Raw genomic sequence first — 115,343 nt, forward strand, 5'->3', positions numbered from 1 at the left:
CCTCCGTGCGGTGCAGTCCTAGACAGCTCCACCACACCGGAGGTCTTCGCCATGATCAAGCCCGGCAAGTGTCAACAACGCTCGTGATCAATACACCTAGGGGCTTGCTCACCCGTCTTGCTCCGGGCGGTCCGCCCGGTGTCCCACCGCTGGCCGTACGGGCGAACCGCCGCCCCTCATAGCCGCGACCCGCCGTCAAACAACTGGCTGACCTGCCCAACCCTGCCTAGGCTCGGGCACCATGAGCACTTCCCACTCCGCGCCCGACTCCGCCGCCACCCTCACCCTCGTCCAGGGCGATATCACCGAACAGGCGGTGGATGTGGTGGTCAACGCCGCCAACTCCTCGCTCCTGGGCGGCGGGGGAGTGGACGGCGCGATCCACCGGCGCGGCGGCCCGGAGATCCTCGCCGAGTGCCGCGACCTGCGCGCCGCGAAGTACGGCCGCGGCCTGTCCACCGGCGCGGCCGTCGCGACCACCGCCGGCCGGCTGCCGGCCCGCTGGGTCGTGCACACCGTCGGCCCCGTGTGGGCCGCACACGAGGACCGCACCCATCTGCTGGTCTCCTGCTACGAGCAATCGCTCCGGGTGGCCGCCGAGCTGGGCGCCCGTACCGTCGCCTTCCCGGCCATCTCCACCGGCGTCTACCGCTGGCCGATCGCCGACGGCGCCCGCACCGCCGTCGACACCGTCCGCGCGGTGATCGAGGCGACGCCCGACGCGTTCGACGAGATCCGCTTCGTCGTCTTTGACGACCACGCCCGCCAGGCGTACGAGGCGGCCCTCGCCGAAGACTGAGGCGAGTGAGACGCGTGACGGGGAGGCGAGTGAGAGTGAGGCGAGTGAGGGGGAGATGAATGAGGGTGCGTCGGCTGCCCCTTCAAGTGACGTCAGAACTTGTTGATATGGCGGGCCTCCTCGGCCTCCTTGACGACGGCGGACAGATCGGCGCCGCTCGCGGCCGCCAGGGTGGCCGCGACGGCTCCTTCGAGGAACGGGGAATCGGCCAGGACGGCATGGGTGTCCGGGTGGTCGTCCAGAACGAGGCGTGCGGTGAGGACCGAGCTTCCCAGGTCCGGCAGGACCAGCACGCCGGCGCCGGCATCCGCGGTGCGCACAGCGCTGAGGATGCGGGAGTAACTCGTTCCCAAACCACCGTCGTCGGTGCCGCCGGCCGTGGCGACGACGACGCGTCCTGAACTCAGCTGCTCGACCAGGGACTGCACGCCGAGGGCGATCTCCGCACTGTGCGACACAAGTACGATGCCAACCAACGGTGTCATGAACGAGGACTCTACGAGTCGGAACGCCGTTCATCAATACCGAACAAGGAGTTGTTTCATGGTCCAGGCGGTGCACAGGGCGATCCACGTTCTCCGGGAGCTCGCCACAGCCACGCCGCGCCTGGGTGTGACGGAACTCGCCGACCGCATCGGGGTCGCCAAGCCGACCGTGCACGCCCTGCTGCGCACCCTGGAGGCGGAGGGCATGGTCGTCCAGGACCGTGAGACGGGCAAGTACCAACTGGGCCCCGGCCTGGTGGTCCTGGGCAATGCCTACCTCGACTCGCACGAGCTGCGCACCCGCGCGGTGACCTGGGCCGATCTGCTCGCCACCCAGACCGGCGCCGCCGTGTGGGTGGGGGTCTTCACGGACCGCCGCATCCTCGTCATCCACCATGCGTTCCGCCCCGGAGGGGCGGTGCAGGTTCTGGAGACCGGCGCCAGTCTGCCCTGGAACACCTGCGCCCTGGGGAAGGCCGTCGCGGCCTTCCTGCCCGCCGAACGCCGTAAGGAACTGCTGGCGGGCGAACTGCTCCGGGTCACCGGCGCCAGCATCGACGACCCGGCACGCCTCGCGACGCAGCTGGAGAATGTGCGGGAGATCGGGTACGCGCTGGACGACCAGGAGTTGACCCTGGGCGACGGCGGTATCGCGGCCCCCGTGTTCGATCGCACTGGCGAGGTCGTGGGCGGCCTCGGCCTGGTGGGTCCTGTTGAGCGGCTGCTCGTCGACAGTGCACGTCAGGAGTGCGCCATCGCGGTCCGTGAAGTTGCCCGCAGCCTGTCACGAGATCTCGGCGCGCCGCGTAACGCGGGTCTGCGCGCCAGCGGCTGACGCCCTTCGGGGCCCTCTCGACTTCATTGAGGGTTCATCAACTTGCCATGTAACGATAGTCATTCCACCAAGATCGGCCGCCTGCGGAACCACTGTGTAACAAGCCCTTGACGGGGCCGGGGTCGGTGGGTTTTGCTTCCCGTGGTCATTCGGTAATGCCGAACAGCTTTCGGAACACGTGAGTGGTCCGACTCACCGCTCAAGGCTGCGATCACGGGGGAGCGAGGGAGCGCCTGCCATGCGGAAGACTGCGAAGAAGCCCGTCAACTTAGCCGAGTCCCGTACCGTCTTCGGGCGGCCGGTGTGCATACCCTCCGTCAACCTCCCTGGTGACACGGCCCTGTTGGGCTTCCCTGTCCTCGCCGAGGCCAACGCAGTCCTCGCGGAACACGGCGCGACCACTCCCGCAGCTCCGGGACTCGCCCCTGCGAAGTGCACGACGAACCGCATACCCGAAGGAGTACCGGTGGATGTTTCGCTCGCCCGTGAATGGGTGCAGAACATCACCTCGGCCATGAGCCGGAACCAGGAGCACCTCACCAGACTGGATGCGGCCATCGGGGACGGCGATCACGGGGCCAACATGGCCCGTGGCTTCGGCGCGGTGCGCGCGGTTCTCGACGACGGGACACCGACCGCCGCCTCGGCCAAAGAGATCCTCGTGACGACGGGCAAGACCCTGGTGTCCGTGGTCGGGGGCGCCTCCGGTCCGCTGTTCGGCAGCGCGTTCCTGGCCCTCGGCGAGGCCCTCGGCGCCGACTCCGAGGCCGACTCCGGCGCCGACGCTGTGCGGTTCGCGGCGGCGCTCGCCGCGGCGCTCGAAAAGCTTCAGCAACTGGGCGCTGCGGTTCCCGGAGACAAGACCATGGTCGACGCATACGCCCCCGCGTACCGCGCCTTCCATGAAGCGGCGCATTCCGGCGCCGACTTCTGTACGGCCGCCCACGCCGCGGCCGACGCGGCCGAGGCCGGTATGCGGGCCACCGTCCCGATGCAGGCCAGAAAGGGCCGGGCGTCGTATCTGGGGCTGCGCAGCATCGGCCACCAGGACCCGGGGGCCACCTCGACCGCCTATATCTTCCGCGCTCTCGCCGACGCAACGGAATCCGAGCCGACGGAAGCGGTGTAACGGCCGCGCCGGCGCCGGATGCCGGTCGCTCCGTAAGACGTCTCCACCCCCTCACACCCCCTCAACCGAGACGCGCCCTTGGCCAAGACGTCTCCTTGACCAAGACGTGCCTTTGACTTCCTGAAATTTCAGCAAACTTCCCCACATTTTCTGAACGAGTGATTGGATCACCGTGGCTGTCCATTCCGTCGACCATGTCGAGTTCTTCGTGGGGGATGTCAACCAGGCATCCCATTACTACTGCGGTACCTACGGGTTCCGGGTGGTGGCCGAGGCAGGGCCGCTCACCGGGCTGGCCGGCGCCCGCTCCCTGGTGCTGGCGCACGGCGGCGTCCGCCTGGTGCTGACCTCCGCCCTGCACGCCGACCACGCGGCCTCGCGGTTCGTGCGCAGGCACGGCGACGGGGTGCGCGATGTGGCTCTCCGGACGGACGATGCGGTCGGCGACTTCGAACGGGCGCTGGCCGCCGGCGCCGAGGCCGTCGCGGAACCGGAGACCTTCGAGGACGCCACCGGCCGGGTCACGCGGGCCACCATCGCCCAGACCAACGACCTGGTCCACTCCCTCGTGCAGCGTGATGACCCGTCAGGCCCCTTCCTGCCCACGAGATACCGGCCCGTTGACGACGTTGCCGCCCCCGGGCCCCAACTGCTGCGCTCGGTCGACCACCTCGCCCTGTGCCTGCGCGCCGGTTCGCTGGAGACCATGGTCGACTTCTACCAGCGGGCGCTGGGCCTGCGGCACACCTACGACGAGTACATAGTCGTCGGCGGTCAGGCGATGGCCTCGAAGGTCGTACAGGACGAGACCAGGGGCGTCACCTTCACCATGGTGGAGCCGGACCCCGTCGGCGCCCGTGGGCAGCTCAACGACTTCCTCGACGGCTTCGACGGCCCCGGCGTACAGCATGTCGCGTACGGCACCGACGACATCGTCCGGGCGGCCCGCGAACTGCGCGCATCCGGAGTGGAGTTGCTGTCGACCCCGGCCGGCTACTACGCCGCACTGGCCGAGCGGGGCATCGAGGTCGACATCGACACGACGGTGCTGCAGGAGCTGGGGCTGCTGGCCGACCGGGACGAGTGGGGCCAGCTGGTGCAGGTGTTCACCCGCTCTCCCTACGCCCGCCGGACGGTGTTCTTCGAGCTGATCCAGCGGCTTGAGGCACGCACCTTCGGCAGCGGCAACATCAAGGCCCTCTACGAGGCCGTGGAGCGCGAGCGCGCCGAGGACCCGAACGCCGCCGTACCGGCCGGTGCCGTGGCGAGGGCCGGCGCATGACCGCGCGGGCCGACCGGGCCGACTGCCTGGAGCCGGAGGTGCCGCCGTCCCCGCGGGACTACGCGGCGGCGGCCCAGGCCAAGCTGGACCGGTCCGTATGGGACTACATTGCCGGCGGCAGCGGCGACGAGGTCACCCTGCGCGAGGACCGCGCGGCATACGACCGCTACCGGCTGCGCCCTCGGGCCCTCGTCGACGTGTCGCACTGCGAGTTGAGCACCACACTGCTCGGCAGGCCCGTGTCGTTCCCCGTCGGTATCGCGCCCATGGCCTTTCACCGACTGGTCCACGCGGACGGCGAGACCGCCACCGTCCGTGCGGCCGGTGCGGCGGGCGCGCTCACCATCACCAGCACCTTCGCCAGCAAGACGCTGGAGGAGACCGCCCGCGCCGCGACCGGCCCGCTGTGGCTCCAGGTCTATGTGTTCCGCGAGCGGAAGGTCACCGAGTCCCTGGTACGCCGTGCCGAGGCCGCCGGCTACCGGGCCCTGGTGATCACCGTCGACACCCCACGGATGGCCCGCCGGGAGCGCGATCTGCGCAACGGCTTCAGCCTGCCGTCGTACGTCCGGCCGGCCAATCTCGACGAGGGGCAGCGGGCCGGACTGCACCACGGCCGTTCCGGCAGCTCGACCCTGGCCGAACACGCCGAGCGGCACCATGACGCCGCGTTCACCTGGGAGGACCTGGCCTGGTTGCGCTCGCTGACCAGCCTGCCTCTGGTGCTGAAGGGCGTACTCACCGCGCAGGACGCCCGGCGGGCGGCCGAACTCGGGGTGGAGGGGCTGATCGTGTCCACCCACGGCGGCCGCCAACTCGACGGCGCCATACCGGCACTGGACGCGCTGCCCGAAGTCGTCGAGGCCGTGCCGGACCAGTGCGAGGTCCTCGTTGACGGCGGTATCCGCCGCGGTACGGACGTCCTGAAGGCACTGGCGCTGGGCGCCCGCGCGGTGCTCGTCGGCCGCCCCGTCCTCTGGGGCCTCGCCGTCGACGGCGCCGACGGCGTCGAACGGGTCCTTGCCACGCTCCGCGCGGAGCTGGAAGAGGCGATGGCGCTGACCGGCCGGCCCGGCCTCGACACGATCACCCGGGAACTCCTCCACCGTTCCGCCGACTTCCCGTACCACCTCACTTCGAACGACAAGGAAATGGCATGACGACGAACGACGCACGCTTTGCGCTGACCGCTGCCGAGCGGGACCTCCTGCCGTCCGACGAAGAGGTGCAGTTCTACCAGGAGCACGGCTGGTATCTGTCGAAGAAGCTGCTGACCGACGAGGAGGTCGACCTTCTCAACTCCGCGGCCGACCGCTTCTACGCCGGCCACCGGGACCGCACCCTGCCGACGCGGCCGCCGCGCCTGGCGTACTGGGAGCCCTCGCAGGGCGATGTGCACCGGCACAACGACTACATCTTCTACGAGGACGACACCATCCGCAGCATCCTGGCCAAGCCGCTCATCGCGGCGGTCGCGGCCCGTATCGCGGAGACCAGCCAGATACGGCTGTGGAACAGCACGCTCATCCACAAGCCGCCGCGCGCGGACGACGACCGCAACATCGTGCCCTGGCACTTCGACCGCCACTACTGGCAGACCTGCTCCTCCGACGAGATGCTCACCGCCTTCATCCCATTCCACGACTGCGACGAGGAGATGGGGACGATCACGATGATCGACGGCAGCCACCGCTGGAAGGAGACCGGCGGCGACGACTCCACCAGCCGCCACTTCGCCGACCGCGACCGGTCCGAGCTGGAGGAGATGCTCTCGGAGAACGCCGCCTTCAACAACGCGGAGGTCCGCAAGGTCCCGGTGAACATCCCCAAGGGGCACATCAGCTTCCACCACTGCCGCACCTACCACGGCAGCGGATACAACGTCAGCGACCGCCCCCGCCGCGCCATTTCCCTGCACCTCCAGGACCGGACCAACCAGTGGCGGCCCTACGAGCTGTCCTCCGGCGACAACGTCGTCTACAACAACGACGTCCTCGTCGGCGCGGACGAGCTCGGCAACCCCGACTACACCGACGCGGACTTCTGCCCCGTCCTGTGGGAGGACCCCCGGTGAGCCACGGTTCCCCCACCACCGTGCTGTCGTCCGGTGAGCTGCACGACTCGCTCGGCGACCCGCTCATGGAGGTGATGAACTTCCTCAACGAAGTCACCTCCCGCTACCCGGAAGCGATCTCCTTCGGCCCCGGCCGCCCGTATGAGGGGCTGTTCGAGGTCGAGCGGATCGGCTCCTACCTCGACGCCTACAAGCGGCATCTCTCCGAGGAACTGGGCCGCACCCCCGACGAGGTCCGCACGCTGCTCTTCCAGTACGGGCGGACCAACGGCCAGATCCATGAACTGGTGGCCCGCGCCCTGCGCAACGACGAGGGCATCGAGGCGGACCCCGAGTCCCTCGTCGTCACCGTGGGCTGCCAGGAGGGCATGTTCATCACCCTCCGCGCGCTGTTCCGCAACCCCTCGGACGTCCTGCTGGTCTCCTCTCCCTGCTATGTCGGGATCACCGGAGCGGCCCGGCTGCTGGACATCGAGACCGTGCATGTGCCGGAGGGCGAGCACGGGATCGACCCCGAGGTGCTGCGGCGGACGGTCGCCGACCTGCGCGCGGCGGGCAAACGGCCGCGCGCGCTCTACCTGGTGCCGGACTTCTCCAACCCGACCGGCACCTGCCTGCCCCTCCCCGCGCGCCACCGTCTGCTCGAACTGGCCGAGGAGGAGGACCTGCTCCTCCTGGAGGACAACCCGTACGGCTTCTTCACGCGCACCGGCACCGGCCTGCCCACGCTCAAGGCGCTGGACAGCCGACGGCGAGTGATCTACCTCGGGTCCTTCGCCAAGACCTGCTTCCCCGGCGCCCGGGTCGGCTACGTCGTCGCCGACCAGCATGTTCAGGCGCCGGACGGCAGCCGCACACTCCTGGCGGACGAACTGTCCAAGATCAAGGGCATGGTGACGGTGAACACGCCGGCGCTCAGCCAGGCGGTCATCGGGGGCATGCTCCTCAGCCACGACTTCCGCCTGCGGGAGGCGAACAAGCCGGCCGCCGACTTCTACCAGGAGAACCTGACGGTCCTGCTCGACTGTCTCGACCGGCTGCTGCCTCCGGAACGGCGCGAGGCGGCGGGGATCCACTGGAACTCGCCCGAGGGCGGATTCTTCCTCACCCTGACCCTCCCCGTCCCGGCGGACAACGCACTGCTCGAAGAGTCCGCCCGCGAGCACGGAGTGATCTGGACGCCCATGAGTTACTTCTATCCGGATCCGGACAGCGGCGGCCGCTATCAGCTGAGGCTGTCCCTGAGCTATCTGACTCCCTCTCAAGTCGCCGAGGGCGCCAGCCGGTTGGTGGCTCTCCTGGAACGGAGCTGCCTGTGAACGCCGTCCTCTACGTGGTGACGGTGCTGATCTGGGGCTCCACCTGGCTGGCAATCAAGGGCCAGCTCGGGGATGTGCACCCCACGGCGTCGATCGCGTACCGGTTCGCCCTGGCGGCCGTGATCCTGCTGGCGTGGGCGCGGCTGCGCGGGCTGCCGCTGCGCTACCCGCTGCGGGTGCACGGGCAGTTCGTCCTCATGGGCGGGCTGATGTTCTCCACCAACTTCGTCTGCTTTTACTTCGCCGAACAGCATCTGACCACCGGCCTCGTCTCGATCATCTTCGCGATGTCGCTGGTGGTGAACATGGCCTTCGCCCGCGTCTTCTTCCGGCGTGCGATCACCGCGAAGATGCTGATCGGCGGGGGGATCGGGCTGCTGGGGATCGCCACGGTGTTCTGGCCGGAGTTCCAGAACTTCGGCCTCTCCTCCGGATCGGGGCAGGGCATCCTCCTCTCGGCCCTCGGCACGCTGGTGTTCTGCCTGGGCAACGTCGTCTCCGGCAAGACCCAGGCCGCGGGCATCCCGGTGATCCAGGGCACCGGGTACGCCATGGGGTACGGGGCGTTGCTGATGGCCCCGTTCGCCGCGTTCCTCGGAGACGGCGCCATGTTCACCCCCACGCTGCAGTACACCGGCTCGCTCGTCTACCTGGCCATTTTCGGCTCGGTGATCGGATTCGGCGCCTATCTCACGCTGCTCGGCCGGATCGGCGGCGAGCGCGCGGCCTACGCGATGGTGCTCTTCCCGATCGTGGCGCTGCTGCTGTCCACGGTGTTCGAGGAATTCCACTGGACGGCGCGGGACCTGGCCGGCGTCTTCCTGATCCTGGTCGGCAACGCCGTGATGCTGACCAACCCGGCGCTGATACGGCGCCTGACCGGCAACCGGTTCCCTGCGGAGCCGGCGGCACCAGCGGAGCCGGCGGCGCAGAGCGCGGCCGACCGGTAGCCCGTTCCCCGCTCCGTCCGGGCCCGTCCACCTCACGGATGGGCCGGGACGGGTGCGCCGTCCATCTCACCACGGTCGAGGAGCGAACCCTTGCACACCGCTGCAGTCGTCGGCACTGGACTCATCGGCACATCGATCGCCCTGGCACTGACCGGCCGGGGAGTGACCACCCACTTGATCGACCGCGACCCCCGTAGCGTGCGGATCGCCGTCGCGCGTGGCGCGGGGACGCCCGAACCACCGTCGGCACCCGTGGACATCGCGGTCATCTGTGTCCCGCCGTCGGATGTCGCCAGGACCATCGCGGACCACCAGAAGGCCGAACTGGCCAAGGTCTACACGGACGTGGCGAGCGTCAAAGCGCTGCCGCACGCCGAATGCCTGGCCCTCGGATGCGACACCACCGCCCTGGTGGGCGGGCATCCGTTGGCCGGACGGGAACGCTCCGGCCCGCTGTCGGCCCGCGCCGATCTGTTCGACGACCGCCACTGGGTGCTCACTCCGACCCCGGAAACCAGCGAGACCGCCCTCAACCGCGCTCTGGAGCTGGTCTCGCTGTGCGGCGCCGTTCCGGTCCTGCTCGACCCGACGGACCACGACCGGGCGGTGGCGCTGATCTCCCATCTGCCCCACCTGATGGCGAGCCTCACCGCGGCCCGGCTGCTGGAGGGGGAGGACTACGCGGTGCGGCTGGCCGGTCGCGGCATGCGGGACGTCACACGGATCGCGGCCGGCGACGCCAGGCTGTGGACCGACATCCTCGCCGCCAACGCCGCCGCCGTCAGTGTGCTGCTCGCGGAGCTCACCGCGGACCTGCAAAGAACGGCCGAGGCGCTGGACCGGCTGACCGACGGGGGACCGGGGCAGCAGGACGCGGCCCTCGCGGACCTGACCGACATACTGCGGCGCGGCAGCGAGGGCCGGGCCCGCATCGCGACGACCCTCGGCGGCGGAGGGGCAGGCCATCCCACCTCGCTCTCGGTCTCCCTCGGTGACCAGAACCGACGGCTGGAGCGGCTGCTCGACGATGTGAGCGAGGCACGGGTGGACCTGGAGGACATGCTGCTCCCGGATGTCGCGGCGTCGCCGTTCGGATCGGTCGAGCTCCTCGTCGCCCCCGACGCGGCGCGCCCACTTACCGAGGCTCTGCGCGACCGAGGCTGGGCGGTCCGCTAGGGCGTGCCCGCAAAGTCCCGTCGTACGCGTACATCCACCCAGCCATCACGGGGATTGGTGCTTTCTTGTCCACGAATTCCGACGAATCCATGAATTCCGACCCGGTCACGTACGCCGACTCCGGTCTCGGCACCCCCGCGCCGTACTTCCGGGCAGCGGGCCGAGAGACCCTCGGCATCCTGGCCGACCTGATCGAACAGGAGCATCCGATCTTCGCGATGCCGTCCTGGTTCGTCACCGAAGACTCCGCCCAAGTGGGCTTTCTGCTCAGCGAGTTGGTGCGCGAACTCGGCGGCACGCCGCCCGGCACGGCGTACCGGAGCTTCTTCGCGAACTCCCGTTACGAGGCGCTGCACGGCGCCGTCAAGCTGCTGCGCCACCGCGCCCTCGCCGCCGCCGGCACCCACGGTGGCCGGGTGCTCGTCCTCGACCCCGACGGCACTCTCGGCCGGCGCGCCGACCCGCTCGGCGAGGGACCCGAACGCGCCCTCGTACCCGGCCTCGCCACCTGTCCCACCCCCGACGAGCTGCGCACCGCCATGTCGGCAGGGGCGTACTGCGGCCTCGTCCTCCGCGACCCGGAGTCCGTCGACCCCGCGGAGCTCGCCGATCTCGTGAAGCTCGCACGCGCCCACGGTGCCCGCATCGCCCTCGATCTCACCGACGCCGACCCGCTGCAGCCGCGGTCCCCGGCGCTGTCGGCCGCCCGGCCCGACCTCGTCGTGGTCGGCGAATCGCTGACCGGCTACGAGATCCCGTTCGGCGCCTTCATCGGTACGCACGACATGTTCGCCCCGTGGAGCACGCCCGCGACCGGCTTTCTCCACTCCAACACCTACGGCGGCAACACGGTTGCCATGCGCGCCGTCAAGCGCTCGCTGCTCCGGAGGTGGGAGGGCGACGACACGGCGCCGGTGCACCGCGTGCTGGCCGCGACCGCACGGAACTGGCAGCGCACCCTCGACCTCTACGCACGCCATGTGAACCCGATGACGGTGCGGATGCACCGCAAGCTCCGGGGCGCACTGCACGTCGTACGCGCCAAGGGGTCCCGGCTCACCGTCCAGCTGGATTCCGGCCGCCGTCTGGACCTGGTCGACGGGCTGTGCGGCGCTGGCCTCGGCGTCAACGGCCACAACCCGACCGATGCCCTGACCGATGTCGTACGCCAACACGACCCGGACCGCGACTACGTGGCCGAGCTTCAACGGGTGCTGGCCGCGGAGACCGGGCTGCCGCACGCCTTTCCCGCGGTGAGCGGCGCCTCGGCGGTGGAGAACGCGCTGATCCTCGCCCGACTCGCCCGCCCCGAAAAGCGGCGGATCGTCGTCTTCAAGCACAACTACGGCGGGAAGACCCTGGTGTCGCTGCTGGCGACGGCCGCGACCAAGACCCGTGCCCCCTTTGCGCCGCTCTACGAGGACATCGTCTACATCGACCCGTACTCGGCGCGCGCCGCCGACGAATTCCGTGCGGAAATCGCCTCGGGGCACGTCGGCCTGGTCTGGATCGAGCTGGTCCACGGCAGCTCGGATTCCTACGGCCCGATCCCCGATGCGCTGCTCGACGTGGTGGCCCGCGGCCGGACGGACCAGGGCTACCTGGTCGGCGTCGACGAGGTGCTGACCTCCTTCTACCGGTGCGGACGGCGCTTCGCCCACCAGGGACGGCTGCCCGAGATCGACCTGATGAGCCTCTCCAAGGCGCTCAGTTACGGCTGCTTCCCCACCGGCGCGGCCCTGGTCTCCGACGCCGTGCACGAGGCGGCTGCGAAGACCAACCCCCAGCTGGTCGGCGAACTGCGCGAACATCACGCCAACCGCCTCGGCGCCCACTTCGCGCTCCAGGCCATCGCCCAGGTCGACGCCCTCCAGCTCGACCGGCGGGTCGCGGCGCTGTCCGAGGTGGTGCGTACCGGGATCGCCGGTATGCGGAGGCGTTCACCGAGCGTCGGGCGGCGGTTCGCCGAGGGGCTGCTCGGCCGGTTCGAGGTGCGACTGCCCCGCCTCCTGCGCCGGTTCATCGAGCCCGACGGGGAGCTGATGACCTTCTCGATGATGCTCTGGTGGGTCACCAGGGCCAGGGCCTTCGTCGTCTACGACGTCTTCCTGCTGCCGCTGATCGCGACGGACGACGAGATCCGTCAGGTGATGCGGAGCGCCCAGGAACTCTCGCGCACCAGCCCGTACCGGCTGCTCGCGCAAGTGGCCCGGTTCCATGCGGAAGAGACGCTCCGCGGCGCCCTGCCGTGGGGCCGGAGCGCCGCACCCAAGTCCGGCGGCAAGTCCAGTGCCATGTCCAGTGCCATGTCCGGTGTCGTGTCCGGCGCCAGGGGGAGCAACTCGTGAGCGAACAGAACGTCGATGTGATCCGCCGGTTCTTCCGGCTGTTCGACGAGGGCCGGCTCGACGACATCGAGGCGCTGCTCTCCGACGACTTCGAGTGGGTCTACCACGGCCCCAAGTCCCTTCCCTGGGCCGGGACTTACCACGGAGTCGCCGGATTCAGGGAATTCTTCGGCATCGTCCGGGGTCTGATCGAGGTCCAGGAATGCGAGGCGTACGACTACCTCGACGCGGGGGACCGGGTGGTGGTCCTCGGCTACAGCAGGACCCGGATCCTGGCCAACGACGCCCGGTACGAGGCGCAGTGGATGAATGTCTTCACCGTCCGGGACGGGCTGATCACGCGCTACCTCGACCTCTACGACACCGCCAGCGTCGTCGAGGCGCTGCACGCTCCCCGCGGGTGACGCGCCGATGACGGAAACAGCCGACACGTTGAGCGGCGCGTTCCGGGAGGTCGCGGCCGCCCACCCGGACCGCACCGCCCTGATCGCCGGCGACCTACGGCTCAGCTACCGCCGGCTGGCCGACTGGGCCGGGGCGGTCGCCGGACGGCTCGCGGGCACCCTGGAACCCGAGGAACTCGTCGGGATCTGTGCTTCGCGTTCACCGGGAACCATCGCCACGCTGCTGGGAGTTGTCCTGGCAGGGGGTGCCTGTCTGCCGCTGGATCCGCGCGCGCCCGATGCGCGGCTTCGGATGCTCGTCGAGGACAGCGGAGCCCGTACGGTGTTCGCGGCGGGGGAGGACGTACCGCGGCTGCGTGCTCTGCTTCCCGAGGACGTCGAGATCCGGACCATCGACTCCATCGACTCCATCGACTCCATCGACTCCATCGACTCCATCGACTCCATCGACTCCATCGACTCCATCGGCTCTATCGACCCCATCGGCTCTATCGGCTCCATCGACTTCGCCGACTTCACCCAGCTCGCCGAGTTCACCCAGCGCACCGACGGGTCGGTGCCCGGCGACGCGTCCCCGTGTGTCCCGGTGCCGCAACGCCCGGACGCGCTCGGCTACGTGATCTACACCTCGGGCAGCACCGGGCGGCCCAAAGGCGTGCTGGTGGAGCAGCGTTCCATGCTCGCGCTGGTGCACGGCACGACGGCCGGGCTCCGCCCCGACGATGTCTTTCTGCAACTGGCCCCGCTGCATGTCGACCCCTCGGTGTTCGAGATCTGGGGCGCCCTGTTGAACGGCGCGACGCTCGTCCTGCCCGAGCAGCCGGACCCGACCGTCCACGACATCGGCCGCGCCGTCACCCGGCACGGTGTGACCGTGCTGCGGCTGGCCGCCCCGCTCTTCCGGCTCGCGGTGGAGCACATCACGCCCGAGCTGCGCGGGCTGCGACTGCTCATATCGGGCGGTGACCGGGCTCATCCGCGGTCGGTACGGCAGGCGCTGCGGGCGCTGCCGGGCTGCCGGATCGTCAATGGCTACGGGCCGACGGAGACGACCGTCTACGCCTGCTGGCATGTGATGGGCGGAGTCGAGGAAAGCAGCGTGAGCCGGTCCGACGTGCCGATCGGCCGGCCGGTCGAGGGCGCGTCCGTGCAGATACTCGGCCCCGACCGCCGACCGGTGGCGCCGGGCGAAGAGGGCGAACTCTGCATCGCCGGCACCGGGGTGGCCCGGGGCTATCTCGGCCGGCCGGAGCTGACGGCCGAGCGGTTCATACCCGAGCCGGGCAGGCCCGGCCGCAGGGCGTATCTGACCGGGGACCGGGTGCGGCTGCTGCCGGACGGCAATCTGGCCTTCCTCGGCCGTCTCGACGACCAGGTCAAGATCCGTGGGCACCGGGTCGAACCGGGCGAGGTCGAGCGGGCGCTGCTCGGGCATCCGGCGGTACGCGAGGCGGTGGTCGTCGTGCACGGTGAGACGCCGCTCAGCAGACTCGTGGCGTTCGTCTGCCCGGCGGACGGACGGTCGGTGTCGGAGGCTGAACTGCTGTGCCATGCAGGCGAGTTGCTGCCCGCCCACATGGTTCCGGCTGCTGTGACGGTGCTGGCCGCGATCCCTGTGACGGCGAACGGGAAGGTCGACCGCCAACTGTTGGCGCAACAGGGGAAGTTCACGCCGACCGCACAGGGCGCGCAGATCGCACAGGCCGCGCAGGCCGATGGGGCCGGCTCCGGCGCCGGCACCGTCGGCACGGTGGCGGCCGTCTGGCGCGAGGTGCTCGGCGGACCGGCCGGCCCGGACACCGACTTCCTCGCCGCGGGCGGCGACTCGCTCTCCGCCATGGTCGTCCTGGCCCGTCTGGAGCGCGCCACGGGTATCGCGCTCTCCGTCGCCGAACTCCTCGAAGCCGCCACCGTCCGGGCGCTCGCCGCCCGCATCGACGCCGCGGAGCCCGCCCGCCAGGCGGCGCCCCGCACGGCAGCCACCGGCCGGGTGCCCCTCCTGCCGGGGCAGGAAGGCATCTGGTTCGAGCAGCAAGCGGCGCCCGGAGGCCGCTACAACATCTCCCGCACCTTCCTCGTCCGGGGGCCGATCGACGTATCCGCGCTGCGCACCGCCCTGACCCGGCTGGCGGACCGGCAGCGCGCACTGCGTACCGCCGTCGAGCAGGACGCGGACGGCTGGTGGCAGTCCCCGTCCGCCGACCCGGGCACCGCGCTGCGCCACCTGGACCTCGGGGACACACCGGCGGCCGGCCGGGAGACCCGGGCCCGGGAGCTGATCGCGCAGTCCGCCACCGCCGACCCGGCGGGCCCGCTGGTCCGCACGCTGGTGCTCAGCCTTGATCCCGTACGGACCGTGGTCCACTTCGACATCCACCATGTCATCGCGGACGACTGGTCGCTGGACCTCTTCTTCGATGAACTGTCCGCTCTCTACAGGGCGCTGTTGAACCCTGAGCCGGACGCGTCCGGTCTGCCGCCGCGTGATCTCCCGTCACTCGGGCTCCCGTCGCAGGATCTCCCGGCGCTTGATCTGTCCTTCGCCGACCATGTGCTGGACTCCCTCGACCGCCTTCCGGAACGGTCCGCCGCCGCACGCGAGTTCTGGCGGGCGGCCCTGGGCGACGGGGCCGCCGCGCTCGACCTGGTGACGGACACTCCGCGCCCCGCTGTCCTCAGTGGTGCCGGGGACCGCGTACGCCTCAGGATCGGGCCCGAACAGACCGCCCGGCTGGCCGAGGCGGCGCGGGGACACGGCGTCAGCCGGTTCATGTTCTGCCTGGCCGGGGTCTACACCGTGCTGTCCGCATACGCCGAGCGGGACGACCTCTGCCTCGGCGGCCTCGCCACCGGTCGCGGCCGGGCCGGCACCGAGCGGCTCATCGGCTACTTCGTCAACATGCTGCCGATACGGGTCGGTGCCTCCGGCGACACCTCCGTGGCGACCCTGCTGAAGCGGGTCCGGGAAGCCTGCGTCGAGGCCTATCGCCACCAGGACGTGCCCTTCCAGACGGCCTGCCGGGACCTGGGCGCCATGGGCCCGGCCCGCGGCTCGGTCCCCTTCCAGGCCGTCGTCAACTACCAGCAGCGGCCCCCTCGGCTGCCGGCCTTCGGCCCCGACACCGCGCCCTGGCCGACGGCGGCGCCGGACACCGCCAAATTCGAGCTCTCCTTCGCCTTCCAGGAAACCGGCGATGTGATGGGCGTCGAGTTGGAGTTCAGCACCGATCTCTATCGCGCGGACACCGTCCGGCAGCTCGGCGAACAGCTCATCGCGGTGCTCGACCGGCTCGCGGACGACGGGAACACCACCCTTCGCGAACTGCACCTGTCCGCGCCGGATGAGCGCCAACTCATAGTCCGTCTAGCGGAGTTGGACCAGGAGCAGTGGTGTCAGGCGCCGGAGGCCACGCTGCACGAGCTGTTCGCCCGGCAGGCCGCCGCCCGGCCCGACAAGCCGGCCGTCGTCAGCGACGACCTCACCCTCACCTACCGGGAACTCGACCGGCTCAGCGACGATGTCGCGGCCCGGCTCGCCGAGCACGGCGTCCGCGCGGGTGACCGGGTGGCGATCTGCCTGGACCGCTCGCCCCGCCTGATCATGGCGATCCTCGGCGCGCTCAAGGCCGGTGCGGCGTACGTTCCGCTCGATCCGACCTACCCGGCAGAGCGGCTGCGGTACACCGTCGACGACGTACAGGCGCGGGTCCTGGTGACCGCCAAGGAGTTCGCCGACGCGCTGTTCCGCCGGGTGCCCGAGGCGACCGCGGTGCTCGACATCGACCGGCTGACGGAACCCGCCGACGAGCCCAGGGCCGGTCTGCCCGCCCCGGGCGCGGCCCCGGACGACCCGGCGTACATCATCTACACCTCCGGCAGCACCGGCCGCCCGCGCGGTGTGGTGATCGGCCACCGCTCGGTCGTCAACACGCTGTATGCGAACCTGGCCCGGCACCCCTTCGACGCCACGGACAGCTGGCTCCAGCTCACCTCGCCGGGCTTCGACGTCGCGGTGTACGAGCAGTTCATGCCGCCGGTGTCCGGCGCCACCCTCGTCTTCTGCGACGACACCACACGCGGCGACGGAGCGGCCCTCACCCGCCTCCTGCGGGAGCGGGGCGTGACCGTCATGGTGACGGTCCCTTCGCTGCTACGGGCCCTGGGCCGCCCCGATCTCGCGGACGTACGCGTGCTGCTGGTGGCGGGTGAGCCCGCGGATGTGCACGACACCCGGCACTTCGCCCGCGACCGAGTGGTGATCAACGGGTACGGGCCGACCGAGGCCGCCATCCTCGCGACGACCTACCGGGCAGCGCCGGACGACGACCGGGCCCGGGTACCGATCGGCCGCCCGCTGCCCGGTACCCGCGCCCATGTGATCGACCGGTACGGCCGGTTCGCCGCCGCCGGTGTTCCCGGCGAGCTCTACCTCGGCGGCGCCGGTGTCGGCCACGGTTACTGGAACCGGCCCGAGCAGACCGCGAAGCTCTTCACCACCGTCCCGGCGGTCGGCCCCGGCGAACGGCTGTACCGCACCGGCGACCGGGTGCGCCGGCTGCCCGACGGGAACCTCGACTTCCTGGGCCGGCTGGACGGCCAGATCAAGCTGCGCGGCTACCGCATCGAACTGGGCGAGATCGAGGCCGCGTTGGCGACGCACCCCGGAGTGCAGGAGGCGGTGGCGGTCGTCCTGGGCAGCGGACCGGACGCCGAACTGGCGGCGGTCCACGTCGGACCCGCGGACGCCCGGCAGGCGCGCGAGCATCTCACCCGGCTGCTGCCCGCCCATATGGTTCCCCGGCACCTCGTCCCCGTCGACGCCATCCCGACCAGCACCCACGGCAAGGCCGACCGCAACGCGATCGCCGCCCGACTGGGCGACCGGCTCCCGGCCGCGGGGACCGCCCCCGTGGGCGCGGACCCCGCGGCCGGGGCGAGCGCGGACGAACGCCGGATGCTGAGGCTGTGGGAAGAGGTCCTCGGTGGCCGGGTCGGGTCGCTCGACGACGACTTCTTCGCGCTCGGCGGGCACTCGCTGCGCGTCATCAGGCTGCTCGGCCTCATCGAGCGGGAGTGCGGCACCCGCATCCCGGTCCGTGACTTCCTGGCGGTGCCGACCGTCCGCGCCACAGCCGCCCGGACCGCGGGCCGGGACGTCCGGGCCGCGGCCACGGTGGGCCCGGCCGACGCCGTACTCGATCCGGGCCTCCACTTCACCGGCCCGGCCGCAGCCCCCGCCGGACCCGCGCTGCTGACCGGCGCCACCGGCTTCGTCGGGGCGTACGTCCTCCAGGAACTGCTGGACCGCACCGACGACCCTGTGCTGTGCCTGATACGGGCCGACTCGCCCCGCGCCGCGCGCCGGCGCATCGAGGCCGCCGTCACCGCCTACGGACTGCGGATGGACCCGCACGACCCCCGCATCGTGCCGGTCCCGGGCGACCTGGCACGGCCCGGCCTCGGGCTGGCCGGTACCGGGTGGGAGCGGGCGGTACGGGAGGCGGGCGCCGTTTTCCACGTCGGCGCCCAGGTGCACCACCTCTCCGGCTTCCAGCATCTCGCCGCCGCCAACGTCCGGGGCACCGAGGAGCTGCTGAAGGCCGCGGCGGCGGGCCGGGCCGCCCGGTTCCACCACATCTCCACGCTCGGGGTGTTCACGGCCGACGGTCGTCCGCGGACGATCACCGAGGCCACCCCGGTCGACGGTGAACGGCACCCGCGCGGCCGGGGCTACGCGGCCACCAAATGGGCGGCCGAGCGGCTCGTCGCCCAGGCCGTGGCCCGCGGCGCGCACGCCCGCGTCTACCGGCTCGGCCGGGCGGGCGGCGCCACCGGCAACGGCGCGCTGAGCATCGACGACATGCTCACCCGGCTGCTGGTGAGCTCCGCGGCACTCGGCTGCTACCCGGCCGACCCACGGCTGACGTTCGATGTGCTGCCCGTCGACGTCATGGCGCGGGCCCTGGTGACGCTGGCCCTCGCCGACGACGAGACCGGCGCCGTCTACCACCTGCACCACCCCCAGGAGCTGGATCTCGGAGCCTTCCTGGCCCCGTACGACCGACGCGGCGGCGGCCCCACAGGCCCGGTGGACCTCGCCGAGTGGATCCAGCGGCTCGACGCGGCCGCGGCCGCCGGGTCCGAACTGCCCGCCCTCGCCTACCTGGAACACCTCAGGGAACTGCGCGACGCCCCGCACCCGAGCGGCGTCCGCCACCTCAACCGGGCCACCCTCGCCGCGCTGCGGACGCACGGCATCACCCCACCGGACCTCGATGACGCGCTCATCGGCCGGTGGTGGGACTTCCTGCGGCAGTCGCCCGCCGCGCTCGGTACGACGACCGGAGAGACCAACCGATGACCACCGCACCCGCCACCGGTGAACTGCTCTACCCCATGGCACGCCAGTGCCCCTACGCACCGCCCGAAGAGGTCACCAGGGTGCGCTCCGGAGGGACCGTCCCCCAGGTCACGATCTGGAACGGGGTCCGGCCCTGGCTGTTCACCCGCTACGAGGACGCCCGGGTCGTGCTCTCCGACCCGCGGTTCAGCGCCGACAAGAGCCGCCCCGGCTACCCGCTGTCCAGCGCCGTCGCCCTCGCCGAGACGGCCGTCACCCCGACGCTGCTCATCATGGACAACCCGGAACACGACCACTACCGGCGGCTGGTGCTCGGCGAGTTCACCGTGAAGCGCGCCGAGGCCCTGCGTCCTACCGTGCGCGCGGTGGTCGACGGCTGCCTGGACCGGATGCTGCAAGGCCCCGCCCCGGCCGACCTGGTCGGCGAGCTGGCCCTCCCCGTCGCCCTCTCGGTGATCTGCGAGTTCCTGGGAGTGCCGTTCGAGGACCGGGAGTTGTTCCGCTCCCTCACCCATACCATGAACGCGATCGGCGGGACGACGGAGACCGCGGCGGCGGCCCGCCAGGAACTGCAGGACTACCTGGAGTCCCTGGTCGCCGTCCGGGAGAAGGCCCCCCAGCAGGACTTCGTCAGCCGGATGGCGGTGAAGCACCTCCGCACCGGCGCCATGGACCATGAACAGCTCGCCGCCATGGCCCTGTTGCTGCTCACCGCGGGACACGACACCACCGCCAACATGATCTCGCTGGGTGTGCTCACCCTGCTGCGGCACCCCGGCCACTTCGCCGCCCTGCGCGAGGGCGACGCCCCCGGACGGCTCGCCGACACGGTCGAGGAAATGCTGCGCCATCTGACCATCGTGCAGCGCGGCATCCGCCGTATCGCCGTCGAGGACGTCGACGTCAACGGCCATCTCGTGCGCGCCGGGGAAGGCGTCATCGCCGCCATCAACGTGGCCAACCGCGACCCCGGACGGTTCCGCCCCGGAGAGGAATTCGACCCCACCGAGCGCGCCCACGGCCATCTGGCCTTCGGCTACGGGCCGCACCAGTGCCTGGGACAGTCCCTCGCCAGGGTTGAGCTCCAGGAGGTGTATGCGGGCGTCGCCCGACGGATCCCCACGCTGCGTACCGCCGTGCCCGACGAGGAGCTCCGGTTCAAGGAGGACATGGCGGTGTACGGCGTGCACGAGCTGCCGGTCACCTGGTGACCCCCGCCGCCCCCGCAACTCCCGCAATCCCCTCTCCCCCCGCAACAGCAATACCTGTAAGGAGCTTCCAGCGATGAGGGTCTCTGCCATGAGGGTCTCCCTCCTGCCCGAACAGTGCGTCGGCGCCGGACACTGCGTCCTGTCGGCCCCCGAGGTCTTCGACCAGAACGAGGAGGACGGCGTCGTCCTGCTGCTCGACGCGACCCCGGACGCGCACCTCGCGGACGCCGTCCACGAGGCCGCCGACCTCTGCCCCGCCCGGGCGATCCTGGTCGACGCACCGGACGAGCGCACCGCATGACGGCCGGCCTGCTCAACGCCCTGCGCGACGCCCTGGGGGAGGGGGCGGTGCTCACCGACCCCGACGTGACCGAGGGCTACGCGGGCGACATGATGCCGCTGGTGCCGCGGGGGCGGCCGCTCGCGGTCGTCCTCCCCGCCGACACCGCCCAGGTGCAGGCCTGTGTGCGTGCCTGCGCCGAAGCGGGCACCCCGCTCGTGCCACGCGGTGCGGGCAGCGGGCTGACCGGCGCGGCGAACGCCGTCGACGGCTGCGTCGTCCTCGTCACGACGCGGATGAACCGGATCCTGGAACTCGACGCGGACAACCGGCTCGCGGTCGTCCAGCCCGGCGTGGTCAATCTGGACCTGCGCAAGGCGGCGGCCCGCCACGGCCTCTTCTACCCGCCGGACCCTTCGAGCCTGGACTGGTGCACCCTCGGCGGCAACCTGGCGACCAACGCCGGCGGCCTCTGCTGCGGAAAGTACGGTGTGACCGCGGACGCCGTGCTCGGCCTCGAAGTCGTGCTCGCCGACGGCGCCCTGCTCAGGACGGGACGCAGAACCGTCAAGGGCGTCGCGGGATACGACCTCACCCGGCTCTTCGTGGGCAGCGAGGGCACCCTCGGCGTCATCACCGGGGCGACCCTCGCCCTCAAACCGCTGCCGGCCGCCCCCGGCACCCTGATCGCCTCGTTCGACGCGGTGGAGAAGGCGGGCGACGGCGTCATCCGCGTCGTACGGGAGGGCATCGTCCCCTCCCTCATGGAGATCATGGACGCCACCTCGCTGCGGGCGTCCGCGGCCTACCTCGACACCGATCTCGGTGGCGCGGGCCAACAGGCCCTGCTGCTCTGCCAGTCGGACTCCGGCGGTGCGGCCGCCGACCGTGAACTGGCGGCGATGGAACGCCTCTGCCAGGAGGCCGGGGCCACCTTCACCCACACCACCCGTGATCCGGCCGAGGGCGACCTGCTGCTGCGCGCCCGCCGGGTGTCGCTCACCGCCCTGGAGGCGCAAGGGGCCGTGATGACCGAGGACGTGGCCGTACCGCGCACCCGGATCGCCGAACTCATCGCCGGCTGCGAGAAGATCGGCGCGGCGGCCGGGCTGACCGTGGCGGTCGTCGGACACGCGGGGGACGGCAATATGCACCCCACCGTGCTGTACGACCGTGCGTCGCCGGACGAGTTCCGCCGGGCCGGTGAGGCGTTCGACGCGATTCTCGCCCTGGGACTCTCGCTCGGCGGCACGGTCACCGGCGAACACGGCATCGGCAAACTCAAACAGGAGTGGCTGGAGCGCGAGCTGGGGCCGGTCTCGATGCGGGTGCACCGGCAGCTCAAGGCGGCCCTCGACCCGGGAAATCTCTTCAATCCCGGAGCGGTGTTCAGCCCCGACGCGTCCACCCCGGCGGAAGCGGACCACGGCACCCCATGATCGTCAAGACCTTCCGGATCGTGGCCGGGCTCAACGACGCGCTGCGCACGCTCTTCTTCACCACGCTCATCTTCCGTACGGGAACGATGGCGTACCCGTTCCTCGCCGCGTACCTGTTGCTGTCCGGCGGTTTCGACAAGGCGCAAGTAGGCACCGCCGTCGCCTGCTTCGGGGTGGGCGCGCTCGCCGCCGACCTGGCGGCCAGTGTGCTGCTCGGCCGGATCGGCGCACGGACGGTGATGCTCGGCGGCCTCCTGCTCAACGCCGCCGTGCTGGCCGTCACGCCACTTCTCCATCAACTTCCCTGGATCATCACGGCAGTTGTGGTCTGGGGCTTCGCCTACGAGGTGGTCACCCCCGCCTCGTACTCCGCCACCATCGACGGCTCGGCACCCGCCGAACGCAAGGTCGCCTTCTCCTGCTACCGGTTGGCCATCAACGTCGGCATGGCCATCGGCCCCATCGCCGGCGGACTGATCTTCGCGGTGAGCCCCCGCGCGATGTTCTGGGCCAACGCGGCCTGTGTGCTGGCCGCGGCCGGATATCTCGCGCTCCGCACGAAGAGCAGCGGTACCGCGGCCCGGCCCGCACGGGCCACCGAGCGGGCGGCCGCCGGAGTCCGCCCCCTCCGGGACCACACCCGCTTCTGGACGATCTTCGGCCTGTCACTGCCCATCCAGCTCGCGTACTCACTCCCCTCGGTCTTCGCCAGTACGTACGTCATCGTCGGCCTGGGGATGCCCGGTTACTGGGCGGGAATCATCTTCACCGTCAATGCCCTGGGCATCGTCCTCTTCGAGGTCCCCCTCAACGCGGCGATGACGCGCTGGGCGAACCTGCCGACCCTGCTCCTCGGATACGGGCTGGCCGGCGCGGGATTCCTGCTGATGGGGCTCTCCGGCTCCGGCCCGGCCCTCGTCCTCGCCACCGTGGTGTGGACGGCCGGCGAAATCGTCGTCTTCCCCGGGCTGCTGCACTACGTCAGCGGCCTCGCGCCCTCCGGCGACGCGGCCGACCGGAACATGAGCCTGTACTCAACAGGCGTCAACGTCGCCTTCATCGTGGCGCCCCAGCTCGCCCTGCTGCTCTCCGGCCCCGGACACCCCGGCGCGCCCTGGGCGGTGGCCGGAGCCGCGGTGTGTGTGGCGTGGCTGCTGCTGATCGCGGCCCGCAGAAGTCCCTACACCTGGCACACGGCGGAACCCCGCACAACGCAGGAACCATCCACCGAGGAGGAACCGTGCAAAAGCGCGATCTGACCCCGTACATAGGCGTCGAGTTCACCGGCGTCACCATCGACGACCTGCGCCGCCCCGAGGTCTTCGACGACCTCGTCGACTCGCTCCACCAACGGGATCTGGTCGTCGTCCGCGGCATCGACCTGACACCGGAGCAGCAGATCGAACTGGCCGCACGGATCGGCAACCCGGTGCCCTTCGTGCTGAAGGACTGGCGGCACCCGGAGTTCGACGAGATCCTCGTCTCCTCCAACGAGCGGAAGAACGACAAACCGCTGGGCATCCCGCGGGTCGGCAACTTCTGGCACCAGGATTCGTCGTTCAACGAGCATCCCTCCGAGTACACGATGCTGCACGGCATCAACGTCCCGCAGGACTGCGGCCACACCCTGTTCGCGAGCGCCTGCGACGTCTACGACCGGCTGCCGGACGAGTGGCGGACCAAGCTCGAAGGCCGTATCGGACTGCACACCCTGACCAAGCAGCAGCGCATCGGCCCGGAGCACGTCGGGCTGTCGATCGCCGAGATGCGTGCGCTGGTCGCCTTCGAGTACCCGCCGGTGGAACACCCGGTGGTGCGGCGCGACGAGTTCACCGGCCGCAGCTACCTCTACGCGGCCCGCGAGTACATGGACTCCGTGGCGGGCTTCGACCCCAACGACAACGCGGCCTTCTTCGACCTGGTCGACGCGCTGGTGCAGGACCCCGCGCATGTCTACACACACCGCTGGACACCGCACGACCTGCTGGTATGGAAGACAGCGACGACCTACCACGTGGCGACCGAGCTGCCCCCGGGTGTCCCCCGGACGGTGCACCGTGTCAGCATCGCGGCCGCGTGACGGGGGGCGAACCATGCGCACCACGCACACCGTGAAGACACCCGACCGCGCGCCCGTCGGCGTGGTGGTCGACGGCTATTCGGCCGGCAAGTTCCTGCCTCCCGCGTTCCGGCGGCTCGGCGCTGACGTCCTGCATCTGCAGAGCACGCCCGAGTTCCTGTCCACCGTCGCGCCGCCGGACCTGGGCCCGTACCTCGCCAACGTCGTCCATGACGACCTGGAGCGGACCGCCAAACAGCTGGCCGAGTACGCCCCCGTCTGCGTACTGCCCGGCCAGGAGACCGGTGTGATGCCGGCGGACCTGATCGCCGAGCACATGGGGCTGCCCGGGAACGGCTCGGCGCTCTCCGTCGCACGACGCGACAAATACGAGATGATCGAGACCCTGCGCCGGGCCGGGATCCACTGCGCCCATCAGCTCAAGTCCTCCGATACGGAGGAGATCGTGGCGTGGGCGGCACGGGAGGCCGGCTATCCGGTGGTGCTGAAACCCCTCAGCTCCGCCTCCACCGACGGTGTCTTCATCTGCCGCGACGCGGACGACATCCGTACCGCCGCCGGTTCGGTCCTCGGCTCGTACGACATCTTCGAGCGCCGCAACACCGAGGTGCTCGCCCAGTCCTTGCTCCATGGCACCGAGTACATCGTGGACGTGGTGCGCGGCCCCGGCGGGGGACGGCATGTCTGCGGCGTCTGGGAGTACGAGAAGACCGACATCGGCACCAAGCGCGTCTACGACAAGGACCTGCTGCTGGCCCCGGACAGTGAGCCGGTGGCCGAGCTGGTCGGCTATCTCGACACCGTCCTGGAGGCACTGGAGATCCGGTTCGGCGCCGCCCACGCGGAAATCATCATGACCCCGCAAGGCCCCGCGCTGGTCGAGATCGGCGCCCGGGTGAACGGCAACATGGACCCCGGCTTCCATGACGCCTGCATGGACGGGAACCAGGTGGACCTCCTGGCGCTGGCCTGTGTCCGGCCCGACGAGTACGCCCGCCGGTTCACCGGGAACACCATGTACCGCAAGCGGCGCGAGGCCCTCGTCTACCACGGGCAGACCAGCCTCAGCGGCGTGGTCGCCGAGATCGACGAAGGGGTGCTCGCCGAGATCGGCGCGCTGGACACCGTGCATCTGGCGGTGCCCCGGGCGGCACCGGGGGACCGGCTGCGTCCCACCAGCGACCTGTTGTCCAGCCCGCTGCGGGTCTTCATGACCGGCGATGACCGCCGGCAGCTGACGGCCGACCACCAGCGGATCCTGGCCCTCAAGGACGCCGTCTTCCGGCTCGTCTGACCGGACCGCTGCGAGGAATCGTGCGATGGAAGGAATCCGATGACCGTTCCGATCCGGGCCGACCTGGCCGGAATGCCCGACTACATCATCCCGCGCCAGCCGCCCGGGGCGATCCTGCTGAACTCCAACGAAGGGCCGTCGGCGCCCCCGCCGTCCGTCGTCGAAGCCATCACCCGGGCGGCGACCGAAAGCCACCGCTACCCGACGTGGTTCTCGGAGGAGCTGGTGTCCCGGCTCGCGGACCGGCTCGGCGTGCCCGAGCAGTGGATCGCCGTCGGCTGCGGCTCGGTGAGCCTGTGCCAGCAGCTCATCCAGGCGTACTGCGCCCCGGGCGACGAAGTGGTGTGCGCCTGGCGCTCCTTCGAGGCGTACCCGGTCTTCGCCCAGGTCGCCGGGGTGGCGGTACGCACTGTTCCGCTGGATGCGGAACACCGGCACGACCTGGACGCCATGCTGGCCTCGATCACCCCCGCCACCCGGGTCGTCTTCGTCTGCAATCCGAACAACCCCACCGGCACCGTGGTGCGTTCGGAGGCCCTGCGGCGGTTCCTGGACAAGGTGCCCTCCGATGTCCTGGTCGTCTTGGACGAGGCGTACCGGGAATTCATCACGGACCCGGACGTGCCGGACGGCGTCCCGCTCGCCCTGGAGCGGGAGAACGTCGCGGTCCTGCGCACCTTCTCCAAGGCATACGCCCTGGCCGGCGTCCGGATCGGCTACTGCGTGGCACCGCCGCCGATCGCCGCCATCACGACCAAGGTCGGCGTCCCCTTCGCGGTGAGCCGCCTCGCCCAGGCGGCCGGACTCGCCGCACTGGAGCACGCCGACGAAGTACGCGCGCGGTGCGAGACGGTGATCCGGGAGCGGGAACGCCTCCGCGAGGCGCTGCTGGAAGCCGGTCACGAAGTGGCGTATTCACAGGCCAATTTCCTGTGGCTGCCGCTGGGCGAGAGTTCCGCGCGATTCGGCGAACACTGTGCGAACAACGGAGTCATGGTGCGTGCCTTCGGGAATGACGGTGTTCGTGTCACGGTGGGACTCCCCGAGGAGAATGCCGCCTTCCTGCGCGCGGCCGCAGGCTTTGGGCAATCCGCCGACGTGCCCACACACACCCCTTCGCGCAGCCCGTCAAAGAGTCCGTCGCTCCCTTCCACCGAGGAGAAGTAGAAGCAGATGCCGCACATCACCGTTGACTACGACAAGCCCCTGCACGACTCCTTCGACCGCCGCCGCTTCGCGCTCGAACTTCACTCGCTGGCAGCCGAGACGGTCGACGGCATCACCGTCGAAAGCTGCAAGACACGTTTCCGGTGCGTCGACGAGGTCGTCATCGCGGACGGCGAACCCGGCCAGGCCCTGGTCCACGTCGACTTCGCGATCCTGCCGGGCCGTACCACGGAGACCAAGACCGCACTGAGCCGTGCCGTCCTTGAGCTGGTACGCGCCCACACGGCAGATGTACCCGGCACGGTGGTACACGCATCCGTGGACGTGGTCGACCTCGGCGCGGCGTACACCAAGCATGTAGGGGGTGGAACCTCCGGCCACCAGTAGGTTCGGGGCGCTCCCACCGCCAATCGAGCGCCTTGTATCACTCATTTGACACAAGGTGCGGTGTCCGCCATCTTGTACTCGATACTTGATACAAGCGCCACGACGGGGGACCACCATGCTCGATACCACCCTGACCGACCCGCACCGCCGGGCCCGCGCCGACCTGCTCGCCCGGTGGGGCGGTCTCGCCCTCGGCGCCGCGCTGGCCTGGGGGATCGCCCAGAGCGACCGCCTGGGGCTCGGAATCCTCCACGCCATCCCGGTCTTCGGCATCTGCGCCGTGGCGGGCGTCCTGGCCGCAGACGCCCTGATGCCCAAGCAGCAGGGGACGGTACGCCGGGCGGGCCTCACCCCGCGCCGAATCCGCGACTTCCTCCCGACCCGCTTCGCCATGGTTCTGGCCACCCAGGCCGCCGCGCTCATCGCTCTGCTCACGGCCGCCGCGCTCACCGCGTCCGCGGACGACATGGGCCGGGCGGGTCGCTCACTCAGCGCGGCCTGCGACGGACTGACCGAGTCGCACGGCCCCTGGCCCGGCCTCTTCTACAGCATCCCGATCCTTGGCGCCCTCGGCGTCGGCAGCGCCGCCTGCGGCTACGCCCTGTACCGCATCACGCGGCGACCGGCACCCGACGGCGACTCGGCGCTGCTCGCCGCCGACGAGGAACAGCGCCGGGACCGGGCGCTCGCGGTGACGGCCGCATGGGGACTGTTGGTTTCCGCTCCGCTCGCCGGCGCCACGTTCTTCGCATCAGGTGCGCTGCGCTCGCTTTCCTGCCTCGGGCCCGCGCCCCACACCGTCGGCTGGATCCTGCTGCCGGTCGCGGTGACGGCCGGCTGCACGGCCGTGTGGTCCCTGTTCGTCCTTGCCGCCCCGCTCTCCGCCCCCCGGAGGCAGCCTTGACCGGCCCGACCGTACGTGTGGACACGACCAGCCCGGTCCCGCCGTACGAGCAGGTACGGACCCAACTCGCCGCGCTCATCGGCAGCGGCCGCCTCCCGGAGGGCGAACGGCTCCCCACCGTCCGCCAGCTCGCCGCCGACCTCGGGCTGGCCACCGGTACCGTGGCCCGCGCCTACAAGGAGCTGGAGGCCGCGGCCCTCATCCGCACCAAACGCGGAGCAGGCACCCGGGTCGCCGCCGTGCCCGGGGCCGCTGACGCCGACACCGGTCGGCTCACCCGGCTCGCTCACGGATACGTCGCCGCCGCCCGCGCGACCGGTGCCGACGAGGCAGCCATCCTCGCCGCAGTACAAGCCGCACTGGTCTGAACCGGCTCGCCCGAGAGCAACAACCCGAAGCCCGGGCAACGCCCATTGAAGGGCCGGCTTCGCCGGAGGCGGTCAGCGGGGCTCGGTTCCGTTCGTTGGCGCGTGTGTGGTCCTCATGCTCGGTTGCGACTGGGGTGTTGGGCCAGCGCGGTGTTGGCGGCGTCGAGGATGTTGCGGAACGTGCGGGTGATGATCGGCCTCGCGAGGCGCCGGGTGAGGAGGGCGCCGAGCAAAGGGACGGGGATCTCGGCGCGGGTGATCCAGCGGACCTGGGTGCCGCCGTCGACCTCGGTGAACGTCATGCGGCCGAGTTCGTGCCGGGACGGCGGCAGACTGCGCTCGACGACGTACTCGGTGGCGTACGGCGGGTCGTACCGGGTGATGCGTTCGCGGAACCAGCCGATCAGCCAGAGGTGACTGCGCACCGCACCGACGCCGTAGGGCGCGGTCGCGCCGCGCCGGGTCAGGCGGCAGCGCAGCACCAGGGGCGAGCTCGTGTAGTTGGTGGTCGTGGTGAGCCAGGCGAACACGTCCTCGATCGGGGCGTCGATGACACGTTCAACAGTCATGGTTTCCACAGCTATTGAACTCCTCTGTCGAGTGGGAGCACCGTTTCGGCGCGGTGCAGCTTGTCCGGGTTGCGCACGCCGTAGAGGCCGGTGATCCGTCCGTCGTGGATCTCGAACGCGACCAGCCAGTCGAGTTCACCACCGGTGACGAACCGTGCCGCGGGCATGCCGTTGTAGGTGGCGTGCTCGATACGGGTCGCCGCGGTGGTGGTGCGGAGTACGCCGAGGACGAACCGGGCGACGTCGTCGCGGCCGGTGATCGGGCGGCGGGCGGCGACGACTTTGCCGCCGCCGTCGGAGATCTGCACGACATCGGGCGCCAACAGGTCCATCAGCGCCTGGACTTCGCCCGTCGCCGCCGCGTGCAGGAACCGCTGGACGATTCCCCGGCCGGCGTCGGAGTCGGGCTCGAAGCGACGGCGCCGCGCATGGACGTGCCGGCGTGCGCGGTGGGCGATCTGCCGGACGGTGACCTCGCTCTTCCCGACCGAGGCGGCGATCTCGCCGTGGCTGTAGCCGAACACGTCGTGCAGCACGAACACCGCGCGCTCGGTCGGGTTCAGCGTCTCCAGGACGAGCATCATGGCCATCGACACCGACTCGGCCAGGATCGCGTCCTCGCTCACGTCGGGTGCGGTGCGGATCGGCTCGGGCAGCCACGTGCCGACGTACTCCTCGCGCCGCGCCCTGACCGCGCGCAGGTGGTTGAGGGCCTGCCGGGTCACCACGCGGACCAGGTAGGCGCGCGGATGCTCGACCGCGGCCGGATCGACCGCGCTCCACCGCAGGTAGCTCTCCTGCAGCACGTCCTCGGCGTCGGCGGCGCTGCCCAGCATCTCGTAGGCGATGGTGAACAGCAGCGGACGGTGCTCGGTGAAGGCGTCCTCAGTCATGACCCACCCCCACCACGAGCATGCGTCGGTACCCGGGTGTCACAAGCGGCTCCCCTCTTCGGCTGCCCATCGAGACACCTCACACCAGCGAACCGTGACAGTCCGCCACTGTGATTCGGTTCACAACGTGGCTGTATGCCCAGGACCCGGCCCACGTCGAACCTCAACGTCCTGGGCCGCTACGGCTTCGACGTGGGAGGAGGGGTGAGGAATACGCGACTCTCGACTACGCGAGGCAGTCGCCAGGGCGAACGTCGCCCGGTGCGGAACTGGCTTCAGCTGCGGATCATCGACATCAGCAGCCCGTGGGTATCGGAGTCGGCGGCCACCACAAGCCCGCGGCCTGCCGGTCCGATCGGGGCGCCGTCGATCCCGGTGACTACACAGCCGGCAGCCCGGCACACAGCGATGCCGGCGGCGAAGTGCACACTTCTGGACAGGTCACTGCCGTCGGTGACGTATGCGGCGCGCCTGCCGGCCGCGACCCAGGCCAACGCCAGCGTCGTGGACACGACCCGCGGCCGGAACCGCGCGACGAAGCCGGGGTGGGCCAGCAGGTCCACGGCCCGAAAGCCGGGTGCGCTCGGAAACGGCGGATCCAGGTTGACGTCCACCAACTGGGTGGCGGGAGTGGGCGCCAGCTGCGCATCGACGCCGTCGTGCCGTACCCAGGCGGTCTCACCGTCGGTGAAGAAGATCTCGCCGCTGAACGGGTCGGCCACCGCCGCTGCTCCATTGCGCAGCGCCACGTTGACGGCCACCAGCATGTTGCCGACGGCGTAGTTCAGCGTGCCGCACAAAGGGTCTACCAACCACCGGCGCGCAGCATCGGCCGCACCCTGCTGCCCACCCTCCTCGCCGAGCACCGCATCATCGGGTCGAGCAGCACGGATGACGCCGAGGATCGCCTTCTCGGCTTCCACATCGGCGGCCGTGGCGAAGTCCCCGGCACCCTTGTCGATGCGGGCAAGCCGCTGACCGTACATGCTGCGCACCACGTCCGCGCCGGCACGTGCCGCAGCTATCGCAACCCCCGCATCGTCAGGGCTCGCAGATGAGTTGACCATGTCGCGCAGAATATCGGTGCGCAGCTTGTTCCCGTCGGTCGACCAGATCGTCATCGGCGTCCGACTCGGCCCGGCGCGGACCGCCAAGCCAGGCAGACGCCTTCGCCGGCGGTCCCCGTGATCGTCGGACGGCGATCACGTTGCCTTGGCCGACGTCAGGAGCTTGTGAGGATGACGAGTTGCTGGGTTGCGCGGGTCATCGCGACATAGTGGTCGACGGCTCCTTCGATGCCCTTGCCGAACGTCTCCGGGTCGATGAGGACGACCAGATCGAACTCAAGCCCCTTCGACAGTTCCGGCGTCAGCGACCGGACGCGGGATGTCGCCCGGAACGTGCCCTCGTCGATGTCACCAGTGCCGATGACGCAGGCGACTCCGTCGGCATGTGCAGCGAGCCAGGTGTCGAGGACCGAGTCCAGGTCCGCAACAGATCCGTGGACGACGGGGATGCCGCTGCTGCGGATGGAGGTCGGCACATTGGCGTCCGGGAGCGCAGCGCGGATGACCAGCTCGGCTTCCGCCATGACCTCTTCCGGCGTGCGGTAGTTGACGCTCAGGGGAGCCACGGTGATCCGGTCGAGCCCGGCCCGCTCGAGCCGTTCCTGCCACGACTCCGTGAACCCGTGCCTGGCCTGGGCGCGGTCACCGACAATGGTGAAGCTCCGGGACGGGCAGCGCTGCAGCAGCATCTGCCACTCGGCGTCGGTCAGTTCCTGAGCCTCGTCCACGATGATGTGCGCGAACGGGCCGGCGAGCAGGTCCGGTTCGGCGCCGGGCAGTGCGTTCTCGTCGATCAGGGTGTCCTGCAGGTCCTGTCCGCGCAGCATCCCCACCGCGCCTTCGCTCTCGTCGATCTCGGTGTCCTGCAGGATGCCGTCGATGACGTCGGCCCTGCGCGCACGTTCGGCGGCGACGGCGGCTTCGTGCCGACGCTTGCGCACCGACGCCTCCGGGTCGCCGAGCCGCTGCCGTGCCGCGTCCAGGAGCGGCAGGTCGGACACCGTCCAGGCCTGCGCGTCCGCACGCTGCAGCTTGCGCACGTCGTCGGGGCTGAGCCCGGGAGCGCACTTGCGCAGATAGGCGGGCACCGACCACAGATCTCCGACGAGGTCACTCGCCTCAAGCATCGGCCACGCACGGTTGAGGGTCCCGATCAGCTCTCTGTCCTGCAGCAGCGACCTCCGGAGCAGCTCGGGCGGGACATCGTCCTCGTCGTGCTTGTCCATCAGGATCGTGAGCAGCTCCTCCCGGATCTGGTCGCGCGCCTCGTTGTGCGGAGTGCCTGGTTCCACTGCTTCGAAGGCCGCCGCCCAGTCGTCGGCGCTCAGCCAGACGTCGGACCAGTGGGTCGAGACCGTCATCCCCTTGGTGGGCGGCTCCTCGTAGATGCCGACGGCCGGTTCGATCGCCTTCACCAGGTCCGCGGACGACTTCAGAAGCGCCACGTCCGGGTCGGTCTCGATCGCCGCTCCGGCCCCCTCGGCGACGAGGTCGCGCACGGTGCAGGTCTGCACGCCCTCCTCGCCGAGGCTGGGCAGGACATCGGAGACGTAGGCCAGGTAGGGCCGGCTCGGACCGACGAACAGCACACCGCCCCGACGGTGACCGAGACGCGGGTCGGAGTAGAGGAGGTGGGCGGCGCGGTGCAGAGCGACGACGGTCTTGCCCGTACCCGGACCGCCGTCGACGACGAGGGCGCCGCGGGACCCCGCGCGGATGATGGCGTCCTGGTCGGCCTGGATGGTGCCGAGCACGTCACGCATCCGGGCCGACCGGTTGCCGCCCAGGCTGGCGATGAACGCGGACTGGTCGTCCAGCGCGGCGTGCCCCTCCAGCCCGTCGGCGCTGAACACCTCGTCCCAGTAGTCGCTGATCCGACCGCGGGTCCAGCGGTACCGGCGGCGGCTCACCAGCCCCATCGGGTTGGCGTGGGTCGCCGCGAAGAACGGCTCGGCCGCGGGGGAGCGCCAGTCGAGCAGCAGCCGACGCCCCGTGCTGTCGGTGAGGCCGAGGCGTCCGATGTACACGGGCTCGGAGTTGTCCTTGGGGACGATGCGCCCCAGGCACAGGTCCAGACCGAAGCGACGCAAGGCGCGCAGGCGGCCGGTCAACCGGTGGATCTCCGCGTCCCGGTCCATCGCCGCCCGGCCGATGCCGCCGGGTGCCTTGCGCTCGGCGTCGAGGCGGTCGGACAGTTCGGCGATCGTCTGGTCGAGGCTCTCCGAGATGGCCGCGAAGTGCTGCTCGTCGCCGTCTATCAGCGCCGGGTCGGCTTTGGGGGAGAGGTGGTCGGGAAGGTTGAACGCGCTGGTGGTGGTCAGGGGGTTCATGGCATCAGCTCCGGTCCGAGTTCGCTGCCGCGACGGCCGGCGGCGCGCACACCCGCATCTCGGTGCCAAGTGCCCGCACCCGCAGTGCGCGTCCCACCACCGACTCGACGTCACCGCACGACCTGTAAACCGACAACAACACACGCACTTCGTGAATCTCCCGTTTCTGCAGGTTCTGAGCTCGGCCCGCGATTCTGCACCACGAACGGGGCCTTGCGGCAAGCCCCCCAGTGCGCTATAAGTTGAAAATGGCAAGGAGTGGGAACTCCTCTTTGCCTTCATCGTCCATTCGGACGGACAAGCCCTCCGCACATCGGCGACGCACCACGTACAGCGGCTTCGTCGGCGTAGGAGGATCTCGCGTGGGCCTACACACAGCCGCGGAACGAGAAGTTCTCACCCTCTTCAGCAAGGCCGGCTCGAACGTCGCCGAGAGCGCCGCAATCAGCCGAGAGCGCCGCCATCAAACGTGCCCGGGCGGCAGTTGTTGTCCGTCAGTTTCAGACCTAGGCCACCAGTTTCAGACCTGGGCCACCCGTTCCGACACCGTGTCAGCCGTCTCCGGACGGTCGTCCACCGGGGCCTGGCGTCCGGCGGCCTGCCGGCCCCACGTCGTACCGATGAGCACGAGGACCGCCCCGGCCGCGCCGAGCAGTCCGGGGCGGTCTCCGCCGGCCGCGACGCCGATCACGGCCGCCCACAGCGGCTCGGTGCCCAGCAACAGGCTCACCCGGGACGGGGAGGTCCTGCGCACCGCCCACATCTGGACGAAGAAGGCGAAGAGCGTGCACATCAGCGCCAGGTAGAGGAGCGCGGCCCACTGGCCGGGACCGTAGGAGGCCGCGACGTCCAGCGGCGATACGGGGGTGAAGGCCGACGCCAGCGCGAAAACGGCGATCGCGCCGGCGAACTGAACGACGGTCAGCGCCCCCGAGTCGGTCGAACGGAGCGACTTCATACGGCTCATGGCCATGACGTGCGCGGTGCGCGCGACCGCCGCGAGCAGTACCAGGAGATCGCCGGACGACGGGGCGGTGAAGCCCGAACCCTGGGTCAGCAGCGCCACACCGGCCACCGACAGCGCCGCCGCGCCGACGAACGCTTTGGTGGGGCGGGTGCGGGTCGCCACGCCCTCCGCGAGCGGCGTGAAGATCATGGTCAGGCTGATGATGAGCCCCGCGTTGGTCGCCGAGGTGTGCACGACGCCGTACGTCTCCAGCAGGAGAACCCCCGACAGGATCGCCCCAAGTGCCGCTCCCGCTGCAATCTCACGGCGGGTGAGCCGGGCGACGCCGCGGCCGGCGACCATGGCCATGACCGGTGTGGCCACCAGGAACCGCAGCAGGAGCAGGGCGATCACGGTGGCGCCGGTGGCCAGCTCCTTGGCGGCCAGATAGCTGGAACCCCAGACGACGGCCACCAGGACGACGGGCACGTCGATGAACCAGAGGAGCGTGCGGCCGGGGCCCGTGGCGGAAGAGGACAGGGTGGTCATGGTGGCGGGTTCCTTGTTCGACGAGGTGCGACGAGGTTCGACGAGTGGTGCCGGACCACGGCGTTCGGCAGATGCGGACCACCGCGGTCCATTGGGGGATACCGGTCGACGGGAGGCGAAGGCCACCGCCGGTACGTTCCAGTGCGCGGGGGCCGCCGGGTCGACGGGCTGAACCGGGGTGACGGAGCGCAGGGTCCGGCGGTCGTCACCCAGCAACAGGTCGCCGGGTGCGGCGAGCGTGGTGGTCAGCAGCTCGACGCCGTCATTGGCGAAGATCGCGCTCTCGCTGCCCTCGACGTTGCGTCGGTCGATCATCAGCGAGGTGATGAAGGCTACCCGCCGCGGTGCCGTCCCCCGGGGGCGGGCTGCCCGCGAGCCATGTGCCCGTCGGCGAATTCGCGAGCCCGCGTCGCAGGGAGACCCGTGTGCACCGTCGAGCGGCCACGAATATTGATGTCGGATTCTCGCCAGCCGAGCCCCGTCGCGTGAGGAATCCTTGAAACCATGCACACCGACACCGAGCGCTGTATGCGAGCCGTGCAGTCCAAGGACGCCCGCTTCGACGGCTGGTTCTACACCGCCGTGCTCACGACCCGTATCTACTGCCGTCCGAGGTGCCCGGTGGTGCCACCCAAGCCCGAGAACATGCGCTTCTACCCGAGCGCCGCCGCCGCGCAGCAGGCCGGATTCCGGGCCTGCAAGCGGTGCCGCCCGGACGCCAGCCCGGGGTCCCCGCAGTGGGACGAGCGGGCCGACCTCGTCGCCCGAGCCATGCGGCTGATCGCCGACGGCATCGTCGACCGCGAGGGCGTCCCCGGCCTGGCCGCCCGCCTCGGCTACAGCACCCGCCAGATCGAGCGCCAGCTGCTGGCCGAACTCGGGGCGGGACCGCTCGCCCTGGCCCGCGCCCAGCGCGCCCAGACCGCCCGCCTCCTGGTGGAGACCACGGCGCTTCCGATGGCCGATGTCGCGTTCGCCGCCGGATTCGCCAGCATCCGCACCTTCAACGAGACCGTACGAGAGGTCTTCGGGCTCTCCCCGACCGAACTGCGGCAGCGCGCCAAGCCGGGCCCGCGCGCCGCGGTGCCGGGCGCACTCGCGCTGCGGCTGCCGTTCCGCCGGCCGCTCAACCCCGACAACCTCTTCGGGCACCTCGCCGCCACCGCCGTCCCCGGTGTCGAGGAGTGGCGGGACGGCGCCTACCGGCGCACCCTCAACCTCCCGTACGGCCACGGCATCGTCGCTCTCTCGCCCCGCCTCGACCACATCGACTGCCGCCTGGCCCTCACCGATCTGCGCGACCTCGCGGGCGCCATCGCCCGCTGCCGGCGGATGCTCGACCTCGACGCGGACCCGGAGGCCGTCGACGGGCTGCTCCGCGAGGACCCGCAGCTGGCCCCGCTGGTCGACAAGGCACCCGGCCGCCGTGTGCCGCGCACCGTCGACGCCGACGAGTTCGCGGTCCGCGCCGTACTGGGCCAGCAGGTCTCCACCGCCGCGGCCCGCACCCACGCCGGACGGCTGGTCCTCGCGCACGGCGAGAAGGTCGACGACCCGGGCGGCGGCCTGACCCGCCTCTTCCCGTCCGCCGGCGTGCTCGCGGAACTCGACCCGGAGTCCCTGGCGATGCCCCGCACCCGCCGCGCCACCCTCACCGGCGTCATCGCGGCCCTCGCCTCCGGCGAGCTGCAACTCGGCGTCGGCAGCGACCGGGAGGCAGCCCGCGCGCAGCTCGCCGCGCTGCCGGGCATCGGCCCCTGGACCGTCGAGTGCATCGCCATGCGCGCACTCGGCGACCCCGACGCCTTCACCCCCACCGACCTCGGCCTGCGCCGCGCCGCCGCCGGACTCGGCATGCCCGCCACCCCTGCGGCCCTCATCCGGCACTCCGCGATCTGGCGCCCCTGGCGCGCGTACGCCGTCCAGTACCTCTGGGCCACCGGCGACCACCCCATCAACCACCTCCCGACGAACTGAGCCCGAAGCCATGACCGATGTCACCCACACCACCCCGACCAAGGCAGATGTCACCCACACCACCCCGACCAAGGCAGATGTCACCCACACCACCCCGACCAAGGCAGATGTCACCCACACCGTCTTGGACGACACCCCGGTGGGCCCGCTCACCCTCGTCGCCGCAGGCGAGGCCCTCACCGGCCTCTACATGACGGACCAGCGCCACCGCCCGCCACAGGAGACGTTCGGGCACCCGGCGGACCCCGAAGACGCCCCCTTCGTCGAGACCATCACCCAGCTCCGGGCCTATTTCCGCGGCGAGTTGACCACCTTCGACCTGCCCCTCGCGCTACGCGGCACCCCGTTCCAACGCCGCGTCTGGGCGGCCCTGTGCACCATCCCGTACGGCGAGACCGTCAGCTACGGGCAGCTCGCCGAACGACTCGGTGCGCCATCCGCGGCCCGCGCCGTCGGCCTGGCCAACGGGCGCAACCCGGTCGGCATCATCATCCCCTGCCACCGCGTAGTGGGCGCCAACGGCAGCCTCACCGGCTACGGCGGCGGCCTCGACCGCAAACGCCGCCTGCTCACCTTTGAACGCATGGACAGTGCACTGTTCCCAGCGGAGGAGTGTGGCTGACACCGAGGCGCGCGGTGCGCAGACCCACTGGGTCGTCCTGTTGCCACCCCGACGCTGAAGCGCGCGGGCCATCAACCCACGGTTCTCATCCCACGGTTCTCAGCCCATGGTTCTCAACCCGTGGTCCTCAACCCAAGGTTCTCAACCCATGGCGGAACTGCTCCCCTTCGGCGGCAGCCCGTCCTCCAGTTCCGCCGGTCCCCGGCCTTCCACGAGAGCCTGCAGCGCGGCGCCGATCCGCAGCGCCATCTGCGGGCTCACCAGCTTCTCGGCCTCGTCCGGGTGCACCAGTCGCCAGGACAGCAGCTCTTCCTCCTGCAGCCGGATCGCCGCCAGCTGTGCCGCGTCCAGCACCCCGCCGTCATACAGATACGACACCAGCGGCGGCCGCCCCTCCCCGCGCACCCAGTCGACGGCGAGCAGCGAGCCCAGCTCCACGTCCAGACCGATCTCCTCGGCGGTCTCCCGCCGGGCGGCCTGGCGGGGCGACTCGCCGGTGTCCGACTCGATGGTGCCGCCCGGCAGGATCCAGGTGTCGCGATAGTTGGGCTCCACAAGCAGGATGCGTTGGTCCGCGTCGCGGAAAATGGCGCCCGCGCCCGCGAGCACGCGCGGCAGACCGGCGATGTAAGTGGCGTAGTCCATGGTCGTCACGCCGCGAGCCTATGGGCGGCGGCCCGGCCTGCGAAGCAGCTGCCCGAGCTCGCACCGCCCGCGACGGGCGCCCCGCTCGGGGCGTGCGGATTCGGGGCATTCGGATATTGACGAGAATGGGTGATATTGGGTGGCAATGGTGTCCGGGCGTGCCATTCGCCACGGTTCCGGAACCCTGTGCCCTGTTCGCCGGGGCCTCTCGCCGGATAAGGTCACAGCGGCGCGACTGCCAGTTCGAAAGCAAGGGGAAACACGGTGGCGGACGCAGCAAGGACAAACACAGCACATGTGCTGATCGCCGCGGACAAGTTCAAGGGTTCGCTCACGGCCGTCGAGGTCGCCGAGCACGTCACGGCCGGTCTGCGGCGCGTGGTCCCCGACCTGGACGTGGCGGCCATCCCGGTCGCGGACGGCGGCGACGGCACGGTCGCGGCCGCGCTGGCGGCCGGATTCACCCGCCATGAGGCGCGGGTCAGCGGCCCCACCGGCGTGCCGGTGACGGCCACCTTCGCGCTGCGCCGCGACGGTACGGCGGTGGTGGAGATGGCGGAGGCGTCCGGGCTCCAGCACCTCCCGGAAGGCGTCTTCGCGCCCCTGACGGCCTCCACGTACGGCACCGGCGAGCTGCTGCTCGCGGCGCTGGACGCGGGCGCCACATCCATCGTCTTCGGCGTCGGCGGCAGCGCCACGACCGACGGCGGCGCGGGCATGCTGGCCGCGCTCGGCGCGCGGTTCCTCGACGCGGACGGCGATCCGGTGGCCCCCGGCGGCGGCCCCCTGGCTGACCTGGCCACGGTCGACCTGTCGGGCCTCGACCCCCGGCTGGCCCATACGGACATCGTGCTCGCCAGCGACGTCGACAACCCGCTCACCGGCCCGAAGGGCGCGCCCGCCGTCTACGGGCCGCAGAAGGGCGCGAGCGAGGCGGACGTCGCCACGCTGGACGCCGCCCTCGCGCACTACGCGGAGGTGCTGGAGACCGCCGTCGGAGCCAAGGCCGCAGAACATGCGCTGGCTCCCGGTGCGGGCGCCGCGGGCGGCATCGGCTACGGCGCGCTGGTCGGTCTCGACGCGGCGTTCCGTCCCGGTATCGACGTGATGCTGGACGTACTGGGCTTCGCGCCGGCCCTGGCGCGCGCCACCTTCGTCATCACCGGCGAGGGCTCGCTCGACGAGCAGACGCTGCACGGCAAGGCACCGGCCGGCGTGGCCGCCGCGGCCCGTGCTGCGGGCATCGACGTGGTCGCGGTCTGCGGCCGCCTCGCGCTGCCCGTCGAGGCGCTCGCCGCGGCCGGAATCCAGCGCGCCTACGCCCTGACGGACCTGGAGCCCGACCCGGCCCGCTGTATGGCCGAGGCGGGCCCGCTCCTGGAGCGCGCAGCGGAGAGCCTGGCCCGCGACTTCCTGGTCTGAGCCGATTGCGTGCGGCCCCGGAGAGGGCCGCACGCACCGGAAACGCCGAGAGCCCCGAGCGAATGATTCGCTCGGGGCTCTCGGCGTGTTGCGCGGTCTTGCGGAAGCGGGATTTACGGAAGCTGTGCGGCGCGGGCCTCTTCGCGCGACTCACGGCGGTTGTCACGGAAGGTGTTCACCCTCCGGGCCGTCGCGAACAGCGGGATCATCGCGCCCATAACCACCTGCAGAGCGCAGCCGGTCTGCAGCAGCAGCTGGCCGCCCGGGGCGTCCAGTGCCCAGGCCGCGAGCATGCCCATGCTGAGCACGATCCAGCTGAGCATCGCCACCGCGAGCCGCCCCCGCGGCTTGGGGTACTCGACCCGGCTCACCATCAGCCAGGCCACCCCGATGATCGCCAGCAGCGTCGGCAGGAACGGCAGCTCCAGCAGCACGATGGCGACGACGGTCAGGGCGCCGAACGGGCTCGGCATGCCCTGGAAGATGCCGTCGCGCAGCGTGACGCAGGAGAACCGCGCAAGCCGGAGCACCACCGCCAGCAGCACCACGACGGCCGCGACCACCGACACCCGCTGGTTCGCGTCCTGGGCGACCGCGACCATGCCCCAGGTCACGACGAAATACGCGGGAGCCAGGCCGAAACTGATCAGGTCGGAGAGGTTGTCGAGCTCGGCCCCCATCGCCGAGGCCCGCAGCTTGCGCGCGACCAGCCCGTCGAAGAGGTCGAAGACCGAGGCGAGCAGCATCAGGATCACGGCCATCGCGGCGCTGTGCCGGGCCATACCGCCGTCCTCGTTGCCCGTCAGATGCGGGATGAGCACGCCGGTGGTGGTGAAGTACACCGCCATGAAGCCACAGATCGCGTTGCCGAGGGTGAGGGTGTCCGCTATTGACAGCCGCGTGGACAGCGGCATGTCGTCCTCGTCCTCTTCCATCTCGGGCGCCCAGCCCGCCTGTGTCTCAGGATCAATCACGGTCAAGTCGAGTCACCCCCGCGGTGGTGGCCTGGCCGACCTCGACCGCCGCCTCGACGCCCTCCGGGAGGTAGACATCGACGCGCGAGCCGAAGCGGATCAGACCGATGCGCTCGCCCTGCTCGACCTTGGTGCCCTCGGGCACGTAGGGGACGATGCGGCGGGCCACCGCGCCGGCGATCTGCACCATCTCGATGTCGCCGAGCTCGGTGTCGAAGTGCCAGACGACCCGCTCGTTGTTTTCGCTCTCCTTGTTGAACGCCGGAACGAATCCGCCGGGGATGTGCTCCACGGACGTCACCGTGCCGGCCAGCGGCGCGCGGTTGACGTGAACATTCAGCGGGCTCATGAAGATCGCGACGCGGGTGCGCCCGTCCTTCCACGGCATGATGCTCTGCACCACGCCGTCCGCCGGAGAGATGACACGGCCCTGAGCGATCTCCCGCTCGGGGTCGCGGAAGAACCACAGCATGCCCGCCGCGAGTGCGGTGGTGGGCACGGCGACGGCAGCCCAGCGTCCCGAGCGACGGGAACGGGCCAGGCTGACCGCTGCCGTTGCCACGGTCGGGAGGAGCCACGGCGACGCTCCGCGCGCGAGGCGGACGCGACCGCGTTGTGCAGAGGATTGGCTGTGGGGCATGGATGACCTTCGTAGCGGAGGATGCCGCGTATGGACACGGGGGACGGCGGCTTTCCGTCGATGCTATCGGTTGCGAGCGGCAACTGGCCAAGAGCCAGAGCCAATCCGTGGCCGAAGTCCGATGACAGGGTGTGATCTTCGTCTAGACGAAAACACCCCAAACGGGATGTTCACCCCTGGATTCGGTACTCCTCCAGTAGCCGGCGCCCAATGATCATTTTCTGGATCTCGGCGGTACCTTCACCGATCAGGAGCATCGGGGCCTCGCGGTAGAGACGCTCGATCTCGTACTCCTTGGAGAAGCCGTAACCGCCGTGGATGCGGAAAGCGTCTTCAACCACCTCCTTGCAGTACTCGGAGGCCAGGTACTTCGCCATGCCCGCTTCGAGGTCGTTTCGCTGGCCGGAGTCCTTTTTGCGAGCGGCATTAACCATCATCGCATGAGCCGCTTCGACCTTTGTCGCCATTTCGGCCAGTTTGAACTGGATGGCCTGGTGCTGAGCGATCGGCTTGCCGAAGGTGTGACGCTGCTGCGCGTACGAAACCCCCAGCTCGAAGGCGCGCTGAGCGACACCGCAGCCGCGCGCGGCCACATTGACCCGGCCGACCTCGACGCCGTCCATCATGTGATAGAAGCCACGCCCGGTCTCGCCGCCGAGCACACGATCGGCCGGAATTCGCAGGCCGTCCATGATCAGCTCGGTGGTGTCGACCCCCTTGTAGCCCATCTTGTCGATCTTGCCCGGAATGGTCAGTCCGGGGCGCACCTCGCCGAAGCCCGCCTCCTTCTCCACCAGGAAGGTCGTCATCGACTTGTGCGGCGCGGTGCCCTCCGGGTGGCCCTCGTCCGTACGGCAGAGCACCGCGACGAGCGTGGACGAACCGCCGTTGGTGAGCCACATCTTCTGGCCGTTGAGGACGTAATCGTCGCCGTCCCGCACGCCCTTGGAGGAGATGGCCGACACATCGGAGCCCAGCGCCGGCTCCGACATCGAGAACGCGCCCCGGATTTCGCCGGCCGCCATCCGCGGCAGGAAATAGTCCTTCTGCTCCTGCGTGCCGTGCTGCTTGAGCATGTACGCCACGATGAAGTGGGTGTTGATGATGCCCGAGACGCTCATCCAGCCACGGGCGATCTCCTCCACGGTCAGCGCGTAGGTGAGCAGCGACTCGCCGAGGCCGCCGTATTCCTCGGGGATCATCAGCCCGAACACGCCGAGTTCCTTGAGGCCCTCGACGATCTGCGTCGGGTATTCGTCCTTGTGCTCCAGCTCCGTTGCGACCGGAATGATCTCCTTGTCCACGAAATCGCGGACGGTGGAGAGGATTTCCCGCTGGATGTCGGTCAGACCCTCGGTCTGTGCGAGGCGCGCCATGGCTACTTCTCCTTCTTGGCCGGAGGGGCCTGCAGCTCCGGGCGGCCGGGCTGCTCGCCGCCGCGCTCCTTGATGTACGTGGCCGTGGGGACCATCACCTTGCGGCGGAAGACGCAGACCAGGGTGCCGTCCTGCTTGTAGCCCTTGGTCTCGACGTACACGATGCCGCGGTCCGACTTGGACTTCGACGGCGTCTTGTCGAGCACGGTCGTCTCGCCGTAAATCGTGTCGCCGTGAAAGGTCGGCGCCACATGCCGCAGCGACTCGATCTCCAGATTGGCGATCGCCTTTCCGGAGACATCCGGCACCGACATACCCAGCAGCAGGGAGTAGATGTAGTTCCCGACCACTACGTTCTTGCCGAAGTCCGTCGTCTTCTCGGCGTAGTTCGTGTCCATGTGGAGCGGGTGGTGATTCATGGTGAGCAGACAGAAGAGGTGGTCGTCGTATTCGGTGACGGTTTTCCCCGGCCAGTGCTTGTACACATCGCCGACGATGAACTCTTCGTAGGTACGGCCGAACTGCATCGCGCTTACGCCTCCGGGGCCTCGAACTTGGACGTACGGGTCATGCCGGCTGCCCGGCCCTTGCCGGAGATGACCAGCGCCATCTTGCGGCTCGCCTCGTCGATCATCTCGTCACCGAGCATCGCGGAACCCTTCTTGCCGCCCGCCTCGGAGGTGCACCACTCGTAGGCGTCCAGGATCAGCTCGGCGTGGTCGTAGTCCTCCTGGGAGGGCGAGAAGACCTCGTTGGCCGCCTCGACCTGACCCGGGTGGAGCACCCACTTGCCGTCGAAGCCGAGCGCGGCGGCGCGGCCGGCAACCTCGCGGTAGCCGTCAACGTTCTTGATCTGAAGGTACGGACCGTCAATGGCCTGCAGATCGTAGGTGCGAGCCGCCATCAGGATGCGCATCAGGATGTAGTGGTACGCATCCGCGCCATAGCCGGGCGGCTGCTCGCCGACCACCAGGGACTTCATGTTGATGGAAGCCATGAAGTCGGCCGGGCCGAAGATGATGGTCTCCAGACGCGGCGAGGCGGCGGCGATGTCGTCGACGTTCACCAGGCCCTTGGCGTTCTCGATCTGCGCCTCGATGCCGATCTTGCCGACCTCGAAGCCCATCGTCTTCTCGATCTGGGTGAGGAGCAGATCCAGCGCGACGACCTGCTGGGCGTCCTGCACCTTCGGCAGCATGATGCAGTCGAGGTTGGGGCCCGCGCCCTCGACGACCGTGACGACGTCCCGGTACGTCCAGTGCGTGGTCCAGTCGTTGACCCGCACGACACGCGTCTTGCCGGTCCAGTCGCCGTTGTTCAGCGCGTCGACGATGGTGTGCCGGGCGCCTTCCTTGGCGAGCGGCGCGCAGGCGTCCTCCAGGTCCAGGAAGACCTGGTCGGCCGGGAGGCCCTGGGCCTTCTCCAGGAAACGCGGGTTGCTGCCGGGAACCGCGAGGCAGGAACGCCGCGGGCGAAGGCGGTTGACGGGGCTCATGCGGGGACCTCCAGAGGGTCGAGCTTGTTCGCTTTCCGGATCTCGTCGACGATACGGCCGATGATCTCCGTGATACCGAAGTCCTTGGGTGTGAAGACCGCCGCGACCCCGGCTTCCCGGAGTGCGGTGGCATCGGCGGAGGGGATGATTCCGCCGACGATGACGGGCATGTCGTCGACGCCGGTACGGCGCAGCCGGGCCAGCACGTCCGGCACCAGCTCGGCATGCGAACCGGACAGGATCGACAGGCCGACGCAGTGCACATCCTCGGCGACGGCCGCCGAGACGATCTGCTCCGGGGTGAGCCGGATGCCCTGGTAGACCACCTCGAAGCCGGCGTCCCGGGCCCGTACGGCGATCTGCTCGGCGCCGTTGCTGTGCCCGTCCAGGCCGGGCTTGCCGACCAGCAGACGCAGCTTGCCGCTGCCGAGTTCGGCCGCGGTCCGCGCGACCTTCTCGCGGACCACCGCGAGCGGGGTGCCCGCCTCGGCGGTGACCGCCACCGGCGCGCTGGAGACGCCCGTGGGGGCCCGGAACTCGCCGAAGACGTCCCGCAGCGCCCAGGCCCACTCGCCGGTCGTCACACCGGCGCGAGCGCATTCGAGGGTGGCCGCGAACAGGTTGGTGTCGCCGGCCGCGGACTTCTTCAGGACCGACAGTGACTCCTGCGCGCGCCCCTCGTCCCGGTTGTCCCGCCAGTCGTGCAGCGCCTGGACGACGCGGGCCTCGTTGGCGGGGTCGACGGTCATGATCGCGGAGTCGAGGTCCGCGGTGAGCGGATTGGGCTCGGTGGACTCGTAGCAGTTGACGCCGATGATCTTCTCCTCGCCGGCCTCGATCCGGGCCCGCCGCTCGGCGTGCGCGGAGACCAGCTGCGACTTGAGGTAGCCGGACTCCACGGCCGCCATCGCGCCGCCCATCTCCTGGATCCGCGCGATCTCGGCCAGGCACTCGTCCACCAGGGCGTCCACCTTGGCCTCGATGACATGCGATCCGGCGAAGATGTCCTCGTACTCCAGCAGGTCGCTCTCGTGTGCCAGGACCTGCTGGATGCGCAGCGACCACTGCTGGTCCCAGGGCCGGGGCAGCCCCAACGCCTCGTTCCAGGCGGGGAGTTGGACGGCACGGGCACGCGCGTCCTTCGACAGCGTCACGGCCAGCATCTCCAGCACGATCCGCTGGACGTTGTTCTCCGGCTGCGCCTCGGTCAGACCGAGCGAGTTGACCTGCACGCCGTAGCGGAAACGGCGCTGCTTGGCGTTCTCGATGCCGTAGCGGTCGCGGGTGATCTGGTCCCAGATGCGGCCGAAGGCGCGCATCTTGCACATCTCCTCGACGAACCGGACGCCGGCGTTCACGAAGAACGAGATACGGGCCACGACATCGCCGAACTTCTCCGGCGGCACCTGCCCGGAGTCGCGTACCGCGTCCAGCACCGCGATGGCGGTGGACATGGCGTACGCGATCTCCTGGACCGGCGTGGCACCGGCCTCCTGCAGGTGGTAGCTGCAGATGTTGATCGGGTTCCACTTGGGGATGTTGGCCACCGTGTACGTGATCATGTCGGTGGTCAGACGCAGCGACGGCCCCGGCGGGAACACATGCGTCCCGCGCGAGAGGTACTCCTTCACGATGTCGTTCTGCGTCGTCCCCGCCAGCTTGGTGATGTCGGCACCTTGCTCCTCGGCGACCACCTGGTACATCGCCAGCAGCCACATGGCCGTCGCGTTGATGGTCATCGAGGTGTTCATCTGATCCAGCGGGATGTCCTGGAACAGCCGCCGCATATCACCGAGATGGGACACCGGGACCCCGACCCGGCCGACCTCGCCGCGGGCGAGGATGTGGTCGGGGTCATAACCGGTCTGCGTCGGGAGGTCGAACGCGACCGACAGGCCCGTCTGGCCCTTGGCGAGGTTGCGCCGGTACAGCTCGTTGGACGCCTCGGCGGTGGAGTGCCCGGCGTAAGTCCGCATCAGCCACGGACGATCCTTCTGACGCTCAGTCATGTGTGACCCGTATCTTCGTGGTGGGAACGTGAGGGGGATCAGACGTTCCGGCCGTGTCGGTCGATCCGCCTGGGCGTTTCGACTCCTACTTGTTGTCCCCTCCGCTTACGCGTCGCGGCTCCTGCTTGTTGTCCGCTCCGCTTACACGTCTCGGAACCGGTTGATGGCGTCGAGATGCTCGGCGCGCATCTCCTCGTCGCGCACGCCCATCCCCTCCTCGGGTGCGAGCGCCAGCACGCCGACCTTGCCCTGGTGCAGGTTGCGGTGCACGTCGTAGGCCGCCTGCCCGGTCTCCTCAAGGGTGTACGTCTTCGACAGGGTCGGGTGGATCTTGCCCTTGGCGACCAGGCGGTTGGCCTCCCACGCCTCGCGGTAGTTCGCGAAGTGCGAGCCGACGATCCGCTTCAGCGACATCCACAGGTAGCGGTTGTCGTACTCGTGGTTGTAGCCGGAGGTCGAGGCGCAGGTGACGATGGTGCCGCCCTTGCGGGTGACGTACACGGACGCGCCGAAGGTCTCCCGACCCGGGTGCTCGAAGACGATGTCCACGTCTTCGCCGCCGGTCAGCTCACGAATCCGCTTACCGAAGCGCTTCCACTCCCGCGGGTCCTGGTTCTGCTCGTCCTTCCAGAACTTGTAGCCCTCGGCGTTGCGGTCGATGATCGCCTCGGCGCCCATCTTCCGGCAGATCTCCGCCTTCTGGTCGGACGAGACGACGCAGATCGGGTTGGCGCCGCCGGCCAGCGCGAACTGGGTGGCGTACGAACCGAGTCCGCCGCTCGCGCCCCAGATCAGGACATTGTCGCCCTGCTTCATCCCGGCGCCGTTGCGGGACACCAGCTGGCGGTACGCGGTCGAGTTGACCAGGCCGGGCGCCGCCGCCTCCTCCCAGCTCAGGTGCTTGGGCTTGGGCATCAGCTGGTTGGACTTGACCAGCGCGATCTCGGCGAGACCACCGAAGTTGGTCTCGAAGCCCCAGATCCGCTGCTCGGGGTCGAGCATGGTGTCGTTGTGCCCGTCGGAGGACTCCAGCTCGACGGACAGACAGTGGGCGACGACCTCGTCGCCGGGGCCCCAGGCGTTGACGCCGGGGCCGGTGCGCAGCACGACGCCGGCCAGGTCGGAGCCGATGACGTGGTACGGGAGGTCGTGCCGCTTGGTGAGCGGGGAGAGGCGGCCGTAGCGCTCCAGGAACCCGAACGTCGACACGGGCTCGAAGATCGAGGTCCAGACGGAGTTGTAGTTCACGGAGGAGGCCATCACGGCCACCAGTGCCTCACCGGGGCCGAGCTCGGGCACCGGCACGTCTTCGACGTGCAGCGACTTGCGGGGGTCCTTCTCCCTGGACGGCACGCCGGCGAACATCTCGGCCTCGTCCTTGTGCACGGTCACCGCGCGGTAGGACTCGGGGATGGTCAGCGCGGCGAAGTCGTCGCGGGTGCTGTCGGGCGCGAGGATCGCGTCCAGGATTTCGTTCACGGTGTGCCTCCGGCGAAGCTCGTTGAGGGAACGGCTTGAGGGAACGTCGGGGGTGGTGCGGAGGGGGTGCCGTCGGTTCGGCCGGGGTGGCCCGGTGTCCTCCCCGTCTGCGCTGGTCGCAGAAGAGGCGGTCACCGTGCCTGGCTGCGCGGGTGAGCGCGTGAAGTTTGCCTGTGACGCAGGCGTCCGGGCGGGCGGCCACGAATGGCTTGCTGGGACAGCCGACGCACGAGGGTTCGCTATGCGCCGGCCGCCCGGACACCCTCAAGGTATGACACCGCGTGCCATGCGGCAAGACACTGAGTGCCAGGAATTTCTCTCAGCTGAAACCTGGTGGTCACATATGAGCGATGATCGTTCATGTGGGGGCCCTGAGCAGGGCAAACCGCACCACTACACCCGCCCACCCCCCGAAGGGGGGTGGGCGGCGGGGAAAAACAAAAGGGTGCGGAGCGGGAGGGCCTCGCAGCCCCCCGGACGCCCCGTCAGCGCTTCTTCAGGGCCCTCTCGATGGTGCGCATGACCTCGTCCAGCGGCGCGTCCGTGCGGGCCACCGTCACCAGGACCTCGCCCTCGCGCGAGACGGCCGCCGGCGGGGCCTCCCCGGTGAGGGCGCGGCCCGCGCCGATGCCGGTGCCGAAGGTCTCCCGGACGATCTCGAAGGCATGGTCGAGCTGGGCCTCGACGTCGCCCTGAGCGCCGGCCCGCAGCCAGCGGCGCAGTACGTGGTTGTGCGCGGTGACCACGGCGGACGCGGCGACCTCGGCGAGCAGCGGATCGTCGTCGCCCTCGCGGTGCGCGCCTTCGTCGAAGTGGCCCAGGAGATAACGGGTGAAGAGACGTTCGTAGCGGGCCACCGAGGCGATCTCGGCCTCGCGGAGGGTGGGTACCTCACGGGTGAGGCGGTAGCGGGCCACGGACACGGCCGGTGAGGCCGCGTACATCCGCATGACTTCCTTGATGCCGCGGCAGACCGTGTCGAGCGGGTTCTCGTGCTGCGGGGCGGCGTCCAGGACGGCCTCGGCGCGTACGAGGGTGTCGTCGTGGTCGGGGAAGATCGCCTCTTCCTTGGAGCGGAAGTGGCGGAAGAAGGTGCGCCGGGCGACGCCCGCGGCGGCCGCGATCTCGTCGACCGTGGTCGCTTCGTATCCCTTGGTCGCGAACAGTTCCATTGCCGCCGCCGACAGTTCGCGGCGCATTTTGAGCCGCTGGGCGGCCGCGCGGCGGGTGCCGGGAGTGCTGTTGTCGGGTGCGTCGGACGACTGCGTGCGAGCGGGCTGGGACATGTGGGGACGGTACTGCATATTTACGCGGCCTGCGGCATCCGGTGCCATCTCCGCCCCCCTGACCTGGGACGGACCGCTGGATGGTGCCAGCAGTCCGCCCCACGCCTCCCCGGCTTTCGGCCGGGGGTGCCCCCACCCGTCAGCGCCTGGCGTACTCACGGAAGCCGCGGCCGGTCTTGCGGCCGAGGCAGCCCGCGGCGACGAGGTGCTCCAGCAGCGGCGCCGGCGCCAGCCCGGGGTCGCGGAACTCGGCGTGCAGCACCTTCTCGATGGCCAGCGAGACATCCAGGCCGACGACGTCGAGGAGCTCGAAGGGGCCCATGGGGTAGCCGCCGCCGAGCTTCATGGCGGCGTCGATGTCGTCCAGGGAGGCGTAGTGCTCCTGGACCATCTTGATCGCGTTGTTCAGGTACGGGAACAGGAGGGCGTTGACGATGAAACCGGCGCGGTCGCCGCAGTCCACCGGGTGCTTGCGGACCTTCGCGCAGACCGCCCGCACGGTGGCGTGCACATCGTCGGCCGTCAGAACCGTACGGACGACCTCCACCAGCTTCATCGCGGGCGCCGGGTTGAAGAAGTGCATCCCGATGACGTCCTGCGGCCGCGAGGTGGCGCGGGCGCAGGCCACGACCGGCAGCGAGGAGGTGGTGGTGGCCAGCACCGCGCCCGGCTTGCAGACCTTGTCCAGCGTGCCGAACAGCTGCTGCTTGACCTCCAGGTCCTCGGCCACCGCCTCGACCGCCAGATCGACGTCCGCGAAGGCGTCGAGCGAACCGGCCGGGGTGATCGCCGCGAGCGCGGCATCCCGTGCCTCCGCGGTGAGCCGGCCCTTGTCGACCGAGCGGCCCAGCGACTTGGTGATCCTGGCCTTGGCCTTCTCCGCCTTCTCCAGGCTGCGGGCGGCCAGCACGACCTCGAAGCCCGCCTTCGCGAAGACCTCGGCGATACCGCTGGCCATCGTCCCGGAACCGGCCACGCCGACGCTGCGGACCGTACGGCCCGCAGCCTGCTCATCGGCTGCCGTGGGGGTCTCCGCGTCCGGCACGACGGTGGCGCTCCCGGGAGTCGCTTCGTCGGAGTATCTGTAGAATCCACGGCCCGCCTTGCGGCCGGTCAGCCCGGCCTCGGCCAACTGCCCCAGGATCGGCGCGGGGGCGTGCAGCCGGTCGTGGGAGTCGGCGTACATCGCCTCCAGGACCGTACGTGCGGTGTCCACACCGATCAGGTCGAGCAGCGCCAGCGGGCCCATCGGCAGCCCGCAGCCGAGCCGCATCGCGGCGTCGATGTCCTCACGGGTCGCGTACTTGGACTCGTACATCGCGGCGGCCTGGTTCAGATAGCCGAACAGCAGGCCGTCGGCGACGAATCCGGGGCGGTCGCCGACCGCGATCGGGTCCTTGCCCAGGTCGCGGGCGAGTTCGGTGACGGCGGCGACCGCGGTCGGTGCGGTGAGCACCGAGGAGACCACCTCGACCAGCTTCATGGCCGGCGCGGGGTTGAAGAAGTGCACGCCGAGCACCCGCTCGGGGCGCCGCGAGTCGGCAGCCAGCCGGGTCACGGACAGCGCGTTGGTGCCGGTGGCGATGATCGTCTCCGGCCGCACAATGCCGTCGAGCGTGGTGATGACCTGCCGCTTGAGCTCGTAGTCCTCCGGCACCACCTCGATGACGAGGTCGGCGTCGGCGGCGGCCTGCAGGTCGGAGAAGGTACGGAAACGGGCCAGGAGGTCCTGCCGCTCCCGCTCCGTGATCCGCTCGCGCTGCACGGCGCGGGCGGTGGACGATTCGAGGGTGGCGACGGCCTGCCGGGCCGCGGCTTCGTCGGTGTCGATACCGATGACCTCGCGGCCGGCCCGGGTCAGCACCTCGGCGATGCCGGTGCCCATGGTGCCGAGACCGACGACGGCCACTGTGGAAAGGGACAGGGGGGAGACATCAGTTGAGAGGTCTGGGGTGGACTGAGGGCCCATCGCGAGACTCCAGAGGGTGTTCCCCTGAGGGCAGGGGAGAGGTGACGACTGAGGAGTGTCCACGCAGACGCGGCGAGAAGCAGTGCGCAGCGGCGGGAAGCGGCGGTGAGCCGCGGGAAGCCGCAGCACTGCGGGCAGCGCTGGCGGTGTGGGAGACCCGGCGGGCCCTGTCCCGGGGCTGTGCCGTGTGCTCCGTGAAAGTGTCGTGCTGTGCGGTGCCGAACCGACTTCACTCTGTGGCGGCTGCGTCACCAGGCCGCCCGAGCAGGGGTGCTGCTCGTTCCAGCAGGTTAACCGGTGGGTAACCAGAGCGCCAGGGGTAGTGGCCGTCATTAGGCTGTGGCGCAGGACACGTCGCGGGAACCGGCGTGGCCCGACGGGAGGGGAACAAATGGAAGACGAATTCCACGAGTTGACGGACCGGGTGCGGGCCGAACTCCGTTCCCCACAGGATCTGGTCGCCTACGAGCGGCTGCTGGGACTCGCCCGCAAGAACACCCCCGCCGGGCGGGAGGAACTGGCCCGGATGCTGGTCGCCGTCGAACGCCCACTGTGGACCAGGGAGATCGCCGCCTTCGTCCTCGGCTGCGCCGGCGACAAGCGGGCCTTCGAAACGCTTGTGCTGCTGCTGAACTACCGCGAACCCATGCGCTGCGCCACCGCGGCCCACGCCCTGGGCCGGCTCGGCGACCCGCGCACCGCCCGCGCCGCCGCCGCACTCGCCACCAACCCGCTGCGCACCGCCTACGCCCTGCACCCCGTACGCCTGCTCGCCGAACTCCGCGCCCCGCAGTCCGTACCGGCCTTGATCGCCACGCTGGAACGATTGCTCACCCCGCACAACCCGTACTGGCGGGTGGCCCTCGCCTGCGTCGAGGGTCTGGGAGCGCTGGGCGACCGCCGCGCCGTCCCCACCCTCACCGCCGCCGTCACCCACCCCCGCCTGGCGGCCGCGGCGGCTGCTTCGCTGGCGCGGCTGGGGGTGCACGAGGACGTGGCGGCGGAGGGGGACGGTGCTGATGACAGGGCGGACGGGGCGATCGGCCGGGGTCACGCCCCGGGCGGCTCGGATCCCGGCGTCAGCGGACGCCAGTAGCGCAGCTCGGGTACACCTGCGGCACCTTTCGGCGCCCGGAGCCCACCCCGGTGGCTCGTCCGCTTGACCTTGACACCAGGGGCAACGTTCGAGACTCCCGGTATGGAAAGCGCAGCGAGTAACACAAGCGGCAATGCAACGGGTACCGGGCCGAGCGTGCCCGGGGCACAGCGCCGGGTCGTGATCGTCACCGGAGCCGGTACGGGGATCGGGCGTGCCACCGCCCTTGCCTTCGCGGCGGAAGGGGCGCGAGTGGTGGCGGTGGGCCGCCGGGCCGAACCGCTGGAGGAGACGGCGGCAGCCGGTGGGAGGGGCGAGGTCGTCCCGTACGTCGGGGACATCACCGAGGACGGTGTGCCCGAAGATCTCATGCGGTATGTGGCCGAGACCTACGGCCGACTGGATGTGCTGGTCAACAACGCGGCGATGGTGGGCAACGGGGCGCTCGGCAGCTACACCAAGGAGCAGATGGCTCCGCTGCTGGCGACGAACCTCGTCGCGCCGGTGCTGCTCACCCAGGAGGCCGTGCCCCACCTGGAGCGGACCGGCGGGGTCGTGGTGAACCTGAGTACCTCGGTCGGGCAGCGGGGCTGGCCGGGCAACTCGGTCTATGCCGCGACCAAGACAGGGCTCGAACTCCTCACCCGGAGCTGGGCGGTGGAGCTCGCGCCGCGCGGCATCCGCGTCGTCGCCGTCGCGCCCGGTGCGATCGAGACCCCGATCGCCCTGCATCAGGGCTGGTCGCCGGAGCAGCGGGCGGCCATACGGAAGTGGCAGATCGATCACACGCCCATGGGGCGGGTCGGCCGTCCGGAAGAAGTGGCCTGGGCGATCACTCAGCTCGCGGCGCCGTCCGCGTCGTTCGTGACGGGGGTGATCCTTCCGGTCGACGGGGGAGCGGTGGTCGGCTGACGGTGGCCCGCGGCGGCCCATGTCGGCGGCCCTGGCAGATGCCCTGGTAGAAACGCTCCGGAAGGAAGGTGGTCCGGTGCGGATCGGGGAGCTGGCGCAGATCACGGGGGCGTCGCCGCGCGCGCTGCGCAACTACGAGCGCGAGGGGCTGATCGCTTCGGAGCGGGCAGCGAACGGCTATCGCGTCTACGACGAGCGGGTGGTCGTACGCGTGCGCAATATCCGCCATCTCCTGGACGCCGGGCTCACGCTCGCCGACGTCCGCTGCTTCGCGCAGTGCCTGGACGGCGATATGACCAGCGGCCCGCCCTCACCCGAGGGCCTGCGCATCGCCCGTGAGCGCCTCGCCGTCATCGACGAGCGGATCGCCGCCCAGATGGAGGCGCGGAACCGCCTCGCACGGGCCTTGGAGGCCGCCCCCGCCCGGCTCCTGTGACGCCTGCCGGCCCGTCAGATCAACGTCAACTGGGTTGGTTCCGAAGGGGAGTCGGGCGCGGCGGGCACGGCGGGCGCGGGGATGTTGCGGGCCTCGCCGGGGCGGTGGGGGCCGATGCCGTGTTCCGTGGCGAGTTCGTGGACCTGGCGGGTGATCTGGCGCTGGTACCACTTGGGGGCGTAGGAGCCGTCGGCGTACATCCGCTCATAGCGGCGTACCAGCTGCGGGTGGTGGTGGCCGAGCCACGCCATGAACCATTCGCGGGCGCCGGGCCGCAGATGCAGTACGAGCGGGGTGACCGAGCCGGCGCCGGCCTCCGCGACGGCCCGGACCGTGGCGCGCAGCTGGTCCGGACTGTCGCCCAGGAAGGGGATCACCGGTGCCATCAGTACGCCGCAGGGGATGCCGTGCGCGGTGAGCGTGCGCACCACGTCCAGCCGGCGCTCCGGGGCGGGTGTGCCGGGCTCGACCGTGCGCCACAGCTCGCGGTCCAGGAAGCCGACGGAGACCGAGATGCCGATGTCGGTGACCGCGGCGGCCTGCCGTAGCAGCTCTAGGTCGCGCAGGATCAGGGTGCCTTTGGTGAGGATCGAGAACGGGTTGGCGTGGTCGCGCAGCGCCGTGATGATGCCGGGCATCAGGCGGTAGCGGCCTTCGGCACGCTGGTAGCAGTCGACGTTCGTGCCCATGGCTATGTGGTCGCCGCGCCAGCGGCGCGCGGTCAGCTCGCGGCGCAGCAGCTCGGGGGCGTTGACCTTCACCACGATCTGCGAGTCGAAGTCGAGGCCGGTGTCCAGGTCGAGATAGCTGTGCGTCTTGCGCGCGAAGCAGTAGACGCAGGCGTGGCTGCAGCCGCGGTAGGGGTTCACGGTCCATTCGAACGGCATTCGGGAGGCGCCCGGAACGCGGTTCACGATCGAGCGGGCGCGCACCTCGTGGAAGGTGATCCCGCGGAATTCGGGGGTGTCGATCGTCCGGCTGACGACGTCCGTGCCGAACAGCGCGGACGGGCCGTCGCCCAGATTGTCCCAGCGCATCGGGCCTCCTTCTGAATCCTGCCGAGATTCTGCCGAGATCCTGTCGAGCCCCCGAGCTCGATAATAGAACACTTGTTCCCTTGGGGTCTGTCAACCCGATTTTGGGCGCGCCGCCCAGTGGTGGTTGGCTTGGCGGCGCACCGCAGCACCGGCAGCCGACTACTGGAGGAAGACACACATGGGTCAGGTCGAGGCCACCACGCAGCGCGAGATCGCGGCGGACCCGGAGGACGTGTTCGACGCGCTCGCCGACTACAGCGGCACGCGCCAGAAGCTGCTGACCGAGCACTTCAGCGAGTACGAGGTCCGCGAGGGCGGCGACGGCAAGGGCACCCTCGTCCACTGGAAGCTCCAGGCCACGAGCAAGCGGGTGCGGGACTGCCTGCTGGAGGTCGACGAGCCGACCGACGGCCAGCTGGTGGAGAAGGACCGCAACTCCTCCATGGTGACCACCTGGATCGTCACCCCGGCCGGTGCGGACCGCGCCAACGTCGTCGTCACCACCACCTGGCAGGGCGCCGGCGGTGTCGGCGGCTTCTTCGAGCGGACCTTCGCGCCCAAGGGGCTCGGCCGGATCTATGACGGGATCCTCGCCAACCTCGCCGCCGAGATGGAGAAGTGAGCGGCCGTCACTCCGTAACCCTCTCGGGGTCTCACCATGCTCACCGGTTCGGGTGGTTTCCGGTGAGCGGCGCTGCCCGGTCCGCCGGGCGGCCGTGGCGCGGAAACCCCTGATGGGCGCCCAATAGGCACCCCGGGCAACGTACTTGACGTCAGTTCCCGCCCCGCACGCTCGATTCGTCCCGCTTGATCGCTGTTGTCGCCCGATGCGAGAAATGGGCGCCGACAGCAGGCGTGATGAGGGGAGCAGTACGTGGGCGGGACCACCCTGAGCAAGCGGGGCGAGGGGCCCGGGTCGTCCGCCCGTGGCCCGGTGCCCGATACGGATGCCTGGCAGGACCCGGGCGCCGACGGCGCGGGCGGTGCCGCGCACATCTCCCTCGGTCCGGGCCGCGTCCGTACGGTCTTCGCCGGCCTGCTGCTGACGTTGCTGCTCGCGGCCCTCGACCAGACCGTCCTCGCCACCGCACTCCCGGAGATCGCCGGTGAGCTGCACGGGACGGACACCATGTCCTGGCCGGTGACCTGCTACCTGCTGGCCTCGGCCGTCGGCCTGCCGCTCTTCGGCAAGCTCGGCGACCTCTTCGGCCGCAAGGCCGCCTTCCTGTGCGCGGTCCTGGTCTTCCTCGCCGGCTCGGCGCTCACCGGCTGGTCGCGCTCCATGGACGAACTGATCATCTTCCGCGCCGTCCAGGGCGCCGGCGCCGGCGGCATCCTGATCGGCGCCCAGGCGATCATCGCCGGCATCGTGCCGCCAAGGGCCCGCGGCCGCTGCATGGGCCCGATCGGCGCCGCCTTCGGACTCGCCCTCGCGGCCGGGCCGTTGGCCGGCGGCCTCTGCGCCGAACACGCCTCCTGGCGCTGGTGCCTCTACCTCAACATTCCGTTCGGCCTCCTGACGCTCATCCTCATCGCGTTCGCCCTCAGACTGCCCAAGCCCGTCGACCTCCCCAGGCTGGACATCGTCGGCGCGCTGCTGCTCGTCCCCTTCGCCACCTGCCTGGTGCTGCTGACCAGTTGGGGCGGCACGAGGTACGCCTGGGACTCGCGGGTCATCCTCGGGCTCGGCGCCGGGGCGCTCGGCACGGCCCTGCTGTTCCTCGCCGTCGAGTACTTCGTCTCCGAACCGCTGCTCCCGCTCCGGCTGTTCCGTGCCGCGGTCTTCAACGTCACCGGCCTCGTCGGCGCCGCCGTCGGCCTCGCGCTCTTCGGTGCCGCCAGCTATCTGCCGGCCTTCCCGCAGATGGCCGGCAGTACCACGGCCGTCGAGTCCGGACTGCTGATGCTGCCCATGATGGTCGGCCTGGTGATCGCGTCGACCGTCTCCGGCCGGCTCATCAGCCGCACCGGCCACTACCGGGTCTTCCCGATCCTCGGCTGCGCGGTGGCCGGAGAGGGGATGTGGCTGCTGTCCCGGATGTCGGAGGACACCTCCCGCGAGGTCTACAGCCTCTGGACGGGCATCCTCGGCCTAGGCATCGGCTTCGTCCTGCCGGTGCTGGTGCTCGCCGTGCAGAACTCCGTACGCCGTGCCGGCCTGGCCGCCGCCACCGCCCACAGCTGCTTCCGGCAGATCGGCGGCATCGTCGGCGCGGTCCTCTTCTGCGCCTTCTTCGCCGACCGGCTCGCCGGCCAGTTCGTGCCCGGACAGCACGGGTCCGGGCGGCAGCCGGACCCGGAGTCGATCACTCCGCAGCTGGTGCGCGCGCTGCCCGCCACGCTGCGCGACAACTACGTCACCGCGCAACTGCTCAGCATGCCGCGGCTCTTCCTCTACCTGGTGCCGGTGCTCGTCCTGGGCTTCCTGTTCGCCATCTTCCTGAAAGAGAACCCCCTGGTGTCCCACGCCTCTCACACTTCGCAGGCCCCCCAGACCCCGCATACGCCGTACGGCGATCCCGAGAGCCCCGCCACCGTGCCACCGGCACGTTCCGCCGCCTCCGCCGAACCGGCCGCCGCGTCCGCCGCCGCGTACGGACCCGCCCCGAACTCCTATGGTTCCGCAGCCACTTACTCCCGCCCCTACGCCGCCGCCGGTCAGCCCCCGGCCGCCGCCGGCACCCCCGTGTGCGGCACCGTCCAGCACCACGACGGCACCATCGTCCCGCGCGCCGCGCTCACCCTCATCGATGTCGCCGGCCGGCAGATCGGCCGCGGTGCCACCGGCGAGGACGGGCGGTACGCGCTGAGCACGCCGGGCGCCGGCGCGTATGTGCTGATCGCGTCCGCGGGCGGCCACCAGCCGCAGGCGGTCAGCGTCACCGTCGGCGAGCGGCCGGTCGAACTGGATGTGGTGCTCGGCGGCGCCGGCCGCCTCGCGGGCACCGTCACCACCGCTGACGGCACGCCCGTACGCGACGCCATGGTCACCCTCACCGACGTACGCGGCGACGTGGTCGCGACCACCCGCAGCGGGCGCGAAGGCGGCTATGTCATCGGGGACTTGGTGGCCGGCGAGTACACCCTCGCCTCCAGCGCCCCGGCCTTCCGGCCCACCGCCCTGCCGGTGACCGTCCAGGCGTCCCGCGAGACCCGGCAGGACGTCGAACTGGCCGGCGGCGCAGTACTGCGCGGGACCGTACGGGCCGGCGGCGGCCGCCCCGTCGAGGACGCCCGGGTCACGCTCCTGGACGCGGCCGGCAATGTCGTCGACACCGCGACAACCGGACCCGACGGCCTGTTCCGCTTCGTGGACCTCTCGGCAGGCGAGTACACCGTGATCGCCGCCGGATACCCGCCGGTTGCCACCGTCCTCCAGGTGGCGGGCGGCGGGCGCACCGAACGCGACCTCCAGTTGGGGCACGAGGACCGGCCGGGCAGGTCCTGAGTCCCCTTTGGCCGGAGGTGGTACGTGAAAGCGCCCGCGTACCACCTGTTCGTGGAATGCCGCCCACCGCATCGTTCGGCAGCCGTACCGTGGTTGTGGTGGTGCAAGATCGGAGTACGAAGGAGCAACCGCCCGTGGAGTGTGGCCAGTCGCACGGCGACGACATGGTTGGTGCGTCATCCCGCGTGCCCGCGCCACGGGACTCCGTCCCCGGGCGGATTCCGCTTGCCGTCGTCGTGGTGGGCGAGAGCGGGCGGATCTCCCACTGGAGCAGCGGCGCGTGCAGGCTCTTCGGACCCACCCGCGAAGAAGCCGTGGGCGCCTGTGCCGTCGATCTGCTGCCGGTCACCGGCGCGCTGGGCGCCAAGGAGTGGGACGCGCGCAAGGACGGCCAGGAGTGCCACGGCCCCGCTCTCGAAGCGTCGTTGGGCGGTGCCACGCCCTATCCCACGGCGGGCCGGGCCCGGATGGCGGGCGCCGGGGGCGCCGCGGTGGCCGTGCTGTGGTGGGCGTACCCGCTCGTCGGGCCGCCCGGCGCGGAGCGGCTGCTCGTACTTGCCGCGGACGCCGCGCAGTTGCACGGCCCGACCGATGGCAACGGCGATGAGCAGGAGCGGTTCGTGCCCGCCTTCGCACTGCACACCGACTTTCCCGGCTCCGAGGACCTGGCCCGCCGGCTACCGGAGATCCTGCCGAGCATGAGCCCCCAGGAGAGCGCGCGGATCGTCTCCCAGGTACTGGAGCTGGGCTATCCGGTGCTGGAGATCAGCCAGCAGGAGCGCTTCCCCGTGACCCCGGACTGGGGTGTTCCGCGCCGTGTCGAGCGGCGTACCAGACTGCTGCGCGCGGCACGTGCCGTGGCCGACGATCCGCAGGCCGCCGCCGCGGCCACCGCCGAGCTGGAGTCGGACCTCGAATACGCCGCGGTCCGCGAGCGGCTGGAGTTCCTCAACGAAGTCAGCGGCCGGATCGGCTCCTCGCTGGACCTCGCACGCACGATCCAGGAGGTCAGCGAGGCCGTCGTACCCCGCTTCACCGACGTCGCCGGCACCTATCTGCGCGAACAGGTCATCGCGGGCGAGGGCTTCCCCGACGGGCCGCCGGACGCGATGACCATGTGGCACCGCGTCGCGGTCGAGCACAACGACGAGCCGGGGCGCTGGGACGACGTGGTCCCGGTCGGCGAGTCGATGGCGTTCCCCGTACAGACGCCGTTCTTTCAGTGCATGACGACGGGGCAGCCGGTCCTCGTACCGCGGATCAGCGACGAGATGGGCAACGCCATCGCGGCGCAGTTCGAGAAGCGCGACATCAGCCCGCTGATCAACCGGCGGTCGCTGCTGGTCGTCCCGCTCAAGGCGCGCCATGTCGTGCTCGGTTTCATGATCCTGCTGCGCCATCCGGAGCGTACGGAATTCAACGACATGGACCGGGTGACGGGCGCCGAACTCGCCGCCCGCGCCGGGCTCGTGCTCGACAACGCCCGGATGTACACCTTCCAGGAGAACGTTGCCGAGACGCTCCAGGACAGCATGCTGCCGCAGATCGCCCCGCGGATGGCCGGCTGCGACACCGCCACCCGCTATCTGCCGGGCACCCGCCTCGGCCGGGTCGGCGGCGACTGGTTCGACACCATCAAGCTGCCCGGGTCCAGGACCGCCCTGGTGGTGGGCGATGTGATGGGCCACGGGCTGAACTCCGCAGCGATGATGGGTCAGTTGCGGACCGCCGTACAGACCATGGCCGCGATGGACATGCCGCCCGTGCAACTGCTGCGCAGCCTGGACGACCTGGCCCAGCGGCTGGGCGACAACTACCTCGCCACCTGCCTGTACGCGGTCTACGACCCGATCGGGCAGCGGCTCACGATCGCCAACGCCGGGCATATCCCGCCCGTCCTGGTGCGCGCCGTGGACGGCCGCAGCGAACTCCTCCGGCTCCCGACGGGCGCGCCGATCGGCGTCGGCGGGGTGCCCTTCGAGGCCATGACGGTACCGGTCGAGCCCGGTGACCGCCTCGTCCTGTGTACGGACGGCCTGGTGGAGGTGCGCGGCAAGGACATCGGGGTGGGGCTGGCGGCGCTCGCCGAGTCTGCCGCGCATCCCGCCGCTTCCATGGACGACGCTTGCGACGCGATCATCCGGGCGCTGAACGTGACCGACGACCGCAAGGACGATGTGGCGCTGCTGATGGCGCGGCTCAACGGCATCCCACCGGACGCCGTCGCCGAATGGCGCCTCGCCATCGACCCCCAGGAAGTGAGCCGGGCCAGATATTTGACGCAATGTCAGCTCACTCATTGGGGGCTGTACTCGTCGGTCGAGACGGCGCAGCAGATGGTCAGCGAGGTCGTCACCAACGCCGTACAGCATGCACACACCCGGCATGTGGAGCTGCGGCTGGTACACGCCGATGCCCTGCTGTGCGAGGTCTCGGACGACGACCACGCATTGCCGCAGCTGCTGAGCGCGGGGCCCGACGATGAATTCGGGCGCGGGCTGCGGGTGGTGAGCCGGCTGGCCCGGGAGTGGGGGACGAGCCGGACGTCCACCGGAAAGACGGTCTGGTTCGAGCAGTCGCTGCCGCGTGCCAGGCGGTAGTTCGCGGACTTCCCTGGACGTACGGGGGAATGCGCGGGGGTGCGCGCAGGGTACGCGAGGTTCGAACACCATGGGGTACGTCATGTGAAAGAACGGTTGGCGCCCTTGCCGGGCGATCACCCGCGGGCGTAGCAATGGGCCATGAGTGCTTCGAGCCACTGTCTACAGGCATGGGAAGGCTTCTGGCGCGATGCGCCGGCCGGCGAGGGCGAGGTCTTCTGGGACTCCGATCCGTCCCTGACCGCACAGCTCCATCTGCCGTACTTCGAGGAGCACTTCGACGCCGCGCTGCCGGTCGTCGACCTGGGCTGCGGAAACGGCACCCAGACACGCTTCCTGGCCGGTCGCTACGCGCGCGCCCTCGGCATCGACCTCTCCGCGGCGGCGATCGAGCACGCCCTGGCCGACGACGAGAAGAGCGTGGCCGAATACCGTCAGCTGGATGCCGCCGACAGCGACGCGATGCACGACCTGCACGACGAACTGGGCGACGCCAACATCTATCTGCGCGGCGTGCTGCACCAGTGTGTTCCCGAGGACCGCGCGCGGATCGTGGCCAACATCGCCGGTCTTCTGGGCAGCCGCGGCCGGATCTTCGCGGTCGAGCCGGCCGAGTCGTCCAAAGAGGTCCTGATGTCCCTCGCGCAGCGCCCCGCCGGACCGCCCGCGAAGCTGCTCGCGGTCCTCTCGCACGGCATCGCGCCCGGTGAGATGGCCGATTCCGTGGTCCCCGGACTGCTCCGGGAGCACGGGCTGCGGGTGGCGGGGGAGGGGGAGCTGCCGCTGGCGACCACCGCATTCGGGGCGGACGGAGCGCGGATCGAGCTTCCGACGAACTGGGTGGTGGCAGGGGCTGGTGAGTGATCTGACGTGAGTGGACGAGAGCAGGTCTGGCCTGACCAGACCTGCCTGACCTGACGTGACCAGACCTGTCGGACCAGACCAGACCTGTTGGACCACCAGACCTATTGGACCACCAGACCTGTCTGACCAGGCCTGACCAGACCGGGCGCGTCCGGTGCGCGCTTCGTGCGGATGGGGGGTGTCAGGTCGCGCGGGCCGGGTGGCGGTGGTGGGCCAGCGTGGCATGCGGGTCCGGGCCGTCCGTACGGGGCGTGGGGTCGGGGTGGATCAGCGCGCCGGTCAGCCGCGGGACCGCGTGCAGCAGGGCGTGTTCGGCCTCGACGGCGACCTGGTGGGCGGAGAACAGCTCCAGGCCTCCGTCTATGACGACGGCGGCCTCGGCACGCAGCTGGTGACCGATCCACCGCATCCGCAGCTCGCCCACCTCCACCACGCCGGGCACCGCGCGCAGCGCGCTCTCGGCGGCGTCGACCAGGGCAGGGTCGACGGAGTCCATCAGCCGCCGGAAGACCTCCTTGGCCGCGCCGCCCAGCACCATCAGGATCGCGATGGTGATCAGCAGGCCGACGACCGGGTCCGCCAGGCCCCAGCCGAGCGCCGCCCCACCCGCGCCGAACAGCACGGCCAGCGAGGTGAAGCCGTCGGTACGGGCGTGCAGCCCGTCGGCGACCAGAGCGGCCGAACCGATCCTGCGGCCGGTGCGGATGCGGTAGCGGGCCACCCACTCGTTGCCGATGAAGCCGATCAGCGCGGCGGCGGCGACCGCGGGCAGATGGGTGATCTCGCGCGGATTCAGCAGCCGGTCGATCGCGGTGTATGCCGCGAGCGCGGCGGACGCGGTGATGGTGAGCACGATGACGATGCCCGCCAGGTCTTCGGCGCGGCCGAAACCGTAGGTGAACCGCCGGGTCGCGGCCCGCCTGCCGAGGAGGAACGCGACGCCCAGAGGGACGGCGGTCAGCGCGTCGGCACCGTTGTGGATGGTGTCGCCCAGCAGCGCCACCGAACCGGACAGCGCCACGACCATGGCCTGCAGCACGGTGGTGACACCCAGGACGGCGAGCGAGATCCACAGCGTGCGCATGCCCTCCGCCGAGGCTTCCATCGCCGGGTCGACCTTGTCGGACGCCTCGTGGCCGTGCGGGGTGATCACATGCGCGATCCGGTGCCTGAACCGCGGCAACCAGCCCGGCCCGTGATGGTGAGGATGGTGGTGGTGCCCGTGCGGCTCGTGGGCCGGGGTCTGCTCGCTCGTCTCGCTCACGGGAGCTCACGCCTTCCTGTTCAGGGGGCGACAGGGTGCGACAAGGGGGCGACACGGCCGGCCGACTGGACACCGGCCGACTCCTCTCACCATTATGTGCGTATGAGCGCACGCATGCACCTATCAGATGCGCACCGGTCGCAGGAGCGAGACGCGGGCGAACGGCTGACCGCGGCCGCGCAGGTCCTGGGACTGCTGGCCGACCGCACCCGGCTGGCCCTCTTGCAGCGCCTGGCCCAGAGCGAGGCGGACGTCACCACGCTCACCGATGCCTGTGGCGCGGCGCGGCCCTCCGTCAGCCAGCATCTGAGCCGGCTCCGTCTGGCCGGACTCGTCACCAGCCGAAAGGAGGGCCGCCGGGTGATCTACGCACTGCGGCACGGACATCTCCGCCGCTTGGTCGAGGAAGCGCTGAGCGTCGCCGACCACCAGCTCGGCCGTCTCCCGCCCCACGATTGACCGTCGTACGGCTGCCGGAACGGTGATCCGCAGCTACGCGGCCGGGGGCACCAAGTGCCGGCTGAACCAGTCCCGGGCGAGATCGGCAACCTCGTCCAGGGCCCCGGGTTCCTCGAAGAGGTGCGTGGCACCGGGGACGATCTCCAGCTGGTTCTCGCAGCGCAGCTGCGCCTGGGCCTGCTGGTTGAGATCGAGTACCAGCGTGTCGTCACCGCCCACGATCAGCAGCGTCGGTGCCCGTACGTCGGCGAGCCCCGGCCCGGCGAGATCCGGCCGCCCGCCGCGGGAGACCACGGCGCCGACGCGCGCGTCCGGGGAGGCGGCGGCCCGCAGTGCCGCGGCGGCTCCGGTGCTCGCCCCGAAATAGCCGATCGGCAAGGACACCCGGGCGCGCAGCCAGTCCGTGGCGTCCGCCAGCCGCTGGGCGAGGGTCGCGATGTCGAAGACGTTCGTCCGGTCGGCTTCCTCCACCGGTGTGAGCAGGTCGAAGAGCAGTGTGCCCAGGCCCGCCCGGTTCAGGGCTTCTGCCACCAGTCGGTTGCGCGGGCTGTGCCGGCTGCTGCCCGAGCCGTGCGCGAACATCACGACCGCCCCGGCGCCCTCGGGCAGGGCCAGATCCCCGGTCAGCGGCACGCCGCCCGCGTCCACGTCCACCTCGGCCTCGGTGACCCGCGCGGAGCGGTGCGGCGGGTCGGCCCTGGCCTGTGCCAGCAGGGAGACGACGTCCTCGTCCGGGGTCTGGGAGAAGTCCCGGTACCACTCGCCGACGGCGGAGAACCCGAGCGGCGTCGAGAGACACACCACGTCGTCCGCCTTGGTACGCAGCCAGTCCACCGCGTCCGGAGGGGCCACCGGTACGGCCAGCACCACGCGGGCCGCGCCCTGAGCCCGTACGACCTCGCACGCGGCCGCCGCCGTGGCACCGGTCGCGATGCCGTCGTCCACCACGATCGCCGTCCGTCCGTCGAGCGCCAGCCGCGGCCGGTCGCCGCGGAACCGCCGGGCCTGCCGAGCGAGTTCCACCTCCTCGGAGTGCTCGACGGTTGCCACGTCCTTCTGGCTGACCCGGCCGCGCCGGACGATATCGTCGCTGATCACCCGCACCCCGCCCTCGCCGATGGCACCGAACCCCAGCTCACGGTGGTACGGGACGCCGAGCTTGCGGACCACGATCACATCGAGCGGGGCGCCGAGCGCCCGCGCCACCTGGAAAGCCACCGGAACCCCGCCGCGGGGCAGCCCCAGCACGACGGGATCTTCCCCCTTCAGATGCCGGAGCGCGTCGGCGAGACGGCGCCCCGCATCCATGCGATCAGTGAAGAGCACGTGCAGCACCCCCTACTCAGGGGAGACGGAGACCACGTCCACACCTACTTCGAAACAACCCCATTTGCGGTCATTTTGCAAGTGCTGCACCATGCGCATCACGGCCGCCGCGCGATCTGGCCACGGTCGGTCCTATGGAGCGCCTGGAGCATCTGGAGCGTCGTATGGAACGTCCTGCGGAACGCGTCGGAGCGGTCCTGATCGATATCGACGGCGTGCTCACGGTGTCCTGGAAGCCGCTGCCCGGCGCCGTCGAGGCCATGGAACGGCTGCGCGCCAAGGGGCTTCCCCTGCTGCTGGTCACGAACACCACCTCACGGACCCGCGCCTCGATCGCCGCGAGACTGGCCGGGTCGGGCTTCCCCGTCGGCGTCGACGACATCCTCACCGCGCCCGCCGCCACCGCCGCGTACCTGCGCGAGCACTATCCGGGCGCGCGCTGTCTGCTGCTCAACACGGGTGAGGTCAGCGACGACCTGAGCGGCATCACGCTCGTCGACGAAGCGGAGGCGGACGGTGACGCCGCCGGACCGGACGTGATCGTCTTCGGCGGTGCGGGCAGTGCCTTCACCTACCCGGCGCTCAACGCCGCCTTCCGTCATCTGCAACGCGGCGTCCCGCTGGTCGCCATGCACCGGAACCTGTACTGGCGTACCGCGGGCGGGCTCGATCTCGACACCGGGGCCTTCCTCCTGGGGCTGGAACGGGCCGCCCGGGTCGAGGCGGAGATCACTGGCAAACCCGCCGAGGCGTTCTTCGCCACCGCCCTGGCGCACCTTGCCGCCGACCCGTCCGAAACGCTGATGGTGGGCGACGACATCGAGTCCGATGTGCTGGCGGCCCAGCGCAGCGGCATCACCGGCGTACTCGTCAAGACCGGCAAGTACCTTCCCGAGGCGCTGGAGGCGGCCGGCGGCGCCCCGGACCATGTCCTCGATTCATTCGCCGACCTCCCCGCCCTCCTGGAGCGAGCAGGGGGAGAGCGCTGACCGGATGCGGCCGGTCAGTCGGTGAGCAGCCCCGCGATCTCCGCGGCCGTCCAATGCCCCGCCGCCCCCGGGCAGCCGGCCAGATATTCGGCGGCCCGCAGCGCGCTCCACCCATGTGCCGCGACGATGCCCGCCAAGAGGTGCCGCAGATAGACCGCGGCGGGCGGGTTCACCGCGACGTCTTCCCTGCGCCACGGGGCGGTGAAGGTCAGTACCGGGTAACCGTCCCGTTCCCCGGCGCACACCAGCATCTCGTACCGCCCCGGCCCCATCCGCGCCCGCCCGCGCGCGAGCACCTCCGTCAGATCGAGATCCTGTCCGGGCTCCCGGTACATCTCCTGGGCCGCGATGTCAGAGAACTGATCCACCGTCACGAGATGGGCGCGGGCGGGGAGTTCGCCCTCGCCGTCGGGGTCGTAGAACGCCGAGCCGCCGGTCCACACCCGCGATTCGGTGGCGAAGTACATCAGCCCCGGCAGCATGGCCGGCACCGAGCGCGCGGGCCGGCGGGAGTCCCGGCATCCGCGATACACCCGCCGGCCACCCGGCGGACGGCCGCCGGCGAGGTAGTAGTCCAGCCGGTCGAGATGCATGTTGGAGCCGTACGCCCCATACCAGACGAGACGCCGGGGTCTGATCACGTGTGCTCCTCATCCACCAGGGCAGTCGTCATAAGGGGCGCGTCAGCCATGAGCCATAGCGTTCCATGAGTGCCCCCGCGTCGCGCGGACGTCACGGTGACCTGGACCCGCCACGCCGCTGGCCCCCGGACGCTTCGACCACTGGAGCGACCGGAAGGTGCGGGAGACCGCACTGGGTCACTACCGCGGGATCCACGATGCCCACTGACGGGCCGGCGGCGGCACCGGACCTGCTCCGGCGCCGCCGGCCGGATCACTTCACCGATCCCGCCATGACGCCTTGGACGAAGTGCCGTTGGAACGCGAAGAACACGATCAGCGGCACGATCAGGGACAGAAAGGCGCCGGGCGCCAGCACACCGATATTGCTGCCGAACTGCCGCATCTGCGACTGGAGGGCCACCGTCAGCGGCTGTGATGTGTTGTCGGCGAAGAGCAGCGCCACGAGCATGTCGTTCCACACCCACAGGAACTGGAAGATGGCGAGGCTGGCGATCGCCGGCCGGCCCAGCGGCAGGACGAGCTGGGAGAAGATCCGCCACTCCCCGCCGCCGTCCATGCGCGCGGCCTCCAGCATCTCCTTGGGGATCTCCGCGAAGTAGTTGCGGAGGAGGAAGATGGCGAACGGCAGTCCATAGGCGGTGTGGAAGAGCACCACGCCGGGGATGGAGCCGAACAGCCCGAGCGCGCCGAACAGTTTGGCCACCGGCAGCAGTCCGATCTGGACCGGCACCACCAGCATCGCGACGACCAGCAGGAAGATCCAGTCCCGTCCGGGGAACTCCAGCCAGGCGAAGGCGTATCCGGCCAGGGCGGCGATCACCACGACGGCGATGGTGGTGGGCACGGAGATCAGCACCGTGTTCCAGAACGCCTGGGTGATGCCGGAATCCTTGAGCAGTGCCGTGTAGTTGTCGAACGAGAGCTGGCTGGGGGCGGTGAGCGCCTGCCACCAGCCGCTGCTCGAATTCGCCTCCTCCGTACGGAGCGAGGAGAGGAAGAGGCCGGCGGCCGGGGTGAGCCAGACAAGGCCGACGATGAGCAGGAACGCCTGGATCACGCTGCGGCTGAGCCGCTTCGCCGGCCGTACCTTCGCCCGCCTCCGGGAAACGGTTGCCCCCTGAATGGTGGTGGTCATTACTGGCTCCTGCGGAAACGTCGGATGTTGAAGACCATGGCCGGGACCACCAGGAGCAGCAGCAGGACACCGAGCGCGCTGCCCAGCCCCTGGTTGTTGCCACCGCCGAAGGAGACCAGCCACATCTGCAGAGCCAGCACATTGGCGTCCTGCTGCACGGGGCCGGGGGCGATGATGTAGACGAGGTCGAAGACCTTCATCACGTTGATCACCATGGTCACGAACACGACGCCCAGGACAGGGCCGAGCAGCGGCACGGTGATCCTGCGGAAGACCTGCCACTCGTTCGCGCCGTCCATCCGGGCCGCCTCCAGGACGTCCCGCGGCATCGCGGAGAGTCCCGCGCCGATGAGGACGAGGGCGAAGCCGGTCCAGATCCACATGTACGCGCCGATGATGACGGGGGTGATGAGCGCCGGGCCGAGCCAGGAAATGCCCTCGTACGGCGGGGCGAAGTCCTCCGCGGGAAGCTGGACGGCGTAGGACCCGGCGGGCAGACCGGTCAGGCGGTACGAACCGTCCGGTCCGGTGGTGGCCTTGGCCGCCACCTTGCCGCGCGCGTCGACCGCCTCGACGGTGAGCTTCGGCAGCCCGCGTTCCGTACGGTCCACCACGCCGGGCTTGCCGCCCCCACCAGGAGTGAAGTCGATGTAGACCACGCCGCGCAGTTCACCGTCGGCGACCGCGGACTTGGCGGCCTCGGCGGCCTTCGCGGCGGGCTTCGCCTCCTTGGGCATGTCCTTGGGCGCGACGCCGACCAGGCCGAGGTTGACGATGTTGCCCGGTCCGGTCAGGTCGGCCGTGCGGTAGCCGCCGTCCTTGCCCTTGGCCAGCTGCTTGTCGCCAATGCGGGACTTGGCGTTCGGGTAGGAGGTGGTGTCCCCCTCGAAGTTGTCGTGAATCCCGACGGTGACGGCATTGAGCACGCCGCGCTGCGGATCCTGCTCGTAGGCGAGGCGGAAGATGATGCCGGCGGCGAGGAAGGAGATCGCCATGGGCATGAACATCAGCAGCTTGAACGCCGTCTTCCAGCGGATCTTCTCCGTCAGCACGGCGAGGACCAGACCGAGTCCGGTCAGCAGCGCGGGCGCGAAGACGACCCAGACGGCGCTGTTCCGGATGGCCCGGAGCGTCGCCGGGTCCTGGAACATCTCGGTGTAATTGCCGGCGCCGACAAAGGTGTCGCCCGAGGCGTCGTACAGGCTGCGGATGACCGAGAACCCGATGGGATACGCGACCAGGGCGCCCAGCAGCAACAGCGCGGGGAACAGGAATACCGCGGTGACGAGGCGGCGGCGCCGGACGGCGCGGCGCATGGGAGCGCCGGGCCGTCCGGGGTTGCCGGGATTGCCGGGCGGCGGGGCGGTCGGGGGGCCGCCCGTCTTGGCGGGCGGCGCCTCAGAAGTGGTGACAGGCATGGATCGGGCCTCTTGGTGTGGGCGGTGGGGAAAGAAAGGTGCTTAGTTCCGGAACGCCTTGGCCGCGGCGGCCTCAAGCTTGGTCGCCGTGCCTTCGGGGTCGGAGGGGTCGCGCAGGAAGTCCTGCAGCAGCTTCCATTCGCCGGCGCCCTGGGTGCCGCCGAAGGCCGCGGGGGCCTGGTCGGACATGTCGAACCGCACGGAGTTCCCGGCGTCCGTCAGCGACTGGGCCGCGCCCTTGGTGATCTCGTCGTGGTACGCGCCCGCGGGCACGTTCTTGTTGGGCGAGATGAACCCGCCGGCCTTGGCCCAGATGGCGGCCGCCTCGGGCGTGGACAGGTACTTGACCAGCTCCATCGCGGCCTTCTTGTTCTTGCCCGACTTGAGCACCACGGCCGCGTCACCGCCGCTGACCACCGGCGCCTTGCCGCCGCCGACCGCCGGGAAGGGGAAGAACTTGGCGTCCGTGCCGACCTCCTTGTGGAGCTCATCGGTGACCAGGGAGCTGACGAAGTCCCCCTCGTAGACCATGGCCGCCTTCGGGTCCGGGCCGAAGACCTGCTGGACGGACTCGGGGAAGTCGGTGCGCAGCGCGCCCGCGCCGCCACCGGACACCAGGTTCTTGTCGCCGAACAGCTCGCCGAGCGTGGTCAGCGCCTTGACGACGGTGGGGTGCGTCCACGGGATCTTGTGGGCGGCGAGCTTGTCGTAGTTCTCCTGTCCCGCCTGGGAGAGGTAGATGTTCTCGAACCAGTCGGTGAGCGGCCAGCCGGCCTCGCCCGCGACGGAGAACGCCGGTACGCCCGATTCGGAGAGCGTGCGGCCCGACGTGAGCATTTCCTTGTACGTCTTCGCGGGCTTGACGCCGGCCTGGTCGAAAGCCTCCGGGCTGTACCAGACCGTCGACTTGTGGGAGGCCTTGAAGTACAGGCCGTAGTAGGTGTTGCCGACCGTGCCGTAGTCCTTCCACACCTGCGCGAAGTTGGCCTTCGCGTTGGTGCCGATCTCCGCCGAGAGGGGCGCGAGCCAGCCCTTCTTGGCGAACTGCTGGAGCACGCCGACCTGAGGGACCATCACCACATCGGGGGCGGTGCCGCCTTCGATCTGGCTGCCGATGACGGTCGAGACGTTGTCACCGGTGGAGGAGAAGGTGATCCGCGCACCGGTCTTCTCGGAGAACGCGTCCAGGACCTTCTTGAAGTTCTGCTGTTCCACGCCGGTCCAGACGCCGGCGACGGTCAGGGACTGGCCGTTGAGCTCCTGCTTGCCACCCCCGGCGGAGACTCCGCCGCCGCATGCGGTCGCGGTGAGCGCCAGGCCGAGCACGGCCGCGCCGGATATGGCGATTCTGGTGTGTCGTACTGCGGTGTGTCTCATGGCGGGATTCCCTTCGGTGGGGCTTATCGGATGTCTTGGCCGGGGTCGGGAGCGTGCATCCACCAGGCGGCGGTGGAGCCGGGGAGCGTTCCGGCCGGGCAGTCGCCGCTCGCGAGCAGCGGGATGCCGGGTACGGGGGCGGGTACCGGGTCGGTGCCGAAGTTGACGGCGCAGACCAGGCCGTCGCCGCGGACGAAGGACAGCACCTGGGGCGGGGACTCCAGCCAGCGCAGCGTGCCCTCGCCGAGCTGCGGAAGGCTGCGGCGCAGGTGCAGCCCTTCGCGGTACAGGTGCCAGAACGACCGGGTGTCGGCCAGCGCCCGGTCCGTGGCGTGTTCGGCGAACCATTCGGGCTGGGGCAGCCAGGGCCGCGCCGCGTCGGTCCCGGCGGTGAAGCCGAACGGGGAGGCGTGCCCGGACCAGGGCAGCGGCACCCGGCAGCCGTCACGGATGTGCTGCCGGCTGCCCGTGCGGTGGAAGATCGGGTCGGTGAGGACCTCGTCCGGCAGGTCGACGACCTCGGGCAGACCCAGTTCCTCGCCCTGGTAGACGTATGCGGCGCCGGGGAGCGCCAGCATCAGCAGGGCGGCGGCGCGGGCGCGCGCCGGGCCCAGCCCTCCCGCCGACTCCGTCCGGGAGGTGCCCTCGGCCTGGCCGCTCGGCTCGGCCGCGTACCGGGTGACGGTCCTGACCTGGTCGTGGTTGTTGAGCACCCAGGTGACGGTGGAGCCGGTGCCCGCGATGTCGGTCAGCGCCTCGGAGATGACCTTGCGGAAGGTGCCGATGTCCCAGCGGGCGGTCAGCAGGTGGAAGAAGAACGCCTGGTGCAGCTCGTCGGGCCGGACGTAGGCGGCCTGCTCGCTCGGTGTCCGTACCGAGACCTCGCCGACCAGCAGCCGGTCATGGCCGTCCCGGGCCGTGTACTCCTCGCACAGGGCGCGCCAGTCGCGCCACACCTGGTGCACCTCGGGCTGGTTCCAGGCCAGCGGGTTGACCGAGTCGCGGGTCCGCTCGTCGGCCGACGGGTCGGGGGAGTCGGGGAGTTCGGGGTGCTTGAACAGGCCCGCGGCGACGTCGATACGGAAGCCGTCGACGCCGCGGTCCAGCCAGAAGCGCAGCACCTTGTCGAAGTCGGCGCTCACAGCGGGGTTGCGCCAGTTCAGGTCGGGCTGCTCGGGCGTGAACATGTGCAGGTACCACTGGCCGTCGGTGCCGTCCGCTTCCTTGATCCGGGACCAGGCGGGGCCGCCGAACATGGCGCGCCAGTTGTTGGGCGGCAGTTCACCGTTCGGCCCGCGGCCGTCGGCGAAGTGGAACAGCTCCCGCGACGGTCCGCCCGGTGTGTCCTCCAGGGCGGCGCGGAACCATGGGTGCTCGCTGGAGCAGTGGTTGGGCACGATGTCGAGGAGCACCTTCAGGCCCAGCCGGTGTGCGTCGGCCACCAGGCGGTCGAATTCGGCGAGGTCGCCGTAGACGGGGTCCACGTTCCGGTAGTCCGCGACGTCATAGCCGTGGTCGTGCTGCGGGGACGGGTAGAAGGGGCTGAGCCAGATGCCGTCCACGCCGAGCTTGCGGAGGTACGGGAGTCCGGTGCGGACTCCGGCCAGATCGCCGATGCCGTCGCCGGTGCTGTCCAGGAAGCTGCGGACGTACACCTGGTAGATGACCGCGTCACGCCACCAGCGCTGTGCAGTGCTGGTGGCGGGGGAGGAAACCGGGACGGGCGGGTGGGAGGAGACCGGGACGGGAGGGTGGGAGGAGACCGGGACGGGAGGGTGGGAGGAGAGGGGCGTGAGGTCGGCCGACTGGCCGTCTCCTGCGGTGGCGATGAGCATCTGCCGTGATCCCGTTCTTACATGGGCATGCCGTGCGGCCTGCGGGTCGCTGTTATGCATGCATGTTAAGTAGGTGTGTCTTTCGGGTGTCAACGGAAAGGCCAAAAGTGGTCGCAGGATGCCCGGATTTGCGTGGTATTGCGAAGCACTTCAAGGCTCAGCTGTACCTAACAGGTAAGTAGAGCGCACTGAAGTGGAGTGGAGCGGACGGCTCCGGTCGGTCAGCCGCGGCCGACGATGGCCCGGAGCTCTCGCGTCAGGCGTGCGACGGTCTCGTCCGTGCTCCGCCCATGGGTGAGCGCGTCATGCATGACGGCCTGGATCGCCAGGCTCACCTGGTCGTACTGCGGGCTCTTGAGGCGGGGCCTGGCGGTCAGCAGGCTCCGCTTCAGCGTCGGGAGGTACGGGAACCGCCGCACCAGCTGCGGCTCCGTGTACAGGTCCGCCCACACCGGCGGCAGGGCCCCCTTGGTGAGCACCTGGCGCTGGACCGGCTTGCTCGTCAGGTAGGAGATCAGCTCGGCGGCCGACTTCCGGTGCCGCGAGTGTGTGTTGACCGCCAGATTGGAGCCGCCGAGCGCGCTGGAACCCGGTCCGTCGGGGCCCGGCAGCGGCACCGCGCCGAACTTTCCCGCCACCTTTGAAGATGGAGCATTGGCCAGCGTGTACGCGTACGGCCAGTTCCGGAGGAACAGCAGCTTGCCGTCCTCGAAGGCTCTGCGGGACTCCTCCTCCTTGAAGGTCAGCGCCCGCTTCGGGATCCACCCCTCACGCACGCCGTCGAGGAGGAACGACAGGCCCCGGCGTGCCGCGGCAGAGTTCACCGTGACGCGCGTGCCCTCGCCCGCGAGTACCGAGCCGCCCGCCGACTGGACGGCCTCGCCGACGTTGGCGGTCAGTCCCTCGTACGGCAGGAGCTGGCCCGCGTAGCCGTCCAGCCCGTACTCGGGCGCGACCGTCTTCGCCAGCCGCTTCAGTTCGGCCCAGGTGCGCGGCGGTCGCGCACCCTCGCGGTCGAGGATGTCCTTGCGGTAGTAGAGAAGTCCGGCATTTGTGACATAGGGGACCGCGTAGAGGCGTCCCCGGAAGGTGGCGGTGTCCACCACGGGAGGCAGGAAGCGATCCAGCGGGAACTGCGTGCCGTCCACCGGGGTGATCCACCCCGCGGCCGCGAACTCCGACGTCCACGCCACATCGATGTTCAGTACATCGAAGCGGTCACTGCCGGAGCGCAGCTCGGTCACCATCTGGGCGCGCACCTCGTCGGCGGCGTCCGGCAGCTCGACCAGCGTCACCTTCTCGCGCGGGTGCCGGTCGTTCCAGCCGTCCAGGACCCCGCGCAGATAGCCCGTGAGGTCGCCGCCCGTCACCAGGGTGATCGGGCCCCGTCCGTCCGCGTCGACGGCGGGCTCCCCGCCCTGCGCGCCCGCATGGCCCGCGAACAGCAGCGAGCAGACGAGCAGGAGTCTTCCCGCGGCACGCTTCCACCGCATGGCTCCTCCTCGTACGGCGTCGACCCTGACACTGGCCCGACGGCCGACCCCTGTATACCTGTTAGGCATGCGGGATACTAGATGTCGCAGGAAGATACGACGGCGAACCGGATCACACCGGGACGGGTTCAGATAACCGACAGGTACCGCAGGGGAGGGAGAGGGAGAGCGTGCGGCTGGCACTCCTGGCGCTGTTGGTCAGCGGACCCGCCCATGGTTACGAACTCAAACAGGCCCTTGAGAACCTCCTGGGGGCGGCATACCCTCAGCCGAACGTCGGCCAGATCTACGTCACCCTCAGCAGGCTGGAGAAGGCGGGCCTGATCGAGGGAGAGGAGATCGAGCAGTCCGACCGCCCGAACAAGCGCACCTACCGGATCACCGCGGCGGGACGCGAGACGGTGGACGCATGGTTCGAGGAACCCACCGCCGAGCCGCGGGTACGGGACGAGTTCTTCATGAAACTCGCCCTCGCACCCCGCACCGGGACCGCAAGCCAGATCGCCTTGATCAACAAGCAGCGCCGTCACTACCTCAACACCATGCGCGACCTGTCGAAGCTCGCCGCGGTCGAGGACCGGGACAACCGGGTCGCGCAGCTGCTGATCGAGGGCGCGATGCTGCATCTGCAGGCGGATCTGGACTGGCTGGAGCGCTGCCAAGAGGAGTTGGAATGAACCGGGACGAGCCGTCCGGGCCGATACTGCGGGCAGCCGGCCTGGTCAAGACGCACCGGCCGGAAGGCAGCGCACCCGTCCACGCGGTGCGCGGCGTCGACCTGAGCATCGAGCGCGGCGAATTCGTCGCGATCACCGGGCCCTCCGGGGCGGGCAAATCCACCCTGCTGCACCTTCTCGGCGGCCTCGACCGGCCCGACAGCGGCTCCATCTGGCTCGACGGCCGCCAGGTCGACTCCTACAGCGAGGCACGCTGGGCCGTGCTGCGCCGCAACCACATCGGCATCGTCTTCCAGTTCTTCAACCTGGTCTCCAACCTCAGCGTCGCCGACAATGTCGAGCTGCCCGCGCTGCTGGCCGGCAGCTCCCCCCGCAAGGCCCGCGCGGACCGCGCAGAACTGCTCGAAGAGCTGGGCCTGGCGGGCAAGGAGAACGTCGCGCCGGGCGAGCTGTCCGGCGGCGAGCAGCAGCGTGTCGCGCTGGCCCGCGCGCTGGTCAACGCCCCCAGCCTGCTGCTCGCCGACGAACCCGCGGGCAGCCTGGACAGCAAGGGCACCAGGGAGGTGCTGCGGCTGCTCGCCCGGTTCCACCAGCGCGGACAGACGATCTTGCTGGTCACCCATGACGCGCGGATGGCCAGCGCCGCGGACCGGGTGATCAGCTTCTTCGACGGCCAGGTGGCCGACGACGCGCACCTCGGTGGCGGCCGGATACGCCCCGAGGCCGGCGTCGCCGACGTCCTCAAGCTCAAGGGCTGACCGCCGTGCGAGCAGCGGCGCGCTGGACACACGCGCATCTCAGGGCGAACCGCGCCGCGGCGTTGCTCATCGTGCTGGCGACGGCCGGAATCACCATCTCGCTGCTGCTGGCGACCGCCCTGTTCGCCTACGCAGCCGACCCCTGGCAGCGGGTCTTCACCCAGTCCTCCGGCGCCCACGTATGGATCCACACCCAGACCGGCGCCCCCGCAGGATCACTGGCCAAGCTGGACGAGGTACGCGCCGCCTCCGGGCCCTTCCGTACGGTCCGCACCACCGCGAGCGTCCAACTCGGCGGCTCCAAGGCGACGCTGGAGCTGCGCGGCACACCGGGGCGCCCCGCCACCGCCGCCCCGCAGATCGCCGAGGGCCGCTGGCTCGACGCGGACACCGATGCGGGCACCGTCAACGGGATCGTGCTCGACGGCTCGGTCGCCCACGCGCTGTGGGCCAAACCGGGGGACTCCATCGCCCTGAGCGGCTTCCCGTCACCCCTGCGAGTGGTGGGCGTCGCGGACACCGCGGAGGTCAAGTTCCGCGCGGGCGAGACCCCGGGCGTGGCGTGGGTGCTGCCCGCCACCCTCGCCGCCTCGGACGCGGGCCCCGACCAGCGCGGCCAGACCGTCGGCCTCCAGCTCGCCGACCGGGAGGACACCGACTACGTCGTCCAGCGGGCGGTCACCCAGCTCGGCGCCGACCAGATCACCGATGTCTCCACCTGGCGGCAGGCCCAGGCCGAGGCGGGGAGCGACAACCAGCTCCTCGGCCGGCTGCTCGGCCTGTTCGGGTTGGGCGCGCTGCTCGCCGCGGCCCTTGCGGTCGGCGGCGCCATCAGCACCCGCGTCCGTGGCCACCTACGGGACATCGCCGTGCTCAAGGCCATCGGATTCACCCCCGGCCAGGTGGTCCGGATGTTCCTCGCGCTGCACCTCGGCTTCGCGCTGCTGGGCGTCGCACTCGGCGCGGTGCTCACCCAGGCGCTCGGCCCCCTGGTCCCCGGCCGGATCGGCGAAGCGACGGCCCTGTGGCACAAGCTCCCCGAGTACGCCTGGCTGCCCTTCGCCATCTCCGGCGCGGTGGTGGTCTTCATCGGCTCGGCGACCTGGCTGGCCGCCTGGCGGGCCGGGCGCGTACCGCCGGTGCCCGTCGCGCGCGCCGCCGTGGCCACCGGCCGCCGGATGTCCGGTACGACCCGGCGGGCCCTGGGTCTCAGGATCCCGCCTGCCTTGGTACTCGGCTGGCGGGGAGCCTTCCACCGGCCGCTGCGCGCCGTGGCCGCCGTGGGCCGGCTGGCCGTCCCGCTGCTGCTCATCACCATCGCGCTGGGAGCCTGGTCCACCCTGGACCGTTTCTCCTCCCACCCCGAGGACGTCGGGCTGCCCGCCGCGCTCACCGCCCGCTCCGACAGCCTCGGCGAGCGGGAGCTACGACAGCGGCTCACGGCCCAGCCGAACGTGACCGCCTACCCGGGTGCCGAGGTCCAGGCCCTGGTGCCGGGCCAGACCGGCACGATCACCCTGCGCGGCCTCGGCACGGACGCGAAGCCCTATCCCTTCTCCATCGTGGAGGGCCGCGCCGCCCACGGCCCCGACGAGGCGATCGCCGGGCAGGGGTTGCTCGACCTCCTGGACGCACACGTCGGCGACTGGGTACGGATGACCGTCGCCGGCCGGCCGCACGTCCTGCACATCGTCGGCCGCAGCATCGAACCGGCCGACGGCGGCCGGGTCATCTCCACCGGACTCGACACCCTGCGCGACGGCGACCCGGCGCTGCGCACGGACTTCTACCACCTCGTCCTGCCGCACGGAGCCGCCACCGCCGAGGTCCGCGACGCCCTCGCCCATTCCTCCGCAGGCCGCATCGAAGTACGCGAGATCCCCAACCCCGCGGACCAGTTGTCGGCGGTCCGCGCGGTCACCGCCGGCCTGATCTCCGTCCTCGTACTGATCGGGCTGGCGGAACTGTCGACGACGGTCAGTGCCGGGGTACGTGACCGCGGCCGCGACCTGCTCGCCCTGAAGGCCGTCGGCCTGACCCCGCGTCAGATCGCTGCGGTGATCGTATCCGCGACCGTCTTCATCGCCCTGGCCGCCGCGGTGGCCGGCACCGTGCTCGGGGTCTCCGCCTCCGAGTGGCTCATCGACCTCCAGGGCCGTGCCAGCGGCTGGGGAACCGGCATCGCCCAGCGTCCCGGCCTGGGGGTCCTGCTGCTGGTCGGTGTCGTCGCGGTGGTGGTCGCGGGGGCTGCGTCGATCCTGCCGGCCGCGCGCGCGGCGCGGCACAAGCTGGCGGATTCGGCGAGCGACGTGCTCTAGACGAGTAAGTCCTATGTCTCATCTGGCTCGCGGCGCCCGGCCCGGTCAGCAGCGTGATCGCGCCGAGCCCAAATGCGATGTCCGAAACCCGCCAGATATTTCCGTTCAACAGCCGCAGAGTTGTCGTTGAAGAGATTGAAGAGAACAGGGATTGAAGAGAACAACGCGGCGCGGAACGACGAGGCGCTGAACCATGCGGCGCTGAATCATCCAGCGCTGCACCATCAGGAAGGACCGGACCGATGACGGTCTACACGACAATCGACAGCCCTCTGGGTGAGCTGCTGCTGGCGGGCGAGAAGTCCGCCACCGCCACCGGCGGCACTGCGCTCGCCTCGCTGTCCGTCCCCGGGCAGAAGCGCGGCGCCACCGTCCAGGACGGCTGGACCGAGGACCCGGCGGCGTTCGCCGCGATCGCCTCCCAGATCGCCGCGTACTTCGAGGGCACGCTCACCCGCTTCGACATCGAGTACGTCGCCAGCGGCTCCGACTTCCGACGGCAGGTCTGGCAGGCCCTGGAAGCCATCCCGTACGGCAAGACCTGCAGCTATGGCGAGATCGCCACGCAGATCGGCGCCTCGCGCGCCGCGGTCCGCGCCGTCGGCACCGCGATCGGGGCCAATCCGCTGCTCGTCGTACGCCCCTGCCACCGGGTGATCGGCGCCAACGGCGCGCTCACCGGCTATGCCGGCGGCCTGGAGCGCAAGCAGCAGCTTCTGCTGCTCGAAGGCGCCACCCGGGAGGCCTGAGGCCCGGCATGACCACCGACAGCGACAGCGACACCGGCACCGACACCGACACCGGCACCGACACCGGCACGGACCCGGGCACCGTCACCGACGCCGCCACGGAAACCGACACCGCCCCGATCAGGTACGCAGGCAACCCCGACACCGCCGCCGCGCAGGCCGAGCAGCACCTCGACGGCGCCGACTGGGCAGCACTCGCAGGTGAGTTGGACGCCTACGGGTGCGCGCTCACCCCGCAGCTGCTCACCCCCGCCGAGTGCCGCGACATCGCCGGCCTCTACGAGCGGGCGGAGTTGTTCCGTAGCACCATCGACATGGCCCGCCATCGCTTCGGCTCCGGCCAGTACCGCTATTTCAGCCATGACCTGCCCGAGCCGATCGCCGAACTGCGCGCCGCGTTCTACCCGCATCTGCTGGCCATCGCCCGCGACTGGGCCGCCCGGCTCGGGCGTCCGGCGCCCTGGCCGGACACTCTGGACGAGTGGCTGACGATGTGTCACGAGGCGGGACAGGCCCGCTCGGCGCAGATCCTGCTGCGCTACGAGGCGGGCGACTGGAATGCCCTGCACCGTGACGTCTTCGGCGACATGCTCTTCCCCCTCCAGGTCGTCATCGGACTGGACGAATACGGCAGCGACTACACCGGTGGCGAGTTCCTGCTCGTCGAACAGCGGCCCCGCGCCCAGTCCCGGGGCACCAGCACCGCCCTGCGCCAGGGCCACGGCCTGATCTTCACCACCCGCGACCGACCGGTCGCCGGCAAGCGCGGCTGGTCCGCGGGCGCCATGCGGCACGGCGTGAGCACCGTCCGCTCGGGGCGGCGGCACGCGCTGGGGCTGGTCTTCCATGACGCGTCGTGAGGCCGTGCCACCGGGCGAGGGCATACCACCGGACGAGGGCATGCCACCTGACGAGGGCAGTCCGTCCGGCTCGCCGCTGATCAGCGCCGAGGACCTGGCCGAGTACGGCGACCTGCCGCGGCCCGCCCCGCACACCGAGGCCGAACTCGCCGCTCTCATCGGGATGTTGGAGCGCTGGAAGCCGCGTGTCGAGACCGTGGCGGTCGGCCACAGCCGCGATGCCGCCTCCCGCGCCGCCGCGGAAGCCTTCACCACCGCTTGGCGGGCGCTGGGCCACAGGGTCCTCGCGGTCGTCGACTGGCCCGAGACGGCCGCGTCCTGGCTGCGCCCGGCCCGGCGGCTGACCGCGCAGACACCGGACGCTTGGGTCGTGGCCGCGGCCCCCTTCGGCTGGGTCCAGATGAGCCGCCGTCTGCGTCACAGCACCGACTGGGACCCGGCCCGCACCGTGGCCTTCGCCTCGCTGCGGCAATCCGCCCTGCCGGCGCTTGCCGGCCCGGAGACCCTTCACGGCCTGCGCGGCGTGACCGCCGAGGGCGGCACCTGGGACGTACGCCACCGCTGGATCACCTCCCACCCCGCTCAGGAGCCGCCATCCTGAATGCCCGGGGCCTCCGCCTCCTCCCATTTATCGGCAGGGCGTGGAATTTCACGGGTCCTCAGGTGGACGGCGGGTGCTGTTGAGCCACCTGGGTCGATCTTCGGTGGACTAGACCTCCGGAGTTATCCACAGGCCTGGTTCGGGTGTTCGGTCACGCGTAACGTGACGGCATGAAGATCCTCATCTCCGCGGACATGGAGGGCGCCACCGGCGTGACCTGGCCCGCTGACGTACTGCCCGGCACGCCGCAGTGGGAGCGCTGCCGCCATATGTTCACCTCCGATGTCAATGCGGCGATCGCAGGGTTCTTCGACGGCGGGGCCGACGAGGTGCTCGTCAATGAAGCGCATTGGTCGATGCGGAATCTGTTGCTGGAGCAGCTTGATGAGCGCGCAGAGATGCTCACCGGTCGGCACAAGTCGCTGAGCATGGTCGAGGGAGTGCAGCACGGCGACGTCGACGGCATCGCCTTCGTCGGGTACCACACGGCGGCGGGCACGGAAGGGGTGCTCGCGCATACGTACCTCGCGAACTCGCTCACCGGTGTCTGGGTCGACGGGACCCGCGCGAGCGAGGGATATCTCAACTCTCTCGTGGTGGCCGAATACGGCGTGCCCGTGGTGCTGGTCACCGGTGACGACCTGACCTGTGAGGATGCCCTGGGCTATGCGCCTCAGGCGCCCAAGGCCGCGGTCAAGGACTATGTGTCGCGCTACGCCGCGGTCTGCCGGCCGCCGGCCCGGACGGCGGCCGATATCCGGGAGGCGGCTCGCGAGGGGGCGGCCCTCGCGGTGCGTCATGAGCCCGTGCGGCGCGGGCCGTTCCGGGTTGAGATGGAGTTCGACGCCGAGCATTTGGCGGGCGCGGCGACCTGGGTCCCCGGCGTGGAGCGCAGCGGTGAGCGCCGCGTCGCGTATACCAGTCAGAACATGTATGAAGCCATCCGGTGCTTCAAGGCGGTCACCACCGTCGTCTCGTCCGCCGTGGAGGAACAATATGGCTGACCACACCGGGCCGGTCGATCAGCAGGCCCTCGACGAGGTCGTCCGGTTCACCTCCGATCTGATCCGTATCGACACGACCAATGCCGGTGACGGCGAGTGCCGGGAGCGCCCGGCCGCCGAGTACGCCGCCGACTGGCTGGCCGATGCCGGTATCGAACCGACACTGCTGGAGCGCAGCGCGGGACGGACGAATGTCGTCGCCCGTATCGAGGGCACCGACCGGGCGGCCGGCGGCCTGCTGGTCCACGGCCATCTGGACGTGGTGCCCGCCGAGCCCGCCGACTGGAGCGTGCATCCGTTCTCCGGGGAGGTCCGCGACGGCGTGGTCTGGGGCCGCGGCGCCATCGACATGAAGAACATGGACGCGATGATGCTCGCCGTCGTCCGCCAGTGGGCACGCGCGGGCGTGCGGCCGCGGCGCGACATCGTGCTGGCCTTCACCGCCGATGAGGAGGCCAGTGCCAAGGACGGCTCGGGATTCCTCGCGGACCACCATGCCGACCTCTTCGAGGGCTGTACGGAAGGCATCAGCGAGTCCGGGGCCTTCACCTTCCACGCCGGCGGTGGAATGCAGCTGTACCCGATCGCGGCGGGGGAGCGCGGCACCGCCTGGCTGAAACTGACCGCGCAGGGCCAGGCCGGGCACGGCTCGAAGGTCAACCACGCCAACGCCGTCAGCCGGCTGGCCGCAGCGGTGGCCCGGATCGGCGAGCACGAATGGCCGGTCCGGCTCACCCCGACGGTCCGGGCCGCGCTCCGCGAACTCGCCGCGCTGCACGGTATCGACGCCGATCCCGAAGCCCCCGACTTCGACGTCGACACCCTGCTGAGCAAGCTCGGTGCGTCCGCCAAGCTGGTCGAGCCGACGGTCCGCAACAGTGCCAACCCGACGATGCTGGAGGCCGGTTACAAGATCAATGTGATCCCCGGCAGTGCCGTCGCCTACGTGGACGGCCGGGTCGTCCCCGGTGGCGAGGCCGAGTTCCGTACGACCATGGACGCGCTCACCGGGCCCGATGTGGCCTGGGACTACCACCATGGCGAGGTGGCGTTGCAGGCCCCCCTCGACTCCCCGACGTATGCCGCGATGCGGGCTGCGATCGAAGCCTTCGACCCAGAGGGCCATGTCGTCCCGTACTGCATGTCGGGCGGCACGGACGCCAAGCAGTTCTCCCGGCTGGGCATCGCCGGCTACGGCTTCTCCCCGCTCAGACTTCCCGAGGACTTCGACTACCAGGCGCTCTTCCATGGCGTGGACGAACGTGTTCCCGTCGAGGCACTGCACTTCGGTGTCCGGGTACTCGACCAATTTCTGCGAACGGCGTAGGGCACGCCCTCCGGGGTGTCCGGCAGAGGAGGACTTCCAGCATGGTGACCACCGCCCCTTACGGAACCTGGCCGTCTCCGATAGACGCCCGTACGGTCGCCGCCCATGACGGCCGTCCGGCGTTCGTCGGCGTGGTGGGCGACGAGGTCTGGTGGACGGAGCCGCGTCCCGCGGAGGGCGGCCGCCGGGCGCTGATACGCAGGCGGCCGGACGGCGTCGAGGAGTCGGTGCTGCCCGCGCCCTGGAACGTCCGCAGCCGGGTGCTGGAGTACGGTGGCCAGCCCTGGGCCGGCACGGTCACCGAGCGCGGACCGCTGGTCGTCTTCAGCGACTTCGCCGACCAGCGTCTGTACGCCTACGAACCGGACAGCGGCGCCGCCCCGCGCCCGCTCACCCCGCTGTCCGCCGTCGGCGGCGGCCTGCGCTGGGTCGACCCGGTGCTGCTCCCGGACCGCGGCGAGGTGTGGTGCGTCCTGGAGGAGTTCACCGGCGAGCTGCCCACGGACGTACGCCGGGTGATCGCCGCCGTGCCGCTGGACGGCTCCGCTGCCGAACACCGCGGCGCGGTAAGGGAGTTGACTGACGACCGGCACCGGTTCGTCACCGGCCCGCGGCTCTCCCCGGACGGCCGGCGCGCGGCCTGGATCGCCTGGGACCACCCCCGGATGCCCTGGGACGGCACGCTGGTGATGATCGCCGAAGTCGCCGACGGGGAGGCCGAGGCGGAGTTCACGGACGTCCGGCCGCTCGTCGGCGACCTCGGCCCCGGCACGCCCGGCGGCGGCGACGCGGGAGAGTCCGTCGCACAGCTCGAATGGGCTGCCGACGGCTCGCTGCTGTTCGTCTCCGACCTCAGCGGCTGGTGGGAGCTCCAGCGCATCGACCCGGACACGGCGGACGACGGTGTGGTGGCGAGCCGCGGTCTGTGCCCGGCCCGGGAGGAGGAGTTCGGCGGTCCGCTGTGGAATATCGGCCAGCGCTGGTTCCTGCCGCTGGAGGCCGGCACGATCGCGGTCCTCCACGGCCGCGGCGGCAACACCCTGGGCATCCTCGACCCGGTCACCGGCGAGCTGGTCGATTCGGTCGGCCCCTGGACGGAATGGGCGCCCACCCTCGCCGTGCACGGCAGCCGAGTCATCGGCATCGCCGCCGGCCCGCACAGCTCCTACGAGATCGTCGAGCTGGACACCTGCACCGGCCGCTCCCGGGCGATCGCCGCCCGGCACGCCGACGTCCTGGACCCGGCCTACTACCCCCGGCCCCAGGAGCGCACTTTCACCGGGCCCGACGGCCGCGACATCCACGCCCACATCTACCCCCCGCACAACCCCGGCCACATCGCCCCCGAAGGCGAGCTGCCGCCCTTCGTCGTGTGGGCCCACGGCGGCCCCACCGGCCATGCCTCGCTGGTTCTCGACCTGGAGATCGCCTACTTCACCTCCCGCGGCATCGGCGTCGCCGAGGTCAACTACGGCGGCTCGACGGGCTACGGACGGGAGTACCGCGAGCGGCTGCGCGGCCAATGGGGCGTCGTGGACGTCGAGGACTGCGCGGCGGTCGCCCGCGCGCTCGCCGACGAGGGCAGCGCCGACTCCGCCCGGCTGGCGATCCGCGGCGGCAGCGCCGGCGGCTGGACCACCGCCGCCTCGCTGACCTCCACCGACCTCTACGCCTGCGGCACGATCAGCTATCCGATCCTGGACCTGGCCGGCTGGGCGACCGGCGAGACCCATGACTTCGAGTCGCACTATCTGGAGTCGCTGGTCGGCCCGCTCGCCGAGGTCCCGGACCGCTACCGGGAACGTTCCCCGCTGTACCGCGCGGACCGTATCGCCGCGCCGTTCCTGCTGCTCCAGGGCCTGGACGACGTGGTGTGCCCGCCCGCGCAGTGCGACCGGTTCCTCGCCGAGGTCGCCGGCCGCGGCATGCCGCACGCCTATCTGTCCTTCCCCGGCGAGGGCCACGGCTTCCGCCGCGAGGAGACCATGGTGCGCGCTGTGGAGGCCGAACTCTCCCTCTACGTGCAGACCTTCGGTCTCACCCGTGACGACATCCCGACCCTGGAGCTGCGCACATGACGGCGCCCGCGCTGATCCGTCCCCCGCGGCTGTACCCCGGCGACCGGGTGGCGGTCGTTGCGCCCAGTGGCCCGATCAACCCGGAGCGCCTGGACTGCGGACTGGACGTCCTGCGCGGCTGGGATCTCGACCCGGTCGCCTCGGCCCATGTCCGGGGTACCCACGACACCTTGGGTTATCTCGCGGCGCCGGACGAGGACCGTGCCCGCGACCTCCAGGAGGCCTGGTGCGATCCGTCCGTGAAAGCGGTGTTCGCCGCGCGCGGTGGCTACGGCGCCCAGCGGATGGTCGACCTGCTGGACTGGGACGCCATCCGGGCCGCCGCCCCGAAGCCGCTGATCGGCTTCAGTGATGTGACGGTGCTGCACGAGGCGTTCGCAGTGCGCGCCGGGGTGTCCACGCTGCACGGCCCGGCCGTCGCGGGCGAGGTCTTCCTCAAGGACGACGCGACCCGCGAGCAGCTGCGGCGCACTCTCTTCGCGCCGGAGGCCGTCCGCGCCCTGGCGTCCGTGTCCGCCCGGCCGCTGGCGCCGGGCCGGGCCCGCGGGGTCACCCTCGGCGGCTGTCTGGCGATGCTCGCCACCGAGTTGGGCACCTCGCAGGCCAGGCGCGGCGCGGCGGGCGGCCTGCTCCTGCTGGAGGACGTGGGAGAGCCGCCGTACCGCATCGACCGGGCGCTGACCCAACTGATACGGGCCGGCTGGCTGGACGGCGTCGCCGGGATCGTCCTCGGCTCCTGGGCCCGCTGCGGGCCGTACGACCGGGTACGGGAGGTGCTGGCGGAGCGGCTGGGCGGTTTGGGGGTGCCGGTGGCCGAGGAATTCGGTTTCGGCCACGGAGACTCTGCGCTGACCGTGCCGCTCGGCGTGGCAGCGGAGCTCGATGCGACGGCCGGTACGTTGACGTTCGAGGCCCCGGCGCTGACGTGACCCATATGCCGGTACACGGGACAGCCGCAAAGTCACGAAGCCACAAAGCCACCAAGATGCCTGACGTATCGTCACCAGTGCTTCCCTCAGGGGCTGATGTGCGCACTCCGGCGCCGTCCATAGCCCGGGAGTATGCACTGCACTGACGTCCTATCAGCGACGCGTACCAGGATCGTTGACTTCCCCTTGCTCGTGTCACAGCATGAGCGCGCCGTTACCGACTGGTTGGTACGACATGTCCTTGTGGAGGTCTTCGTGCCCAGCATGCCCCGAGCCGTGTCCCGCCCGGTGCTCCGCACCTCTCTCACCCTGCTGGCCGGCACCGCCCTCGTGGCGCCCCTCGCCCTGGCCGCTCCCGCGACGTCGGACGCCTCCGACCCGTATACCGTCACCGCGCTGAAGATCACCGTGCGGGCCGGCAACCGTGACTGCGCCGTCGACGCGGACCTCTACCGCCCGTCCGGCGTCAACTCCGGGCATCGGTCGCCCGCCGTGCTGACCACCAACGGCTTCGGCGGCAGCAAGGCGGACAGCTCGACCGCCGCCAGCGCCAAGGCGTTCGCCACCCGCGGCTATGTCGCGCTGGCCTACTCCGGGCTCGGCTTCGGAAAGTCCGGCTGCCCGATCTCCCTCGACGACCCCGCGATCGACGGTATGGCGGCAAGCCAGCTGCTCGACTTCCTGGCCGGCGCCCGGACGGCCGACAACGGCACCCGCGTGGACTACGTCACCAAGGACGGCCGGAACGACCCCCGGGTCGGCATGATCGGCGGGTCGTACGGCGGGGCGATCCAGCTGGCCACCGCGTCCGTCGACCACCGGGTGGACGCGCTCGTCCCGCTCATCACCTGGAACGACCTCTCCTACTCCCTGTTCCCCAACAACGCCGGCCGCAGGTACGGCGTCAGCGCATCGGTGCCCGGCGCGTACAAGCACCAGTGGACCAACGGGTTCTTTCTGCTCGGTGAGGCGCAGGGGCTGGTCAAGCCCCAGCTGGACCGCTCGCGGGTCGGCGGCGGGGGCTGCCTGCACTTCGTCGAGCCGGCCTGCGACATGAAGCGGCTGTTGGACTCCAGGAGGTACCCGCCCGGCGAGACCGAGGCGACGGTCGCCTATGCGCGCAGCGTCTCCCCGGTCTCCTATCTGAAGTCGGTCAAGGCGCCGACGCTGCTCGTCCAGGGCCAGGCCGACACCCTCTTCAATCTCAACGAGGCCGCGGCCACCTACCGGACCCTCGCCGGGCAGGGCACCGAGACCAAGATGATCTGGCAGGCCTGGGGGCACAGCGGCGGCATGAGGAAGCCCGCGAAGGGTGAACTCAACCTCGCCGAGGGGAACCTGGACACCAGCTACGTCGGGCGCCGGATCCTCGACTGGTTCGACCGCTATCTGCACCACCGGAAGGGGACCGACACCGGGCCGGCCTTCGCGTACTACCGGGACTGGGCGACCAACGGGCCCACCTATGCCACCTCGCCCGGCTACCCGGTGGGTGGCGGCCAGCGGCTCTATCTCTCCGGCGACGGCAAGCTCGTCGACAACCGCGGCAAGGTGGCGCACGGCGACCGGGAGTACCGCAATGCGCGGCTGGCGACCAGCCACTCGGAGAGCTCGCTGGCCGCGCTGTTCGGGCTGCCGGACCATGCGCCGTTCGACACGAAGGGCACCTATCTGGACTGGATGTCCGAGCCGGTGACCGGCGGACCGGTGGACGTGGTGGGCGCGCCCAGGGCGACGCTCAAGGTCGCCTCGCCCAAGACCGAGCAGGTGCAGAATTCCGCCGACGCGGCCGAAAAGCTGGTGCTTTTCGCAAAACTGTACGACGTCGCGCCGGACGGCACGAAGACGCTGGTGCACCGCTTGGTGGCCCCGGCCCGGGTGCCCGATGTGACCCGGAGGTTCACCGTGGAACTACCGGGCATCGTGCACCGTTTCGAGCCGGGGCACCGGCTGCGCTTCGTCGTCGCCGCCAGCGACTCCGCCTATGCGGGCAATCGCGGCGTCAAGCCGGTGACGGTCAGCAGCGCGCCCGAGGACACGGGAGTCCTCGAACTTCCCGTCACCCAGGGGGTGTTGCGGTAGCGGATGGGGTGGATGCCGTAGGTATGAGTGCGAGGGCGGTACGTGTCGTGCGCGGGGCGGCCGCCGGCCTCAGCCGTGCGCCGTCCGTGTCGTCCGCGTCCTCCGTGTCCTCCGTGTCGTTCCGTGCGCAGGGCGTCAGCCGCCCGTGCGTCGTGCCGTCAGGCGTCCTCGACGGTGAGGGCCTGCACGGGGCAGGCGCGGGCGGCCTCCCTCACCATGGGGTCACCCCCGCCGTCCTCACGGCCGGGCAGCACCTCGCTGTAGCCGTCGTCGTCCTGAGTGAACACCGACGGCGCGGTCAGGGCGCACTGGCCGGAGCCGATACAGCTGTTCTTGTCGATGGTGATCCGCATCCCGGACCCCTTTCGCTCGTCCGCCTCCATGGGAGCTACCAAGCCAGAGGCAGTTCGATCATGCCTTGCAAAGTGTCACCCGGCTTGAACGGAATTTCGGCAGCCGGCACGGCGAGTCGCAGATCCGGGATCCTGGTGACGAGGGAGCGCAGCGCGATCTCCATCTCCACACGGGCGAGGTTCTGGCCCAGGCACTGGTGAATCCCGTAACCGAACGCCACGTGATGGCGGGCGGAGCGGCTGAGGTCCAGATCGTCCGGTGACGGATACACGGTGTCGTCCCGGTTGATCAGGGACGTGGGGAACACCACCCCGTCGCCGGCCCGGATGGTCCGGCCGCCGGCCTCGATGTCCTCCGTCGCGACCCGCAGCATGCCGTCGGCGATGGACAGGAACCGCAGCAGCTCCTCGACCGCGGCCGGAATCAGACTTTCGTCGGCACGCAACTTCGCCAGCTGTTCCGGGTGTTCCAGCAGCGCGAAGGTGCCCAGCGAGATCATGTTGGCCGTGGTCTCATGGCCGGCGACCAGCAGGATCATGGCGAGCCGGACGAGTTCCTCGCGTTCGAGGGAGCCGGTCCGCAGCCGCTCCGAGACCAGCTCGTCCAGCAGCCCGTCGCCCCCCTCCCTCTCCTTGCGGGCGATCAGCTCGGTGAAGTAGTCCTCCAGCTTGAGGCGCGCGTCCTCCGCTTCCTCTGCCGTGGGGCCGCGGAGGATACGGCGGGACTCCTCCTCGAAGAACTCGTGGTCGGAGTAGGGCACGCCGAGCAGCGAGCAGATCACCATCGACGGGACGGGCAGCGCGAATGCGGACACCAGCTCCGCGGGCGGGCCCTGTGTCAGCATCCGGTCGATGAGCTCGTCGACGACGCGCTGGATCTCCGGGCGCATCGCGGCGATCCGCTTCACGCTGAAGCTGGGGATCAGCATCCGGCGCTGGGTGTTGTGCTCCGGGTCGTCCACGCCGATCAGGGGCGCCTTTATCCGCCGGGCGGCGTCCGCGAAGCGCGCGACGGGGATCGGGAACGCCGGGTTCTGCCGGTCGGAGGAGAGCCGCGGGTCGGCGAGGAGCGCCCGCGCCTCGGCGTGGCCGGTCACCGCCCATACCGACCGGCCGTCGTAGAAGGTGACGTGCGACAGCGGGCCGGCCTCGCGCAGCGGCTGATAGCTGGCCGGTGGGTGGTAAGGACAGGTGCGGTCCTGGGGGAAGGAAACTGCTTCGGTCACGGATTGCCTCCCGTATGAGGGACGTCCTTGACGAGGGACCTGAGGTGCTCGCGTCGGCGGATGTCAACGCTGATGCGCGCCGTGTTGGACGCGCCGATCTCCACTTCAAGTCAGGTGTACCGCGAACGTCTACGCGCAGTTCGGCCAACTTGCTCTACTTTCGGCCGAGTTCGGCCCGCTCGCACCCGTTCCGGTGATTCCGTCATGGTCCGGCCGGTTGCCGCTACCGTCCGTCGCGTGATAGTGGGGCACGTGACGGACGGTCAGGTGGGCGGTGCCGCGGCGCGCCGTCACTCCCGGCCCACCAACGTGTCGATCACCGAGTCGAGATAGCGCTCGTGCGCGGCTCCGGTGGGCAAGGTCTGTGGGACCGCATGGCCCAGCTGGGTGTGCCCGAGAAAGGCGGAGTACGCGAGCAGGCCGCGGCGCTCCGCTTCCGCCTCGGAGAAGCCCAACTCCGCGAAGAGTGCGGTGACATAGCCGATACGGCGTTCGGTCACCCGGGCGAGCACGGCCGCCACGCCCGGATGGGCGGCCGTCGCCAGCAGCGACAGCTCCAGGGTGTCGTCGGTGGCCGAGCCCGTGGCCCGGTGCAACAGTTTGCGGAGCCGCTTCGCCGGATCGGGCTCCGCCTCCACCTCGACGATCACGGCTTCCGTGCCGATCTCCTCCCAGCGCTCCAGGGCGGCCTGGATCAGCGCCTCCCGGTTGGCGAAGTGCCAGTAGAAGCTGCCCTTCGTGGTGCCCAGCCGGGCGGCCAGCGGTTCGACGGCCAGCGCCGCCAGCCCGCCGCCCTCGCTCATGGCCGCCAGGGCGGCATCGGCCCAGTCCTGGGCGGTCAGTCGCTGCCGTGTGCCGCTACCGCGGGGTTCCTTCGCTCGCTGTTGCGCCATGACCATACGGTACCGTACGGTCAAACATACGCAACCGTATGGAGGTGTGCCCGATGGGCATGGTCCGCGACGTCCACACCCGCACCATCCCGGCCTCGGCCGACACCGTCGGAGCCCTGATCGACCGGCTCGGCAGCGACGATGATCCTGTCTTCCCGACGCCGGCCTGGCCGGCGATGCGCTTCGACCGTCCCCTTGGCGTCGGCGCCGACGGTGGCCACGGGTTCGTCCGCTACCGCGTCGCGGCCCACGAACCCGGCCGCCACATCCGCTTCGACTTCACCCCGGACCCCCCGACCGGCTACCACGCGATCTTCGTACGGCCCCTCGGCCCGGACAGCTGCCTGGTGGAACACGTCTTGGAGAATGAACACGGGGGTGTGCAGAAGCTGTTGTGGTCGGCGGCGATCCGGGCGCTGCACAGCACCGTCGTCGAGGAGATCTTCGACAACATCGAACGGGCGGCCACCGGCCGGGTCGGCAACCCCGTCCGCTGGACGCCATGGGTGCGACTGCTGAACCGTCTGGTGTGGGACCGGCCCAAGGCCGTCGACCTCCCCGCCGGGGCCCGGCTGGCGCACCGTGCCTTCCCCCGCACCGACTTCCAGGACGCCTGGCAGATGGAGCTGCGGCCGGGCATGCCGGAGGATCCGGCCGCCTGGCAGGGCGTGCTGCGCGGCGCGTCATTCCCCGTCGTCGGCCGCGAGGAAGGCGAGATCCTGCTCGGCGAGGACGCCGGGCACCTCGACTTCCGCGCCTCGATCCTCGTCGAGGACGGCCGGGTCACGCTCGGCACGGTCGTCCGTACCCACAACACGGCCGGCCGCCTGTACTTCGCCTTCGTACGGCGCGTGCACCCCTTCATGGCCCGCACGATGCTGCGCCGGACGCACCGCCGGCTGGCACTCGCCGTACCGAGCGCGGGGGAGCGCGAACGCAGCCGGGTGCGGGGCACGGCCGGCGAGGCGCCGGCGTAGTCTGGCGCGTGCCGCCCGCTCGGGGTAAATAGCCTGGCCAGACGCCGCACCCCTTCGTACGATCTGCCGATGACGTCCAATGATCGTTACCTCGCACGCGGCCCGCGGGTCGGCATCCGGCCCTTCACCGCCGCCGACCGGGAAGAGTTCACGGCGCGGGCGCGCGAGAGCGCGGAGCTGCACCGCTCCTGGCTGTTCCCGCCCGTCACCGACGACGCGTACGACAGCTACTTCCAGAGGCTCCAGGAGCCGGTCCGCGAGGGCTTCTTGATCTGCGAGCACGAGACCGGCCGGATCGCGGGCTTTCTCACCATCAACAACATCGTGCACGGCGGGTTCCGGTGCGGTGCGATCGGTTACGGCGGGTTCGCGCACGCCGCCGGGCGCGGGCTGATGAGCGAGGGGCTGCGGCTCGTACTGCACCATGCCTTCGAAGTGCTGGGGCTGCACCGGCTGGAGGCCAATATCCAGCCGGGCAACGCGCAGTCGATCGCCCTGGTCAAGCGTGCCGGGTTCCGGCTGGAGGGGTTCTCCCCGGACTTCCTCTTCATCGACGGTGCCTGGCGCGACCACGAGCGCTGGGCGATCACCAGCGAGATGGTCCATGAGGGCACGGCGTGATTCCATGTCCGGCATGGATATCGTCTTCCGTCGCAGCGTTCCGGTCTTCCGGATTTTCGACGTGGCCAAGGCCCATGAGTTCTACGTCGACTACCTCGGTTGCACCGTCGACTGGGAGCACCGCTTCGAGCCGGGAATGCCGCTCTATACCCAGGTCTCGCGCGGTGACCTCGTTCTTCATCTGTCGGAGCACCACGGGGATGCGACACCCGGTTCCACCGTCTACATGGAGCTGAGCGGGGTGCGTGAGCTGCACGCCGAGCTGGCCGCCAAGGGCTACCCGTATCTGCGGCCCGGTCTGGAGCACGACGAGATCGGTACCTGCCTCACCCTCACCGATCCCTTCGGCAACCGGCTGCGGTTCAACGAGCCGAGCGCCGCCGCGCAGCCTTCCGACGGGGCCTCGGCTACCGAGCCTTGCGGTTGATCTTCATGGTGTCCATGTCGGTGGCCGTGGAGCGCAGTTCCCGGTAGCCGTGGCCCGCCGCCGTCAGCGCGGTCTCCGCCTTGTCCTCGGCGAGCGCGGCCGCCATCTCCTCGCCGTCTGCCGCGTCCGAGACGATCACGTAACGGTAGGTGAAGGACTTCAGCGCGGCCTCGTAGGCCAGCGAGCCCTCCGGCGTGAACTGCATCTGCGACAGACCGTGGTCGTCCACCTCGGCGAGCAGCGTCCCCCGGGACTCCTCCGTCAGGGCGTCCCATTTGCCGCGGACGATGACTCGGTAGGTGTGCTGCGTCGCCATGGGTGCCGCTTTCCGATCTGTTTCGTCGTGCGCCGGATTTGTCAGTGAGCTGAAGTGACAGGGTATTTCGGCGGATCTTCTGCGGCCTCCTCTTTTTGCCGCGGGTATGTGTGAAGATCGCCGTATGCGTCGCACCGTACTGATCGATGCCCCCTCCAACCTGGGACTGCGGCCGCCCGCGCCCGGCACCGTCCCCGGCTGTTACAAGCTTCCCGGCGCGCTGCGCGAACAGGGTCTGCTGCGGCGGCTGGGCGCGCTGGAGGGCGGGGTGGTGGTGCCGCCGCGTTACGACCTGGGGGAGTGGCAGGAGGGCGATGGCGACTTCAATGCCGCCGCCATCGCCGACTACACCCGCAGCCTTGCCAAGCGCCTCGAAGGCCACGTCCTCGGCGGCGACTTCCCGGTGCTGCTCGGCGGCGACTGCAGCATCCTGCTCGGCATCGTTCTCGCGCTGCGCAGGCTGGGCCGCTACGGCGTCGCATATCTCGACGGGCACGGCGACTTCCGACACCCCGGCAACACGGAACTGAACGGCCCGGTCGGCGCCGCGGCGGGCGAGGGCGTCGCGCAGATCACCGGGCGGGGGCAGCCGGATCTCACCGACATCGAGGGCCTGCGGCCGTACGTCCGGGACGAGGACGTCAGCCTGCTGGGCATCCGCGACGCCGACGAGGACCAGCCGGAGCTGGCCGCCCTGGGCATCCGCCACACCCCCGTCGGCGAGATCCGGCGGCGCGGCCCGGACGCGGTGGCCCGCGAGGCGCTCGGCCACCTCCAGAGCTCCCCGCTCGACGGCTTCTGGATCCACCTCGACGCGGATGTCCTCGACCCGTCCGTCATGCCGGCCGTCGACAGCCCCGATCCGGACGGCCTGCTCACCGGCGAACTGAGGGATCTGCTCGGCCCGTTGGCCGCCTCGCCGCGCTGTGTCGGCATCGATGTGACGATCTACGACCCGGACCGCGACCCGGAGGGGGCCGGCGCGGCGCTGCTCGCCGACCTCCTTGAGCGCGTCTTTGCGCAACCCTGACCCGACCGGGCCGAGGTGAGTCGCAAGATGCCCTGTTCAGCCGGGCGTTGACGATGTTCCATGGTCAACAGGGGGCCGCCGCAGCCGAGGCGGCCCGGTCCTACCTTGCGAGGCAGCCGTGGCCACGAGCGTGCGACGCACCACCCTGACCCTTCCCGCGGCCCCCATCGGCCCGGACAACCCGCTCCCCGCGCTGCGCGGCACGGACGACCCGCACCGCATCGAGATCCCCGAGAACGCCGGACTGCCCGCCGACATGGCGCGCCAGATCGGCTACCGCCCGCTCCGCTCGGTCCTGCCCACGCGGCTGCGCGACGGCTACGGCCGCGACCGCCGCGACACCGGTCTCGACGCGCTCGTCATCGAGAACGACCGGCTGCGCGCCACCGTCCTGCCCGGCTTCGGCGGCCGGGTGTACTCCCTGCACCACAAGCCCACCGACCGCGAACTGCTCTACCGCAACCCGGTACTTCAGCCCGCGGCATTCGCCCTCAACGGCGCCTGGTTCTCCGGCGGCATCGAATGGAACATCGGCGCCACCGGCCACACCACTCTCTCCTGCGCCCCTGTGCACGCCGCCCGCGTCCCGGCGCCGGACGGCGGCGAGATGCTGCGCCTGTGGGAGTGGGAGCGGCTGCGCAATCTGCCGTTCCAGGTGGATCTGTGGCTCCCGGACGGCTCCGACTTCCTCTACGTGGGCGTACGCATCCGCAACCCGCACCACGAGACCGTGCCGGTGTACTGGTGGTCCAACATCGCGGTCCCGGAGGGGGACGGCACACGAGTCCTCGCCCCCGCCAGCGAAGCCTGGTACTTCGGCTATGAACGCACACTGCGCCGCGTCCCGGTCCCCGACTCCGGCGGCGCCGACCGTAGTTACCCACTGCGCAGCCCGTTCCCCGCCGACTACTTCTACGAGGTCCCCGACGGCGCCCGCCGCTGGATCACCTCCCTCGGCGCGGACGGCCGCGGCCTGGTGCAGACCTCCACCGACACACTCCGCGGCCGCAAGCTGTTCCTCTGGGGCGCGGAGCGTGCCGGGCGGCGCTGGCAGCAGTGGCTCACCGAGCCCGGCACCGACGGCTACGCCGAGATCCAGGCGGGACTGGCCCGTACACAGCTGGAGCACGTACCGCTCGACGGCGGCGCCGAGTTCGCCTGGCTGGAGGCGTACGGGCCGCTGGCCGCCGACCCCGCGACGGTGCACGGCACGGACTGGGGCACGGCCCGCGGCGAGGTCGCGGCCCGGCTGGAAGCGGCCCTGCCGCGGGCGGACGTCGATGCCGCCTACGCCGCCTGGCGGCCGTACGCCGACACCGAACCGAAGGAGTCGCTGGCCACCGGCTCCGGCTGGGGCGCCCTCGAAGTCGCCCGCGCGGGCCTGGACCTGCCCGGCACACCGTTCGACCCGGCGACCCTGGGCGAGGAGCAGCAGCCCTGGCTGACCCTGCTCAGAACCGGCGACCTCCCGGGCGCCGGGCCCCTCCCCGGAGCGACGGTGGTCTCTCCGGCCTGGCGCGATCTGCTGGAGTCCGCGCAGCCGGGGCCGGCCACCGACTACCACCTCGGCCTCGCGCAGTGGCACGCCGGCGACCGCGCCCAGGCCGTCCGCAGCTGGGAGCGCGCGCTGGCACACGGCGCCGGTTGCCTGCCGTTGTACTGCCTGGCCGTTGCCGAGTCCGAGGCGGGCGATACGGCGCGCGCCGCCGACCGGTACACGGAGGCGTTCGCCGATGCGGAACGGTCCGTGCGAACCGCCGGGCCCGATCCGTCCGCCCGCGTCTGGCGGGCGGTCATGCCCGCGCTCGCCCGGGAGGCGGTCCCCGCGCTGCTCGCCGCCGGCCGGGCCGAGGAGGCCGCGGAACTGCTGGCACGGCTGTCCCAGGACGCTCTGGCCGGCGGCCGGTTCCGGCTGCTGACCGCTCAGGTGCTGCTCGCCCAGGGGCAACCGGCCGCGGCCCGCGAGATCTTCGACGCCGGCTTCGAGATCCCCGATCTCCGGGAGGGCGCCGAGGTCCTCAGCGACACCTGGTACGCCATCGCCGAACGCCTCGTCGCGGGCGACGGTCCGGTCTCCGACGGGGCACGCGCCAGGGCTCGTACCGAGCACCCGCTTCCGGACCGGTACGAGTTCCGGATGCGGCCGGTGTGACGGGCCGCCCGGCGTGTACGGGGCGCTGTCAGGGGAGTTAGGGCCTGTCCGATGGGTCAGGGTCGGACAGGCCCTACGCCATTCGGTGACCGTGTGCGGGCGGTGGGAATGATCTGCCATCGTCACGCGTTGTGACGGTCATGAAGGCAATCACCACGAACGGTTATGGCGGCCCCTCGGTCCTGGAGTACACCGATCAGCCCGACCCGAAGGTGGGTCCCGACTCGGTTCTGGTCCGGGTCAAGGCGGCCGGCGTCAATCCTGTGGACTGGAAGATCGTCGGGGGCTATCTGGATGCGATGCTGCACGCCCACTACCCGCTGATCCCCGGGTGGGACGTCGCGGGCGTGGTCGAGGCGGTCGGCGCGGACGCCACCGAGTACGCGGTCGGCGACGAGGTCATCGGCTATGTCCGCAAGGACGACGTGCAGCACGGCACCTTCGCCGAGCTGGTCGCCGCCCCGGTGCGGACCCTGGCGCGCAAGCCGGCCGCGCTCAGCTGGCAGCAGGCCGCGGGGCTGCCGCTCGCCGGGCTGACGGCCTATCAGGCGCTCAAGCGGGTCGGCGCGAAGCGGGGCGAGACGGTGCTGGTGCATGCCGCGGCGGGAGGCGTCGGTTCGCTCGGCGTGCAGATCGCGGTGGCCCGGGGTGCCCGTGTCATCGGCACGGCCAGCGAGCGCAACCACGAGTTCCTGCGGTCCCTGGGCGCCGAGCCGGTGACCTACGGCGAGGGGCTCGCCGACCGGGTGCGGGCGCTCGCCCCCGAGGGTGTGGACGTCGCACTGGACTTCGTGGGCGACGGCGTCATCGATGTCTCGCAGGAACTGCTGAAGGACCGGACGCGGGTGGTGTCCATCGCCGACGGCGAGGTCACGGCGAAGGGCGGCCACCTGGTGTGGGTGCGGCCCGATACCGCCGATCTGACCGCGCTCGCCGACCTCGCGGACGCCGGGCAGCTCACCGTTCCGGTCGAGGCGACCTTCCCCCTGGCGAAGGCGGCCGAGGCATTCCAGTTGAGTATGGCCGGCCGGGCCCGCGGCAAGATCGTCCTGGAAGTGGACATGTCGTGACCGCGGGCTCGATTGACGGGCCCGGACCGGCCGTTATCCCGTGCTGCTCGGCCACTCGGGACAGCGGCCGGGCCGCACCCGCCCGGCGGCCTCGGTGGCGATGCTCATGACGGCGCGGTACGCCGCGAGGAAGCCGCTCATGCGCCGGCCGCGCTTCCCTCCTGTTTCCGGTCGACGTACTCGAAGACCGAGCCGTCCGGATGACGGGCGACCAGATTGCGGCCGATCGGGGTCGCCAGCGGGCCCGCGATGATATCCGCGCCGACCGCCGACAGGTCGGCGAGCGCCTCGTCCACATCCTTGACGGCGAGGGTCGCGGTGATCTTCCGCAGCACCGACAACTCGGCCTCGGGGCCGCTCATCAGGAAGAAGCACCCGACGGCCGCGACCGCGACGCCGCCGCGCTGGAAGCGTATGGCCTCGGCTCCGGTCAGCCGTTCGTAGACGCCGATCGCGGCATCGAGATCGCCGACGCACACCCGCAATGAGGTCCCCAGAATGTCCATACGGGCAAGCCTAGTTGAAGGAATTCGGGGGTGGGGGCGGGGTCGATCAACGACCGGTTCGGCGATCGGCTCGGCGACCGGATGACCGGGCGGGGTCCCGTAGTTCCTTGAGGCGCGCCGTCTGCTCCTCCTGGACCCGGCGCGCCGTCTCCAGGAAGTCGCCGATGACGGCGAGTTGGTCCTCGTCGTAGTGCCGCAGCGCCCGCATCCCCGCTTCGCTGACGGGCCCGTACACCTCGCGTTCGGCGGCATGGGCGGCGTCGGTGGCGGAAACCAGCACCCGTCGCCGGTTGGTGGCATCCCGGCTGCGGGCGACAAAGCCGGCCCGTTCGAGGCGGTCGATGGCGGTCGTCGTCGCCGCGGGGCTCAGCTTGGCCGCCGTGGTGAGCTCGCCGGCCGACATCGCGTCCGTGGCCAGGATGAGGTCGAGGCAGCGCAGATCGGTCCGGTTCAGCCCCAGCAGGGCCGCGGCCGCTTCATCGAAGGCGTCGATGCTCTGCTGGAGCGTCCGCATCCGCATGGCCACCTCACCCGCGGCGTGGCCTCGCGATCCATCTTTCGACATTCGAATCTTTCTGTTAGCGTAAAGTTCGACAGTCGAAATGATAGCTCACGGAGGATGTCATGCCTACCAGCGACGAGCAGATCACCCGGTTGTTCGAGCGCTTCATGCAGGCCTGGACCGACAACGACGCGGCCGCTTTCGGTGCCTGCTTCACCGCCGACGCCGACTATGTCTCCTACGACGGGACCCGCGCGACCGGCCGCACGGCACTTCAGGAGAACCATGACCGACTCTTCCGCGGCGTGCTGGCCGGTTCCGCGCTGGTGGGTGAGCTGGAGTCGATCCGCCACCTCACCCCGGACGTCGCCGTTCTACACGGCACGGCGTCGGTGCTGATGCCCTGGCGGTCCGAACTGCCCAGGCGCCGCCTGTCCCGGCAGACGCTCGTGGTCGTCCGCGCCGACCGCGGCTGGCGGATCTCCGCCCTGCACAACGGCCGGGTGCGACCGGTGACCATCCCCGCCCCTGACGCCTTCCCGTCCCGGATGTCGCAGGCGATGAGCCGGGTCGGCCGGAGTGTGCGGAGGGGCCGCGGGAGTGCGGTCACTCGGTCATGATCAGGCCGTCGTCGGCCGCCCAGGGACAGCACGATGCCGCGGATGCTGTCACGGGCGTGCACATAGTCGGCGGCTCCCTGGTCAGCGCGATCGCGAGGTCGACGACCCTGAACCCGCCCTCCGGATCGGTGAGTTGAGGTAGGGACTCGGCCTTGCGGACCGCCCAGCGGGCACCGGGTCCGGCCTGGCGGGCGAAGGTGAAGCGGGCCGTCGAGCTCTGGTTCCCGCGGGCGTCCGCCGCGCCCCGCGCGGCGGTGAGGGCGCAGGCCGGCGCGCGCTGTTGCCCGTTGGGTGCCTGCTGCAACTCGGCGCCCCAGTGGAGGCCGATCACGACCACGTCTGCGCCGCCTGGCGGGCGGCCCGCGCATCTTGCGGCGATCTTGTCCCGGTCGATCAGATTGACCGCCCAAGGTTGTCCACCCCGCAGCGGGATGCCGTTGGTGCCGTAGGTAGAGGAGAGCTGGGCGACCCTTGCCCGCCCGGTGCGCCGTCAGACGCGGCACAGGATCTCGCCGTGCAGGACGGTGAACCAGCCGTCCTCCTGGGCGCCCCACTCCCGCCAGGCCTCCGCTATCCGTGCCAGCTCGTCCGCCGTGGCATGCCCGCCGTCCACCGCGATCCGGGCGTACGCCGAGGCGACCGTGCGGTCCGCCCACAGCTCGCTCCACCAGGACCGTTCCTGCGGGGTGCGGTAGCACCAGGTGCCGGCGGTGGCGGTGACGGAGTCCGGGTCGAATCCGGCCTGGCGCGCCCAGGCGTGCAGCCGGCGTCCGGCGTCCGGCTCGCCTCCGTTGGAGCGGGCCACCCGCAGATACAGGTCCTGCCAGCCGCTCATCCCGTCGACCTCCGGATACCAGGTCATGGCCGAGTAGTCCGCATCGCGGACGGCGACGATCCCGCCGGGCCTGGTGACCCGGCGCATCTCGCGCAGCGCCTGGACGGGATCGCCCACATGCTGCAGCACCTGATGGGCGTGCACCACGCAGAAGCTGTCATCCGGGTAGTCCAGTGCGTGGACATCTCCGACCGCGAAGTGGACGTTCTCGATCCCGCGCCCCGCTGCGGTGGCGCGCGCCTGCTCCAGGACGGCCGGTGCGTGCTCCAGTCCGATGACCTCGCCGTCCGGCACCAGCGCGGCCAGATCGGCGGTGATGGTGCCGGGGCCGCAGCCGACGTCCAGGATCCGCATGTGCGGCAGCAGTGAATCCAGCAGGTATCCGGCCGAGTTGGCGGCGGTGCGCCAGGTGTGGGAGCGCAGTACGGACTCGTGGTGGCCGTGGGTGTAGACGGCGGACTCCTGCGGCATGGTCGGCTCCTTCGCTTGACCGGTTGCGGACGCCCTGCGGCGTCGTGATCACACCGTACGCCGCAGTCTCGAATTATGAGAGTGACGTCTCATGATTCGGGCAACAGGCGATAGACCGTCAGCGCCTCGTTCTCCTTCTTCAGTGTCAACCCGCCCTGAAAGGCGGCAACTTCGCCATCGAACGCGACATCCGTGCCGTCCGGCAGGTCGTCGATCCGCAAACTCCGCAGCCGCGCCTCGCGGAGGACCGGGGAGCTACGGGGAGTGCCCGTCAGAGCCGCCGCGAGGAGCCGGGTGCGGGCCAGCCGGCCGCCGTGCACCACCCGCACATCGAGCACCCCGTCCGCCAGGTCGTGCCGGCGCACCGGCGCCAACCCCAGCCCCCGGTACTGGCAGTTGCCGGCGAACACCAGCCATACGGCACGCCGCCTGCCGTTGATGTGTACGGTCAGCGGCTCGGCGGTGCGCAGCACCTCCCACGCGGCCAGCACCCCGGCGGGCCAGGCGCCGATCCGGCCCGCCCACTCCTCCCGGATGCGCACCAGCTCCGGATACGCGCCGATCGAGAAGGTGTTGAGGAAGTACCGAGCCTCCCGGTGCGGGCCCGCCCGGAAGCGCGCCAGGTCCACCGCGACTGCCTCGCCGCTCTCCACGGCACGCGCCGCCTCCGCGTATGTCTCGATCCCCAGGTCGTACGCGAAGTGGTTGTGGGTGCCGCCGGGCAGCACCGCCAGCGGCAGCCCGTGCCGTACCGCGACGGTCGCCGCGGCGTTGACCGTGCCGTCGCCGCCCAGCACCCCCAGCGCGCCGCCCAGTTGCCGCACGCGCTCCGCGGCTTCCGCCAGTGCCTCGCCCAGTGGCTGTGTGTCCGGACCGCCGCACATCACCACCTCGGCGTCCGGCAGCACCCCGTGCACCTCCTGGGCCCGGTCGGGGCGCGGCCCGGTCCGCTGCCCCGAACCGTGGTTGGCCACGACGACCAGGCCGCGCCCGCCCGGCAGCGCGGGCGCGGCCGCGCGCGGTCGGGCCGGCGGCGCCAGCTGGGCGCGGGTCGGCGCGAGGCCGCGTACGGCGAATGCGGCCCCGGCCCCCAGTGCGGCTCCGGCCAGCACATCGCCCGGATAGTGCACCCCCGTATAGACGCGGGAGAACGCCACCGACGCGGCGACCGGCGCCAGCGCGAGGCCCCACCACTTGTTCTCGAAGGCGACCCCGGTCGCGAAGGCCACCGCCGAGGCCGTGTGCCCGGACGGGAAGGAGGAGGTGATGGGCGGACGGCTGAGCTGCCGGATGACCGGCACCGGGTCCAGCAGCGGGCGCCGGCGCCGTACGGAGCGCTTGCCGAGCGTGTTCACCGTGGCCGACGCCGCAGCCAGGGAAGCCACGCCGCGCAGCGCGGCCCGGCGCGCGGGACGGCCGCCCAGCGCCGCCGCGCCGGCCGCGATGCCGAACCACAGCAGCCCGTGATTGGCACTGCGGCTCAGCCGGGGCAGCGTGCGCTGGGCGCCCGGCCACTCGCGCGAGGCGATCCGGTCGAAGAGGCGCCGGTCGAGGGTGGTGAGTAGCGTGCGCATGCGCCACCTTGTACCCCAGGTTGCACGAAACAGGCCGTAACGGGTCCGGATGCGGCGGCGCGCCACCACCTCGTCAGCGGCTGCGCAGCTTGCCCGCCCGCCGGTACGCGAGGGCGAGCAGCCCGGCGGTCAGCAGCACGGATGTCAGCGCCACCTTGCCGACGGCCCCCGCCGTGACGCCATGGCCGAGGGCCGTGTTGACGGCGACGGCCAACACGGTGACCGAGATCAGCGGGGCCGTCACGTACCAGAGCAGGAAGACGAAGAAGCCCGGGTCCCCGAACGGTGTGGGGACGCCCAGGAACATCAGCTCCGAACGCACCGGACCGCGCACCGCCGACAGCAGCGCCGCCGCGGCGAGCGCCATCGCGCACAGCGGCATCAGCAGCAGCGCCCACGCCCCACCGCTGACGGCGAACGGCACGGCCGCCAGCAGCGCGAGCACCATGCCCACCACCGCGGGCACGATCGCATGCTGCAACATCAGCGTCGAAAAGCGGAACGGCGACCACGACGAGCGCCGCAGATCATCCGCTTCCAGCCGGGCCGGCTCGGCCAGCGCACCGACCGCCACGTAGCCCAGCAGCAGCGCCACGACCAGGCCGGTGACCTGCATCCCGCCGTCGGCCGAGAGGCCGAGTGCGGCCGTCGCGGCGGCAACCACCATCCACGCAGCGGCACTTCCCACCCGGCCGGGCGAACGCAGCAGCGCCACCGCATCGCGCCACACCACCACCAGATACTTGCTGCGCGGCATCGGCAGCCGCCGTGCGCCCTTGCCGCGCCGGCCCAGGGCATCGGCCACTGCCAGCTTCGCAGCGCGCAGTTCCATCGACCACATCACCGACGAGACCGTCGTCGCCGTCGCCGCGCGCGCTCTGAGCTGCGAGGTACGGACGGATGCGGCCCCCTGGTGCGCGGCGATGGCGGCTCCCACGGCCAGGACGACCAGCACGGCACAAGCCACCGGCCAACCCGGTGTCGAGCCGCCCGCGGCCGCTACGACGGGCTGCGCGGCCCAGCCCCACGGCCCCGACCACAGCTCGATCCGCTCGACCAACGGGAGACGGTGCCCGGCCCACGCCCATGCCGTCTGGGCGGCGATCGCCATCAGCAGCAGCACCCCATACGGAGTCAACGACCGTACACGGACTGCCAGTCGAGGGTCGTTTTCGACCCGCATCGCCATCGCCACGGCCAGCAGCGGCAGGCACACACCCGCGGGCAGCGACGCGGCCAGGGCGGCGCCGAGTGGCGACAGCTCGGTGATCCGCAGCAGCAGCGCCCCGGCCACCGAGGCCAGCACCCCGGCGAGCACCGCGAGTCCGGCGGTCCGCCGGAACCACGGGCGCAGCACCCTGGCCCGGTCGACCGGCTGGGCAAGCAGCCAGGACGCCTCCGGGCCCGGTACGACGACGGGGCCGCGCCACAGCGCGTCCCGCGCGGCCAGCAGCGCGATGGCCAGGGCCAGGAAGACCAGGCCGCTCGGCAGAGCACGGCCGATCGCGGCGGCCGCGTCGCCGTGCAGGGCGTCGTACCGCACGTTCTGGGCGAAGCGGTAGACGAAGGTGGTGCCGTAGCCGGCGGCCAGCAGGATGACGGAGTACATGACGACGGCGAGATCGCGCTGCCGCCGGCGGCGGTGTGCGCGGCGCTTGGTGCGCAGCCAGCGCAGCGTTTCGGGGGTGCGGTCGTCGTCCTCGATGGTCCAGGACGGTTCGTCCTCAGCGGTCCAGGGCCGTTCGTCATCGGGGGGCGGGGCCGGCTCCTCGTCGACCGTCTGGGGCGGCTCCCCGCTCATCGGCGCCCGCCGAGCCGCGCCAGTACCTCGGTGGGCCGGCCGGTCGCGATGACCGCGCCGTCCTCCAGAGCGACCATCCGGTCGGCCACCGCCTCGGCGAGCTCGGCCTGATGGGTGGCGAGCAGTACGGCGACGCCGTCCTTCTTCTCGCCGATCAGCAGCTCGGCCAGCCGGTCGCGCGCGTCGGGGTCCAGGCGCTGCTCGGGCTCGTCGAGAATCAGCAGGTCACGCGGGCGGACCAGGGCGGCGGCAAGCAGCAGCGACTGCATCTGGCCGGAGGAGAGCGAGGCCGGCAGGGCGTTCGCGTGGCCGGCGAGCCGGCGGTCGGCCAGCACCTGGTCGATCCAGGTGCCCGCGTCGTCGACGGCATGCGCCACGGTGACCAGTTCGAGGTGCTCACGGACCGTCAGATCCGGGTAGCAGGCCACCGTGTCCCCGGCGACCGCCACCCGGGCGCGCACCTCGGGATCGTCCTCGTCGATCTTCTTGCCGTCGAACAGGGCGGTTCCGGTGGTCGGTTCGTCGCGGCCGCCGGCGATCCGCAGCAGGGTGGACTTGCCGGAGCCGTTGTGCCCGAACAGCGCGGTGCAGGTGCCGGCCTGGACGTCCAGGCCGAGGGGTTGCAGCGCCTGCCGCTCGCCGTAGGTGCGACTTATCTGCCGGAGCTGCAACAGGGGGCGGCCGCTGCCGCCTTCGCCGCTGCTGGTGGTGCTGGTCATCGATCCTCCGAGGCGCGGGAACCCGTCGTTCGACAGTAGCGTGCGTGCCATACGGGGCTGACGGGGATGCCGAGCCCGACCCCGTTCCGGTCGACTCGGCGGGAGCAGGGCGGCGGACGGAGCGGTCATGATCCGGCCGGGGCGGCCGGCCGCTCGTACGGATGAGCGAGTGGATGCCCCATACGGCCCCGGCCGCGTGCCACGGCGTCCCGCCGGGCGACCGGCGCCCTCCCTCCGCTGACGTGTCGCCCCCCGCCGCCACCCCTGCGATCTGCAAAGGTGGTCGGGGCCCTCACTCATGTGATGGGCCCACGATCGACCAGCCGTCGTGGAGTGTGGAGGTACGGATGCAGCGGACCGCCCCGGATCCGCGGCGGGAACCGGGCTCGGACGCCCCGGTGGGTCTGCCGGTCCTCCCGGATCTCGCCGCGCACCTCTCCGCGGCCGCCGGCCGCGCCGAACCGGAACCCACCGGCGGCTCCCCGGAGCTGCGCGCCGCCGCCTGCGGCTACTGGGAGCGCCGCGGTCTGGTCACCGCCCCCGAGCAGGTGGTCGCCGCCCCAGGGGCGGCGACCCTGCTGCTTGCCCTGTACGCCGCGGCCGACGGTGCCGTGGTGCTGCCGCGGCCGTGCTCGGGGTGGTACGCATGCCCCGCCCGGCTCCTCGGGCGGCCGGTGCACTTCGCGCCCGTACCCGCCGAATCGGGCGGCATGCCCGACCCGTTCGCGCTGCTGGAGACCGTCCGCCGGGCCCGGTTGCACGGCGACACACCGCGGGTCCTGGTGCTGTCCGTCGCGGACGACCCGACCGGCACCTGCCCGGCGCCCGAGCAGCTGCACGAGGCGTGCGAGGCGGCGGCGCAGGAGGGGCTGTGGGTGATCAGCGATGAATCGCGCCGCGATCTGCTGCACGATCCGCATGACACCGTGCTGCTCAGCCCCGCCGAGATGCTGCCCGACGAGGTCGTGGTGCTCACCGACCTGCGCGCCACGCTCGTCCCCGCCTCCTGGCCCGCCGCGGTCGCCCGCTTCCCGGACACCGACCGGGGCGCCGAACTGCGAACCGCGGCGCTGGACGCGCTGTCCGCCCTGTGCACCCCGCTGCCCGGTCCGCTCGCCTGCGCCGTCACCCAGGCGCTCGGCGAGCCCGACTCCGTACGCGCCAGGACGGCCACCCTCGCCCGCGTCTACGGGTCTCTCACCGCGGCGCTGTACCGCACCCTCACCAAGGCCGGCGCCGTCTGCCGGCCGCCGCACTCCGGCAGCCATGTGTACGCCGACTTCGAACCGCTCGGCCGCCCCCTCGCGGCCCGGGGAATCACCGAATCCGTAGCGCTGGAACGGGAGTTGGCGCCCTGGGCGGCGCGCGGCGGACACCACTTCGGCGACGAGCCGGGCGCCCTGCGGGTACGGCTGGGCGCAGAGGGACTGCTCGGCGCCGACGTGGAGCTGCGCGGGCGCGCCCTGGACACCCCCGATTCCCTCCAACTCCCGCATATCCAGGATGCTTTGACCGCCCTGTCACGGACGCTGGCCGCACTCACGACGCCGGTGGACGGGGGGGACGGCTGACTCTCTCCCATGCCTTGAGGGCATGGGAGGTACGCCCACCCCGTCGCCCGCACCCCCTGGTTCTGTCCACCGAATGGAGCCCCTCGATGACCGAACAGACCGAGCGCTCCCACACCGAGCCCTCCCACGGCGAGTCCGCTCTCACCGAGCCCGCGCCCACCGAGCCCGCCCTCGCGGACCCCGCGCTCACCGAGTCCGCGCTCGCAGCCCCCGCTGCCCCTGCCGACTCCCACACCCCCCTCCTCCCACACGCCACCCCGCCGCCGCTCTCCGAGCCGCGCCCCCTGGGCGGGACCCGCACCTGGCCCCGGGACTTCACCGACCGGCTGACCGCGCCGCTGCCCGGCGTCCGCGCGCTGGCCCGGATCGCCCGGGACGGCAAGCTGCGCCCGGCCCCCGAGGCGCTCCGCGAGATCCAGGAACTCCCCTTCGAGCCGGGCCCGATGCCGGCCGTCGACGGTGCGACCGTCGCCCTGACCTGGGCCGGGCACGCCAGCTGGGTGATCCGGATCGGCGGTCTGACCGTACTGACCGACCCGGTCTGGTCCCGCAAGATCCTCGGCACGCCCGCGCGGGTCACCCCTGTCGGCGTCCGCTGGGAGGACCTGCCGGCCATCGACGCCGTCGTCATCAGCCACAACCACTACGACCATCTGGACGCCCCCACCCTCAAGCGGCTGCCGCGCGAGACCCCGCTGCTGCTCCCCGCGGGCCTGGCGTCCTGGGCGCGCCGCCGCGGCTTCACCCAGGTCACCGACCTCGACTGGTGGGAGGCGGTCGAACTGCCCGCGCCCGACGGCCCCGTACGCTTCGACTTCGTCCCCGCCCACCACTGGAGCAAGCGGACACTGACCGACACCTGCCGTTCCCTGTGGGGCGGTTGGGTGCTCACCGCGCCCGGCGGACGGCGGATCCACTTCGCGGGGGACACCGGCTACGGCCACTGGTTCGAGGAGATCGGCCGCCGCTACCCCGGCATCGACCTGGCGCTGCTGCCCATCGGCGCGTACGACCCGCGCTGGATGCTGCGGCCGGTGCACACCGACCCGGAGGAGGCCGTCCGGGCCTGCCAGGACCTCGGGGCGCGGGCCCTGGTGCCGATGCACTGGTCCACGTTCCTGCTCTCCGCCGAACCGCCGCTGGAGCCGCTGCGCCGAGTCCGCGCCGCCTGGGCGGCCGCCGGCCGGCCCCGGGAGGACCTCTGGGACCTTCCGGTCGGCGCCTCGCGCGTACTTCGTGCCACGTACGAGTGACGTCGCGTTAGTTCATCCGGCGGACAGGAAAGCCTCTCGCCGGATCCGATACACCCAGGGCGCCCTGATCAAGACCTGATCAAGAGACGACGCGGTCGCGTGCGCATATCGCCGCTGCCCGCGTACGGACAGAAGGGCCTGCCTTGCAGCGCATTCACCGCACCCTTGCCGCCCTCGCCACCACCGTCCTGCTCACCGTCGGGGGCGTCGCGCTCGCCGCACCGGCCCAAGCCGCGTCTCCGGGCATCGGCTTGGACGTGGACGCCGGCCTGAGTCTCAATCTCACCGCCGCCCTCGGGGCAGTCGTCGGCCTGGTCCTCTGAGACGGCGGACACCGGGCCGGGCCCCGCTCGCACGGCGGCGCCCGGTCCGCCGCCCGCCGCCGGGGCGTGCCCGGGGGCGTCAGCCATCCCGGCCCTCGTGGCCACGCCGCACCCGCCGCCACACCCCAGGTGCCCCGCCGATCACCAGCGCCAGCCCGACCGCCGCCGCCACGCCCTGCCACGGCTCGGGGAACAGCGAGCCGCTCAGCAGCCCGATGAGGCCGTACATCGCGGCCCACGCCAGGCACGCCGGAATGTCGCCCCGGACGAACCGCCGCAGCGGCATCGCCGAGAGCAGACACGCGAGCATGACCGGAATCCGCCCGGCCGGCACCAGCCGCGAAACCACCAGTACCAGCACCCCGTGCTCATGCAGCTTCCGTTGTGCCTGTGCCAGCCGCTCCGGCGCGGCATGGGCGCGCAGCCGCGTCAGCCAGCGCGTGCCGCTCCGGGAGTGGCTGCCGCGGCGCCCGAGCGTGTACAGCACGACATCGCCGAGGAACGCGGCCAGCGACGCGACCCCGAAGACGACCAGCACCGGGAGCGGCGACGTCTGATGGAACGCCACCACCGCCGCCGAGCTGACCACGGCCCCCGTCGGCACCACCGGCACCAACGACCCCAGCACGACCAGCAGAAACAGCGATGGATAGCCCACCACCTGCTGCGTCGACTCCGGCGGCACGCTCCGCAGCGCCTCGTCGAGCACCTCACCGGGCAACGTCATCGCGCGACCGCCGGCCGTACGGACTCGCCGTGCCCGAGCCGGTGCACCACGACATCCGGTGCGAGCCGCGCCGCGAGACGCTCGAACTCCTCGCCAGGAGCGTGGAATTCATGCGGCCGCACCGCGTCCATCCCGATCGGCCAGTACGTCCCGTAGTGCACGGGCACGGCGCTGCACGGCGCCAGCCGGGCCGCCGCCACGGCCGCCCGCCGCGCGTCCAGATGACCGTGCCCGAGGAACGGCCCCCAGCCGCCCACTGGCAGCAGCGCCACATCGCACGGCCCGACCTCGTCGGCCATCTCCTCGAACAGCCCGGTGTCGCCCGCGAAGTACGTCCGCGCCGCGCCGCGCACGACATATCCGAGCGCGGGCACCCGGCGCGGCCCGCACGGCAGCCGCCGTCCGTCGTGCGCCGCGTGCACCGCACGTACGGTCAGCGTGCCGACCGCGAACTCCTCGCCCGGCCACACCTCCGTGACGTGCAGCTGCCGGGCCCCGACCACCCGGCGCAGCCCCGGCACCGCCGCCGTCGCCCCGTGCGGGACCACCAGCCGGGTCCCGGGCGCCAGCCGGGCCAGGGACGCGAGGTGCAGATGGTCGGCGTGCAGATGGGAGACCAGTACGAGGTCGGCCCGTGCGGCCTCCGCGGGCGGCAGCGCGCCCCGACGGCGCCGCAGATGGGCCAGCCGGCGCACGAACAGCGGATCGGTGAGCACCCGCACCCCGGAGTCCTCGACCGTCACGGTGGCATGTCCCCACCAGGTGACCCGCACCGACACCGATGACCTCCCGACACGTCTTACGCCTTACGTCATACGCCGCGCTGTCCCGATCTTGCGTCTGTCCCGATACTCCACCATTCGTCCATAATTCGGCTGCTGGGGCCCGGACGGGCTTGCCGCCGCCGGGGCCATGGCGGGAGCAAGGCGGCGGACGCCGCAGTGGCCGGGCCAAGGCGGCGGACGTCACGCCCCGGCCACCGCTCTGCCCGGCCATCACTCCCATAAGCCACCTCCCCCATAACCGGGCATATGCCATCAGGCGTGCTATTTATGACAACCTTGGCGGCGAGCCCGCGCGGCCGACGCGGACCGGAGTGTGAGGGGACGGCGTGCGGACGCCACGGTGGAAGACGCTGAGCGGAGCCCTGCTGCGGGTGCTCGCGGTCTGGCTGGTGTCCAGCCTCACCCTGCTCGCTCTCGCCGCGCTGCTGCCCGACTTCCGGCTGCAGTCCCCGAGCGGCGACAGCCTCACCCGTACCGCCTTCACCGCCGCTCTCGGCGCGGGCGCGTTCGGCCTGCTCAGCGCCCTGGTGTGGCCCGTCCTCGTACGGGCCCTGCTCCTGGTGCCGGCGCTCGTCCTCGGCCTTCTCGTCTTCTTCCTCAACGGCTCCCTCCTTCTGCTCGCCCTCGATCTGATCCCCGAGGGGCGCGGACAGGCCGCACCGGAGACCGCCGTGATCGTCGCGGCCGCGATGTCCGCGGCCTCCTCCGCCACCTCCACCTTCCTCGCGGTCCGCAACGACGAGGCGTACCACCGCCGGCTGGTGCGGCTCGCCGGCCGCCGTGGCCGCGCCACCCCAGGCGCGACCACCGCCCCCGGCACGGTCTTCCTCCAGCTCGACGGCCTGGGCCACGACCTGCTGCGCGCCGCCACCCACGGCGACCGGCCGCTGATGGCGACCGTCGCCCGCTGGACCGGCGGCAGCCACCGCCTCACCCCCTGGCATACGGACTGGTCCAGCCAGACCGGCGCCAGCCAGCTCGGCATCCTGCACGGCAGCAACGAGGATCTGCCGGCCTTCCGCTGGTACGAGAAGGAGACCGGCGGACTGATCGTCAGCAACCGGCCCACCAGCGCCGCCGAACTCCAGCGGCGCGCCATCGACCGCACCGGGGACGGCGGACTGCTCGCCCACGGCGGCGCCAGCCGCGGCAATCTCTTCAGCGGCGGCGCCGACCAGGTCGCCCTGGTGATGTCGGTGGCGGCCCGGCGCGACAAGCGCAACCGCTCCCGGGCCGGCTACTTCGCGTACTTCTCCGACCCCGCCAACGCGACCCGGACGGCCGTCTCCTTCGCCGCCGAGGTCATCCGCGAGATCGTCCAGTCGCTGCGGGCCCGCTTCCGGCGCGAGACGCCGCGGGTCAAACGAGGCGGCCTCTATCCCGTCCTCCGGGCCTTCGCGACCGTCGTCGAACGCGATGTGGTGGTCGCGGCCGTCATCGGCGACATGCTCGCGGGCCGCACCGCCGTCTACGCCGATCTCGTCGCGTACGATGAGGTCGCGCACCACTCAGGGCCCGGCCACCGCGACACCCACCAGGTGCTGCGCAGCCTGGACCGCTGTATCGCGCTGATCGCCCAGGTCGGCCGGCACACCCCGCGCCCGTACCGCATCGTGCTGCTCTCCGACCACGGCCAGAGCCCCGGCTCGACCTTCCTGGAGCGCTACGGGCTGAGCCTGGGCGATCTCGTACGCGCCGGGTGCGGGCTGCCGGTGCCGCGGCGCGCCGGGCGGACGCCGAGCGGGGCCGAGGCCAGGGAGGCGGCGCGTGCCGCACTGCACCGCCCGGAGGGGAAGGAGCGGCAGGGCGGCTCGCACCCCATCGTGCTGGCCTCCGGAAACCTCGGGCTGGTGTCCTTCCCCGACGTCCCCGGCCGGATCACCCGCGAGGAACTGGACCGCAGACACCCCGCACTCCTCGGCACCCTCGCCCATCACCCCGGCATCGGCTTCCTCCTCGTCCGCTCTGAGGCGCACGGGGCGGTCGTGCTGGGCCCGGGTGGCGCCGAGCACCACCTAGACACCGGCCACATCATCGGCACCGACCCCCTGGCCCCCTTCGGCGACGGCGCGGCCGAGGCCGTACGCCGCACCGACCGCTTCCCGCATGTCGCCGACCTCATGGTCAACTCCGCCTACGACCCGGTGACCGGCGCCGTGCACGCCTTCGAGGAACAGATCGGCTCACACGGCGGGCTCGGCGGCGCACAGAGCCGCCCCTTCCTCCTCTGGCCCGTGGAACTGACCCCGCCGACGGCGGACGGCGAGCTGCTGACCGGCGCCGAGCAGCTGCACCGGGTGCTGCGGCGCTGGCTGAGGGAGGCGGCAGGCCCGCGGCCGCCCGTAGTACCGGGTGCGGACGAACTACGGCACAAGGCAGTCGAACCCGAAGGTTTTGCGTCGCGCGACCACTCCCGACAGGACAAACCCCGCTGATTTTGGTGCGGGGGTGCCGGTCGCCGACGATATGCAATCGCCCGGCAATCCTGGGCGTACACGCCCGCATCCCGGGTGCACAGCGCACGACGAGAGGCCCACCACGCCATGCACGACCGGCACACCCGCCGCTTCGGTCTGGGAACCGCTACCGCCCTGGTGATGGGCAACATCATCGGCGGCGGCATCTTCCTGCTGCCGGCCTCGGTGGCCCCCTTCGGCACCGTCAGTCTGGTCGCCTTCGGCCTGCTGACCATCGGCGCCGTCGCCCTCGCCCTCGTCTTCGGACGGCTCGCCGAGCGCCACCCGGACACCGGCGGGCCGTACGTCTACGCCCGCGAGGCGTTCGGCGACTTCGCCGGATTCCTGTCCGCCTGGTCGTACTGGACCATGACCTGGGTCAGCAACGCCGCCCTCGCGGTCGCCGCAGTCGGCTATGTCCACGTCCTCGTCCCCGGCCACGCCTCCGGCGGCACCGACCTCCTGGTCGCCCTCGGCGCCCTCTGGCTCCCGGCCCTCGCCAACCTCGCCGGCACCCGCTACGTGGGCGCGGTCCAGCTGGTCTCCACCATCCTCAAATTCGTTCCCCTCCTCTTCATCGCCGTCGTCGGCCTGTTCTTCTTCGACCCCGACAACCTCGGCTCGTTCAACGCGGGCAGCGGCAGCGCGCTCGGCGGTATGTCGGCCGCGGCCGCGATCCTCCTCTACTCCTACGTCGGTGTGGAGTCCGCCGCGATGAGCGCCGGCGAGGTCCGCGACCCGGAGCGGAACGTCGGCCGGGCCACCGTCCTCGGCACCGTCGGCGCCGCCGTCGTCTACCTCCTGGGCACCCTCGCCGTCTTCGGCACCGTCGCCCACGACAAGCTGGTGAACTCCACGGCGCCGTTCTCGGACGCGGTGAACGCGATGTTCGGCGGGCACTGGGGCGGCACGATCATCGCCGGCGCCGCCGTCATCTCGATCGTCGGCGCACTCAACGGCTGGACCCTGATGAGCGCCCAGTCCCCGTACGCCGCGGCCAAGGACGAGCTCTTCCCGGCCGCCTTCCTGACGAAGCGGCGCGGCGTGCCGACCTTCGGTGTCCTGGCCGCCGCGGTGCTGGCCAGCGCCCTGACCGTGATCAACTACCTGATCGGCACCGGCGGCGTCTTCGAGATCCTGGTACTGATCACCACCTTCTCGGCGACCGTCCCGTACCTGCTCGCCGCCGGCGCCCAGATCTACTTCCTCCTCACCGGCCGCCGCGACAAGGTCCGCCCGGCCCGCTTCGCGCGCGACCTGACGCTCGCCCTGGCCGCTTTCGGCTTCACCTTCTGGCTCGTCGCGGGCGCCGGCTACGCCGCGATCTACCAGGGCGTGCTGTTCCTCTTCGCGGGCATCCTCGTCTACGTGTGGATGGCGGCCCGGCGGGCGGGGCGGCGCGGCGAGGGCGTGGCCGCCCCCGAGGACGCGGCGCAGGAACCGTCCCCCGAGCCGACGGCCGCCGCGTCTGCTGCTGCCGCCGCGACCGCCGCCAAGTAACACGCCCCGGCAGGTGACCCGGTCTACGGGCCGGGTCACCGCACGGCCTTCGCGGTCTGAGCCCCGCCGCGACGCGTCAGAGTTGCGTCAGCGTCCGCAGATGGGCGGCTGTCTCCGGGTCGGCGGGCAGGAGGGTCTCCACCGCCAGCTCGGAGACGGTCACATCCATCGGGGTGTTGAAGGTGGTGATGGTCGAGATGAAGGACAGCACCGTCCCGTGGTGCTCAAGCAGCATGGGCAGGGCGAAGGGGGCGTGGTCACCGGCCGCCGCCGACTCCCGGCCGCCTTCGGGTAGCGGATAGCCGCTGACCTCCTCGTAGAGGGTGCGGAGCGGCGCGGAACGCAGCAGTGCCAACTGGCGCTCCATTTGGTCGAGAAGATGGCCGCGCCACTCCAGGTAGTTGCGGATGCGGGGCGCCAGGCCGCCCGGGTGCATGGTGATCCGCATGGCGTTCAACGGCGGTTGCAGCAGGGATTCGTCGACCCCCTCCAGGAGCGCGGTGATGCCTCGGTTTGCTGCTTGTACGTTGTACGTGCCATCCACCACCAGGGCGGGGAACGGCTCGTAGCCGGTCAGGAGGCGTTGTATGCCGGAGCGCAGGGCTTCCATCGACGGGTCGTCCAGCGGGGTCTCCGGGTAGGTGGGGGCGTAACCCGCCGCGATCAGCAGGGCGTTGCGTTCTCGTACGGGGACGTCGAGGTGTTCGGCGAGGCGCAGCACCATCTCCTGGCTCGGGCGGGAGCGACCGGTTTCGATGAAACTGATGTGGCGGGCGGAGGAGTCGGCACGCAGCGCCAGCTCCAGCTGGCTGATCCGGCGCCGGTCGCGCCACTCGCGCAACAGCGCCCCCACACCCGCGGCCGCTGGCGGGGACGAGGGCGGGAGGGCGGCGGTGGTCTTCATGGGAGGACGGTAACCGACGGGGGAGCGGCCGTACTTGGGCCTGTCCGAGTCCCTCGCTGCGTCATCCCAGGTCGAAGGCGTTGCGCAGGCCCAGCCGGTGACGTATGGCGTCGTCGGCCTTGAACGGCTCGAACTCCGGGGACCGGTAGAGGCGTTGGACCTCGCAGCGCGCCGCGCTCGATCCGTCCTCGTCCAGCAGTGCGTTCACCGCCTGCCGCGCGGACGCGTTGGCCCCCTCCATCGTCGCCAGGTCGATATCGACGGCCACATAGTCCCCGGCGAGGAAGAGATTGGGGATCGCGGTCCTGGAGGAGGGGCGGTTGAACCAGGTTCCGGTCGGATGGATCAGAAGCTGTTCGTCGTTGGTGGGGTGCGGTGTGCCGAGGCCGTCCACGGCCGGGTCCAGGAACCACGAGTGGAGGGTCGCATCGCGGAGGACGGTGGCGCCGGTGTCGTTGAGCCCCGCCTTCAGCTGGGCCCAGGCCTCCCGTGCCACCTCCTCTCTGGTGCACTGCTTGGCGGTCTTTCCGTAGAGAATTCCGGGCTGGTCCCATTCGGAGATGTCGACGGACAGGCAGTCGGCGGCCGTGCCGTCCCCGTAGTCGGCCGGGAAGTCGCGGTCCTTCCAGTACTGGGCCTGGGCCACGGCGGTCAGCGCCCATGGTGTGTCGATGTGGTTGATGTGCCCGTGGAGGATGGGTGTCGGCTCGGTCAGATAGAACTGCAGGCCGGTCATCCAGTCCACCTCCAGCCGGTCGCAGCGCGCCAGTTGGGGATCGGCGGCCCGTACGGACGCGTTCCACGTCGCGCGGGCGTGCTCGACCGGCATCGCCTGGACGAAGTGGTCGGCGGAGATGACCTGCCGGGCGCCCGCCGGGTCCGTCACCACGGCCTCGGTGATCCGGCCGCCGGCGAGTGTCAGATCGCGTACGGACCAGCCGACCTTGAACTCCACGCCCAGGGAGCGGAGATACGCCACCCAGGGATCGATCCATGCCTCGTTGGTCGGGAGGTTCAGCACCCGGTCGGGTTCGCCGTCCGCGCCCCGCCCCAGGAGGTTGAAGATGAACGCCTCGCCGCAGGTGGCAACGGTCCTGGTGGAGGCGATCTCGGCCTTGGTCGCAACGATGTTGCGGGTCATCCCGATGGCCAGCAGCCGCTTGTAGTCGGCGGACATCGCATCGGCGCGCAGATAGCGCCACCACGGCGTGTGCTCCCAGACGTCGAGGCGGCGCTGCTCGCAGCTGGTGAAGAAGACCAGCATCCGGTTGGCGAAGTAGGCGATCTCGTGGGCGGGGAGGCCGCTGAACGTCTCCAGCAGGCCGGTCAGCATCCGCAGGAACGCGTCCGGTGTTAATACGGGTGGGGGAGTGCCGATGGAGGAGAAGGGGAAGCGGATGTTCTCGCGACCGCCGGTGCGGGCCAGCATCACCTCGGTGGAGGCGACCAGATTGTCGTGGCAGCCGTTGGCGTTGCCGGGGAAGGGGATACGGCGCAGGGTGTCGGGGAGATTGTGGTAGATCCCCGGTATGAAGCGGAAGCCGTGCTCGCCGGGCAGCGGTTTACGGCCGCCGCGGGCGCTGTCCGGGACGTCCATGCTGCGGGCCTTGCCGCCGAGCCCGTGCGGTTTGCGCTCGTAGACGGTGACCTGGAAGCCGCGCTCGGCCAGCTCGTGCGCGGCGGTCAGGCCGGCCACGCCGCCGCCGAGTACGGCGACCCGGCGGGCCGCCCGACCCGTTTTCCCGGCCGTACGGCGCGGGGCCGCGGCGGCCTCGGTCCCGGCGACGCCGGCGCTGAGGGCGGCCGCGCCGCTGAGGGCGAGCGCACCGCCCGCCGCCCCGCCGAGAAACCCACGCCGGGTGCTGCCCTGAGCGTCGCCTCGGGCCCCGTGCGTATTGCCTGTTCCGCCTCGTGCCTCCTGCGTATTGCCTGTTCCGCCTCGGGTCTCCCGGGTATCGCCTCGCGTCGTGCCGGTGCGGTTGCTCGCGCCGCTACCAGTACGGTCCATCCCTGGCTCCCCTTTACCGTCGGTAACACTTCGCATCAGGCGCAGGAGCCTAGAAGGGCCACATGCGACACGGAAGGCCACCGGCTCACCCTCCGTACATTGGCGCGAAAGCGCCCTCGGCGTGTGACACGCTGGGATGGCGAAGCAGCGGACGGCGGGCAGTGACCGCCGTGAGCCGCGACCGACACACCGCGGGAGAGGTGAGCGCCATGAACGCTCAGGTGGAACCGCTCAGCGACAAGGAGATCGAGGACCGCCTCGCCGAGCTGCCGGGCTGGTCCGTCGAGGGCGAGCTGCTGTGCCGTCGCTACGCCTTCAAACGGCACCTTCCGGCCGCCGCGATGGTGATCCATATCGCCCAGATCCAGGAGGAGTTGGGCCATCACGCCGACCTGGCCCTGGGCTACAACCAACTCGCCGTATCGGTGAACACACACAGCATCGGCGGCCGGATCACCGAACTCGACTTCGGCCTCGCACACCGCATCGAGGCGATCGCTTCCTGCCACGGAGCACGCGAAGCGCACTGAGCAGGTGAGCAGGTGAGCAGGTGAGCAGGTGAAGCGTACGGAGCACGCGAAGCGCACCTGGGACGCCGAGCGCACTGCGTACGACTCGGCGCATCGAGCACGCCCACGCCCTCAGTAGCGGGCCCGCGTCCTCACCACCCGGCCCGCACGCGCCAGTTCCACATTGAACTGGGCCCCGGACAGCAGCGACAAATGCGAGAACCACAGCCAGATCAGGAACACCACCGGCCCGGCGAGCGAGCCGTAGAGCCGGTTGAAGGTGCCGACGTATGAGGCATAGACCGCGAATCCCGCCGAGGACACCAGCCACAGCAGCACCGCGACGACCCCGCCGGGCGCCGCCCGCCGCACCCCGCGCGAACTGGGCGGCCCGGAACGGAACAGCACCATCGCCAACACGGTGGCCAGGAGCAGCAGCAAGGGCCACTTCACCAGATTCCAGGTCGTCTCGCCCGCCTCGCCGAGACCGAGCGTCCGGCCGAGGGCCCGCGCGATCGGCCCGCTGGCCAGCAGCGCCACCGCACTGCTGATCAGCAACGCCATCAGCAGCAGCGCCGTCGCGATGATGCGCGGCGCCTTCCGCCACGGCGGGCGGTCGTCCTTCGTACGGTGCATGGCGTGCAGCGCACGGCGGAACACCGCGAGATAGCTGCACGACGACCACAGCGCACTGATCAGCGCGCCGCCCACCACCACCCAGGCGGCGGTGTGCTGATGGGCCATGCTCACCAGCGCGCGGCGCACGGTCGGACTCGACTCCGCCGGGGCGATCGAACTGATGTGGTTGATGAGTTGCTCGGTGGCCGCAGGATCGGCGACACCGATCAGCGAGACCGTGACGATCAGCGACGGCAACAACGCCAGCACCGAGTAGTACGTCAGGCTCGCCGCCCAGTCCGTCACATCGTCGTTCCAGACGGACACCGGGGTACGGCGC

General features: G+C 70.9%; 99 protein-coding genes and 1 pseudogene (1 of these 100 running past the window's edge). 58 read left to right on the forward strand and 42 right to left on the reverse strand.

All coding sequences use genetic code 11. The features are described from left to right. The first annotated feature begins 241 nt into the window (after window positions 1-241). Window positions 242-799 carry an O-acetyl-ADP-ribose deacetylase gene (locus AB0I10_RS02525; RefSeq protein ID WP_363150427.1) on the forward strand — a complete coding sequence of 186 codons (558 nt, stop codon included), beginning with the start codon at window positions 242-244 and terminating at the stop codon, window positions 797-799. 92 nt (window positions 800-891) lie between these two features. Here the strand turns inward: AB0I10_RS02525 and dhaM are convergent, their stop codons facing one another. Continuing rightward, window positions 892-1,284 (reverse strand): dihydroxyacetone kinase phosphoryl donor subunit DhaM, encoded by a 393-nt coding sequence (gene dhaM, locus AB0I10_RS02530; protein WP_363150428.1) that lies wholly within the window; start codon window positions 1,282-1,284, stop codon window positions 892-894. A 58-nt stretch (window positions 1,285-1,342) separates the two neighbouring features. Between dhaM and AB0I10_RS02535 the strand changes: the two genes are divergently transcribed. From AB0I10_RS02535 to AB0I10_RS02635, 21 genes are all read left to right on the forward strand, one after another. Further along, window positions 1,343-2,119, forward strand: a complete 777-nt coding sequence (locus tag AB0I10_RS02535; protein ID WP_363150429.1) for an IclR family transcriptional regulator — start codon at window positions 1,343-1,345, stop codon at window positions 2,117-2,119. 238 nt (window positions 2,120-2,357) lie between these two features. Continuing rightward, a complete protein-coding gene (gene dhaL / locus AB0I10_RS02540; protein WP_363150430.1) occupies window positions 2,358-3,248 on the forward strand; it encodes a dihydroxyacetone kinase subunit DhaL in 891 nt (296 codons plus the stop codon). A 172-nt stretch (window positions 3,249-3,420) separates the two neighbouring features. Beyond that, a complete protein-coding gene (hppD, locus tag AB0I10_RS02545) occupies window positions 3,421-4,530 on the forward strand; it encodes a 4-hydroxyphenylpyruvate dioxygenase (RefSeq protein ID WP_363150431.1) in 1,110 nt (369 codons plus the stop codon). Then, a complete protein-coding gene (locus AB0I10_RS02550; protein WP_363150432.1) occupies window positions 4,527-5,690 on the forward strand; it encodes an alpha-hydroxy acid oxidase in 1,164 nt (387 codons plus the stop codon). The genes hppD and AB0I10_RS02550 overlap by 4 nt, the downstream gene beginning before the upstream one ends. Then, entirely contained in the window at window positions 5,687-6,604 is a 918-nt protein-coding gene (locus AB0I10_RS02555) for a phytanoyl-CoA dioxygenase family protein (RefSeq protein WP_363150433.1), read from the forward strand. The genes AB0I10_RS02550 and AB0I10_RS02555 overlap by 4 nt, the downstream gene beginning before the upstream one ends. Continuing rightward, the gene (locus AB0I10_RS02560) at window positions 6,601-7,923 is read left to right on the forward strand and encodes a PLP-dependent aminotransferase family protein (protein ID WP_363150434.1); all 1,323 of its coding nucleotides are present in this window, start codon (window positions 6,601-6,603) and stop codon (window positions 7,921-7,923) included. Before AB0I10_RS02555 ends, AB0I10_RS02560 begins: the two co-directional genes overlap by 4 nt. Then, window positions 7,920-8,873: a DMT family transporter gene (locus tag AB0I10_RS02565; protein WP_363150435.1), complete on the forward strand. Its 954-nt coding sequence runs from the start codon at window positions 7,920-7,922 to the stop codon at window positions 8,871-8,873. Before AB0I10_RS02560 ends, AB0I10_RS02565 begins: the two co-directional genes overlap by 4 nt. A gap of 90 nt (window positions 8,874-8,963) precedes the next feature. Further along, window positions 8,964-10,049, forward strand: a complete 1,086-nt coding sequence (locus tag AB0I10_RS02570; RefSeq protein WP_363150436.1) for a prephenate dehydrogenase — start codon at window positions 8,964-8,966, stop codon at window positions 10,047-10,049. A 65-nt stretch (window positions 10,050-10,114) separates the two neighbouring features. Continuing rightward, window positions 10,115-12,397, forward strand: coding sequence for an aminotransferase class III-fold pyridoxal phosphate-dependent enzyme (locus tag AB0I10_RS02575; RefSeq protein ID WP_363150437.1), 2,283 nt, complete (start codon window positions 10,115-10,117; stop codon window positions 12,395-12,397). Further along, window positions 12,394-12,801 (forward strand): nuclear transport factor 2 family protein, encoded by a 408-nt coding sequence (locus tag AB0I10_RS02580; RefSeq protein WP_363150438.1) that lies wholly within the window; start codon window positions 12,394-12,396, stop codon window positions 12,799-12,801. Before AB0I10_RS02575 ends, AB0I10_RS02580 begins: the two co-directional genes overlap by 4 nt. Before the next feature lie 7 nt (window positions 12,802-12,808). Continuing rightward, window positions 12,809-19,162 (forward strand): amino acid adenylation domain-containing protein, encoded by a 6,354-nt coding sequence (locus tag AB0I10_RS02585; RefSeq protein WP_363150439.1) that lies wholly within the window; start codon window positions 12,809-12,811, stop codon window positions 19,160-19,162. Next, window positions 19,159-20,373 carry a cytochrome P450 gene (locus AB0I10_RS02590; RefSeq protein ID WP_363150440.1) on the forward strand — a complete coding sequence of 405 codons (1,215 nt, stop codon included), beginning with the start codon at window positions 19,159-19,161 and terminating at the stop codon, window positions 20,371-20,373. Before AB0I10_RS02585 ends, AB0I10_RS02590 begins: the two co-directional genes overlap by 4 nt. Before the next feature lie 88 nt (window positions 20,374-20,461). Beyond that, the gene (locus AB0I10_RS02595; RefSeq protein ID WP_363150441.1) at window positions 20,462-20,674 is read left to right on the forward strand and encodes a ferredoxin; all 213 of its coding nucleotides are present in this window, start codon (window positions 20,462-20,464) and stop codon (window positions 20,672-20,674) included. Then, a complete protein-coding gene (locus AB0I10_RS02600; protein WP_363150442.1) occupies window positions 20,671-22,092 on the forward strand; it encodes an FAD-linked oxidase C-terminal domain-containing protein in 1,422 nt (473 codons plus the stop codon). The genes AB0I10_RS02595 and AB0I10_RS02600 overlap by 4 nt, the downstream gene beginning before the upstream one ends. After that, window positions 22,089-23,351, forward strand: a complete 1,263-nt coding sequence (locus AB0I10_RS02605; RefSeq protein ID WP_363150443.1) for an MFS transporter — start codon at window positions 22,089-22,091, stop codon at window positions 23,349-23,351. The genes AB0I10_RS02600 and AB0I10_RS02605 overlap by 4 nt, the downstream gene beginning before the upstream one ends. After that, window positions 23,333-24,172: a TauD/TfdA family dioxygenase gene (locus AB0I10_RS02610; RefSeq protein WP_363150444.1), complete on the forward strand. Its 840-nt coding sequence runs from the start codon at window positions 23,333-23,335 to the stop codon at window positions 24,170-24,172. Before AB0I10_RS02605 ends, AB0I10_RS02610 begins: the two co-directional genes overlap by 19 nt. Window positions 24,173-24,185: 13 nt before the next feature. Continuing rightward, window positions 24,186-25,466, forward strand: coding sequence for an ATP-grasp domain-containing protein (locus AB0I10_RS02615; protein ID WP_363150445.1), 1,281 nt, complete (start codon window positions 24,186-24,188; stop codon window positions 25,464-25,466). A gap of 39 nt (window positions 25,467-25,505) precedes the next feature. After that, window positions 25,506-26,633: a histidinol-phosphate transaminase gene (gene hisC, locus AB0I10_RS02620; protein ID WP_363150446.1), complete on the forward strand. Its 1,128-nt coding sequence runs from the start codon at window positions 25,506-25,508 to the stop codon at window positions 26,631-26,633. A 6-nt stretch (window positions 26,634-26,639) separates the two neighbouring features. After that, window positions 26,640-27,020 (forward strand): isomerase, encoded by a 381-nt coding sequence (locus AB0I10_RS02625; RefSeq protein WP_363150447.1) that lies wholly within the window; start codon window positions 26,640-26,642, stop codon window positions 27,018-27,020. A 115-nt stretch (window positions 27,021-27,135) separates the two neighbouring features. Beyond that, window positions 27,136-27,924, forward strand: coding sequence for a hypothetical protein (locus AB0I10_RS02630; RefSeq protein WP_363150448.1), 789 nt, complete (start codon window positions 27,136-27,138; stop codon window positions 27,922-27,924). Next, window positions 27,921-28,292: a GntR family transcriptional regulator gene (locus AB0I10_RS02635; protein ID WP_363150449.1), complete on the forward strand. Its 372-nt coding sequence runs from the start codon at window positions 27,921-27,923 to the stop codon at window positions 28,290-28,292. Before AB0I10_RS02630 ends, AB0I10_RS02635 begins: the two co-directional genes overlap by 4 nt. A gap of 113 nt (window positions 28,293-28,405) precedes the next feature. On the opposite strand, the gene AB0I10_RS02640 is transcribed toward AB0I10_RS02635, so the two are convergent. From AB0I10_RS02640 to AB0I10_RS02665, 6 genes and pseudogenes are all read right to left on the reverse strand, one after another. After that, entirely contained in the window at window positions 28,406-28,870 is a 465-nt protein-coding gene (locus AB0I10_RS02640) for an SRPBCC family protein (RefSeq protein ID WP_363150450.1), read from the reverse strand. A gap of 2 nt (window positions 28,871-28,872) precedes the next feature. Continuing rightward, complete coding sequence (locus tag AB0I10_RS02645; protein ID WP_363150451.1) at window positions 28,873-29,754, reverse strand: RNA polymerase sigma-70 factor; 882 nt, start codon at window positions 29,752-29,754, stop codon at window positions 28,873-28,875. Between the two features lie 275 nt (window positions 29,755-30,029). Next, window positions 30,030-30,821: an inositol monophosphatase family protein gene (locus AB0I10_RS02650; protein WP_363150817.1), complete on the reverse strand. Its 792-nt coding sequence runs from the start codon at window positions 30,819-30,821 to the stop codon at window positions 30,030-30,032. A gap of 155 nt (window positions 30,822-30,976) precedes the next feature. After that, window positions 30,977-33,151, reverse strand: a complete 2,175-nt coding sequence (gene helR / locus AB0I10_RS02655) for an RNA polymerase recycling motor ATPase HelR (RefSeq protein ID WP_363150452.1) — start codon at window positions 33,149-33,151, stop codon at window positions 30,977-30,979. A 520-nt stretch (window positions 33,152-33,671) separates the two neighbouring features. Further along, complete coding sequence (locus AB0I10_RS02660) at window positions 33,672-34,646, reverse strand: DMT family transporter (protein WP_363150818.1); 975 nt, start codon at window positions 34,644-34,646, stop codon at window positions 33,672-33,674. A gap of 192 nt (window positions 34,647-34,838) precedes the next feature. Further along, window positions 34,839-34,961: pseudogene (locus AB0I10_RS02665) on the reverse strand (2OG-Fe dioxygenase family protein); the annotation flags it as partial. Between the two features lie 189 nt (window positions 34,962-35,150). Here AB0I10_RS02665 and AB0I10_RS02670 point away from each other — a divergent pair. Both AB0I10_RS02670 and AB0I10_RS02675 read left to right on the forward strand, forming a co-directional pair. Next, window positions 35,151-36,623: a DNA-3-methyladenine glycosylase 2 family protein gene (locus tag AB0I10_RS02670; RefSeq protein WP_363150453.1), complete on the forward strand. Its 1,473-nt coding sequence runs from the start codon at window positions 35,151-35,153 to the stop codon at window positions 36,621-36,623. 10 nt (window positions 36,624-36,633) lie between these two features. Next, complete coding sequence (locus AB0I10_RS02675) at window positions 36,634-37,245, forward strand: methylated-DNA--[protein]-cysteine S-methyltransferase (RefSeq protein WP_363150454.1); 612 nt, start codon at window positions 36,634-36,636, stop codon at window positions 37,243-37,245. Window positions 37,246-37,386: 141 nt separating this feature from the next. Here AB0I10_RS02675 and AB0I10_RS02680 read toward each other — a convergent pair whose 3' ends face one another. Continuing rightward, window positions 37,387-37,899, reverse strand: coding sequence for an NUDIX hydrolase (locus AB0I10_RS02680; protein WP_363150455.1), 513 nt, complete (start codon window positions 37,897-37,899; stop codon window positions 37,387-37,389). 288 nt (window positions 37,900-38,187) lie between these two features. On the opposite strand from AB0I10_RS02680, the gene AB0I10_RS02685 reads away from it, so the two are divergent. Further along, window positions 38,188-39,312: a glycerate kinase gene (locus AB0I10_RS02685; RefSeq protein WP_363150819.1), complete on the forward strand. Its 1,125-nt coding sequence runs from the start codon at window positions 38,188-38,190 to the stop codon at window positions 39,310-39,312. Window positions 39,313-39,425: 113 nt separating this feature from the next. On the opposite strand, the gene pssA is transcribed toward AB0I10_RS02685, so the two are convergent. The 9 genes from pssA to AB0I10_RS02730 all read right to left on the reverse strand — a co-directional run bounded on the left by pssA (window position 39,426) and on the right by AB0I10_RS02730 (window position 50,540). Then, complete coding sequence (gene pssA, locus AB0I10_RS02690; RefSeq protein ID WP_363150456.1) at window positions 39,426-40,292, reverse strand: CDP-diacylglycerol--serine O-phosphatidyltransferase; 867 nt, start codon at window positions 40,290-40,292, stop codon at window positions 39,426-39,428. Then, entirely contained in the window at window positions 40,279-40,926 is a 648-nt protein-coding gene (locus AB0I10_RS02695) for a phosphatidylserine decarboxylase (protein ID WP_129250757.1), read from the reverse strand. Before AB0I10_RS02695 ends, pssA begins: the two co-directional genes overlap by 14 nt. A gap of 170 nt (window positions 40,927-41,096) precedes the next feature. After that, complete coding sequence (locus AB0I10_RS02700; RefSeq protein ID WP_363150457.1) at window positions 41,097-42,302, reverse strand: acyl-CoA dehydrogenase family protein; 1,206 nt, start codon at window positions 42,300-42,302, stop codon at window positions 41,097-41,099. Window positions 42,303-42,304: 2 nt separating this feature from the next. Then, window positions 42,305-42,829 carry a MaoC family dehydratase gene (locus tag AB0I10_RS02705; RefSeq protein WP_136740400.1) on the reverse strand — a complete coding sequence of 175 codons (525 nt, stop codon included), beginning with the start codon at window positions 42,827-42,829 and terminating at the stop codon, window positions 42,305-42,307. A gap of 5 nt (window positions 42,830-42,834) precedes the next feature. Next, a complete protein-coding gene (locus AB0I10_RS02710) occupies window positions 42,835-43,797 on the reverse strand; it encodes a CoA ester lyase (RefSeq protein WP_363150458.1) in 963 nt (320 codons plus the stop codon). Further along, window positions 43,794-45,806 (reverse strand): protein meaA, encoded by a 2,013-nt coding sequence (locus AB0I10_RS02715; protein ID WP_363150459.1) that lies wholly within the window; start codon window positions 45,804-45,806, stop codon window positions 43,794-43,796. The genes AB0I10_RS02710 and AB0I10_RS02715 overlap by 4 nt, the downstream gene beginning before the upstream one ends. Window positions 45,807-45,947: 141 nt before the next feature. Beyond that, a complete protein-coding gene (gene ccrA / locus AB0I10_RS02720) occupies window positions 45,948-47,285 on the reverse strand; it encodes a crotonyl-CoA carboxylase/reductase (protein WP_363150460.1) in 1,338 nt (445 codons plus the stop codon). A 485-nt stretch (window positions 47,286-47,770) separates the two neighbouring features. Then, window positions 47,771-48,571 (reverse strand): TetR family transcriptional regulator, encoded by an 801-nt coding sequence (locus AB0I10_RS02725; protein WP_363150462.1) that lies wholly within the window; start codon window positions 48,569-48,571, stop codon window positions 47,771-47,773. 139 nt (window positions 48,572-48,710) lie between these two features. Continuing rightward, on the reverse strand, window positions 48,711-50,540 hold the full coding sequence (locus AB0I10_RS02730) for a 3-hydroxyacyl-CoA dehydrogenase family protein (protein ID WP_363150463.1): 1,830 nt from the start codon (window positions 50,538-50,540) through the stop codon (window positions 48,711-48,713). A 391-nt stretch (window positions 50,541-50,931) separates the two neighbouring features. Between AB0I10_RS02730 and AB0I10_RS02735 the strand changes: the two genes are divergently transcribed. The 3 genes from AB0I10_RS02735 to AB0I10_RS02745 all read left to right on the forward strand — a co-directional run bounded on the left by AB0I10_RS02735 (window position 50,932) and on the right by AB0I10_RS02745 (window position 52,984). Beyond that, window positions 50,932-51,636, forward strand: a complete 705-nt coding sequence (locus AB0I10_RS02735; protein ID WP_363150464.1) for a HEAT repeat domain-containing protein — start codon at window positions 50,932-50,934, stop codon at window positions 51,634-51,636. Between the two features lie 156 nt (window positions 51,637-51,792). Beyond that, window positions 51,793-52,548, forward strand: a complete 756-nt coding sequence (locus tag AB0I10_RS02740) for an SDR family oxidoreductase (RefSeq protein WP_363150465.1) — start codon at window positions 51,793-51,795, stop codon at window positions 52,546-52,548. 76 nt (window positions 52,549-52,624) lie between these two features. Further along, window positions 52,625-52,984, forward strand: a complete 360-nt coding sequence (locus AB0I10_RS02745; protein ID WP_363150466.1) for a MerR family transcriptional regulator — start codon at window positions 52,625-52,627, stop codon at window positions 52,982-52,984. 14 nt (window positions 52,985-52,998) lie between these two features. Here the strand turns inward: AB0I10_RS02745 and AB0I10_RS02750 are convergent, their stop codons facing one another. Further along, window positions 52,999-54,021 carry an Rv2578c family radical SAM protein gene (locus AB0I10_RS02750; protein ID WP_363150467.1) on the reverse strand — a complete coding sequence of 341 codons (1,023 nt, stop codon included), beginning with the start codon at window positions 54,019-54,021 and terminating at the stop codon, window positions 52,999-53,001. Window positions 54,022-54,199: 178 nt separating this feature from the next. On the opposite strand from AB0I10_RS02750, the gene AB0I10_RS02755 reads away from it, so the two are divergent. From AB0I10_RS02755 to AB0I10_RS02770, 4 genes are all read left to right on the forward strand, one after another. Continuing rightward, complete coding sequence (locus tag AB0I10_RS02755; protein ID WP_363150468.1) at window positions 54,200-54,643, forward strand: SRPBCC family protein; 444 nt, start codon at window positions 54,200-54,202, stop codon at window positions 54,641-54,643. A 252-nt stretch (window positions 54,644-54,895) separates the two neighbouring features. After that, entirely contained in the window at window positions 54,896-57,469 is a 2,574-nt protein-coding gene (locus tag AB0I10_RS02760) for an MFS transporter (RefSeq protein WP_363150469.1), read from the forward strand. A gap of 164 nt (window positions 57,470-57,633) precedes the next feature. Next, the gene (locus tag AB0I10_RS02765) at window positions 57,634-60,069 is read left to right on the forward strand and encodes a SpoIIE family protein phosphatase (protein ID WP_363150820.1); all 2,436 of its coding nucleotides are present in this window, start codon (window positions 57,634-57,636) and stop codon (window positions 60,067-60,069) included. A gap of 141 nt (window positions 60,070-60,210) precedes the next feature. Then, window positions 60,211-60,933 (forward strand): class I SAM-dependent methyltransferase, encoded by a 723-nt coding sequence (locus AB0I10_RS02770; protein ID WP_363150470.1) that lies wholly within the window; start codon window positions 60,211-60,213, stop codon window positions 60,931-60,933. Between the two features lie 181 nt (window positions 60,934-61,114). Here AB0I10_RS02770 and AB0I10_RS02775 read toward each other — a convergent pair whose 3' ends face one another. Beyond that, the gene (locus AB0I10_RS02775; RefSeq protein ID WP_363150821.1) at window positions 61,115-62,116 is read right to left on the reverse strand and encodes a cation diffusion facilitator family transporter; all 1,002 of its coding nucleotides are present in this window, start codon (window positions 62,114-62,116) and stop codon (window positions 61,115-61,117) included. 183 nt (window positions 62,117-62,299) lie between these two features. Here AB0I10_RS02775 and AB0I10_RS02780 point away from each other — a divergent pair, with 183 nt between their 5' ends. Beyond that, entirely contained in the window at window positions 62,300-62,656 is a 357-nt protein-coding gene (locus tag AB0I10_RS02780; protein ID WP_363150471.1) for a metalloregulator ArsR/SmtB family transcription factor, read from the forward strand. 33 nt (window positions 62,657-62,689) lie between these two features. On the opposite strand, the gene AB0I10_RS02785 is transcribed toward AB0I10_RS02780, so the two are convergent. Continuing rightward, window positions 62,690-63,982 carry an alpha/beta family hydrolase gene (locus AB0I10_RS02785; protein ID WP_363150472.1) on the reverse strand — a complete coding sequence of 431 codons (1,293 nt, stop codon included), beginning with the start codon at window positions 63,980-63,982 and terminating at the stop codon, window positions 62,690-62,692. Between the two features lie 164 nt (window positions 63,983-64,146). Here AB0I10_RS02785 and AB0I10_RS02790 point away from each other — a divergent pair, with 164 nt between their 5' ends. Next, on the forward strand, window positions 64,147-64,971 hold the full coding sequence (locus AB0I10_RS02790) for an HAD-IIA family hydrolase (protein ID WP_363150473.1): 825 nt from the start codon (window positions 64,147-64,149) through the stop codon (window positions 64,969-64,971). Between the two features lie 14 nt (window positions 64,972-64,985). On the opposite strand, the gene AB0I10_RS02795 is transcribed toward AB0I10_RS02790, so the two are convergent. The 6 genes from AB0I10_RS02795 to AB0I10_RS02820 all read right to left on the reverse strand — a co-directional run bounded on the left by AB0I10_RS02795 (window position 64,986) and on the right by AB0I10_RS02820 (window position 72,873). After that, on the reverse strand, window positions 64,986-65,564 hold the full coding sequence (locus AB0I10_RS02795; RefSeq protein ID WP_363150822.1) for a histone deacetylase: 579 nt from the start codon (window positions 65,562-65,564) through the stop codon (window positions 64,986-64,988). A gap of 301 nt (window positions 65,565-65,865) precedes the next feature. Next, window positions 65,866-66,750, reverse strand: coding sequence for a carbohydrate ABC transporter permease (locus tag AB0I10_RS02800; RefSeq protein WP_363150474.1), 885 nt, complete (start codon window positions 66,748-66,750; stop codon window positions 65,866-65,868). Next, a complete protein-coding gene (locus AB0I10_RS02805) occupies window positions 66,750-68,066 on the reverse strand; it encodes an ABC transporter permease subunit (protein WP_363150824.1) in 1,317 nt (438 codons plus the stop codon). Before AB0I10_RS02805 ends, AB0I10_RS02800 begins: the two co-directional genes overlap by 1 nt. Window positions 68,067-68,210: 144 nt before the next feature. After that, window positions 68,211-69,545, reverse strand: a complete 1,335-nt coding sequence (locus AB0I10_RS02810; RefSeq protein WP_363150475.1) for an ABC transporter substrate-binding protein — start codon at window positions 69,543-69,545, stop codon at window positions 68,211-68,213. 23 nt (window positions 69,546-69,568) lie between these two features. Beyond that, a complete protein-coding gene (locus AB0I10_RS02815; protein ID WP_363150476.1) occupies window positions 69,569-71,380 on the reverse strand; it encodes a glycoside hydrolase family 13 protein in 1,812 nt (603 codons plus the stop codon). A gap of 221 nt (window positions 71,381-71,601) precedes the next feature. Continuing rightward, window positions 71,602-72,873 (reverse strand): ABC transporter substrate-binding protein, encoded by a 1,272-nt coding sequence (locus AB0I10_RS02820; protein WP_363150477.1) that lies wholly within the window; start codon window positions 72,871-72,873, stop codon window positions 71,602-71,604. A gap of 170 nt (window positions 72,874-73,043) precedes the next feature. Between AB0I10_RS02820 and AB0I10_RS02825 the strand changes: the two genes are divergently transcribed. The 11 genes from AB0I10_RS02825 to AB0I10_RS02875 all read left to right on the forward strand — a co-directional run bounded on the left by AB0I10_RS02825 (window position 73,044) and on the right by AB0I10_RS02875 (window position 86,256). Next, a complete protein-coding gene (locus tag AB0I10_RS02825; protein WP_363150478.1) occupies window positions 73,044-73,550 on the forward strand; it encodes a PadR family transcriptional regulator in 507 nt (168 codons plus the stop codon). After that, the gene (locus AB0I10_RS02830; RefSeq protein WP_363150479.1) at window positions 73,547-74,308 is read left to right on the forward strand and encodes an ABC transporter ATP-binding protein; all 762 of its coding nucleotides are present in this window, start codon (window positions 73,547-73,549) and stop codon (window positions 74,306-74,308) included. The genes AB0I10_RS02825 and AB0I10_RS02830 overlap by 4 nt, the downstream gene beginning before the upstream one ends. 5 nt (window positions 74,309-74,313) lie before the next feature. Then, complete coding sequence (locus tag AB0I10_RS02835) at window positions 74,314-76,626, forward strand: FtsX-like permease family protein (RefSeq protein ID WP_363150480.1); 2,313 nt, start codon at window positions 74,314-74,316, stop codon at window positions 76,624-76,626. 242 nt (window positions 76,627-76,868) lie between these two features. Beyond that, window positions 76,869-77,375 (forward strand): methylated-DNA--[protein]-cysteine S-methyltransferase, encoded by a 507-nt coding sequence (locus AB0I10_RS02840; RefSeq protein ID WP_363150481.1) that lies wholly within the window; start codon window positions 76,869-76,871, stop codon window positions 77,373-77,375. Window positions 77,376-77,383: 8 nt separating this feature from the next. Further along, window positions 77,384-78,235 (forward strand): 2OG-Fe(II) oxygenase, encoded by an 852-nt coding sequence (locus AB0I10_RS02845; protein WP_363150482.1) that lies wholly within the window; start codon window positions 77,384-77,386, stop codon window positions 78,233-78,235. Then, on the forward strand, window positions 78,222-78,836 hold the full coding sequence (locus AB0I10_RS02850) for a hypothetical protein (protein ID WP_363150483.1): 615 nt from the start codon (window positions 78,222-78,224) through the stop codon (window positions 78,834-78,836). The genes AB0I10_RS02845 and AB0I10_RS02850 overlap by 14 nt, the downstream gene beginning before the upstream one ends. Before the next feature lie 170 nt (window positions 78,837-79,006). Then, on the forward strand, window positions 79,007-79,840 hold the full coding sequence (locus tag AB0I10_RS02855) for a M55 family metallopeptidase (RefSeq protein ID WP_363150484.1): 834 nt from the start codon (window positions 79,007-79,009) through the stop codon (window positions 79,838-79,840). Beyond that, window positions 79,833-81,167 carry a M20/M25/M40 family metallo-hydrolase gene (locus AB0I10_RS02860; RefSeq protein ID WP_363150485.1) on the forward strand — a complete coding sequence of 445 codons (1,335 nt, stop codon included), beginning with the start codon at window positions 79,833-79,835 and terminating at the stop codon, window positions 81,165-81,167. Before AB0I10_RS02855 ends, AB0I10_RS02860 begins: the two co-directional genes overlap by 8 nt. 41 nt (window positions 81,168-81,208) lie before the next feature. Next, window positions 81,209-83,245 (forward strand): prolyl oligopeptidase family serine peptidase, encoded by a 2,037-nt coding sequence (locus AB0I10_RS02865; protein ID WP_363150486.1) that lies wholly within the window; start codon window positions 81,209-81,211, stop codon window positions 83,243-83,245. After that, on the forward strand, window positions 83,242-84,174 hold the full coding sequence (locus AB0I10_RS02870) for an LD-carboxypeptidase (protein ID WP_363150487.1): 933 nt from the start codon (window positions 83,242-83,244) through the stop codon (window positions 84,172-84,174). Before AB0I10_RS02865 ends, AB0I10_RS02870 begins: the two co-directional genes overlap by 4 nt. A 264-nt stretch (window positions 84,175-84,438) precedes the next feature. Continuing rightward, entirely contained in the window at window positions 84,439-86,256 is a 1,818-nt protein-coding gene (locus tag AB0I10_RS02875) for a CocE/NonD family hydrolase (RefSeq protein WP_363150825.1), read from the forward strand. 158 nt (window positions 86,257-86,414) lie between these two features. Here AB0I10_RS02875 and AB0I10_RS02880 read toward each other — a convergent pair whose 3' ends face one another. The 3 genes from AB0I10_RS02880 to AB0I10_RS02890 all read right to left on the reverse strand — a co-directional run bounded on the left by AB0I10_RS02880 (window position 86,415) and on the right by AB0I10_RS02890 (window position 88,734). Further along, complete coding sequence (locus tag AB0I10_RS02880) at window positions 86,415-86,609, reverse strand: ferredoxin (RefSeq protein ID WP_363150488.1); 195 nt, start codon at window positions 86,607-86,609, stop codon at window positions 86,415-86,417. 35 nt (window positions 86,610-86,644) lie between these two features. Next, a complete protein-coding gene (locus AB0I10_RS02885) occupies window positions 86,645-87,835 on the reverse strand; it encodes a cytochrome P450 (protein ID WP_363150489.1) in 1,191 nt (396 codons plus the stop codon). A gap of 290 nt (window positions 87,836-88,125) precedes the next feature. Continuing rightward, a complete protein-coding gene (locus AB0I10_RS02890) occupies window positions 88,126-88,734 on the reverse strand; it encodes a TetR/AcrR family transcriptional regulator (RefSeq protein WP_363150826.1) in 609 nt (202 codons plus the stop codon). Between the two features lie 47 nt (window positions 88,735-88,781). On the opposite strand from AB0I10_RS02890, the gene AB0I10_RS02895 reads away from it, so the two are divergent. The 3 genes from AB0I10_RS02895 to AB0I10_RS02905 all read left to right on the forward strand — a co-directional run bounded on the left by AB0I10_RS02895 (window position 88,782) and on the right by AB0I10_RS02905 (window position 90,753). After that, window positions 88,782-89,705 (forward strand): DUF2867 domain-containing protein, encoded by a 924-nt coding sequence (locus AB0I10_RS02895; protein ID WP_363150490.1) that lies wholly within the window; start codon window positions 88,782-88,784, stop codon window positions 89,703-89,705. A 69-nt stretch (window positions 89,706-89,774) separates the two neighbouring features. Then, entirely contained in the window at window positions 89,775-90,326 is a 552-nt protein-coding gene (locus AB0I10_RS02900) for a GNAT family N-acetyltransferase (RefSeq protein ID WP_363150491.1), read from the forward strand. A 13-nt stretch (window positions 90,327-90,339) separates the two neighbouring features. Next, window positions 90,340-90,753, forward strand: a complete 414-nt coding sequence (locus AB0I10_RS02905; RefSeq protein WP_363150492.1) for a glyoxalase superfamily protein — start codon at window positions 90,340-90,342, stop codon at window positions 90,751-90,753. Here AB0I10_RS02905 and AB0I10_RS02910 read toward each other — a convergent pair. Next, the gene (locus tag AB0I10_RS02910) at window positions 90,734-91,069 is read right to left on the reverse strand and encodes a DUF6204 family protein (RefSeq protein WP_363150493.1); all 336 of its coding nucleotides are present in this window, start codon (window positions 91,067-91,069) and stop codon (window positions 90,734-90,736) included. The genes AB0I10_RS02905 and AB0I10_RS02910 overlap by 20 nt on opposite strands. Window positions 91,070-91,193: 124 nt before the next feature. Here AB0I10_RS02910 and AB0I10_RS02915 point away from each other — a divergent pair, with 124 nt between their 5' ends. The 3 genes from AB0I10_RS02915 to AB0I10_RS02925 all read left to right on the forward strand — a co-directional run bounded on the left by AB0I10_RS02915 (window position 91,194) and on the right by AB0I10_RS02925 (window position 95,321). Next, window positions 91,194-92,099: an arginase family protein gene (locus tag AB0I10_RS02915; protein WP_363150494.1), complete on the forward strand. Its 906-nt coding sequence runs from the start codon at window positions 91,194-91,196 to the stop codon at window positions 92,097-92,099. Window positions 92,100-92,217: 118 nt separating this feature from the next. Continuing rightward, window positions 92,218-94,251, forward strand: a complete 2,034-nt coding sequence (locus AB0I10_RS02920) for a DUF5107 domain-containing protein (protein ID WP_363150495.1) — start codon at window positions 92,218-92,220, stop codon at window positions 94,249-94,251. A 140-nt stretch (window positions 94,252-94,391) separates the two neighbouring features. Beyond that, complete coding sequence (locus AB0I10_RS02925) at window positions 94,392-95,321, forward strand: NADP-dependent oxidoreductase (protein WP_363150496.1); 930 nt, start codon at window positions 94,392-94,394, stop codon at window positions 95,319-95,321. Window positions 95,322-95,458: 137 nt separating this feature from the next. On the opposite strand, the gene AB0I10_RS02930 is transcribed toward AB0I10_RS02925, so the two are convergent. Further along, on the reverse strand, window positions 95,459-95,827 hold the full coding sequence (locus AB0I10_RS02930) for a VOC family protein (protein ID WP_363150497.1): 369 nt from the start codon (window positions 95,825-95,827) through the stop codon (window positions 95,459-95,461). Window positions 95,828-95,873: 46 nt separating this feature from the next. Next, window positions 95,874-96,392 (reverse strand): MarR family transcriptional regulator, encoded by a 519-nt coding sequence (locus AB0I10_RS02935; RefSeq protein ID WP_363150498.1) that lies wholly within the window; start codon window positions 96,390-96,392, stop codon window positions 95,874-95,876. Window positions 96,393-96,451: 59 nt separating this feature from the next. Here AB0I10_RS02935 and AB0I10_RS02940 point away from each other — a divergent pair, with 59 nt between their 5' ends. Continuing rightward, the gene (locus AB0I10_RS02940; protein ID WP_363150499.1) at window positions 96,452-96,949 is read left to right on the forward strand and encodes an SgcJ/EcaC family oxidoreductase; all 498 of its coding nucleotides are present in this window, start codon (window positions 96,452-96,454) and stop codon (window positions 96,947-96,949) included. Here the strand turns inward: AB0I10_RS02940 and AB0I10_RS02945 are convergent. From AB0I10_RS02945 to AB0I10_RS02965, 5 genes are all read right to left on the reverse strand, one after another. Beyond that, entirely contained in the window at window positions 96,936-97,286 is a 351-nt protein-coding gene (locus AB0I10_RS02945; RefSeq protein ID WP_363150500.1) for a hypothetical protein, read from the reverse strand. The two genes, AB0I10_RS02940 and AB0I10_RS02945, sit on opposite strands and share 14 nt — an antisense overlap. A 153-nt stretch (window positions 97,287-97,439) precedes the next feature. Continuing rightward, window positions 97,440-98,255: a class I SAM-dependent methyltransferase gene (locus AB0I10_RS02950; RefSeq protein WP_363150501.1), complete on the reverse strand. Its 816-nt coding sequence runs from the start codon at window positions 98,253-98,255 to the stop codon at window positions 97,440-97,442. A gap of 89 nt (window positions 98,256-98,344) precedes the next feature. Beyond that, complete coding sequence (locus AB0I10_RS02955) at window positions 98,345-99,829, reverse strand: phosphatase PAP2 family protein (protein WP_363150502.1); 1,485 nt, start codon at window positions 99,827-99,829, stop codon at window positions 98,345-98,347. Window positions 99,830-99,902: 73 nt separating this feature from the next. After that, window positions 99,903-101,630, reverse strand: a complete 1,728-nt coding sequence (locus AB0I10_RS02960; RefSeq protein ID WP_363150503.1) for a DUF6297 family protein — start codon at window positions 101,628-101,630, stop codon at window positions 99,903-99,905. Beyond that, entirely contained in the window at window positions 101,627-102,349 is a 723-nt protein-coding gene (locus AB0I10_RS02965; protein ID WP_363150504.1) for an ABC transporter ATP-binding protein, read from the reverse strand. Before AB0I10_RS02965 ends, AB0I10_RS02960 begins: the two co-directional genes overlap by 4 nt. Before the next feature lie 347 nt (window positions 102,350-102,696). On the opposite strand from AB0I10_RS02965, the gene AB0I10_RS02970 reads away from it, so the two are divergent. The 3 genes from AB0I10_RS02970 to AB0I10_RS02980 all read left to right on the forward strand — a co-directional run bounded on the left by AB0I10_RS02970 (window position 102,697) and on the right by AB0I10_RS02980 (window position 105,496). Continuing rightward, the gene (locus AB0I10_RS02970) at window positions 102,697-103,920 is read left to right on the forward strand and encodes an aminotransferase class I/II-fold pyridoxal phosphate-dependent enzyme (RefSeq protein WP_363150505.1); all 1,224 of its coding nucleotides are present in this window, start codon (window positions 102,697-102,699) and stop codon (window positions 103,918-103,920) included. Window positions 103,921-104,006: 86 nt separating this feature from the next. Then, window positions 104,007-105,173, forward strand: a complete 1,167-nt coding sequence (locus AB0I10_RS02975) for an MBL fold metallo-hydrolase (RefSeq protein ID WP_363150506.1) — start codon at window positions 104,007-104,009, stop codon at window positions 105,171-105,173. Window positions 105,174-105,316: 143 nt separating this feature from the next. Continuing rightward, on the forward strand, window positions 105,317-105,496 hold the full coding sequence (locus AB0I10_RS02980) for a hypothetical protein (protein ID WP_363150507.1): 180 nt from the start codon (window positions 105,317-105,319) through the stop codon (window positions 105,494-105,496). 79 nt (window positions 105,497-105,575) lie between these two features. Here AB0I10_RS02980 and AB0I10_RS02985 read toward each other — a convergent pair whose 3' ends face one another. Together AB0I10_RS02985 and AB0I10_RS02990 are read right to left on the reverse strand one after the other, a co-directional pair. Beyond that, entirely contained in the window at window positions 105,576-106,223 is a 648-nt protein-coding gene (locus AB0I10_RS02985) for a VTT domain-containing protein (protein WP_363150508.1), read from the reverse strand. Continuing rightward, the gene (locus tag AB0I10_RS02990; protein ID WP_363150509.1) at window positions 106,220-107,002 is read right to left on the reverse strand and encodes an MBL fold metallo-hydrolase; all 783 of its coding nucleotides are present in this window, start codon (window positions 107,000-107,002) and stop codon (window positions 106,220-106,222) included. Before AB0I10_RS02990 ends, AB0I10_RS02985 begins: the two co-directional genes overlap by 4 nt. Before the next feature lie 332 nt (window positions 107,003-107,334). Between AB0I10_RS02990 and AB0I10_RS02995 the strand changes: the two genes are divergently transcribed. Together AB0I10_RS02995 and AB0I10_RS03000 are read left to right on the forward strand one after the other, a co-directional pair. After that, window positions 107,335-109,443: a phage holin family protein gene (locus AB0I10_RS02995; RefSeq protein ID WP_363150510.1), complete on the forward strand. Its 2,109-nt coding sequence runs from the start codon at window positions 107,335-107,337 to the stop codon at window positions 109,441-109,443. 108 nt (window positions 109,444-109,551) lie between these two features. Further along, entirely contained in the window at window positions 109,552-110,964 is a 1,413-nt protein-coding gene (locus AB0I10_RS03000; protein WP_363150511.1) for an amino acid permease, read from the forward strand. Between the two features lie 76 nt (window positions 110,965-111,040). Here the strand turns inward: AB0I10_RS03000 and AB0I10_RS03005 are convergent, their stop codons facing one another. Both AB0I10_RS03005 and AB0I10_RS03010 read right to left on the reverse strand, forming a co-directional pair. Beyond that, window positions 111,041-111,868 carry a helix-turn-helix transcriptional regulator gene (locus tag AB0I10_RS03005; protein WP_363150512.1) on the reverse strand — a complete coding sequence of 276 codons (828 nt, stop codon included), beginning with the start codon at window positions 111,866-111,868 and terminating at the stop codon, window positions 111,041-111,043. Window positions 111,869-111,929: 61 nt separating this feature from the next. Further along, complete coding sequence (locus AB0I10_RS03010; protein WP_363150513.1) at window positions 111,930-113,876, reverse strand: FAD-dependent oxidoreductase; 1,947 nt, start codon at window positions 113,874-113,876, stop codon at window positions 111,930-111,932. Between the two features lie 209 nt (window positions 113,877-114,085). Between AB0I10_RS03010 and AB0I10_RS03015 the strand changes: the two genes are divergently transcribed. Beyond that, complete coding sequence (locus tag AB0I10_RS03015) at window positions 114,086-114,406, forward strand: 4a-hydroxytetrahydrobiopterin dehydratase (RefSeq protein ID WP_363150514.1); 321 nt, start codon at window positions 114,086-114,088, stop codon at window positions 114,404-114,406. Window positions 114,407-114,517: 111 nt separating this feature from the next. Here AB0I10_RS03015 and AB0I10_RS03020 read toward each other — a convergent pair whose 3' ends face one another. Continuing rightward, window positions 114,518-115,343: the 3' portion of a YihY/virulence factor BrkB family protein gene (locus AB0I10_RS03020; protein WP_363150515.1), read on the reverse strand. Its footprint extends 59 nt past the window's final position; only the last 826 of its 885 coding nucleotides appear in the window; its start codon lies off the right edge, out of view; it ends in the stop codon at window positions 114,518-114,520.

The sequence above is a fragment of the Streptomyces sp. NPDC050636 genome (genome assembly GCF_040654775.1).
In the GTDB taxonomy this organism is placed as follows: Bacteria; Actinomycetota; Actinomycetes; order Streptomycetales; family Streptomycetaceae; genus Streptomyces.

Coding starts and splice junctions, on each gene's coding strand:
- AB0I10_RS02855 (WP_363150484.1), top strand. CDS start 79,007: ATGAAGATCCTCATCTCCGCGGACATGGAGGGCGCCACCGGCGTGACC.
- AB0I10_RS02795 (WP_363150822.1), bottom strand. CDS start 65,564: ATGCATCTCGACCGGCTGGACTACTACCTCGCCGGCGGCCGTCCGCCG.
- AB0I10_RS02670 (WP_363150453.1), top strand. CDS start 35,151: ATGCACACCGACACCGAGCGCTGTATGCGAGCCGTGCAGTCCAAGGAC.
- AB0I10_RS02630 (WP_363150448.1), top strand. CDS start 27,136: ATGCTCGATACCACCCTGACCGACCCGCACCGCCGGGCCCGCGCCGAC.
- AB0I10_RS03010 (WP_363150513.1), bottom strand. CDS start 113,876: ATGGACCGTACTGGTAGCGGCGCGAGCAACCGCACCGGCACGACGCGA.
- AB0I10_RS02725 (WP_363150462.1), bottom strand. CDS start 48,571: ATGTCCCAGCCCGCTCGCACGCAGTCGTCCGACGCACCCGACAACAGC.
- AB0I10_RS02820 (WP_363150477.1), bottom strand. CDS start 72,873: ATGCGGTGGAAGCGTGCCGCGGGAAGACTCCTGCTCGTCTGCTCGCTG.
- AB0I10_RS02735 (WP_363150464.1), top strand. CDS start 50,932: ATGGAAGACGAATTCCACGAGTTGACGGACCGGGTGCGGGCCGAACTC.
- AB0I10_RS02905 (WP_363150492.1), top strand. CDS start 90,340: ATGGATATCGTCTTCCGTCGCAGCGTTCCGGTCTTCCGGATTTTCGAC.
- AB0I10_RS02850 (WP_363150483.1), top strand. CDS start 78,222: ATGACGCGTCGTGAGGCCGTGCCACCGGGCGAGGGCATACCACCGGAC.
- AB0I10_RS02985 (WP_363150508.1), bottom strand. CDS start 106,223: ATGACGTTGCCCGGTGAGGTGCTCGACGAGGCGCTGCGGAGCGTGCCG.
- AB0I10_RS02865 (WP_363150486.1), top strand. CDS start 81,209: ATGGTGACCACCGCCCCTTACGGAACCTGGCCGTCTCCGATAGACGCC.
- AB0I10_RS02660 (WP_363150818.1), bottom strand. CDS start 34,646: ATGACCACCCTGTCCTCTTCCGCCACGGGCCCCGGCCGCACGCTCCTC.
- AB0I10_RS02955 (WP_363150502.1), bottom strand. CDS start 99,829: ATGCGCACGCTACTCACCACCCTCGACCGGCGCCTCTTCGACCGGATC.
- AB0I10_RS02730 (WP_363150463.1), bottom strand. CDS start 50,540: ATGGGCCCTCAGTCCACCCCAGACCTCTCAACTGATGTCTCCCCCCTG.
- AB0I10_RS02645 (WP_363150451.1), bottom strand. CDS start 29,754: ATGACTGAGGACGCCTTCACCGAGCACCGTCCGCTGCTGTTCACCATC.
- AB0I10_RS02900 (WP_363150491.1), top strand. CDS start 89,775: ATGACGTCCAATGATCGTTACCTCGCACGCGGCCCGCGGGTCGGCATC.
- AB0I10_RS02695 (WP_129250757.1), bottom strand. CDS start 40,926: ATGCCCCACAGCCAATCCTCTGCACAACGCGGTCGCGTCCGCCTCGCG.
- AB0I10_RS03015 (WP_363150514.1), top strand. CDS start 114,086: ATGAACGCTCAGGTGGAACCGCTCAGCGACAAGGAGATCGAGGACCGC.
- AB0I10_RS02965 (WP_363150504.1), bottom strand. CDS start 102,349: ATGACCAGCACCACCAGCAGCGGCGAAGGCGGCAGCGGCCGCCCCCTG.
- dhaM (WP_363150428.1), bottom strand. CDS start 1,284: ATGACACCGTTGGTTGGCATCGTACTTGTGTCGCACAGTGCGGAGATC.
- AB0I10_RS02805 (WP_363150824.1), bottom strand. CDS start 68,066: ATGCGCCGCGCCGTCCGGCGCCGCCGCCTCGTCACCGCGGTATTCCTG.
- AB0I10_RS02880 (WP_363150488.1), bottom strand. CDS start 86,609: ATGCGGATCACCATCGACAAGAACAGCTGTATCGGCTCCGGCCAGTGC.
- AB0I10_RS02975 (WP_363150506.1), top strand. CDS start 104,007: ATGACCGAACAGACCGAGCGCTCCCACACCGAGCCCTCCCACGGCGAG.
- AB0I10_RS02970 (WP_363150505.1), top strand. CDS start 102,697: ATGCAGCGGACCGCCCCGGATCCGCGGCGGGAACCGGGCTCGGACGCC.
- AB0I10_RS02790 (WP_363150473.1), top strand. CDS start 64,147: ATGGAACGTCCTGCGGAACGCGTCGGAGCGGTCCTGATCGATATCGAC.
- AB0I10_RS02895 (WP_363150490.1), top strand. CDS start 88,782: ATGGGCATGGTCCGCGACGTCCACACCCGCACCATCCCGGCCTCGGCC.
- AB0I10_RS02675 (WP_363150454.1), top strand. CDS start 36,634: ATGACCGATGTCACCCACACCACCCCGACCAAGGCAGATGTCACCCAC.
- AB0I10_RS02770 (WP_363150470.1), top strand. CDS start 60,211: ATGAGTGCTTCGAGCCACTGTCTACAGGCATGGGAAGGCTTCTGGCGC.
- AB0I10_RS02600 (WP_363150442.1), top strand. CDS start 20,671: ATGACGGCCGGCCTGCTCAACGCCCTGCGCGACGCCCTGGGGGAGGGG.
- dhaL (WP_363150430.1), top strand. CDS start 2,358: ATGCGGAAGACTGCGAAGAAGCCCGTCAACTTAGCCGAGTCCCGTACC.
- AB0I10_RS02750 (WP_363150467.1), bottom strand. CDS start 54,021: ATGCGCTGGGACAATCTGGGCGACGGCCCGTCCGCGCTGTTCGGCACG.
- AB0I10_RS02555 (WP_363150433.1), top strand. CDS start 5,687: ATGACGACGAACGACGCACGCTTTGCGCTGACCGCTGCCGAGCGGGAC.
- AB0I10_RS02960 (WP_363150503.1), bottom strand. CDS start 101,630: ATGAGCGGGGAGCCGCCCCAGACGGTCGACGAGGAGCCGGCCCCGCCC.
- AB0I10_RS02595 (WP_363150441.1), top strand. CDS start 20,462: ATGAGGGTCTCCCTCCTGCCCGAACAGTGCGTCGGCGCCGGACACTGC.
- AB0I10_RS02700 (WP_363150457.1), bottom strand. CDS start 42,302: ATGGCGCGCCTCGCACAGACCGAGGGTCTGACCGACATCCAGCGGGAA.
- AB0I10_RS02755 (WP_363150468.1), top strand. CDS start 54,200: ATGGGTCAGGTCGAGGCCACCACGCAGCGCGAGATCGCGGCGGACCCG.
- AB0I10_RS02890 (WP_363150826.1), bottom strand. CDS start 88,734: ATGGTCATGGCGCAACAGCGAGCGAAGGAACCCCGCGGTAGCGGCACA.
- AB0I10_RS02870 (WP_363150487.1), top strand. CDS start 83,242: ATGACGGCGCCCGCGCTGATCCGTCCCCCGCGGCTGTACCCCGGCGAC.
- AB0I10_RS02800 (WP_363150474.1), bottom strand. CDS start 66,750: ATGACCACCACCATTCAGGGGGCAACCGTTTCCCGGAGGCGGGCGAAG.
- AB0I10_RS02585 (WP_363150439.1), top strand. CDS start 12,809: ATGACGGAAACAGCCGACACGTTGAGCGGCGCGTTCCGGGAGGTCGCG.
- hisC (WP_363150446.1), top strand. CDS start 25,506: ATGACCGTTCCGATCCGGGCCGACCTGGCCGGAATGCCCGACTACATC.
- AB0I10_RS02815 (WP_363150476.1), bottom strand. CDS start 71,380: ATGCTCATCGCCACCGCAGGAGACGGCCAGTCGGCCGACCTCACGCCC.
- AB0I10_RS02550 (WP_363150432.1), top strand. CDS start 4,527: ATGACCGCGCGGGCCGACCGGGCCGACTGCCTGGAGCCGGAGGTGCCG.
- AB0I10_RS02860 (WP_363150485.1), top strand. CDS start 79,833: ATGGCTGACCACACCGGGCCGGTCGATCAGCAGGCCCTCGACGAGGTC.
- AB0I10_RS02705 (WP_136740400.1), bottom strand. CDS start 42,829: ATGCAGTTCGGCCGTACCTACGAAGAGTTCATCGTCGGCGATGTGTAC.
- AB0I10_RS02830 (WP_363150479.1), top strand. CDS start 73,547: ATGAACCGGGACGAGCCGTCCGGGCCGATACTGCGGGCAGCCGGCCTG.
- AB0I10_RS02930 (WP_363150497.1), bottom strand. CDS start 95,827: ATGGACATTCTGGGGACCTCATTGCGGGTGTGCGTCGGCGATCTCGAT.
- AB0I10_RS02615 (WP_363150445.1), top strand. CDS start 24,186: ATGCGCACCACGCACACCGTGAAGACACCCGACCGCGCGCCCGTCGGC.
- AB0I10_RS02940 (WP_363150499.1), top strand. CDS start 96,452: ATGCCTACCAGCGACGAGCAGATCACCCGGTTGTTCGAGCGCTTCATG.
- AB0I10_RS02715 (WP_363150459.1), bottom strand. CDS start 45,806: ATGACTGAGCGTCAGAAGGATCGTCCGTGGCTGATGCGGACTTACGCC.
- AB0I10_RS02915 (WP_363150494.1), top strand. CDS start 91,194: ATGCGTCGCACCGTACTGATCGATGCCCCCTCCAACCTGGGACTGCGG.
- AB0I10_RS03000 (WP_363150511.1), top strand. CDS start 109,552: ATGCACGACCGGCACACCCGCCGCTTCGGTCTGGGAACCGCTACCGCC.
- AB0I10_RS02925 (WP_363150496.1), top strand. CDS start 94,392: ATGAAGGCAATCACCACGAACGGTTATGGCGGCCCCTCGGTCCTGGAG.
- AB0I10_RS02845 (WP_363150482.1), top strand. CDS start 77,384: ATGACCACCGACAGCGACAGCGACACCGGCACCGACACCGACACCGGC.
- AB0I10_RS02910 (WP_363150493.1), bottom strand. CDS start 91,069: ATGGCGACGCAGCACACCTACCGAGTCATCGTCCGCGGCAAATGGGAC.
- helR (WP_363150452.1), bottom strand. CDS start 33,151: ATGAACCCCCTGACCACCACCAGCGCGTTCAACCTTCCCGACCACCTC.
- AB0I10_RS02810 (WP_363150475.1), bottom strand. CDS start 69,545: ATGAGACACACCGCAGTACGACACACCAGAATCGCCATATCCGGCGCG.
- AB0I10_RS02525 (WP_363150427.1), top strand. CDS start 242: ATGAGCACTTCCCACTCCGCGCCCGACTCCGCCGCCACCCTCACCCTC.
- AB0I10_RS02950 (WP_363150501.1), bottom strand. CDS start 98,255: ATGCCGCAGGAGTCCGCCGTCTACACCCACGGCCACCACGAGTCCGTA.
- AB0I10_RS03005 (WP_363150512.1), bottom strand. CDS start 111,868: ATGAAGACCACCGCCGCCCTCCCGCCCTCGTCCCCGCCAGCGGCCGCG.
- AB0I10_RS02765 (WP_363150820.1), top strand. CDS start 57,634: ATGGTTGGTGCGTCATCCCGCGTGCCCGCGCCACGGGACTCCGTCCCC.
- AB0I10_RS02710 (WP_363150458.1), bottom strand. CDS start 43,797: ATGAGCCCCGTCAACCGCCTTCGCCCGCGGCGTTCCTGCCTCGCGGTT.
- AB0I10_RS02780 (WP_363150471.1), top strand. CDS start 62,300: ATGAGCGCACGCATGCACCTATCAGATGCGCACCGGTCGCAGGAGCGA.
- AB0I10_RS02590 (WP_363150440.1), top strand. CDS start 19,159: ATGACCACCGCACCCGCCACCGGTGAACTGCTCTACCCCATGGCACGC.
- AB0I10_RS02650 (WP_363150817.1), bottom strand. CDS start 30,821: ATGGTCAACTCATCTGCGAGCCCTGACGATGCGGGGGTTGCGATAGCT.
- AB0I10_RS02535 (WP_363150429.1), top strand. CDS start 1,343: ATGGTCCAGGCGGTGCACAGGGCGATCCACGTTCTCCGGGAGCTCGCC.
- AB0I10_RS02605 (WP_363150443.1), top strand. CDS start 22,089: ATGATCGTCAAGACCTTCCGGATCGTGGCCGGGCTCAACGACGCGCTG.
- AB0I10_RS02935 (WP_363150498.1), bottom strand. CDS start 96,392: ATGTCGAAAGATGGATCGCGAGGCCACGCCGCGGGTGAGGTGGCCATG.
- AB0I10_RS02875 (WP_363150825.1), top strand. CDS start 84,439: ATGCCCCGAGCCGTGTCCCGCCCGGTGCTCCGCACCTCTCTCACCCTG.
- AB0I10_RS02625 (WP_363150447.1), top strand. CDS start 26,640: ATGCCGCACATCACCGTTGACTACGACAAGCCCCTGCACGACTCCTTC.
- AB0I10_RS02840 (WP_363150481.1), top strand. CDS start 76,869: ATGACGGTCTACACGACAATCGACAGCCCTCTGGGTGAGCTGCTGCTG.